The organism is Aliibacillus thermotolerans (assembly GCF_027853235.1).
Taxonomy (GTDB): Bacteria; Bacillota; Bacilli; order Bacillales; family Marinococcaceae; genus Aliibacillus; species Aliibacillus thermotolerans.
Map to the genome: position 1 here is coordinate 57,672 of NZ_WKJG01000039.1, position 114,469 is coordinate 172,140.

The window sequence follows — 114,469 nt, forward strand, 5'->3', positions numbered from 1 at the left end:
ACCGAAAAAAGTTTTCGTGTATGATAGTGGAGAAGATGCTCCCCTGACAGCAACGCAAAACATTTTAAACACATTAATTACGATGGCAGAAGCAAAGAATATTTTTGGCGATATTGAAAAAGGTTGGGCAACGGTGAGCTGGGAAGGAGTCGCTGAACATAATCCTGATGAAATCATCATTATTGATTACGGTGAGACAAGTGTAGAAGATAAGATGGCATTTTTAGAAAATCACCCGATGATGGCACAATTAGACGCTGTGCAAAATAAACGTTATACAGTGATTCCCTTATCTGTAGCCTCAGAAGGAATAAGAGTTCCTGAAGCTTTTGAGAAAATAGTGGATGGCATTTACCGAGAGGAATGAGTGTGAGAAGATGCATCACTTTCCTTTATATATGGATATAAGAGAGCGAAAAGTTGTCGTCGTAGGAGGCGGGAAAGTCGCTTATCGAAAAGTGAATAAATTGTTAGCAACAGGGGCACATATTACTGTCGTTTCTCCGTCTCTTTGCGCCCCTCTTTTTGAATTATATAGCAATCACTTCATTCAATGGATTCAAGCAAAATGTCAAGAAAACCATCTCCGGGATGCTTTTTTGATTATATCTGCCTCGGGAAGTAAAGAAGCGCAAGAGATGATAAAAAATACTACTCAAAAGTTTCAATTAGTAAATGGTGCTGACAATCCATCCATTGGAAATGTCATTTTTCCAGCAGTGTTTGAAGAAGGGGATGTGAGCGTGGCTATTTCTACCGGGGGGAGCTCACCTACTCGTGCAAAAAAGTTAAAGAATCTATTAAAAGAACTTTTTAAAAAAGTAAAAGACAACTAAAAAAGGGTTGAAATAGAAGAAAAAAAGAAATATCATTGTATTTGAATAGTTTGTGAGATTTTAGCGACGAAATAATAAACGTTTTATGAATCAAAAGTGAAAATAGGGCGTCTTTTAGCAGGCGTCTTTCTCTATGTCAAAGTACGTGAAAAATATCACAAAAAAAACTAACGTACTATGATGATATTATTATAATAAATGGATGTGATGATGTTGGTAGCGAAACCGCATATAGTGATTTTAGGCGCTGGTTACGGAGGAATCGTAACAGTAAAAAGAATTGCGAAACAGTTGAGCACCAATGATGCAAACATAACACTGATTAGTAAACACGATTATCATTATCAAACGACTTGGTTACATGAACCAGCAGCAGGTACCCTTCATCATGATCGTACAAGAATGAAAATTGCTGATTTAATTCCTAGCCATGTTCAGTTTATTGAAGATGAAGTAGTGGAAATTCACCCGAAGGAAAACAAAGTGTCATTAAAGAACAATGAGCAAGTGACATACGATTATTTAGTAACTGCTTTAGGTTCTGTTGCCGAAACTTTTGGGGTAGAAGGCGTTTATGAATATGCGTTTAATAAATGGACATTAAACGGTGCGCGAGAGCTAAGGGAACATACGGAATATATGTTCGCTAAATATAACAATGAACAAAAGGAAGAATATTTAACTTTTGTTGTAGCTGGAGCTGGTTTTACAGGAATTGAATATATTGGGGAGCTTAGTGAGCGTTTGCCCGAGCTATGCAAAGAGTTTGATGTGCCGATGAACAAGGTAAAAATGTATGTCATAGAAGCGGCTCCAACGGCTTTACCAGGTTTTGATCCGGAACTTGTCGAATACGCGATGAATTTATTAGAAAACCGCGGAGTAGAGTTTAAGATTAACATGCCGATTAGTAAAGTTACCGAAGACGGGGTTATTTTAAAGGACGGTACGGAAATTAAAGCTGGCACGGTTATTTGGGCGACAGGTGTACGTGGTAACCCGGTCATTGAAAAATCAGGCTTTGAAAATATGCGGGGTCGCGTCAAAGTAACCAAAGATTTAAGAGCACCCGATTATGATAATGTATTTATTATCGGAGATTGTTCGCTTGTTATTAATGAACAAACAGATCGACCATATCCTCCGACTGCTCAAATTGCTACGCAACAAGCAGAAGTAGCAGCGAGAAACTTAGCCAATTTAGTAAAAGGACGCCCGCTGGAAGAATTTCAACCAGACATTAAAGGAACGGTCGCCTCTCTTGGTGGAAAAGAAGCGATTGGAGTGATTGGAGATAAAAAGGTATTTGGATTTTCTGCGAATTTCATGAAAAAAATGATTGATAATCGTTCGTTATGGATGATCGGTGGCACTGGACTTGTCATTAAAAAAGGAAAAAATCCATTTTAATCTTCCTGCACGCACAATTCGATCGAATTGTGCGTTTTTGTTCATTGACAAAATCTTTTTTCTTTCGGTATTCTAAAGGTTGATAACCAGGGGGTGTATCGTAGTGACTGGGATTGGCAGCTTGCCACAATTAATTATATCCATGATGTTATTCTTGTTGCTTTTTTTTGGAATTGGCTTCTTAATTAATATGGTATTACGTTCCACATGGCTGATGGCAATCGTTTATCCGGTTATCGTTATTTTTATTATTGATGATGTCGAAATGTTTGATTATATATTCTCACCTGCTTCTTCTTTTCAAGCATTAGGAGAAAGTTTTATGGCACTGAAAATGGTAGATATTCTCATATTGTCGAGTGGAATGATTGGAGCAATTGTCGCCGGTATTGTCATCAAAATGTTACGGGTGAGAGGCTATCAAATGTTTTAATTGAAGTTGCGAAATGAATCAAATCGCGAAGGGGGCAATACCCTCCCTAAAACATCCGACAGTGCATCCTACTGTTGGATGTTTTTCATGGTTATGGAGGTTATCTTTCAATAACAAGTTTTATGGATCTTTTATATTTCTTTAGCGAAAACAAGTCCTATGAAAGATGATGGGGCTTATTTTTACACCGTTCATATGACTCTTTCTAAATGGAACACTTTTTTATCTTTTAACAAGTAAAAACTGTCTCATCACGAACATTCATCCTCTTAAGGAGAATCATTCAAACAAAGATGTCAAATGATCATGGGACTTTTCTATCCGCTATCTAAAGAAGTAAAGGTCTCATCATCTTTTACGTAAAGGCTGAAGAATTTTTTTGAATATTTTTATTGTCGTTTGGACATGCTTGGTTGGTGAGAGGAGTGATCTTTTTGAAAAGGTCCGTTCTATTGATACGCCGCACGAGCATGTCCATTTTATCTTGTATAGCAGCGGTTGTTACAATCTCCCACGTGGCAAATGTGAAACTGTCAGAAGTACCAAATTACTTATATGAATATATGATGGATGATTTGATCAATCATCCATCAGTAACGGAAACAACAACAAAAGAACGTGCCCATTATCCGAAAACGTTCCCTCATTCTTTCACGGAAGAAGTGACCACTTTCTTAGAAGAAGAAGGGGAAACAAAAGTAGTGACTGCCACCGGATATACAGCAGGTTATGAATCGACAGGGAAAACGGAAGACCATCCCGCTTACGGAATTACACATTCGGGTGTGCAAGTTCGCCGAGACTTTGTTTCCACCATTGCAGCAGACCCTGATATATTTCCCATTGGCACGCTGTTATATGTTCCCGGTTACGGTTACGCAGTAGTTGCCGATACAGGATCTGCGATTAAAGGAAATAAAATTGATTTATATTATGAAACGGTGGAAGACGTATACAATGAATGGGGGAAAAAAGACGTCGAGGTGTATGTTTTAAAACGAGGAAATGGAACATTGAAAGAAGAAGAAATAAAAGCTTTCAATGAAGAAGGTCTGTTGCCGGTACTCCAGCAACAGTCTTCTTCTAAAAACCCAACCTAAGGGATACGGTTTTCTCGTAAGAGCGGATCTCCTTGTTGGGGAGATGGGAATACGTCTGGATGAAGGAGATGAGCGAGCTTTTCAATTCCTTTCAATAGTCGCGGAGAAGGCCGGCAGAAAAGTGATTCTTCTAACAGATAGATACGTTGATGTTGGAGAGCATCAAGCTCTTTCCAACCTTCCCGTTTATATAGCAGTTCTGGATTCATTTTGTTTGTTTGTACGCCGACCCATACGAGACAAATATGGTCGGGATTTCGTCCTTTGACATCCTCCCAATCCGTCTGTACATTTGCTTCTTCATAATCATCAAAAATGTTTTTCCCACCAGCTAGTTCACTCACAGTAGATAACCAGTTTCCACCTCCTGGAGTAAAGACTGGCTTCGGCCACCATTCCCAATATAGAGAAGTTGGCGTGCATTGCTTTGCTTTTTCTTTATAAAAAGCAATGAATTGATCAAAAGCAGCAACCAATTGCTCTGCTCTTTTCAATGTATCAGTTGCTTCACCGAAAAATAGTAAATCTTTCCGAACATCTGCTAACGTATCAGGACCTGATACAACGTATGGTAACTGGCGTTTTTTCAACTCTTCAATGTTTTTTTCCATACCTGGAACGCTGAGAGAAGCAAGGACGAGATCGGGTTTTAACGCTTCTACTTTGTCCATGTCAATAGAAATATCCGGACCAACTCGTGGTAAGTGGGTTACTTTTTCAGGCCAATCTGAGTAATCATCAATACCGACTAGTTGATCTGCAAATCCTAAATAATGAGCGACTTCTGTGTTACTAGGACAAAGGGATACAATTCTCATTGAACCACTCCTTTCTACGTTACAAAATGTTGTCCGATTAATGTGATGACAATGCCTAGTAGTCCTCCGAAAAACACTTCAATCGGTTGATGTCCAAGCAATTCTTTTAATTCTTCTCTCTTTTCTGTTTCTTCTTTTTGCTGCCACAATTTCGCTTCCTTCACAAATTTATTAAAGTCTTCAACCAGTTGGTTTAACACGGTAGCGTGATAACCTGCATGGCGACGAATACCCGTCGCATCGAACATGACAATGACACCAAAAACAGCACAAATCGCAAAAAGAGAAGAGTCAAAACCATGCTCGAGACCAATTGCAGTAGATACAGAAGTAACAGCAGCCGAATGGGAGCTAGGCATCCCGCCTGTACTAGTTACGAGTGTAAAATCCCATTTTTTTGTTGTCATATACGCTAAAGGCACTTTGACACCTTGAGCAAGAAAAATGGAAATTAAAGTAATCCAAAGCGGGAAATTGTGGAATAATTCCATAAGTTTAGTACGTCCTTTCAACGTCTAGTTAGGTGAAAACTGTCTATTCAGTAGCATTCATTATACCATAAGGAAGGTAAGAAAGAAGAGAGGTTGAAGGGAAATCTTTTTTTCAATTTCGAGGTATCTGCTGTTGTTACAGGAATGTTACAGTTAACTCTACCTCAGTGATGCTTACCCGGTATATTACCTCAATATCAAAAAATATGAAGGTTATATCAATTTGAATTCATTTATTTTATTCAGTATTATTTAAATTATTCTAATTATTTACGGTAACTTCGGTTTGTTTTGACTTTTGCCAGGATGGGTGTGAAAAAATGAAAGTCATTTCTTTTTTAGATTCGATGTTAAGAAAAGTGGAAGAAATTATTTTGAGTTTTTCAATTATTCTTATAACTGTGATGGTTGCTGGAAATACGATTAGTCGAAATGTGACGGGAAAAAGTTGGGCATTTACAGAAGAGGTTAGTCAGCTTGCTTTGTTTATGGCCACTTTTATGGGGATTAGTTATGTAGCGAGAAAAGGACGACACATAAGCATGTCGGCTTTCTTTGATAACGTTCCTTTCAAATTACGGAAAGCGTTGGCGTTACTTATCCCTTTGACCACAGGAATCATCTTACTCGTATTTGCATACTATTCCTACCAATATGTTCAGACCGTGATCGATGCCGGTAGGGTGAGTTCAGCGTTGCGTTTTCCATATTATTTGATGGTCATGTGGGCGCCAATCGGCTTCACGCTGGGGGCATTGCAGTTCTTTAGAAACTTTTGGATAAATGTAAAACATAAAGATGTGTATCTTGCAACCGAACGAAAAGATTATGATACGGATGAAGATATTGAACAATCTACTTCTATCTAATAAAAAACACAGAATAGTGGGGAAATGCGATGGTCTTATTACTATTATCTGTTATGATCATTTTCTTATTTTTAGGATATCCGATGATGATACCGCTCATGTTAGCGCCTCTGCTCGTTGTTCTTATTTTCTTTCCAAATGTAGAGCCTTTTTTTATGGTGCAACAAATGTTAGAAGGTATCTCGAATTATGCGTTATTAGCAGTTCCTTTATTTATTTTTGCCGCAGATATTATGTCGATGGGAAGAACGTCCAATCGACTCCTAGACTTTATCGGTGCTTTTATCGGTCATTTACGCGGGGGCTATGCGATTACGACGGCAGCTGCTTGTACTCTATTTGGAGCAATTTCCGGTTCTACGCAAGCGACCGTAGTAGCCATCGGAAAGCCGATGAGAGAACGGTTATTAAAAGTTGGTTATAAAGACTCCACTGCGATTGCATTTATTATCAACGCGAGTGATGTTTCCTTACTGATACCACCAAGTATTGGAATGATTATTTATGGAATTACTTCGGGGACGCCAATTGGTGATTTGTTTATCGCCGGAATTGGCCCGGGAATTTTGATTTTTTTATTTTTTGCAGTTTACGGGTATATTCATGCTAAAGTCGTTGACATTCCATTAGCTGAGAAGGCGACATGGAGTGAACGGTTTCACTTTACTCGGAAAGCAATCTTGCCATTGTTATTCCCGGTTATTATAGTTGGAGGAATTTATTCAGGATTTTTTACAGCAACAGAAGCAGCGGCGATTTCAGTGTTATATGCCCTTTTACTTGAGCTTGTCATTTATCGCTCTTTCAGTATACGGGAGTTACCAAAAGTGGCGTTATCGACGGGTCTTGTTACTTCTGCAGTTTTCATCTTAGTTGCAGGAGGGCAAGCATTTGCGTGGGCTATTCAATACGCTCGGATTCCACACATGATTACTGATACATTTTTATCCGGAGATCCAGGACCCATCTATGTACTAGTTGTCGTGTCCATATTTTTCTTTATAGGTTGTATGTTTGTGGATCCTATTGTCGTTATTTTAATCCTTACCCCAATTTTTGCACCGGTTGCTCAGCAAGCTGGGGTAGATCCGATTCATCTCGGTGTCATTATTACATTCCAAGCAGCACTTGGGTCAGCCACACCTCCTTTTGGAGTAGACATATTTACAGCCAGTGCTGTGTTTAATCGAACATACATTGATACGATTAGAGGAACACCACCTTTTATCATCATGTTGTTTATTGTTGCTGTGTTACTCATTATCTTTCCTGAGATTTCTCTATTCCTCTTATAAAAAGAGGAATTTGAGAATAGATTTGAATTTTTTGAAGGGGGACGAATATGTGAAAAAAAGAAAGTTTAGGTGGTTAGCGACTACCGCCCTAGTGTCATCATTATTTTTAGCCGCTTGTGGTGGTGGAAATGATGCAGCCACGGACAAAGGCGCTGACGGGGAAGGAGAAGAATCTTACACATGGCGCTTCGTCACTGAAGAATACGATGGTCAAGTGCAATATGAATATGCAAAAGAGTTTGCAAATCGATTAGAAGAAAAATCAGATGGTCGAATTCAATTTGAATTATACGAATTTGGCGGACTGGGAAGTGAATTTGACCAAGTGGAACAACTTCAAAGTGGAGCGGTTGAATTTGCCATCGTTTCGCCAGGGTTTACAGGAACAATGGTCGATGAAGGACAAATTTTCTCGCTTCAGTTCTTACTCCCGGAGGATCAAGAACAAGTACATGAATTGTTAAATACAAGCGAAGCATTAAACGAAGACTTAGCCGCGCTCTATGAAGAAAACAATATTAAGCCATTGGCTTTTTGGACAGAAGGGTTTACTCAGTGGACCGGTAATACGCCATTGATTGAGCCTTCTGATTTTGAAGGAGTTAAATTCCGGACACAAGATTCACCGTTAAATCAACGCTCTTATGAAGCATATGGTGCCAGTCCATCCGTTATGAGTGCTGGGGACTTATACTCTGCTTTACAACAAGGAACGGTCGATGCACAAGAAAATCCAATTTTCTTTATTGCAGATTCTTCCTACCATGAAGTACAAGATTATATGACCATTTCTAACCATAATAGCTATGTAGCGATGACGACCGTGAATCCAACTTTCTACAATAACCTTCCGGAAGACATTCAAGCGTTAATTGAAGAGACGGTGGAAGAAATGCGCCCAGTTGGTTTTGAAATCCAAGATGAATTAAATAAAGAATTGCTCTCTGAAATTGAAAACGATGAAGAAAATCCGACAGAAGTAACAGAATTAACTTCTGAACAACGAGATGCGTTTCGCGAACTTGCGATGCCGCTTCGTGACTTCTATCGTGAAAACGGAGGAGAACAAGCAGGAGCAATTTTAGACAAATTAGAACAAGAGATTGCTGAAATTACAGGCGAAGAATAAAGGCTATAAAGGAGGGACTTTGCGTTGTTAGCAAAGTCCCTTTTATGAGGCTGTTTGTTTTGTTTCTGCTAAATGATGCGTACGCATACGAAGTAATTTCGGTATGGAGACAGCGGTGAGAATTGTTAATATTATATCTTTCACAAGCGGTAAAGCCATCCATAACCATACCATCGAATAGGAAAAACCATCCGGTGCGTCTGCAATCCACAAGTAAGCGAAATACATATAATTCGTACCGATCATATAATTTAATGCAAGACCGATAAAAGCGACGAAAAATGCATAAGATGTAACGATCTTCTTTTTCTTTTCAATCATTTTACCAACAACAAAAGCAACGACAATAAAAGAAAGTATAAATCCAAAGGTTGGGCTCACGAGGGCTCGCACTCCACCAGAAAAACCGGCAAACACCGGCATACCGACAAGACCAACCAGCGCATAAATTGTCATGGATAAAGCCCCGAGTCGACTTCCAAGAAGGGCACCTGCTATAATAGCGATGATAGATTGTAATGTAATTGGCACGCCACCTATGACGAGATATGAAGTAACATTTGCTCCAATTCCCATAAGGGCAGCAAATAGTGCGGCGTAAATGAGCTGAATCGGTTTCCAATGCATTACTACATGTTCCTTTCTTTTTCTTTTGTATTATCATACGGGGAAAGGGTCTTATTTGTCAACTTGTTTTTTAAATATGTTAACAATAGTTTCGTTTCATAGTTAGTGAAGTTGGGAGGGATTTTCCTGGAACGAGAACCGTTTTATATTATTGCACACCGAGGGTATGCCCCAAAATCCATTCATGAAAATACGTTGGAAGCTTTTGATGAAGCGGTACGTTTCCAAGCTTCCATGATTGAAACAGATATTCGCATCTTAAAAGATGGAACGCTTGTTTGTGCGCATGACTCGACTTGGCAAGGAATCTTATTAAAGGACATGACCTATGACGAGTGGACGGAAAAAACATTCACAAAAGAAGGTTGGCGACCACCTACGCTAAAAGAAGTGTTAAAACGTTATCAACATACTGTTCCCTTGAATCTAGAAATTAAAGATGTAGGGATAGAAGAGAAAGTGCTCATGGAGTTGGAAGGGTATCAAGGGAAAGAATTATGGATTTCTTCCTTTGAAGATGATGTGATACGTCGTATGAAAGAACTGAATAGCGGTGTAAAAACAGCTCTCGTTGTTGGCAGGTCCGTGTTAAAAAAACGGCCGAAACATCTTTCTTATTGGGATGATTATTTTCCTGAAAGACGGTTGAGATTGGCAAAAGCTGATGCCGTATGTCCCCATTATTTATTAGTGAATCAGTCTTTTGTTGAAAGGATGAAAAAAGAAAGTTATCCGATTTATGCTTGGACCGTCAATCAATTAGAGCGAATGAAAAAATTGAAATCTTACGGAATTAACGGACTATTTACGGATCAACTGACGACTGCCATGAAAATACTTCAGTAAGAAAAATCGTTAGGGAAACGAAACGTATCCCTTGTATATAAAGTGGGATTCAAGGTATCATCACATTATAAGGTGTTTTAAAAAGGAGTGGTAACGTGGCTCGCGTAGAAAGTTTTGAATTGGATCATACTATCGTAAAAGCCCCATACGTTCGACATGCCGGTGTACAAAAAGTAGGATCTGACGGAGTGGTGAATAAGTATGACATTCGTTTTTGTCAACCGAACAAAGATCATTTAGAACCGCCAGTGATTCACACATTGGAGCATTTCTTAGCGTTGAACATTCGTCGTTTCGCAGAAGACTACGATCATTTTGAAGTGATTGATTTATCTCCAATGGGCTGCCAAACAGGTTTTTATTTAATTGTTAGTGGAGAACCGACAATCGATGAGTTGCTGGATGTGTTGGAAAAAACGATGAATTACTCTTTAGATTTCGAAGAAGTACCAGCGGCAACGGAGAAGCAATGTGGGCAAGCGAAATTGCACAGCTTAGAAGGAGCCAAATCTTGGATGAAATATTGGTTAAAACAAGATAAGGAAGAACTAAAGCAAGTATTTTAAAAAGGCCGGCACTAGTATCCATCCCAAAAGTGACTGTTTTTCTTACTTTTGGGGTGGAACTGCATCAGGCTTTTTTTTATTCTTTTGAGCGTTCGAAATGAGTTCATTCATATCATAATCTTTCGTTGCTTGCACGTTTGCTTGGAGTACATATTCCATTATATGCAGTGCATTCTCATTTTCCTCGATCGAGTTTGATGCGGTGCAGTCACGCGGAATGAATAATTGGTAATTACGCATATATGCATCATTTGCGGTAAAATGGATGCACATGTTACCGGCTACTCCTCCAATGATTAACGTATTTACTCCTAAGTAGTCTAATAACAAGTCAAGGGGAGTGGCAAAAAAAGCAGAAAATTGCGGTTTTAACACAAAATAATCATCTTTATCGGGAATAAGTAATTGCACAATTTCTTTTCCATATGCATTTACTGTTCTAGTATGTTCGATTAGTTCTTTAAAATCGCTTTGCCAGCGACCGTAATTGTCGTTTACATAGATGACGGGGATGTCGTATTCTTTTGCTTTTTTCTTTAACCGAGATAAGTTTTTTGCTGCTTTTAAAGCAAAAGGAGCAAGTTTTTCTCCCTTTTCAAATTGAAAGTCATTGATCATATCAATAATCAGTAATGCAATATTTGCTTTTTCTTTCACGTGTGGATTTGCTACCATGAAATCTCTCCTCTAAACGTCTCAAGTTACCTCTTTATTTTCCCCAATGATAAGAAATTCAATCTTCCTTAAAGAAATGCATAAAATAGTATATGATAGGAAGTTCGGAGATGATAAAATAAACGAGTATTCATTGCGCTTCGAAACGAAAGGGGATGGATGATGAACGAAACGAAGCTAGAAATTTTGCGGATATTGGAAGAAAATGGTCGTTTGCCTATTGACACCATTGCAAAGCTTGTTCAACGTGATAAAGAAGAAGTGGCGAAAATAATTCAATCATTAGAAGATGAGAAAATGATTTTAGGGTATAGAGCGGTCGTTGATTGGGAAAAAGATCAGGAAAATACCGGGGTAACTGCGATGATTGATGTGAAAGTAACTCCGAAGCGGGGAGTAGGTTTTGAGCAAGTTGCAAAACGAATTTATCGTTTTAAAGAAGTGGATGCGCTCTATTTAATGTCAGGAGCATATGATTTATCTGTTGTCGTACATGGTGAGACGATGACTGAAGTTGCAAATTTTGTTTCTGAAAAGTTGTCTACGCTCGATGATGTCGTATCGACAACGACTCATTTCCGTTTAAAAACATATAAACACGATGGGGTTATTTTTCACGATGAGGATAACGAGGATAAAAGGATGGTGGTTTCGCCATGACGGGATCCATCTCCTCTACACAAAAAATGGATAGATTATCACTTGCAGTAAATGCCATTCCTCCTTCTGGGATTCGGCGTTTCTTTGACATGGCCGAAAAAATGGAGAATGTCATTTCCCTCGGCGTTGGTGAGCCGGATTTCCCCACCCCTTGGAATGTACGGGAAGCGAGTATTGCTTCCATAGAAAGAGGAGATACTGCGTATACGGCAAATGCAGGGTTAGAGCCATTAAGGATAGAGATTGCAAAATATATGGAACAAATTTTTCACGTAAGTTATGATCCTCTGTCAGAAATCATTGTAACTGTAGGAGCAAGTGAAGGGTTAGATATCGCTATTCGTGCCATTATCAATCCGGGAGACGAAGTCATCGTAGTGGAGCCAGGATTTGTTTCTTATGCTCCTATCGTCACATTGGCAGGGGGGAAAGTAATCCCCTTAAAAACGAAGAAAGAACATGCTTTTAAATTAACAAAAGAAGCAGTAGAAGCCGCTATTACCCCTCGTACCAAAGCGATCATGATTAGTTTTCCGAATAATCCAACGGGTGCTGTGATGACAAAAGAAGAGTTATTACCAATTGCAGAAGTGATTGACGACCACGATTTACTCGTTATTTCAGACGAAATATACGGTGAATTAAGTTATGACACAACTCATTATAGCTTTTCTCGTCTACCACGAATGAAAGATCGTACCATTCTCATTTCTGGATTTTCGAAAGCATTCGCGATGACCGGTTGGCGATTAGGATTTGTCTGTGCGCCATCAGATATTCTCAGTGCGATGTTAAAAATTCATCAATATACGATGATGAGTGCGCCAACCATTGCGCAATATGGAGCGCTTGAAGCCCTTCAAAATGGTCGTGAAGACGTTGATAAAATGGTAACAAGTTATCGGCAACGCCGTAATTTTATCGTGGAATCATTTCAAGAAATTGGTTTAGATTGTCATGTTCCTGGGGGAGCGTTTTATGCATTTCCATCTATCGAAGCGACAGGAATGAGTTCCGAAGAGTTTGCCGAAGCGCTTTTAAAAGAAGAACAAGTAGCTGTCGTGCCTGGAAATGTTTTCGGAAGCGGAGGAGAAGGTCATATTCGTTGTTCTTATGCTGCTTCATTGGACGATTTACAAACAGCAATACAACGAATGGATCGATTTCTAAATAGGAAATAAAAAAAGGGATTGTCTCAACAAGGGGATGACGTAAATCGAGATGATTTCGTACTGAAACGATGTTGATGCGGATCCAATGCCCAAAAAGTCATGATTGGTGACTTTTTGGACATTTTTTTGTTACCGCTTCATTAAAAATTGCTTCTGGAAACGCCTCTTGGCCGAATAGGCATGTTTCCAACACAAATTGTTGATGGAAGTAAGTCATGGATCGTCATGCCACCGTTTCATTCAAAAATAAATTGTGGAAACAAGCGATGAATGGATCATCGCACCGTTTCAATCCAACCACCATTGTGAAAGCAATCCATGCACGATGTATGGGAAATCTCGATTTATTTTTCAGGACTTATTAGACAGCCTCAATTTTATCAAAAAAAGATGCCCAAAAAGTCCAACATTCATGACTTTTTGGACAGTTACAAGACAAAGAGGGGGAAATATATCTTATAGTATTCCCTTATTTCTATAAATTATGCCTATTTCATCATATTTTTAAGCCATTTTTCGGCACACAATAACTATTACCCCACAGTCACATTTCGTATGAAAACGATTCGAAATAACTTGAATGGAGGCAGAAGAAAGGATAAATCTCCTTCTGTGTAAGTTTTTCTCTGATGGAAGAATTGCCGAGAATGAGGAACTATGTTACAATGAATGAGCTAATAAATGATAGGAGATGTTTGAATGTCGGTGAAGCAGTTTGAAGTTGGTAGTATCGTTGAAGGTAAAATTACTGGAATTAAACCTTTTGGAGCGTTTGTAGCCATTGACGATAATATACAAGGGCTCGTTCATATTTCAGAAGTGTCTCATAGTTACGTGAAGGATATTCACGACGTACTCTCGGTAGGAGAAACTGTGAAAGTAAAGATTAAATCAATAGACGAAGAAAGTGGAAAGATTTCTTTATCGATTCGTGATACACAATCTCCTCCAGAACGTTCTGAACGCCGTCCTCGTCAAGGTGGTAAAAGAAATAAAGAAGAAACAAAGAAAAATCAAGGATTTAATACCCTTGAAGATAAGCTAAAAGAATGGTTAAAACAATCCAATGAAATTCATGCAGACTTAAACAAAAGAATCCGAAAGTAATTGATTTGTAAAGGGCAGGTGTCAACCTGCTCTTTTATTTTTTTTGCGGATATATTATGATGCAATGTAGTATAATAGAGCGGCAGTGAAAATGCACGTTGAAGAGGGAGGAAGCCCGGGTGTCTAGAGGAATCACTCTTGATTATCGTTATGCTTTACCGATTGTGAGCGAAGAAGAACTTTTTAGTTTGGAACCGTTTGTAGAAGAAGTTCATCGGATGATTCATCATCAGACAACATATCAACCATATTTAGGATGGGTGGATTTACCTTATACATATGACAAAGAAGAATTTGAACGAATCAAATACATAGCGAAAAAAATTCAGCAAGATAGTGACGCCTTGATTGTGATCGGTATTGGAGGGTCTTATTTAGGAGCAAAAGCTGCATTAGAAAGCCTCCATCATCATTTTTACAATCAATTGCCACCGTCTCGAAGAAAAGGACCGGAGATTTATTTTGCCGGGCAGCATATGAGTGAATCTTATGTCAAAGATTTGTTTGATTTGTTAGAGGGAAAAGATATATCCGTCAATGTCATTTCAAAATCAGGAACAACGACGGAACCGGCCATTGCTTTTCGCTTGTTTCGTACATATATGGAAAAGAAATATGGCAAAAAAGAAGCAGCGAAACGAATCTATGCGACAACGGATCGTTTGAAAGGCGCGTTAAAAGCATTAGCCGATGAAGAAGGTTACGAAACTTTTGTCGTTCCGGATAATATTGGTGGGCGTTACTCGGTGTTAACTCCGGTAGGTTTGCTGCCGATTGCCGTCTCCGGACTTGACATTGACGAGATGATGAAGGGTGCAAAAGCCGCACGTACTGATTTACTGCACCCTCGTTTACATCAAAATAATGCTTATCAGTATGCAGCTCTTCGTCATCTTTTATATGAAAAAGGGAAAAAAATTGAAATGCTCGTTCATTATGAACCGCGTCTTCAATCTTTTTCCGAGTGGTGGAAGCAACTGTTTGGGGAAAGCGAAGGGAAAAATGGAAAAGGGTTATTCCCTGCTTCTGCCAAATTCTCGACCGATTTACATTCGATCGGACAGTATATTCAAGAAGGCCCTCGCCATTTATTTGAAACGGTCCTCCATATTCAAGAAATAAAAGAAGATATTGTCGTGGATAAAACGGCAACGAATACAGACGGTTTAGATTATTTGGCAGGGAAATCTTTAAGCTTTATTAACGAGAAATCTTTTGAAGGGGCTGTAAAAGCCCATCAAGATGGAGGGGTTCCAAATCTTGTCCTTCATATTCCGCAGTTGAATGAATACTTTTTCGGGTATCTCGTTTATTTTTTTGAAAAAGCATGTGCGGCCAGTAGTTTACTCCTCGGTGTTCATCCTTTTAATCAGCCGGGAGTTGAAGCATACAAACAAAACATGTTTTCTTTACTCGGAAAAAATAACGGAAATTAGCGATTTTCCGGCTCGGGAAGAGATAATAAAAAAAGAGTATCTTCCTTTGATAACAGGATGGATTCATTTGGGTGCGTCAATATTTTTCCATTTCGGCGAATCCCTAATAATATTTGATGTTGTTTATGGGCAAGTTGCCGACCTTCTAAGAAGGATTTATGCATCCATTCGTGCGGACACGGTAAAGTTTGTAGCTGCGGTAAATCAGTGGAATCAAGCAATAATAGGAGAAGGTCGGCAATGCCTTGTTGCTCCATACTCTCTTTCATTAATAAGCTGGCTAAAAAATTGGAAGCAATAATTTCATCTGCACCAGCATGTTTTGCATTGGAAATCTGTTCATCGGTTAATATTTCCAAGGAAACGTAAAGGTCACTTTTACAATGTTTGGCTGCTAGTAATGTGAGGATGGAATGGGCATCTGCCGTTTGCTCAGACATTTCTTTTCCTGCTGTAATAATTAGTGCCCGTGCCTCTTTTATATTTGCTTTCTGTAATGTTTTTTCGAACGTTGGATTACCTTTAATAAATTGAAACCCTTTCTGATGAAAGAAAGGACTTTCATCAAGGGTTTGATCAATTAAAACGACCGAGTGTTCCATATACGTTCGTTTCATTTGTTCAATAAATTGCTTTGAACGTTCATTCCATCCGACAATAATATAATGATCTTTAAAATGAGATGATAACGTTCCTTTTTTAGCGCTTTTTTTCTCCACAATGGCTGCGCCTGCAATGTGAGTAACAAAATAAGTAAAAAAACCAAGACCAAGCAACACGACGATGATGGCCAGCACCCTGCCGGCAATGGTCATAGGCACATAATCTCCATATCCAACAGTGGTTGCAGTAATCACTGCCCACCAGATTGCGTCAAAAAAATGTGGGAAAGTTTCTCTTTCAAGGAAAAACAAAAGAACGCCAAAGATGATTGTTAATAAGAAGATAACAATTAATAGCCGAAGTAAAATAGGTGCTCTTAAATAATAGCGCTGCACGATTTGAAACATTCTTTTCTCCTCTGGATCATTTTGTTAACATTATAGACAAAGTAATACTCTTTCATTCGTTCTTTCCATTGACAAGGGAAGATAATCATATTATAATGGGTTGTGGCTCTAAGGGGCATTAGCTCAGTTGGGAGAGCGTTTGGCTGGCAGCCAAAAGGTCAGCGGTTCGAACCCGCTATGCTCCACCATACATAATAAATTCCAATGAAATTTTTTAAGAAAAAACACTGTAAAAGAAGCTAACCTGTCTTCTATTACAGTGTTTTTTTCTTTTAGAAGATGTAATTTTCATCTTCTGCATGTAGGGAAGGTTTGTTCTTCTATTGTTGATTATAATCATAGTTTTTTCTATACTTTTTGTTTCTAATGCCTAATGAAAAAAACGACAAAAACAGCAGGGAAAAGAGGTCCCACGTTAATGGAAGATTTTCATTTTCGTGAAAAAGTAATGCATTTCGATCATGAGCGGATTCCTGAGCGAGTTGTTCATGCGAGAGGATATGGAGCACACGGAGAATTTGAACTATATGAAAGTTTAGAAAAATATACGAAAGCAAAGTTTCTGACAGACACACAAGTAAAGACCCCTGTTTTTGTACGGCTTTCAACTGTTGCTGGTAATCGTGGTTCTGCCGAAACAGTGAGAGACGTGCGGGGATTTGCAACAAAGTTTTATACAGAAGAGGGTATTTATGACCTCGTGGCAAACAATATGCCGATATTTTTCATTCAAGACGGGATGAAATTTCCAGATTTAGTTCATGCATTAAAGCCGGAACCTGATCATGAAATGCCGCAAGCAAGCTCCGCTCATGACACTTTTTGGGATTTTGTCGCAAATAATCAAGAATCCGCTCATATGACGATGTGGCTCATGTCGGACCGTGCCATTCCAAGAAGTTTTCGTATGATGGAAGGGTTCGGCGTCAATACGTTCCGTTTCGTCAATAAAGAAGGGAAAAGTTATTTTGTAAAGTTTCATTGGAAACCAACGCTAGGTACCCATTCCCTTGTATGGGATGAGGCACAAAAGATAGCGGGGAAGGACCCAGACTATCATCGCCGAGACTTGTGGGAAAATATTGAAAAAGGGAATTATCCGGAATTTGAATTGGGTCTCCAAATCATCGATGAGAAAGATGAGTTTGCCTTTGATTTTGACATTTTAGACGCGACAAAAGTTTGGCCGGAAGAAGAAGTGCCTGTGAAAATTGTCGGAAAGATGACGTTAAACCGGAATGTCGATAACGTGTTTGCAGAAACGGAACAGGCTGCTTTTCACCCTGGATTTGTCGTACCAGGTATTGACTTTACAAATGATCCGTTGCTACAAGGAAGGCTTTTCTCTTACACGGATACGCAATTGATTCGTCTCGGAGGTCCTAACTTTCATGAAATCCCGATTAACCGTCCTATTTGCCCTTTCCATAATAACCAACGTGACGGATATCATCGCCAAACGATTAATATCGGAAAAGTGAGTTATCATAAGAACTCTCTTGCTGGAAATACCCCCTCGCCGGCGAATGAAGAGGAAGGCGGTTATAAATTTTACGAAGAGAAAGTAGAAGGGCGAAAAATTCAACAAAGAAGTGAAAGTTTTAAAGATCATTTTTCGCAGGCGAGATTGTTTTGGAATAGTATGAGTAAAACAGAGAAAAAACACATTATAGAGGCGTTTCGTTTTGAGTTAGGAAAAGTGAATAGTTTATCTGTCAGACAACAAGTGGTTGATATGTTTGCGAATGTCAGCCTTGATTTAGTTCGTGGCTTTGCTCCCTATATCGGTGTAGAACCTCCTCAAAAAGAAGGAACAGCGATGTTAGAATCGGTAGTAAAGTCTTCTCCAGCTTTAAGTCAACAAAATACCGTCTTTAAACCGGACACGAGAAAAGTCGCCGTTCTTGCGACAAATGGATTTAACGGAAAAGATGTGTTAAAAGTTCTGAATAAGTTAAAGGAAGCAAACATTCATACAGAAATTGTCAGTGAATCTTTTGAAGAAATTATAGGTAAGGACGGAATCATATTACAAATAGATGAAACATTTTTAACGACAGATGCTGTGTTATACGATACTCTTTATATTGTAGCAGGAAGCGAAAGTAAACATTTTAATCGGAGCGACTCACCGAGGGAAGAAATGGTTGGAGATAGAGGGAGTAGGAGATCGTGTAGGGATCGTGATGGCAGATGATATGTCTTGGTTTTCGAAAGAGTTTATCGAAGCGATTACAGTCCATCGTCATTGGGAACGAGATGTTTTATGACAACGTCAAAAACCCAATGAGTATCGCACTTCATTGGGTTTCGCTCTGCATTATTGATTTAATTTCACGCGCTCTTTTTGGGAAGAAGATGGAATGGAGATATTGCGTTGAACTAATTCTTTGTGCAATATATCTATGAAGTCTTCTTCTAAATCAAGTTCTAGCGCTTTTTTATATGCTTCCATCAACACCCGATCTGTAATATAATACATCGGTGCTTCTCCTTTATACAAATAATCATTATCAAATAAGATTCATCCCGATCATTAATTATATAGAAAAGTTAATTGCAAATCAATATAAAATAATTAGTATAATTAAAAGAATAATTGGGTCGCTTGAAAATTTGGCAAAAACAATGTTAACTTATAGGGAATATAGGATAGGAGATGGTGATATGGATTTTGATCGCGTGATCGAGCGTCATCAAACGAATTCCATGAAATGGGATGCTGTTTCTACTCGGTACGGTGAAGAAGGGCTGTGGCCGATGTGGGTAGCAGATATGGATTTTCAAGCTCCAAAACCAGTTCTTCAAGCGATGGAACAACTTGTGGAGCATGGGATTTTTGGTTATCATACAATACCGAATTCTTTACGGGAAGCAACCACGTCTTGGTTAAAGAGGCGTTTAAATTGGCACGTCCGCGAAGAGAACATTGTCTTTACCCCGGGAGTAGTGCCGGCAATTCATCATATGATTGCGACATTTACCAAAAAAGGTGATGGAATTATTATTCAAACACCTGTTTATTACCCGTTCTATTCTCTCATTGAATTTAACGAAAGAACGTTACTACGCAATCCTTTAATTGAAGTGGAAGAAGGGCATTTTACGATCGATTTTGAAGATCTGGAAAATCAAATGAAAAAAGGGGCGAAAATGCTTCTATTTTGTAGTCCTCACAATCCAATTGGTCGCGTGTGGAGGAAAGAGGAATTAGAAAAAGTCGCAGAGCTTGCAGCAAAGTATCAAGTACTCGTCGTATCGGATGAAATTCATTCCGATTTAATTCTTACAGGAAAGCACATCCCCTTTGCGACAGTTGCTTCTTCAAAAGGAGTAGAAATCATTACATGTATGGCGCCAAGTAAGACATTTAACTTAGCAGCTTTACAATTGTCTTATGCCGTTTTTCAAAATAAACGTTTGCAAAAAGAGTATGAAACTCGTTTAACAAAACAATTCGTAGGTGTCGATAATCCTTTTGCGACCGCTGCTGCAGAAGCTGCTTATCGATATGGAGAAGAATGGCTAGAACAATTGCTCAATTATGTCCGAGACAATATCCAATATCTGAAAGAATGGATGAAGGAGCATATACCAAAAATACGTGTTATTGAACCAGAAGGTACATATTTGGTATGGTTAGATATGCGCGCATTAGGAATGGATGCGAAAGAGTTAGAAACATGGCTTCGAAAAGAAGCAAAATTAGCGCTGAATGACGGGCATATTTTTGGTACAGAAGGGGAAGGGTTTGCAAGAATAAATCTAGCCTGCCCAAGACGAAATGTGGAGGAAGGTTTAAGCCGTTTATATGCAGCTTATATAAAAAGAAAGTAAATACAGGAATTTTTTTCTTTTCATTGAATAAAATAAAAGAGAGATGTTTGACAGTGGATATGCCGTGAAAGAAAAGGAGCTTGTGTAACATGCATATCATTCGAGAACAGGAATTACAAAACGAATTCGAAAGAAAGCTGCAACGTCCGTTAAATTCGGAAGAAAAGTTGTTTGTTCAATGGATGATAGAACAACAAGAAAAAGAGCATGGCTTTTCATTTGTAGAACCAAAAAACTAACGATACGATCGAAGACTGTCTTTTTGACAGTCTTTTTCTTGTAATTTTTTCAAAAAAAGGATGATAAGGGGAGTGTTATGAAAACTTTTCGGCTAGTATCTTTACATTTATTGTTGTTAGAAAATGGACGAGTAGTAAAGTCATCGGTATTGCTAAACGATGGACTGATCATTAATCGCGAAGAAGGGAATGGCTCATGGTTAGTGGAAGCGGTAGTTTCCGCCAATAAACAAGCATTTTTTCAAAAGATGTTAGAAAACGATGAGCTTTGCGTGTTAAAAGTAGTCATTACCGATAAAAATAATGACCCGGCGATTATGAGTGCAAAAGTGCGTACCATTACAGAATTAAGCGAACACATTAGTGTATTATTTGATGCAAGCATGATGGTTGGGAAAGAAGAAGTGTCAAGTCTGATTTTGGAAGAATTGATAGAAGATGGGTTTACTGGAGATGAGTTAGTGAAAGAATTTACACATCGCAAGGAAGACCAGATTGAATGGTCCGTAAAAATTGCAGAAAAGATATACCGGGAGAATGGATTAAAAATAGACGGGTAGGGAATGGGTTTGATAGAGAATGCACAACTGATGAAGGAAGATAAAAATGCATATTTTTTCATTTAAAGATGTTTATCACAACAATGTTCACTTAGTGTTTGATGAGACGTTCTTTTCAAAGCAACCAGGTCATGTTTGGGTTGTTTGTCGCTATCGAAGTCAATGGTTACTAACAGATCACGCACGACGAGGACATGAATTTCCTGGCGGGAAAATAGAAGTAGGTGAATCCCCTGTGGATGCAGCAGTTCGAGAAGTATGGGAAGAAACCGGTGGCATCGTGGAGAAGATACAATTTGTCGGACAATATAAAGTAGAGGGAAAAACGGAAGTCGTCATTAAAAATATTTATTACGCCAATGTCGAAAAGTTAGTAGAAAAAGACAACTACATGGAAACAAACGGTCCGATTTTGTATGATGAACTGCCACGGAAGATCGAAGCTGTTCCTGAATTTAGCTTCATTATGAAAGATGAAGTGCTTACTCATACAATCCGCTATCTTCAAGAACAGCAAATCATTGTATAGTTTTACCTGTTTTTTAGCAATATTTTTTCCATCGTTTCAACCCCTTGATACATGATGGTTGCTAAGAAAGCAATGATTAACAGGCTCAGCATCACTTGTTGAAACTGAAATACTTGAAAGCCGTATATAATTAAATAACCAAGTCCTTGCTTTGCGACAAGGAACTCCCCGACGATGACACCGACCCAAGACAGTCCCACATTCACTTTAAGTGTTGAAATGATGGTTGGATAGGAGGCGGGGAGCACTGCAAAACGAAATATTTGTGTTTTCGTGGCTCCGAATGTTTGCAATACTTTCTTATAATTTTCGTCCACTTGATGGAAGGCATTATATACTACAATCGTTGTAATAATGATGGAAAGAAGCGCTCCCATGGCAATAATAGCTATCATATTTGGTCCGAATAAAACAATAATAATTGGTCCAAGCGCTACTTTTGGCATGGAATTTAATACAACGAGATAAGGATCAGACACTTGTGACAGACGTGGAGACCACCAAAGAAGGAGAGCAATCAATGTTCCTCCAATCGTTCCAATCAAAAAACCGATGATGGTTTCACCTAACGTAATCCCTATATGGATGAGCAGTGTTTGGTCACTGATTCTATCAATCAATAATTGAAAGACATTGGAAGGCATACTAAAAATAAGTGGATCAATCCATTGGTTACGCGCAGCAACTTCCCAACCAGCAAAGAAGAAAATGAGAAGAAGTAATTGATAACTATAAACGTATCGTTTTTCTTTCTGTCGTCGTTGAAGGAATTCTTTATGAAGCGCCTCTATCTTTTTGTTCAACATCTTTCAACTCCTTCCATACCTTTTGGAAGAAAGGATGAAAATCGGGATCATGGCGTGCCTGAAATGGCAATTTGTTTCTTAAATGTTCCGGTACGTTAAATATTTTTTTAATTGTTCCTGGGTTCATATCAAAAAGACAAATCCGATCGGACATCGCAATTGCTTCACTAATGTCATGGGTAACGAGGATGGCGGTTTTTTCTTGTTGTTTTAACGTGGAAAAGACTAGATCTTCTAACTGTAATTTTGTTTGATAGTCGAGGGCGGAAAACGGTTCATCGAAAAGAAGTAAAGATGGTTTTGGGGCAAGCATTCTAACTAGCGCTGCTCGCTGTCGCATACCTCCTGACAATTCGTTGGGGAAAGCGTCTTTTTTGTCCCCAAGACCTAGTTGGATGAGTAAATGTAGCGCATCTTTCGTGTTTTTATCATTCAATTTATTCGTAATCGTTAATCCAAGTTCAATATTTTTTTGGATAGTAAGCCATGGAAATAAATAATCTTCTTGTAGCATGTAGCCGGTTTCTTCCGTCGGTCCTTTGATTAGGGTTCCGTTGAGACGAATTTCCCCCGAGGTGGGAGGTAACAATCCGGCAATTATCGATAAGACGGTTGTTTTTCCACACCCACTCGGGCCGATAAAAGAAAGAAATTCACCTTCTTCAACGTGTAAATTAATGTTTGATACGGCATGCACCGCTTCTTTTTCGGTAAAATAGACTTTTTCAATATCCGTAAGTGTTAACAATGAAAAAGCCTCCTTTATTCGTTTACGACCTGGTTTGCCCACGTATTATCAACGTAACGATCGTAATCGAGTCTTTTTGGTAGTTCACCTGCTTCTTCCATAATATCTTGTAAATTATCCCAAGCTTCTTTTGTAAAAAGTGGATCTGTGGCATAAGATTGTTGATTCCGATAACGTTCCGCCGCACTGGCAATAATGTCCGTAGAGGTATCCTCGAAAAATGGAGAAAGAGATTTTGCGATGGTGTTAGGGTCCTCTTCGTAAATCCATTGTTGGGATTTATAAATAGCGCGAGTAAAGCGTTCGATGAGATCGTTATGTTTTTCTAAATAACTTTCTTTTGCCATAAACACTGTATAAGGAATCGTTCCGGATTCTTCTCCAAAAGAAGCAACGATATGCCCAAGTCCTTCTTCTTCAAACATCGTAGCTTGTGGTTCAAATAGTTGTACATATTCTCCCGTACCAGAAGCATATGCGTTTGCGATGTTGGCAAAGTCGATATTTTGAATCAAATCCAGGTCAATATGCGGGTCGATGTCATGTTGCTTGAGCACATATTCTCCAACCATTTGGGGCATGCCGCCTTTTCGTTGTCCAAGGAATGTACTTCCTCTTAAATCATCCCAATCAAAGGACGCTTCGTTTCTAGCCATGAGAAAGGTTCCGTCTGTTTGGGTAAGCATAGCAAAGTTAATGATGGAATCATTTGGTTGTTGGGCATTGACGTAGATGGAAGTTTCTGCTCCTACTAAAGCAATATCACTACCATCCGAAAGAAGCGTAGTCATTGTTTTGTCGCCGCCCCACGTAGTTATCAAATCAATGTCGATTCCTTCTTCTTCAAAAAATCCTTCTTCCATTGCGACATACATTGGTGCATAAAAAATGGAGCGGGTTACTTCAGCTAGACGAACAGTATCGTTCTTTTCATTGTTAGACTGACAAGCAGTCGTTACTAAAACGATCGCAAGGAAAAGAAACATCACACCAATCAATTTTGCTTTCACATTAAAACTCCTTTCTCTAGACGAAAGTTGGTTTTTACATCGTATGAGAAAGGCAGGTGTCATGTTCCTAACATAAAAAACCTTCCTATGCAAAAGCATAAGAAGGTTTGTAAAATTAAATTATTCAGAAGCATTCAAGGTGAAATCTACTGGTCCCGCTGCTTTAATCTCTTTAGAGACGTGAGAGAATTTTTTAAAGTTTTCTTGGAACTTACGAGCAAGTTCTTTCGCTTTCTTATCATAAGCTTCTGGGTCATCCCACGTTTGTTTTGGTTGTAACACTTCATCAGGAACACCTGGGCATTGAAGCGGGATGTGCAGTCCGAAAATCGGATCCGTCACTGTTTCTACCCCATCAAGTTCTCCAAGGAGAGCAGCTTGAATCATGGCTCTCGTATATGGGAGATTCATCCGTTCACCAACGCCGTACGGACCACCTGACCAACCGGTATTTACAAGGAACACATTGACATTGTGCTCGATAATTTTTTCACCAAGCATTTCAGCATATCGCGCTGCTTTGAGTGGAAGGAATGGAGATCCAAAACAAGTGGAGAAGGTAGCTTCCGGCTCGGTTACGCCACGCTCCGTTCCTGCTAGTTTGCTTGTATAACCACTGAGGAAGTGGTACATTGCTTGTTCTTTCGTTAACTTACTAATCGGAGGCAATACGCCAAAAGCATCTGCCGTTAAAAAGATAATCGTAGACGGATGACCGGCCATATTTGGCATGATCACATTTGGAATGTTCTCGATTGGGTAAGCAGCTCTCGTGTTTTCAGTTAAATCCGTGTTGTCGTAATCTGGTTCACCGTTTTTTTCGTCAACATACACGTTTTCAAGCACGGTGCCAAAACGAATCGCATTCCAAATTTGTGGTTCTTTCTCATAAGAGAGATTGACCGTTTTGGCGTAACATCCACCTTCGATATTAAATACGCCGTTATGAGACCAACCGTGTTCGTCATCACCGATTAAGCGTCGATTTGGATCAGCGGAAAGTGTCGTCTTACCTGTTCCAGAGAGGCCGAAAAAGAGTGCCGTATCTCCTTCTTCTCCGACGTTTGCTGAACAATGCATGGAAAGAACATCTTGTTCAGGTAATAAGTAGTTCATCACGGAGAAAATAGATTTTTTCATTTCTCCAGCGTACTCTGTTCCGCCAATTAAGACGACTTTTTCTTCAAATGAGATAATGATAAACGTTTCTGACTTTGTACCGTCTACATTCGGATCGGCTTTAAAGTTAGGAGCAGCGATGACCGTAAATTCCGCTTCGTGTGTTTCCAATTCTTCTTCGGTTGGACGAATAAATAATTGACGTGCAAACAAATTGTGCCAAGCATACTCATTTACCACTTGGATTGGAAGACGGTAATTAGGATCTGCGCCTGCAAAAGCGTTTGTCACAAACAACTCATCTTTTGTTTTTAAATAGTCAATCACTTTTTTATATAAAGAAGCGAATACTTCCTTATCAATTGGTTGATTGACTGCACCCCAATCAATGTTGTCATGAACAGATGGTTCATCTACAATAAATTTATCTTTCGGAGAACGTCCTGTATATTTGCCGGTTTCCACACTTAATGCACCTTTAGAAGTAAGGACGCCTTCTTTACGCATCAGTGCTTTTTCCACTAAACGAGATACCGGCAAGTCCATTTGAACATTTCCTCCGCGAAGAAGCTCGGAAAGTTCATTCGAAAAATTAATCGTCGTCATGGCGGCAAAACCCTTTCTTTTTCATTAATATCGTCGATTTATGAAATAGTATAACACATTTGTGTATATAGTCTATACTATTTCTATTAATTTGTTAAACATTTTGTGTCGAAAGAAAAGCGGAAGCAACCGTTTAGGCGCGAAGGCGATGGAAGGACGGGGGCAAAAGTCCGGTTTTGACTTTTGCCCCGGCCTGAAGCGCCCAAGCGCCTGGTTGCTGGAGCTAGACATCGAAAAGCGGAAGCAACCGTTTAGGCGCGAAGGCGATGGAAGGACGGGGGCAAAGTCCGGTTTTGACTTTTGCCCCTGCCTGAAGCGCTCAAGCGCCTGGTTGCTGGAGCTAGACAAGAAAAGCTGAGAAAGCCGTTTAGCCGCGACAAGTGATGGAAGGAGCGGTACAAGAAGCCGTTTTTTGGCTTCTTCAGCGATCCGAAGCGCTCGAGCGGCTGGCTTTCGAAGCTAGACATCGAAAAGCGGAAGCGACTGCACAGGTGCGATAGATTCTGGAGAAGCAGGAAAGAAAGCGCTTTTTGCTTTCTTTATCTGCCCCGACTTGCGTAAATACTGAAATACATCATTGTTTCTTTTTGCGTGGAGTAACCGCAGATTAAGTAAACATCCTTCAAAATCCGATTCAACGAAAGAAAAAGGAGATGATGATATGACTAGCAAGGAAATTGTGATTTTTTATGACGAAGAATGCGAATTGTGCCTTGCTTTAAAACGAAATATTTCTCAATTTGACTCCAAACATCGACTCCGCTGGTATTCATTGCAACAGGCTTCTGTTGAAAAAGCGTATCCCCATCTTCCGAAAAAAGAAATGAAAAAACAGATTCATGTGCTTGAAAGTGAAACGTACTTATATACAGGATTTGCTGGAATAAAAAGAATCATACATGAAATACCGATAGGACGCATCATTTCACCAATATTATCTTTACCAGGCGCAAATATGATCGGACATTTCATTTATCAATGGATTGCGAAAAATCGCCATCATCTTGGCTGTACATCAGAAACTTGTCATACAAAAAAAGTATAAGTTGGTTTTGAGAGCGTGCTTTAGAAATAGGGAAGAGTGAAGGAATGAAGACGTATTTTATACATTTGATTTCCGTTCATAAGACTACAAGTTGCGTCGGGTGTGAAATCCTTCTAGAGAAATGATCAACAATCTTGCAGGTAGTGGTTTTCTGTCAAGGAGTTTGAAACGTAGCCTACAGAAAAGTTTTTATCACAACGAATCCAAAATGAAATCATGACATTTGACAGACTGTAGTGAATTACGATATGATAACTTGCGAACGGATACTCTTATCCCGAGCTGGCGGAGGGACAGGCCCAATGAAGCCCAGCAACCAACCTCTAATAGAGAGGCAAAGGTGCTAACCTGGAAAGACGGATATCGTCTTGGAAGATAAGAGGCGAAAAAAGGTGAACGTGATAAAACCCCTTTTCCTCGCCATGGAAAAGGGGTTTTATTTTTCACTGTTAGGAAAATATAAAGATTCCCTTGCACAGCACATACAAAATTCTTAGCAGACGATTGTTCTATTGGAGCTATACTAATATGGAAAACATGCAGCATTCGCGATAGGAATTGGCAATAAGCTCAGTTTTTCTAACAGTAGATGACTATTCTCCTTCTCGTCTTATATAAATAATGAAGGGTCTGAGTGTCGGAAAAGAAAGTTTAAGGAGGCAATGTGTGTGTCAAATACAGGAAGACGGTTATTTACATCAGAGTCAGTAACGGAAGGGCATCCGGATAAAGTATGTGATCAAATCTCTGATGCAATATTAGATGCAATTTTAACAGATGACCCAAATGCTCGGGTTGCTTGTGAAACGGTCGTGAATACAGGTCTTGTCCTCGTTGCAGGAGAGATTACGACATCGACATACGTCGATATTCCTCAAATTGTTCGCGATACGTTAAAATCCATTGGATATACCCGCGCAAAATACGGGTTTGATGCGGAGACGTGTGCAGTGCTGACGTCTATTGATGAACAGTCTCAAGACATTGCGCAAGGGGTAGACAAAGCGCTAGAGGCAAGAGAAGGTCGCATGTCAGAAGAAGAAATTGAAGCCATTGGGGCAGGGGACCAAGGCCTTATGTTTGGATATGCTACAAATGAAACAGAAGAGTTAATGCCTCTGCCGATATCCCTATCTCATAAATTAGCGCGTCGTTTAACAGAAGTAAGAAAAGAAGGGATTTTGTCGTATTTACGCCCGGATGGAAAAACGCAAGTAACCGTAGAATATGATGAAGGTGGCTCGCCGCAAAGAGTGGAAACAATCGTTGTTTCCGCCCAGCACCATCCGGATGTCTCATTAGAGCAACTGCACCAAGACATGAAAGAACACGTTATTCGACCAATCGTTCCAGAACATTTTCTCGATGAAGAAACAAATTACTTCATTAATCCGACTGGAAGATTCGTTATTGGTGGCCCGCAAGGCGATGCTGGTTTAACAGGAAGAAAAATCATTGTAGATACATACGGTGGTTATGCAAGGCATGGCGGTGGTGCTTTTTCTGGCAAAGATCCGACAAAAGTGGATCGTTCTGCCTCCTACGCAGCTCGCTATGTCGCAAAAAATATCGTTGCCGCAGGACTTGCCGATAAGTGTGAAGTGCAGTTAGCATATGCCATTGGGGTCGCTCAACCTGTGTCAATTTCTATTGATACTTTTGGAACGGGGGCCGTTTCTGAAGAAATTCTTACGCAGCTCGTTCGTGAGAATTTTGATTTACGTCCTGCTGGAATTATTCGGATGCTTGACTTACGGCGACCAATTTATCGACAAACAGCAGCTTATGGACATTTTGGAAGAACGGATATTGAATTGCCATGGGAAAAAACGGATAAAAGTCATGTATTAAAAGAGTTGGCAGTTCAGTGGAAATAAAATGAAAGAGTCGCTCCTTGTGAGAGGGCGGCTCTTCTTTTTATTCATACGTAAGATCATCAAAAGTACCTTTTTCCTCGATTTCCGTCCATTCTTTTTTCACAATTTCTGCAAGTCGGTGTTGATTGGTTAATTCAAAGACAGAATGCGCTTTTTTCCAACTTTCAATTCCTTCTTCAATTCGATCCATAAAGATAAGATTTCTTCCTTTTTGATATAACAACTCTCCAAAAACGTACATATTGTTCGAATCGATACAACGTTTGATCCCTTTTTCACACCAAAAAATGGAGCTTTCATATTTTTGTTGGTTTGTCAACGCCTTTGTTAACGTATAAATTAAACGCAACTCGACAGAAACATCTTTGATTCTTTTTAATTTATGGAGTTCATTTAATGCTTTTTCACAGATAGAAGCGGCTTTTTCGTAGTTTTTTTCCAAATCGTAAAAGATAGCTAGTGTATTCATCATTTCGCCTTTTCGTTCGGTAAAAGTAGGGTTATCATCAATTTCAAAGGCAAGGTTCAACAGACGAAGCGCTTCTTTTAAGTCACGATCCAAATGATAGCTACAAATGCTTTCATGCCACAACATGTATTGTTTGTAGTAACTTGGTTCAAACAGTGGATTTTCTTTTTCATGTTCCAAAATTTCACGAATCTCGACGTAGTTTTGTTGAAAGCGAAGTTCTTTTAGTTGTTCGAATACTTCTCCTACGTAATCTGGACGCGAGGATTTGGCTTCATCGAAAAAGTAATAAATATCTGCGCCTAAACGTTCCGATATTTGATAAAGCGTATTCGAGTAAGGAATGATTGTGCCATTCTCTATTTTGCTCACTTGTGCCTGTGTACAAATACCTTCTGCCAGTTCCGCTTGCGTCATGCGATGATATTTTCTTAGCTCCTGAATTTTCTTGCCTACTCTTGAAAAATCCATCGTGCTACGCTCCTTTAAAATATTCTTATAATTATCTTAATAGAAGATTAGGAAAGAAGAAAGAAGAAAATGTAGGAAAATTCCTGAATTTTGCTTCCAAATCGAAAATCTTGTCTTTCTATTTTTACATTATAATAAAGTTACAATGAAAAAACTAAGAGGGAGGTGGCTGACATGAAAAAGTTTCTTACTGCTTTCGTGTTAGCGCTGGTTGTTTTTTCGACTGTAGGTGGGACAAGTCTAGCAATGACATCATCTAATGATAGTGAAGAAATAGGCACTTTAGATTTGCCTCATACACATTAAAAGCAAAAAATGGTTCCAAGCACTAAAATTTGCTTGGAACCATTTTTTTCTTCTATGATTGGGGTATTGTTTCTGGCCGGTAACTCGTCGGAAGCCTAATAAACTTCACATTTTCTCGTCTGAAGCTTCGTTTGTCATTATCATCGGCGGAGGATATTCAGTACAACGTAAACATCTTTCGAAAGACCGGGTTGTAAAAGTCATGGGACTGTTCGGCGGGAGTTTTATACGGCATCTTGTAGGCATTGTTGCGTTTGTCATCGTCGCAGTAATTTTAAAAAGAAAATCTTCTCACCAGAAAGAAGAGACCGTATCAGTCGATCAAGTCACTTCTTAAATATTCAGACTATCTAATTCTTGATAATTTTGCGCTATATAGTAAGATTAACATAAACAATATACTGTATAACGTAACCACGACTCGAATAATTCTTTAGGAAACGATTCGATTATTCAAGCGTGGTTATATCCGTTGGTTAGTAAGGAGATGGAGGTGAGTTTTTTGACTGAAAACAAATTATTTACGATAAACTTTTGGGTAAGGGAGCGTTAAAGATGTCTGAATTAAAATTGAATCCAATTGTAAAAGAAGAAACAACAAAAGAAAGAGTGTATAGGCAAGTGAAAGAAGCGATATTAAATGGAAATATTTCACCTGATGTCATTTTTACAGAAGTTCAGCTAGCAGAGCAACTAAATACATCAAGAACTCCAGTTCGTGAAACCGTCCAAGACTTATTAAAAGAAGGGTTAATTGTATCTATCCCGAGAAAAGGTTTACAAGTGAAAAAGATCACTTCCATTGAACAAGAACAAATTTCCTTACTCCGAACGGCGATTGAAACCAATATTATTCGCAAAATGACAAATAAAATAACTGGTGAACAATTAGATAGTTTAAAAAAGCTTTATCAAAAGCAAATGCGGGCAAAAGAGAAAAATGATCATTTAACATTTATTGAACTTGACCAACAATTCCATGCATTTCCTCTCAAAGTGTTAAATTATACATTGGCAGAAGAAATTATACTTAATTTAAATGAATTAACTCGTTTAGTTGGTTTGCAAGCTTTGGGGAAGTACGGAAGAATGGACGAGGTATTGGAAGAGCACGAGGTGATCATTCGTGCCATCGAAAAACGAGATGGTGAGCTGGCAGCAGACGCAATGAAAATTCACTTAGAGAACACGAACGAAACATTGGAAGAGATTCAGAGAAAGGAAAAGGAATCTTCAAACGACTAGCTTGCTGAATGACCTTGTGCGATTGCACGGGGTCATCACTTGTTTTCTGGCTCGAATCAATATAAATATTTTTTTGAGAATATTGTGTATACATAATTAAGAGTTTATTATATAGTATACTAATCCAGCGATGACAAGTACAGGAAAAAGAATAGGACGATCTATATTCATATCCATGGGGCGGATTTATATGATGCCCCTCTTATTATCGAATGAAAGCGTATTCATACGTATAAATTTTTAAGAAGTAGAGTTGTGGTCACGCACTCGATGTATTTCGGAGTGAACAGTAAAAGTATAATGATGCATTTATTCTCGTTACGGATCAATAAAAAGTTCCAGCTTGTCAGAACCTATCGTATATTCATTGGAAAAAAGAATGACAAACTAGAAATTGATATCCGGGTCTGGAAGCAGTATATTACACCCGGAAGCGCTTTTACAATAATACCTCGAAAGGTTTACGCCTTGTCATGAGTAGCGGCGGAATAATTGCAGACTGTCATGAATTTCTTGTTACCGCTGCGTGGCCACTTGCTCGGGTCAAACATTGGAATACGTTTAATGCTGCTAGAGCACTGGAAAATCAATGCTTCCTTATCTCTTGTAACTGCGTAGGAGAAACACAAGGAGAAATTTTAGGTGGACACAGCCAAATCGTCGATCCATGGGGAAGGGTACAAGCAACTCTCGATGCATCAGAATCTATTCTTACAGCTGAAATTGATCTCTCACAAATTGAACGAGTAAGGGAAGACTTCCCCCAATTGAAACATCGGGTGATGGGGGTGTAGTCATTCAATGAATTTTACCGTCGGAAAACAAAATATATCTTTTGAACCTGAACGACTATTGATTGCAGGATATACGTCTAAAGATCAAGAACAACTTAAAAAACACATTGAAGAATTGCAAGTAGAATTAGGAGTTGAACCACCGCCAACCATCCCGATGATCTATGACTTGTCTCCGGAATTGTTGACAACAAAGTCAGAAATTACGGTTGTAAAAAATGATACGAGTGGCGAAGCAGAAGTGCTGATTGCCGATATCAATGGTGAATGGTATGTCGGATTAGGAAGTGATCACACCGACCGTAAATTAGAGTCTGTATCGGTGCAAAAGTCGAAGCAAGTATGTTTAAAACCGATTTCACAAGAACTGTGGCCATTATCCGAGATAGAGAATCATTGGGATGAGATTGAATTAAAAAGCTGGGTTACACATGACAATGAAAAAGTGCTTTATCAGTCAGGGAAACTGAATGAATTTATGGAACCAAATGAATTAGTAAACATTATTAAAGAGCGCGATTATTATTCTCCCCGTGCGGTCATTTTCTGTGGTACGCTACCACTGTTAACGGATGCATTTTTGTATGGCGAACAATTTCACGCACAACTGTATGATCCGATTCGTGACCGTGCGATTCATTTAAATTACACTGTTCAACTATTAAAAGATGCCGAGGAGGAATATCAACATGGGTAAACCAGAATTAGAATTTCAAGATTACAAAAACTTTGAAGCAACACCAATTCCGCCAGTAGAAGGGTTGTCACAACGTATTATCGCTCAAATTCCAGGAACGGATGTAGCAACGAGAATTTTACAGTTCGAGCCTGGAACGGATACAAGTCCAAACGGTATTCAAGTCCATGATTTTTGGGAAGAGCTTTATATTATTGAAGGATCAATTATTGACTTGGAGTTAAATGAAGAGTTCACAAGCGGTATGGTAGCGGTTCGTCCACCGGGAATGAAACACGGTCCTTGGAAGTCTCCGAATGGATGCAAAATATTTGAAGTTCGTTATTACGCCAAAGGTCAAGAGTAAACCGAGTGGAAAGGGAGGGCATACTCCCTTTCCTTCCAAACGAAGGAAAAGAGAGGTGTTCATCAATGGATGATCAATTATTTAAAAAAGCGATGTCAAAATTCACAACCGGTGTAACAGTGATTACGACGAAGGATCAGGACGGGGTTCATGGGATGACAGCGAACGCATTTATGTCTGTATCATTGGATCCGAAACTGGTGCTTATTTCCGTTCATGAAAACGCTCGGATGAACAAGCGAATCGAACAATCTCAAAAATTTGCCGTGAGCATACTAGCAGATGATCAACAAGAGATGTCTATGTATTTTGCCGGACAGTTAAAAGAAGAACGAGATATCGAATTTGAAGAATTTAATGGCTATCCAGTCATTCCGGATGCTGTTGTAAATATTACTTGTGATGTCCACAACGCACACGTAGAAGGAGATCACACGTTATATGTCGGTGCGGTTACCGATATCAAAATTAATGATAAAGACCCTCTTACTTTATATAGTGGTCAATATGGTGATTTTAAAGCGGTTACTTCTTCATAATTTTACACAGTCTTGGAGGTACGTGTCGTGAAAGTGTATGATATTCATCATGAAAAAAAGCCAATTTCCCAAATAAAAACGTCCCCTTCGGTATTAGCCCTTGGATTTTTTGATGGATTGCATCTCGGCCATCAAAAATTATTACAAGAAGCGAAACAAATTGCGAAAAAGAAACGATTGGAATTTGCAGTGATGACATTTTATCCACATCCAAGTCAAATGATTCCCGCCAAAAATAAAATAACAAAATATCTTTCCCCCCTTTATATAAAAGAAAAAATGATGTCTTCGCTTGGTGTGGAAACGATGTACGTGGTAGATTTCAATTCTTCTTTTTCGCGCTTGTCTCCTCAAGACTTTGTTGACCAGTATATCGTTGGAGCTAATGCAAAACACGTTGTTGCAGGCTTTGATTTCAGATACGGTTTCAAAGGACAAGGAACGATGGAACAACTGAAAATCGACAGTGCCAACCGTTTCGAGGTAACCACGATTTCGAAAATTGAAAAAAATGAGCAAAAAATCAGCTCTACTCTCATTCGACAGTTATTGCGTGCGGGGCGTGTAGCAGAAATACCGAATTACTTAGGGGACTATTATGCGATTAGTGGCAAAGTAAAGACAATTTCCCCCTCCTCCCATGATGGATATACCGATCGAATCAATATGCAAGCAGAAAAAGATTATGTCATACCGATTCACGGCACGTATCATGTGGAAGTGAATATTGGTCAAGAGACGTATCACGGTATGTGTGAAGTAACGACTGAATCTCTTGAAGGGAATTTACAAATCTTTCTAGAGACCTCGTTAGCTCGAGAGATATTATTTGGGGAAGTTATCCACGTATCCTGGATAGACAGAGTGGAAGCAGTGAGTCATCTCATCTAAAAAGAAATGGAGCCGTCTCAATTGGATAGATGAGACAGCTCCATTTTTTATCTTATTTTGGAAGCGGAGAACTGTTTTTGTAAATTTGTCCTCTTTGTACGTATGTTTCGCGGATTCTTTGCATTTCCACAAAATCGTCTTCTGTTAACTCTCTAATCACTTTTGCAGGGCGACCGAATGCAAGTGTCCGGGGTGGTATGACTTTACCAGGAGGAACAAGACTTCCAGCCCCGATAAATGCTTCTTCGCCAATTTCTGCCTTATCTAACACGTGCGACCCCATCCCGATGAGCGCCCCTTTGCGAATAATGGCACTATGAAGAAGAACCATATGACCAACCGTGACGTCATCTTCTATAATCAGTGGATTATTCGGGCTTTGATGTAAAACGGAATTATCTTGAATACTGACTCGATCTCCAATAATGGTCGGTGCCACATCTCCACGAATGGACGTATTAAACCAGACACTCGATTTTTCACCGATTTTTACATCTCCTGTAATGGTGACATAATCAGCAATGTAGGCGCTATGGTGAATGGTGGGAACAACTCCTTGATACGGATAAATCATGTCAAACTCCCTCTCTTATTCATAAGTATGTTTTCTTATGTAAGTGTAGCAAAAAAAGTAGTAAAATGAATAGAGGGAACTAGTTGTGTTGGTGATTGGAAAAGGTAGGGATGTGAAATGATGAAGAAATGGTTAAGTAATCGAGCGCGGGGAACCGTGATCATCGTCCATGGGGCAGGGGAACATCACGGACGTTATCAATGGCTTATTCAATATTTGAACAGTCAAAACTTGCACGTCGTCAGCGGAGATTTACCGGGTCATGGACGGACGAGAGAAAGACGAGGACATATTGATCATTTTGATGATTACATAGAAACGGTGTATGAATGGTATAAAGAAGCAGTTTCTTATCAACTGCCCGTTTTTTTATTTGGACATAGTATGGGCGGTTTAATAAGCATTCGAGCGCTGATGGAAAAGTATTTACCGATGAATGGAGTCGTGTTGTCTTCTCCATGTCTTGGATTATACGAATATCCGAACAAAGTACTTGATGTTCTTTCTCGGGCAACGCATCGTTTACTTCCGAGTTGGAGCGTGGATACCGGCATCACAGCCGAAAAGATAACAAGAAATAAAGAAATTCGCCGCTTATATGAACAAGACGAACTCATCGTTCATCAGGTGACAGCAAGATGGTATCAAGAGTTATTAAAAGCGATGAAAAAAGTGATGCTAGAAACAGAACGGTTTCCAGATGTACCACTTTTATTAATGCAAGCGGGCGAAGATTATATTGTCGATAAAGAAGCGACACATCGATGGTTTAATCGATTGATGATTCATGATCGTTCGTTAAAAGAATGGAAAGGACTATACCACGAACTGCTTAGTGAACCTGAAAGAGAAGAAGTTTTCCGCTTTATGATGAATTTTATTCACCAACGTTTATAGCAAACTGAGGCTGTCTAATAAGTCCTGAAAAATAAATCGAGCGTTCCTTTCAACAATCATTTAGCGCTGAAACGGTGCCATACATCGTGCATGGATTGCTTTCAACAATGGTGTTTGGATCGAAACGGTGCCATGATCCATTCATCGCTTGTTTCCACAAACTATTTTTGAATGAAACGGTGGCATGAGTGATCCATGGCTCGCTTCCATTAGCTGTTTTTGAATGAAACAGTGTTATGATCCATTCATGGCCTACTTCCATTAGCTATTTTTATATAAAACGATAGCATGACCCATCCATGGGTTGCTTTCACAAGCAATACTTTGATCAAACGATAGCATGACTATCCATGAATTACTTCCATCAACAATTTGGTGTTGGAAACATGCCTATTCGGCCAAGAGGCGTTTCCAGAAGTAATTTTTGATGAAGCGATAACAAAAAAATGTCCAAAAAGTCACCAATCATGACTTTTTAGACAGCTCCGATTTACAATCATTGATATGGCTCATCTTTTTCAATCATAGTTAGTTCTCCTGTTTCTGGAGAGATGACCAGTCCGTGGACAAGGGTGTTTTTAGGCAGAAGGGGATGGCGTTTAATAATTTCGACGCTGTGACGTACGTTATCTTCGACGTCATCAAAACCTTCTAACCATTTATCAATATCAATTCCTGCGTAGGCCGCCGCTTCAATTTGAGATAAATCAAGACCATTTTCTTTTGCTTTATCCATGATCATGTTTGCTCTTAATCCTGTCATTCCACAGTCATAATGCCCAATGACAGCGACTTCTTCTGCTTGAAGCTGATACAAAGAGACGATAATACTTCTCATAATACTCCCAAAGGGGTGTGAGATGACGGCTCCTGCATTTTTGATGATTTTCGCGTCCCCATTGGATAAGTTGAGTGCGCGAGGAAGCATTTCGGTTAAACGGGTATCCATGCAAGTTAAAATCACAAGCTTTTTATTTGGGTATCGCGTCGTTCGATATTTTTCGTATTGTTTACTTTTAACGAATTGTTGGTTGAATTCCATAATTTGATCGATGGAAGACATCTATTCCACTCCTTTTGCGACCCATATATATATATATATGAAATGATTTTACCACGTTTTTGAAATAAGAAAAATACATTTTTATCGTATGAATGAACCCTCGCATATCTATCGTAGCGTCACTTGACATGTTCCGCTAAAATTCATAAAATATGGAGTATTGATGAAGAAAAGATGAACGTATGAAACGGCATATAGTGACAAACGATGAGAAGGAATAGTAGCGGGTCGACTGGGGTTCAGAGAGCTGACGGTAGGTGCGAGTCAGACGAAAGTTCCGCGAACTCCCCTTTTAGTTGCAAAGGTGAAATTGTAGTAACCTTTGCCGTTTTTCCGCGTTAAGGAATTTGAGTGGACGATTATTGATACTGTTAATCGTCAATTAGGGTGGTACCGCGGGATTGGACAAACGTCAGCCTCTCGTCCCTTATGAATGTTTATAGGGGCGAGGGGATTTTTCTTTATAGATGTACATAAATCATTAGGGAGGCGTTTTCACAAATGGCATATCCTCATCAAGAAATAGAGAAAAAATGGCAAGATTATTGGGAAAAGAACAAAACGTTTAAAACGTCGGATGAAAAAAACGACAAACCGGATTTCTACGCATTAGACATGTTTCCGTATCCATCAGGGGCAGGTCTTCATGTTGGCCACCCGGAAGGTTACACAGCGACGGATATTTTATCTCGGATGAGGCGAATGCAAGGGTATAACGTCCTTCACCCGATGGGATGGGATGCCTTCGGTTTACCGGCAGAGCAATATGCTTTGGATACAGGTAAGCATCCGAGGGAATTTACCCAAAAAAATATTGACACGTTTCGAAAACAAATTAAGTCTCTCGGTTTTTCTTATGATTGGGACCGGGAAATAGATACGACAGATCCTGAATACTATAAATGGACACAATGGATTTTTATCCAGCTGTATAAAAAAGGACTCGCTTACATGGACGAAGTAGCCGTGAACTGGTGTCCTGCCCTTGGTACAGTGCTCGCCAATGAAGAAGTGATTGACGGTGTCAGTGAACGAGGGGGACACCCGGTGGAGCGCCGTCCGATGAAGCAATGGATGTTAAAGATTACCGAATATGCGGATCGGCTACTGGAAGACTTAGAGGAATTAGATTGGCCAGAAAGCATTAAAGAGATGCAGAGAAATTGGATTGGCCGTTCAGAAGGGGCAGATGTGTACTTTGAAATCGAAGGTACGGACGAGACATTTACCGTTTTCACGACTCGTCCAGATACGTTGTTTGGTGCCACCTATTGTGTCTTCGCGCCAGAACATAAGCTCGTTGATCAAATTGTGACAGAAGAGCAAAAAGAAGCAGTAGAAGCGTATCAAAAAGAAGTAGCAAAGAAAAGCGATTTAGAACGAACGGAGTTGCAAAAAGAGAAAACAGGGGTATTCACAGGAGCCTATGCCATTAACCCGGTAAATGGTAAAAGAGTGCCAATTTGGATTGCTGACTACGTTCTTGCAAGCTACGGAAGCGGTGCAATCATGGCTGTTCCAGCGCACGATGAACGGGACTACGAGTTCGCAAAAACCTTTGACTTACCGATTGTAGAAGTCGTTGAAGGTGGCGATATTAGTAAAGAAGCTTATGTTGGGGATGGTCCGCACATCAACTCTGACTTTTTAAACGGACTTCATACAGAAGAAGCGATCTCTCGCATGATTGAGTGGTTAGAAGAAAATAACAAAGGAAAAAAACAAGTAACATATCGTTTGCGAGATTGGCTCTTTAGTAGACAACGATATTGGGGCGAACCAATCCCAATTATTCATTGGGAAGACGGCACGATGAGTACCGTTCCTGAAGAAGAACTCCCATTGGAGCTTCCGGATTTGGATGAAATTAAACCGTCGGGAACGGGAGAGTCACCCCTTGCCAATGCGAAAGAATGGCTCGAAGTGGTTGATCCGAAAACGGGAATGAAAGGAAGAAGAGAGACGAATACAATGCCTCAGTGGGCAGGTAGCTGTTGGTATTACCTTCGTTTTATCGATCCCCACAATAAAGAGAAACTTGCAGATGAAGAAAAACTTAAACGCTGGCTACCAGTAGATATTTATATTGGTGGGGCAGAGCATGCTGTATTACATCTGTTATATGCTCGTTTTTGGCATAAAGTGTTGTACGATTTAGGAATCGTTCCGACGAAAGAACCGTTTCAGCGTCTCTTTAACCAAGGAATGATTCTTGGTGAAAATAACGAAAAAATGAGTAAATCCAAAGGAAATGTCGTGAATCCCGATGATATCATCCGTTCCCATGGTGCCGATACACTTCGTTTGTATGAGATGTTTATGGGGCCTTTAGATGCTTCTATTGCCTGGTCTGAAACAGGCTTAGATGGCGCGCGTCGTTTTCTTGACAGAGTATGGCGATTGTACGTGGCAGAAGACGGTACTTTAAACGAAGCCATCAAAGACGTGGAAGGAGACCCGGCTTTCGTACGGGTATATCATCAAACGGTGAAAAAAGTAACCGAAGATTTTACCGAACTTCATTTTAATACAGCCATTAGTCAACTCATGGTCTTTATTAATGAAGCATATAAACAAAAAGAATTACCGAGAACATGTATGGAAGGGTTTGTAAAACTGTTATATCCAATTACTCCACATATAGGGGAAGAATTATGGTCTATTCTTGGCTATGAAGATACGATTACTTATGAACCGTGGCCGGAATATGACGAAGAAAAATTGGTAGAAGAAGAAGTGGAAATCGTTCTGCAAGTAAATGGGAAAGTACGGGCCAAAGCGGTTGTATCGAAAGATGCTGAGAAAGAAACACTGGAAACCATTGCGAAAGAAAATGAAAAAATACAACAGTCCATTGATGGAAAAACGATTCGGAAAATTATTGTTGTGCCGGGGAAACTCGTTAACATTGTGGCAAACTAACATCATGTTCATGGAAAAAATAGCTATTCGTCAGGCGAAAAGCTCTGCTCGCCTTCGAATAGCTATTTTGTCATTTATAGACTCAGAAGAAAGAGGAACGTGTGTGTTTGTGCATAAGTATGTGGATAAATTGGTTAATTGTGAATAACACTGTGGATTACTGATGAAAATATCCACAGTTGCTTTTACCTTTGAAAAACCAATGTTTTTTAACTCACAAACATCAATTATTTACCCACAGCCTGTGAATAATATATTGACAATGTCGAGAAGCATCGTTTCATTGTTTATGGTAAAATTTTTCTAGAACAGAGTAATATTCACTGGAGATGAAGGCATGTCAAGTTCGAAATTTTTACGAGGAACAATGATTTTAACCCTCGCTACTTTTTTGTCTAAGTTCCTTGGGATGATTTATATATTTCCATTTGCGGCAATGGTAGGGCAACAAGGATTGGCGTTGTATCAATACGGGTATCAACCGTATACAATTCTCCTTAGTTTAGCCACATTGGGTGTTCCGATGGCTGTGTCTAAGTTTGTATCAAAATATAATGCGCTTGGAGATTATCGCACAGGGTACCGTTTGTTTCGATCAAGTCTCTTGATGATGACGCTTACGGGTTTGGTCGCATTTCTTCTCTTATTTTTAATGGCACCAACCATTGCTACTTGGATAATTTCAAATCCCGATCAATTAAATGGGAACGAACTCTCTGATGTGACGTTTACGATTCGAATGGTCAGTGTTGCGCTTCTCTTAATTCCTGCTATGTCTGTATTTCGTGGTTATTTTCAGGGATTTCAATCGATGGGACCGACTGCTGTTTCCCAAGTCATTGAACAAATTGTTCGCATTGTCTTTATTTTAACGGTGGCTTTTTTTATTTTACATATATTCAATGGGGAGTTAGGCTTAGCGATTGGATTCGCCACGTTTGGTGCGTTTGTCGGAGGGATTGGCGCGCTTTCTGTGTTGATATATTATTGGAAAAAACGAAAACCCCTCATGATGAAACAAATAAAAAATAGTACTGCGCATCATCAGTTATCGTGGCAGGATATGTATAAAGAATTAATACGGTATGCATTGCCTCTCTCTTTTGTTGGGCTTGCCATTCCGTTATTTCAAATGATCGATCTTTTTACTTTTAATAATGTGCTCATGTCCATTGGATATACGCAACAAGAAGCGGAAACAGCATACGGGGCATTTGCTGCTTCTTCCCATAAATTAATTTTAATTCCGGTCGCAGTAGCAACAGCAATGTCCGTTACGTTGATTCCGACGATTACTGATTCTTTTACCAACAAAAATCATTCTTTACTGCAAAGACAAGTGACCCAGACGTATCAAGTCATCTTATTTCTCTCCATTCCAGCAGCTGCTGGTTTATCTGTTCTTTCTTATCCGACTTTTGCCGTGTTATTTGGGTTGGAAGATTTCGACATAGGCGGTCACATTCTTCGTTATTACGCTCCGGCAGCGGTTTTCTTTTCTCTTTTTTCGGTCACAGCTGCGATTTTACAAGGAATCAATCGTCAAAGGATGGCTGTTTTGTCGTTAATGATAGCGTTAATTGTGAAAGCACTAACTGCAGCTCTTTATTTAAAATGGTTTGGACCTATTGGAGGAAGTTTCAGTACGTTGACCGGTTTTGCGGTTGGTATTCTAGTCAATATGTGGGCTATTGGGAGATATGTCGGATACAAATATAAAAAGTTATTCAAAAGAACATTATTAATTGTATTGTTTACAGCCCTCATGATAGTAGCTGTGATGATCGTAAAAAACGGCGCGGAAGTGATATTCCCGCTACATTCTTGGAGAAATGCTTTGTATATTGAGGTATTTAGCGTAATTACCGGTGCAGGACTGTACTTTATTTTAAGTGTAAAAAGTGGCCTTGCTGCTCTTATTTTTGGAGATCGTTTTTCAATTTTGAAAAAGTAACTATTGAAGGAGGAGTCGAATGCTTATCGTCGGTTTTGGCAAACTTGCGAGAATGGTAACGAGTGTGAATAAAGACGTAGAAACATTTTATGTATATAACCGCACGAAAGAAAAGGTTGTTGAAGCGAAAAAGAAGAACAGAAACATTCACATCGTCACGCCAGATCAGTTTTCTTCATTTCAACATATATTTTTAGCCCTTCCTCCAGATGGATTGATCACTTTTTTTCAACAATATGGTGCTTTTTTTCAAGAAAACAGCTTGTTTTTTCATACGGCAACAGGTTTGACGAAAGAAGAAGTGGAAACGTATCTTCCCGGTCATCGGGTGATACCGTTAAAATATGCAGGACACGCGCTTCAAGCGATGCGAGAAAACAATGGAAATACATTTGTCATTCCACCTGGCTATGAAAAAGAGCGACAGATCATCGAACATTGGCTCGGTTCCGCTTTTTCTGTTGTAACTGGCACAGAAGAAGAAGTGTTGGTGGCAAATCAGGTAGCGGTAGAAGAGACGATGAAGTTGGTCGCTCAAGTAACGGAGCGGTTAGACGAACGAAAGATTCCCAAATCCATTCAAGAAGCGGCGCTTTCCCATATTCCAGCAGGAGTTGTTCATGCCCATTTAGCTGGTGAGCACGGAGCTTTTGCAAAGAAAATACTCGAACAGTGGCAAAAGGAGAAGTGTGATGAGACTTGATAAACTGTTAGCGAATATGGGATATGGTAGTCGGAAAGAAGTAAAGCAACTTGTAAAAAAAGGAGCGGTCACCATCGATGGAAAAACGGCAAAACATGCATCGATTCATGCGGATCCGAAGCATCAAGAAATCATCGTGTTAGGAGAAGCGCTCATTTATGAAGAATATGTTTATTTTATGATGAATAAGCCGAAAGGAATCCTCTCGGCCACGAAAGATAATTTTCAAAAAACGGTAATTGATTTACTATCCATGCGAGATAGAAGTCGTTCTCCTTTTCCTGTTGGACGACTCGATAAAAATACAGAAGGGTTACTTCTGTTAACGAATGATGGTACATTTGCCCATCGAATAACATCTCCGAAAAAAGAAGTACCAAAAGTGTATGAAGCTCGTTTAAATCTTCCTATATCAGAAGAAGATATTCTCGCTTTTGAAAAAGGAGTCGTTCTGGATGATGGCTATCAAACAAAAACGGCTTCTCTACATCCGCTGGATAGCAACAACAAAATAGTCTCTGTAACTATCACGGAAGGAAAGTATCATCAAGTGAAGCGAATGTTTAGAGCACGAGGGAAAAAAGTAGTCGCTTTAAAACGAACGCATATAGGTCCATTGGAATTAGATCCAGCGCTCCCAAAAGGAGGGTATCGAAAGCTTAGGAAGGAAGAGATCGCTTTGTTTTTCCGACATAAACAGAAAAAAGACTAAACCAACAATATGTTCGGTTTAGTCTTTTATGTTCAAATTGGTTTCATTTGTTATCTTTACTTAAGACGCTTTTACCTTCTTGTCTGTTGTTGTCCACTTCCCTCGAACGGGACTTCGTATTAAATCATTATACTCCAGAACGTTTAAATCCCGCTGAATCGTGCGCTGGGTGATTCCGAATTCGTCAACCAATTCTCTCGTTGTCACCGTACCTTTCTCTTTAATATAGAGGTAAATGGATTTAATGCGAGTGAGCATACGATCGGTTGAAGGTCTCAAAAAACCACTCCTTAACTGAAATAGGCCAATGAAAAGCCTTTTTTTCATTGACAGGGGTGGACGATTCAGTATTTGTTTCTTAACGGAAGTAGGAATGGTTGCTACGTTTATTAGTAGTTAAACAAGAACGTAAAAGTCACATGTATTATCCTATCAATGACAAAAAGTCGTTACAATTAAATTGTACATCAATGTTGACAATCATGCAACTTTTCGTTATGAACATGCATATAATTATATCCTATCGTGAAACGATCACCTTCGCCCTCTACGGCAACTCGGTTTTTTGTCGAAAATGATAAATGAAAGACAGCGGAATCTTGCCGAGAAAGTTTCGCTCTCATCCGCTGTACAAACTCTCCCACTTTATGAAAAATCGAATAAGTCGGTGGATAGATAGCGTTCACCGGTATCGCAAGTAATGGCGATGACAATTTCATCAGAAGATAATTTTTTTGCTGTTTCCAAGGCAGCATAACATGCGGCGCCAGAGGATGGGCCGACGAGGATTCCCTCTTTCCGAGCGAGATTTCGTGTTACTTCGTACGCATCTTCGTCAGTTACTTTATAGATGTCATCATAAATGTCTTCGTTTAATACCGGTGGGATAAAGCCGGGACTCGTTCCAACGAGCTTATGAGGACCGGGTTTACCACCGGAAAGAACGGGCGATCCGTACGGTTCCACAACATAGATCGAAAGGTTCGGATAAAATTTTTTTAACTCCTCACCTGTTCCAGTCACCGTTCCGCCGGTTCCGGAAGCAGCGACAAATGCACCTAATGGTTTTCCAATTTCTTCAACAGCTTCTTTAATTTCCACTGCAGTTGAGTCTCGATGAGCATCCGGATTTGCTTCGTTTTCAAATTGCATCGGCATAAAACTATTTGGGATTTCTTTTAACAATTCTTTCGAGCGTTCAATTGCACCAGGCATCTTTTTATCTCCAGGCGTCAATTCTACTTCGGCACCGTATGCTTTTAATAAATTAATGCGTTCCTGTGACATCGTATCCGGCATTACGAGAATAGAACGATAACCACGGGCAGAAGCATTCATTGCAAGCCCGATACCTGTATTTCCGGAAGTTGGTTCAATAATGACGGAACCTTCTTTCAGCAAACCTTTTTTCTCTGCTTCTAAAATCATATTTTTCGCAGCCCGGTCTTTTACACTGCCACTTGGGTTTTGAAATTCTAATTTTAAATAAACATCTGCTCCGTTAGGATCGGGCAGACGGTTTAATTTGACGAGAGGAGTCTCTCCAACAAGATCAGACATATTGTTTACTACACGCACGACAGCACACATCCTTTTCAAGTTGTCATTTGCTTCAGTTTGAGTTGTGTCTATTTTATCATATTTAAACATATAAAACTGATATAAATGATTGATTTTTACCACTATCATTTTCTGTATCTATCTTTTAAACTTTTAAAGTAAAGTGAAATAAAGTTTGGTACAATGTCAATAAGAGGAAAATAAGCGTAGAATAAAGGATGAACAAGCATGGATGTGTGGAGAATTGTCGTTCACATTGCGATTTTATATGGTTTCTATTATATTGGCGCAGCCTTACAAACTTGGTTGGACATCGCCGTTCCAGGAAGCATTCTTGGAATGTTTTTATTATTATTACTTCTATTCACAAAAGTCATTCGGCCGGAATGGATTGCAAAAGGAACAACGCTCATTTTAGCGCATATGCCATTGCTATTTTTGCCGGTGACAGCCGGGGTGATTGTTTATTTAGATTTATTTAAAGGTAGTGGGATTTTTATGATCATCGTCGTCTATGTATCGACGCTCATCGTAATGCTCTCCACGGCATGGATTGCGCAAACGTTAATAAATCGGGGGGAGAAAAATGGGTGAATTTTTCACAGGGGTGTTTTTTTGTATAGCTACCATCCTTATCTATTTTCTAATGAAAAGGATTTATACTGAATACCCTCATCCCTTTCTATTACCAATTTTTACTGGAACCGTAGTGCTTGTAGCATTGCTGTATTATTTTGATATTCCTTATGAAAGTTATATGACAGGAGGACAATGGATTGAACACCTTTTAGGCCCTGCTGTCGTTGCCTTGGCTTATCCATTATATAATCAACGAGATATGATTCGAAAGTTTTTCAAGCCGTTAGTCATTAGTGTATTGATTGGAGCAATGATTGGAATTTTGTCCGGCTATTTGTTCGCAAGGTTAGTAAAGCTAGACGATTTCGTGATTTTGTCGTTGTTGCCAAAATCGGTAACGACACCTGTCGCGATGGAGATTGCTTTTGCAACAGGCGGTGTTCCTTCCTTGGCAGGGATATTTGTCATGGTGGCAGGAATTGGTGGGATTCTCACTGCTCCTTACTTATTTCGCTTATTTCACATTCATGATGTTTTTTCTAAAGGAGTAGGAACCGGGTGTGCGTCCCATGCGATCGGGACGGCAAAAGCATTGGAAAATGGTGAAGAAGAGGGGGCTGCAAGTTCAGTATCAATGACGCTAAGTGCCATCATCGTCTCTCTTGTCGTTCCACTTTTTACCTCCTTCTTTTTCTAAGTTGTAGCCCTATGTAAAGTGTCGTGAACGATATGTCGATATAACTGGTAGGAGAGGTGAAAGATGGCTCATTTAATTAAATTAGAAGATTATGTCTCTCGCTACGAGACAGACATACAAAGATATCCTAGCCAGTTTACAAGATTAAAAAAAGAACGGTGGCACCACTTAAAAAGAGAGTGGCTTCAAGCGAACGTCGAGCGCAAAAACCGAGAAGACGATGGTGATATTGAAAATTGGTTTGAAAACACAGGAGGAAACTTCTTCACGTCAGCCTTGGAAAAACTAAAACAAATACCTTGGAAGAAAAAACAGAAACACGAAGATTGGGAAGAGGATTCATCGTTTCTTTCCCTCAAAGGGAAGGAGTTAGACGAAGTAAAAGACATGTATTTCGAGGACCTTTATGAGGCACAACTACGTTGGGCTAGCTCCTCACTATTAGAGGAATCTAGACTGCATCCGAAATATAAATATGATCTGCGCCTTCGTCAACTCTTACGTGAATTGCCGGATAACTATATGCTTTTATATTATCCTGTGTTTGTAATTGGGAAAGCACCGGTGGAGATGGATATCATCTTAATAAGTCCTACCGATATGTACTTGATGGTGATGTTAGAAGGTCAACCAGATACCATTTTTGAACCGGCAACTGATAAATATTGGTATGAAACGGAACAGGAACGGAAAAAAATTTTAAGTCCTCTTCTTTCTTTAAACCGCATGACAGGAATGATGAGAGAGATTTTAAAAAGAAGTGATATTTCATATCCGATGCATCGCGTCGTCATTTCCCCTGATTCATTTATAGATTATCTCCCTACGTTAGGTAAAACAGAATTAATTGATAAAAGGACGTATAGGGATTGGTTGGAGAAACGAAGAAGACATCCTTCTCCGATTAAAAAAGCACAAATTGAATTTGCTGACGTTTTACTACAACACACACTTACGACCTCTTTTAAACGCTACGATATCTTTGACGAAAAAAAGGCAGAAGATTAGATTCTGCCTTTTTTGTTACTCAAATACAACGGTTTTATTTTCAAATACTAATATTTTATCGCTGACGTGCCATTCTACCGCTCGAGCGAGGGCAATTTTCTCTACATTTTTCCCTACGGATTTTAATTCATTAACAGAATAGCGATGATTCACACGTAACACTTCTTGCTCAATAATTGGTCCTTCATCTAAGTCATCAGTGACATAATGAGCGGTGGCTCCAATCAGTTTCACTCCGCGATCAAACGCTTTTTGATAAGGATTTGCCCCGATGAAGGCAGGTAAAAAGGAATGATGGATATTGATGATTCGATGTTTAAAAGCCGATACAAACTGGCTGGATAAAATTTGCATGTAACGGGCGAGCACAATAAAGTCAATGTCATATTCGTGTAATAGCTGAATCGTTTCTTTTTCTTTTTCTAACTTTGTATCTTTCGTAATTGGGATATGATAAAAATCAATGCCGTAACTTTTAACGACGTCTTGTAAGGTAGGATGGTTACTAATAACAACCGGAATATCGACGTCAATTTCTCCCGAACGCCATCGCCAGAGCAACTCTAATAAACAATGATCTTCTTTGGAAACGAAAATGGCCATTTTCTTTCTTTTACTTTCTGTTTCCATTCGCCAATCCATCTGAAATTTTTGTGCAATTGTATGGAACGCTTTTTCCACTTTTTCGATAGGTATGGTGGCGTCATATAAGTCAAACTCGACTCTCATAAAGAACGTACCGCCTTCAGGATCGGTCGAATATTGATCTGATTGGACAATATTTGCCCCGTAATTATGTAAAAATTCTGATACACTGGCGACAATCCCAGGTTGATCTGAACAAGAAATTAATAAACGGCAGCGATGAAAAATACTTTTCTCTTTCATTGTCCACTCCTCCAAGTTGCTTTTTCTTGCTTACTATACCATTCATTCATATAAAAAAAAAGTAATGTACGAAATGTGGATCATCTAGTAGACGTGATCATTTGAAAAACTCTCATACCGTTGACGGAAGTTCGTTTCCTTTGATATTATGAAAAGCGACTCACTTTGAACGAAAACGTACTTTAAAACTCGCTGGTGGACCTGTAAGAAAGAGCAGAGTATTCATGATTGAAGAAACTCTGCTCCCTTTTATGAAAAATAAAGAATAAATTAACTAACGCCAAGGAAAAGGAAAACGTTATGAATAATGAACATCATCAATCTATGCAAATGAGAATACGAGGCTTGGAACTTTTGTCGGCAGAAGGTTGGGAGCTTGAGCCAGCGGGGGGATCAACAGGGGAAGCGTATATTGCGCGCCACGGTAAAAAAAAGATTTTTGTGAAAAGAAATTCCTCCCCTTTCTTAGCCGTTTTATCAGCCGAAGGAATTGTACCTAAATTGTTATGGACAAAACGGCTGGAAAATGGAGATGTTATTACGGCGCAAGAATGGGTCAATGGCCGTGAGTTGTCAACGAGGGATATGAATCAACCAAAAGTAGCACAAATGTTGAGTAAAATACATTTATCAAGTGAACTGTTGGATATGTTTAAACGAATGGGGAATGAACCGCTCACCCCTACTATCATTGTGGAGGAGTTTTACGAAAAGCTTCGCCAGATTGAATCCCCGCCACCATTATTTATGGAAACAGTGGAATATTTAGAGCGTTATGAACAAGAGGTGTATTATCCGCAACCCGTTGTTTGTCATGGTGATATGAATCATAACAATTGGATGATTAACCAACAAAATCAATTGTTTTTAATTGATTGGGATGCAGCGATTGTCGCAGATCCTGCACTGGATCTCGGTTTTGTACTGTATGAATATATTCCAAGAAATAATTGGGAAAAGTGGTTAGAAGCTTATGGCATTTCTTATTCTTTTTATTTGAGACGTCGCATGCATTGGTATGTTGTGCAAGATACATTACGGAATGCCATATATTATTGGATGAATCAATCGAATCAAAAACAAGAATGGCAGATGACAAAGTTAGGGCGTTTATTGCATGAGGAACGGATATGAAAGGAAGTGAAATGGATGAGACTTCGCCACAAACCATGGGCGAAAGAGAAACTTACCGCTCATCCGGAATATGTCATTACGTCTCCGGCTCAGAAAAAAACATCCTGGCAGGAAATTTTCGGGCAAGAGAAAGTTTTATTCGTCGAAGTAGGCACTGGGAAAGGGAAATTTTTAACGGAAATGGCTGAAGCTTATCCTGAAGTGCTATTTATTGGAATTGAAAAATATGAAAGTGTTCTCGTGTCAGCGCTGGAAAAAGCATTAGAAACAAAGCCTAATAATCTCCGCTTTATTCTAGCAAATGTAGCTGATTTATTGGATTATTTTGAGGAAAATGAGATTCATCGCTTATTTATTAACTTTACCGATCCTTGGCCAAAAAAACGTCATGCGAAACGGCGACTCACTCATCCGTCTTTTCTTTCACTATATGAGAAAGTACTTCACCCAGAAGGAGAAATCCACATGAAGACGGATAATCAAGGGTTATTCGAATACTCTTTGGAAAGTTTATCGCGATATGGATTTACGTTAAAAAATATCTCGTTAGACTTGCACCGTAGTGAATTTGAAGGAAATGTGATGACAGAGTACGAAGAAAAATTTTCTGAACAGGGAGCGCGAATTTATCGTTTAGAAGCTTTCAAATCACGGTAGTCTTCTCATACATAGCAATAAAGGAAAAGAGACTGGGACAAAACTTCAGTCATCGCCAAAAACTTGGTGAGTCTCTCTTTTTGTGGACAAAGAACATTTTAAAATGAAAATGATGAAAAAAGTGTCGTATGAACTGGTGATGCGACACTTTTTTCGTTCAATCTAAACAGGAGTGGTTGTAAGAGAGATGGAATTGGAAATAAATAGGTGATTCGGAGCGTTTTTCTGCTTCATGCGACGAATGACGCTTAAAAAATGAGATAAATCGTTCCATAAACGTTTCATACGACGCTTCATTTTATCAAACACCGGTCAAATGGTCGTATGAAAGTTAAAATTGGAAGAAGGTCGCAACACGTTTCATACGACCTTTTATTACGAAATCGATGCAATGAATGGTCGTATAAAAGATTCATACGACGAAATATCACACAAAATTCCTACCGAATGGTCTCAGACGGGGAAGTTGCAATTGGGTGCTTGCGTCTTATTCGGCCGTCCTGCTTACTATCCGCGTACATCTAGAATCATTGGAGGTTCATTTATATTTCTTGTGTTAGAGACACAGAGAAATGCACTTCCGGCGGTAAACTTAAGGAAATATACCGTCAGAAACAATAATCCAATCATAGCAGAAGGGAAAACACCCTACAAGAATGAGACTGGGACAAAAGTATATTAATTATAAAAAATCCGAACTTCCCATTAGCTCGGATTTTCCTTCTTAGAGTGGTTCTAGCGTAGGAAGAATGCGAAGACTCCGGTGTAGGGTAAATGGAGGCGGACTAAAACCGCAACGTCCTGTCGCAACGTTCGCTACTCACACGTCCTGTGCGTCGGAAGACCCAAGAGCGGTGGTTTCCCGCGAGGAGGCTGAGGCCGTGCCCGCGGAAAACGAAGTATTCTTCCGAAGCGGTAATCATTGTTCGTATTTTGATTGGAATGATTTAGTTATGTCCAATTTCTTTTTGTTAGGACGATAACTCTAAAATGGTTCCTGTTTTCGCATCGACGACAAAGTCTAATTGTTTCGTTTCACCGTCTTGAGTACTGGAAAGGCCTCCGCGGTATACTTTATATGTCAAGTTATCTTTGTGGTAATCTTCTGCAGTCATATGAATCCATGACCCATTGATTGGTATGTTATCTTTTACATGATCTTTCACCGTTTTTAATGCTTTTTCCGGTGAAATATGTTCATTTTCCACGTATTCTTTCACCGCATAGCCAATGGCAAAACCGATGCCGATCCCTAGCAATAGGTCTTTTGCTTTCATGTTAACACCAACCTTTCCCTTTTTTCTCAGTATAGCGGAAATACAGCGATTTTCCAAATGGTGCCTTCGATTGTAGAAAAAGTGTAACAGTTTCGTTAAAATGAAGAAAGAGTCGATAGTCGAAAGGAGTATATCATGAACGAAGAAACGATGAATATGTTCCGGACGCTCACGGAATTACGCGGAGCACCCGGGCATGAGCATGAAGTGAGAGAATACGTAAAAAAAGAATTAGAGCGTTACAGCGATGAAATCATTCAAGATAAATTAGGAAGTGTGTTCGGAAAAAAAGTTGGAAAAGAAAATGGTCCTCGTGTGATGGTTGCGGGTCATATGGATGAAGTCGGTTTTTTAGTCAAATCCATCACGGAGGAAGGACTCATTCGTTTTGAAACGTTAGGGGGATGGTGGAGTCAAGTGCTCCTGGCTCAACGGGTTCAAATTATTACCGAAGATAAGACAGTCATAGGCGTCATTGGTTCCACTCCTCCTCATTTATTAGATGAGAATACTCGTAAAAAGCCGATGCCCCTTTCTAAAATGTATATCGATATCGGAGCGGATGATAAAGAAGATGCAGAAAATATTGGCATACGTCCTGGACAACCGATTGTTCCGATTTGCCCTTTTACACCGCTTGCCAACAAAAAGAAAATTATGGCGAAAGCGTGGGATAATCGTTACGGCGTCGGCCTTGCCATTGAACTGCTGAAAGAATTAGAGACAAAACCCCACCCGAATATTGTCTATTCCGGTGCGACCGTACAGGAAGAGGTAGGGCTTCGAGGCGCTGCCACAGCCGCTCATATGATTCAACCGGATATTTTTTATGCGTTGGATGCAAGTCCTGCAAACGATACCTCCGGGGAAAAAGATGCGTTCGGTCAACTCGGTCAAGGAGCGCTTCTTCGCATCATGGACCGCACGATGATTACCCATCGTGGAATGAGAGATTTTATTTTAGATATTGCGGAAACTCACGATATTCCGTACCAATATTTCGTCTCAAAAGGCGGAACCGATGCAGGGCGGGTTCATATCGCCAATGAAGGAGTACCATCTGCCGTGATCGGCGTTTGTTCCCGTTACATTCATACATCTGCTTCTATTTTACATGTAGATGACTATGCAGCTGCCAAAGCGCTACTCATGAAACTCATTGAAAATACCGATCAACAAATGGTTGAGGAAATAAGAAGGGATTAGATGAAAACAATAAAAGTAGGAATAGGATCAACCAATCAAGCAAAAATAGACGCTGTCACAAGCGTCTTTTCTTATCCGAAATATCACGTACAATCTTTCTCTGTTCCGTCTTCCGTATCTTCCCAACCTTTTTCGGAAGAAGAAACAAAAAGAGGAGCCATCCACCGCGCAAGAGAAGTATTAGAAAAAGGAATGTCCATTGGGGTAGGCCTTGAAGGCGGCGTCGTTCCGATGGATGATGGATTGTACGTTTGTAATTGGGGCGCGTTAAAAACAGTGACCGGAGAAGAAATGACCGCTGGCGGGGCAAAAATTCGTCTTCCAAAAGAAATTGCCGTCCAACTATACGAAGGAGAAGAATTAGGGAGAGTGATGGAACGTTACACGAAGAAAAAAGGGATTAGGCACAAGGAAGGAGCAATCGGCGTTTTTACCGCTGGCCACGTGGACCGTGCCAATCTTTTTCAACATATTGTGCAACTGCTCTATGGTCAATATCAGTTTTGTGGGATGGATAAAGAGGACAGGAATAAATAGCTGTCTTCTTTATTTTTTATTTGAAAAAAATACTTATCATTCAATTTAAAAATGTTGTGAAAAATTAAATTTTCATATAGATTAATAATAGTACATAAAAATCTTTGTCATGTTTGCGAGGGAGAGAGAAACAAATGGAAAAAGTATATTTTACACGTGAAAAGGAAATTGGTTATATGACGATTGATTCGCCGCCAGTGAATGCATTGGAAAAACAAGTGCTAGATGAATGGATCAAGTATTAGACGAAGTTCCGAAAGATGTCGATGTCGTCATTGTAACAGGTGCAGGTGGAAATGCATTTGTTGCCGGTGTAGATATTAACGACTTTCTAGACTTAACGAAAGAAACGGGAATAGAACTAGTGAAAAAAGGGCAACGCATTTTTCAAAAACTGGAAGATTTAGAGCAGCCGACTATTGCCGCCATTGATGGTTTTGCGTTAGGAGGCGGGTTAGAATTAGCTCTCGCTTGTGATATTCGCATTGCCACCCCGAAGTCGCAAATTGGATTACCAGAAACAGGGCTCGGCGTATTTCCAGGTTACGGAGGGACGCAACGTTTGCCTCGTTTAATTGGAGAAGGAAAAGCGAAACAATTGATTTTTTCAGCAGATCCTGTCTCGGCTGAAGAAGCGAAAGAAATTGGAATTATTGAAGAAGTAGCAGAAGATGCGATGGAGGCTGCGAAAACGTTAGCGAAGAAAATATGTTCCGCGGTCCGATTGCGGTGAGAAAAGCGAAGCAATCCATCAATGAAGGAATAAACAAACCTTTGCGGGAAGGAATAGAATTAGAAGCCCAACTATTTGGAGATGTTTGTGTGACAGAAGATGTGAAAGAAGGAGCAACTGCTTTCTTTGAAAAAAGAACACCTCAATTTCAACGCAAATAATTTTCGTCCCATTGGATAAAGAAAGAATAGCTGAGTTGGTTGAAATTTGATGCCGCATGAGACCATTCTACCGGAATTTCATACTAAAAAAGGTGCCATGAATCATTCATGTGACACTTTTAGGGATCATAGGTCGCATGAAGCATGTTGCGGCTCGCATTTTCCTGAAAAGTGTCGATAAGACCCTTATAGAAAAGTTTCACGAGAAAAGATGTCGCATGACACATGCATATCCTAAAAAATATCACCCATTTATTTCCATTCCATGTTGTCATGGACCATTTTGGAGCATATACTTAAAAAAAGAGGTCACATGAAATCATCATGCGACCTCTTTTTCCGCTATTTGAAGTCAAACGGCCTCTCAATCATTGGAAGATTAATCAAAGACATAAGATAGCGCTTGCAGTGCTTGATCTTGTGTTTCAACGACAACGTTTGCTTTATTTGCGATTTCTTTTACTGGGTGATGAAGTTCTTTCGGGCGGATGACAATTAATGGTTTTCCTAGTGCGACTGCCGCTCCTGCATCCATCGCAGTGTTCCACTGTTTATATTTTTCCCCAAATTGGGCAATCACAACGTCTGCTTTTTGCATCCAAATTTGCGTGCGTAAATTATTGAAGCGAGAAGCTGCTTCGTCTTTGTAAATATTGTCTGGCTGTACTCCGAGAATTTCTTCCCCAATGTTATCGGAACGGTCGTGATTTTCCATCGGACCGAAAAAACGAAGAGGCAATTCCATTTCTTCTGCTTTTTGACGTAATTGATCCCGCCAATCATCGTGAATTTGACCGGCTAAATATACGTTTAATTCCATGTCTACATCCTCCTCTAATCCAAATAAAATCCAATTACATCATAATACGCTTGTCATTGGAAAAGCAAACGATGTAAGATAGAGAAGAAAATAACGAGAGAAAAGATTGCAGGAGGAACGACATGAGAGACTTTTTTTTACGCAAAGGTGTCAATCTATCTGTCAAGACATATATCATTACTGCATTAAGCTATATGGCCCTTGGATTATTTGCATCACTCATTGTTGGATTAATTATCAAAACGATTGGGGAACAGTTAGGGTGGCCATACTTTGTAAACATGGGACAACTAGCGATGGATTTAATGGGTCCTGCTATTGGAGGAGCGATTGCTTACGGTTTGCAAGCGCCACCACTCGTATTATTTTCAGCAGTCATTACCGGGGCAGCCGGGGCGGAGCTTGGCGGTCCAGCAGGAGCATACGTTGCTAGTGTGTTGGCGGTGGAAATGGGAAAACTTATTTCCAAAGAAACTCGTCTTGACATCATTGTGACTCCCTTTGTGACGATTTTTACTGGTTTTACCGTATCTTATTTTTTTGGTCCTGCCATTTATTCTACCTTAGTAGGAATCGGAGAAGTCATTATGTGGGCAACGGATCAACGTCCGTTTATTATGGGAATTGTCGTCGCTGTTCTCATGGGACTAGCTCTCACAGCACCAATTAGTAGCGCAGCAATTGGACTCATGTTAAACTTAGAAGGGCTTGCAGCAGGAGCGGCAACGGTTGGCTGTTCGGCGCAAATGATCGGTTTTGCTGTAAGCAGTTACCGGGAAAATGGCGTCTCTGGTTTAGCTGCTCTTGGTCTCGGAACATCGATGCTTCAAGTGCCAAATATTTTAAAGAAACCGATCATATTGATCCCGCCAACAGTTGCCGGGATTGTGTTCGCCCCGTTATCTACAATGGTATTTATGATGGAAAACAATGCCGCCGGTGCGGGAATGGGGACAAGTGGTCTCGTCGGTCAAGTGATGACATTTGAAGCGATGGGATTTACAATGGAAGTATTCATCGGAATTCTTATCCTTCAAATTATTGGCCCTGCCATTGTGAGTCTTCTTCTTTCTGAATGGATGCGCAAGAAACAATGGATCAAACCGGGTGATATGAAAATTGAACTAGGATAGATTGGATGAAAGGTGGAATCATGATGAAAACAATTACGGATAAAGAAAGTTTCGCCCAAGCTGTGGAAGGACAAAAATCTGTCGTTATGTTTTCAGCGGATTGGTGTCCGGATTGTCGCGTAATCGAACCAGATCTTCCAGAAATTGAAAAAAATAATACCTCTTTTACTTTTTATCATGCGGACCGGGATGAATTTATCGATATCTGTCAAGAATACGATGTTTTCGGCATTCCAAGTTTTCTCGTTTTTCATGAAGGAGAAGAAGTAGGACGCTTCGTTAGTAAAGACCGAAAAACGAAAGAGGAAATTCAAGCGTTCTTAGATGAAACGGAAAAGAAAATAACCTAAATCATCATTCGCACTCGTGAGATACGGGTGCGATTTCTTTTGATGAGTAAGAAATCATGATAGACTTGACTACACAACCGCACGTGAAAGGAGTGTGTCTTTGAATGGACATTGAAACGTTTCGCAAAAAGTTAGAAGAACGTCTAGCGGGGAAAAATCGAACGTTCTCCTTTGATAAAGAAAAAAGCATGTTGCGTATTGAACATACCGGTTTAAAAAAAGGGGTCGATTTAGATATTAATAAAGTGCTCGCAAAGCATGAGAAAGACCGAGAGCGGGCCTTGGAGGATGCCGCTCATTTTATTCAAACCACTTTTGAAGCGATGGAAAAAGACATTGTATTAAAGGGGAAAGAAAAATATATTTATCCAGTGATTCGCTCGACTTCTTTTCCAACAAAAACAAAAACGGGGGAAGCGCTGTTGTACACAGATCATACCGCTGAAACTCGGATTTATTACGCGTTGGATATGGGAGAAGCGTATACGATATTAGACAAAAGCACGGTAGAAAAAGCGGGTTATACGGAAAAAGAAATAAAAGAAACAGCCTTGTTTAATGTGCGGACATTGGATGTTTCGTATCAAACGGATGAAGTGGCAGGGAACATCTACTATTTTGTAAATACAAATGATGGCTATGATGCAAGTCGCATTTTAAATGACCCTTTTTTAGAAGAGATGGAGAAAAAGATAGAAGGGGAAATGGTTGTTGCAGTCCCTCATCAAGATGTGCTCATCATTGCTGACATAAAAAATGATGCAGGCTATGACGTATTAGGTCAAATGACTTTTCGCTTTTTCTCCAACGGGCGAGTACCAATTACTGCTCTTCCTTTTATTTATGAAAATAAAGAATTTGAACCAATTTTTATCCTCGCCCGTAAGAAACCAAAAAAATAAATATTTCGTTGTACCTATATGTCGCAATGGTGCAGCGAAACAACGGATATGATACAATAAATGCTGGAAAATGGTGACGATTAAGCATGAAGGAGTAAAGGAAATGAACATTTTTTATAACAGAAAAGGGATTGGAGATGTCCTCCTCATTTCATTAAAGGAAATTGATAAAGAAAAAAGAGCGGTAGAACGTCAAGGGGATGTCGCGCGACTATATCATCAAAAGACGAATGAAACGGTCGGCTTTCACATTTTTGAAGCTTCTAAATATGGAGAAGTGAAGCATGACGGAATGATTCCTCTTACGGAAGAGATCAAACATTTAATTGAAAAGGCATTTGCAGAAAATAAGGTGGAAGAAAACATCAACTATCCAGACAAATCTTTCTTTGTTGTAGGATATGTAAAAGAGAAGAAAAAACATCCGGATGCTGATAAATTAAGCGTCTGTAAGGTAGATGTAGGTGAAGAGACACTACAGATTGTATGTGGGGCGCCAAACGTAGAAAAAGGCCAAAAGGTGCCCGTTGCTTTACCAGGAGCGACGATGCCAACGGGAATGAAAATTAAAAAATCAAAATTACGGGGAGTTCCTTCCAACGGGATGATTTGTTCCGCATCAGAGCTTGCTCTGAAAAAAGTGCCTGAAGAAAAAGGCATTCTCGTATTATCAGACGATTATGAAGTAGGAAAAGACTTTTTGCTGCAATATTATCGTTAAAATGTAAGAAGAACCACTGGTAAGAAACTAGTGGTTCTTTCCATTCCCCCTTACATGGCGGGTACTTGGGAGGTTGTTTAGTTGAATGTATTAGAACGTTGGTGGAAAAAGTTATTACGCGTTTTTATGGGAGAGTTTGCAGAAAACACGTATCGCGAAGAAGACAAACCTTTCTATAGTGATGAAAAAACGAGACGAAAACGAATTCGTTACCCGATGGAAGAAGCGAGTGTAAAGATCACACATCATTATCCTAAAAAAGGAAAATTTCGCTTTCCTGTCAATGTAGACGACCATCCGATTCAAGCGGAACAATGGAAACCTGTTAATTTAGAAGACGCAGTGACGGAATGGAATAAGGGGGAGAAGAAGGAAAATGAACATGCGAAACAGTCTTATTTTCAAGGAGAAAATTTTACATATGAGCCGACCCCATCTCCAATATTTGGGTATAAACATCTCCCTCTTCACCATCAATCGTTAAAAAAGCAAGCGGTTGCAGAAGAACAAGTGAATCGTGAAGAGGAGACTGAAAAGACACAAAGCGAATCATTGGTTGAAAAAAATACTCCGGTGAAACCGAAAGAACGGAAAAACGAAACTGAGTCTTCCCAAAAAGAGCCTATTCCTTTCGTTGAGACGGAGAGACAGCCTAGTGAAGAAAAAAGCAAACTATCTGAGACGAGTCAACAGCAGCACAAGTCTTTTCCGAAAAACCAATCCAATGAAAAGCAATCTTCCCGGCAAACAGAAACGAAGATCACTCGTATTCCGTATAATGTGATGATGTATCCGACCGATAAAAAACAAAAACACGAAAAGAAAGAAAGACATTATTCTTATCCATCTTATCAGCTATTAAAAAATCCGGTGAAATTTAAAAATGATGATCATAATGAAATTGATGAAAAACGAAAGCAACTAGAAGCAACATTGCGACACTTTAACGTTCTAGCCAAAGTAGTAGATGTCACAAAAGGTCCTGCCATTACAAGATTCGAAGTCCAACCTCAACCGGGGGTCAAAGTGAACAAAATTACCAATTTAAGCGATGATATTAAATTAGCATTAGCCGTTAAAGATTTACGGATAGAAGCTCCTATTCCAGGAAAAAATGCCATTGGAATTGAAGTGCCGAATGAAAAGAGCAGGCTGGTGTTTTTAAAGGAGATATTAACGCATCCATCGTTTCAAGAAAAAGACTCTCCGTTAACCGTTGCGATGGGATTAGATATTTCTGGGAAACCAATTATTTCAGATTTGAAAAGTATGCCTCACGGATTAATCGCCGGGGCAACAGGTTCAGGGAAAAGCGTCTGTATAAACGCGATGCTCATTAGTTTGCTTTATAAGGCAACTCCGGAAGAAGTTCGTTTCATACTCATCGATCCTAAAATGGTAGAACTCGCTTCCTATAAAGACATTCCTCATTTAGTCACCCCTGTTATTCACGATGCAAAATCAGCAACGGCAGCGCTAAAGTGGGCTGTCCAGGAAATGGAATCCCGCTATGAGAAACTTGCAGCGAGTGGAGTAAGAGATATTAAAAGATACAACGAAAAAAATTCTTCCGATAAGATGCCTTATATCGTGATTGTGATAGATGAATTAGCGGATTTAATGATGGTTTCACCGCAAGATGTGGAAGATGCGATTTGTCGTATCGCTCAAAAAGCAAGAGCGGCTGGCATTCATTTATTGGTGGCGACCCAGCGTCCATCGGTGGATGTCATTACTGGATTAATCAAAGCAAATATTCCTAGTCGGACTGCTTTTGCTGTATCTTCTCAAACAGATTCACGGACGATTTTAGATATGAGTGGCGCAGAGAGATTAATTGGAAAAGGAGATATGCTTTTTCATGAAAACGGTCGCGCAAAGCCAATTCGAGTACAAGGAGCGTTCGTTTCCGATGAAGAAATTGACGCAGTAACAGAAATGGTAAAATCTCGTCAAAAGCCACATTATTTATTCACCCATGAAGATCTATCAAAGAAAATGGAGCAGGAAAATGAAGATGAATTATTTGAAGAAGCTTGTTTATTCGTTGCTGAAGAAGGAAGAGCCTCTTCTTCTTTATTACAGCGTCGTTTTTCCATCGGTTATAACCGAGCAGCCAAATTAATAGACATGATGGAAGCTCGTGGCATCGTTTCTGAAGCAATGGGAAGCAAACCACGCCGTGTATTTATGACTAAGACTGAAATTCAAGAAAAATTTTTCAACACTCAAGAATTGAAATGAGAAAAGGAATAAGTAGAAGGGAAAAGCTTAAAAGACAATTTCGACGCTTCACTTGTCAATCCGTTTCCTGTTATATATGATAAGAATAACTTCTCTAGCTTCAAACAATTTCATAGCAACATGTAATTCTCTTTTCCGATCCAAAGAACTCTAGTACAAGTGACTGAAAAGCGTGATAACTTAAAGGAGGAACTTCTATGGAACAAATTCAGCTTCAGTTTTTATTAGAGTTTCTGTATCCGGAACGTTTAGAATTACTGAAAGAAGAAGAATTACAAGTGCCGGTTGTCTTTCAGGATGGATTGCGCAACATCAAGCAAAAGGATATCGATGAAATTGTCGAAGCTGTTATTATGGAAGGTGGCAAAGACGCTATCATCCATTAAAAAATGATGGATCTACAAACTGTCTCAAATGGGAAATGGGATGTATGTCGTCCTTTTTGAGACAGTTTCTTTCTAACTTACATAAATTTCAAATGAGAGGGAAAAGAAGGGACGAACAATGAAAGAAATAGAGTTGAAAATGCAAGGGAAAATTAAACGACTAACGAACAAAACATTTAAATTCGACGAAAGAGTAGGCGAAGGCTGGTTTTCAGCAGTATATTTTTTAAAGACGAGAGAAATTGCTGAAAAATACCGGCCAAATTCCATCGTTACGATGCAATTTTTTCAAAAAGAAGATGCAGTCTTATGTGGTACTGACGAAGTGATTGCACTTGTAAAAAGCTTTGCCAAAAACCCGGATGAGTTGGAAATTTACTCTCTGGAAGATGGAGATAAAATTAAACCGTATGAAACGGTACTTACGATTACAGGACCATATCAAAACTTTGGCTTTTTAGAAGGGGTCATTGATGGAATTTTAGCAAGACGCACATCGGTTGCTACAAATGTGTATAATGTCGTGAAAGCAGCGAGGGTATCCGGAAAACAAAAACCGATTATCTTCATGGGAGACAGGGATGATCATTTTACTCAACAAGCAGGGGATGGTTATGCTGCCTACATTGGTGGGTCGAAAGCCCAGGCAACTCATGCCATGAGCGAATGGTGGGGAAAAAAAGGAATGGGGACGATGCCCCATGCTTTGATTCAATTGTTTGAAGGAGACATCGTGGAAGCGACGAGAGCATATCACGAAACGTACCCGGAAGATGATCTGGTGGCCCTTGTAGATTATAACAATGATGTCATTACCGATGCTTTAAAAGTCGCTCGGGAATTTGGGGAGACATTAAAGGCAGTGCGGCTAGACACTTCGAACACGATGGTTGATCAATACTTCTGTCGCAATCCGCAAGTCATGGGCTCTTTTGATCCGCGTGGCGCAAATCCTGAACTCATTTTTGCACTAAGAGATACGCTCGATAAAGAAGGATTTGAGCACGTTCAAATTATGGCGAGCGGTGGTTTTACAGCAGAACGTATTCTTAACTATGAACAACAAGGTGTTCCTGTAGATATGTATGGGGTGGGGAAAAGTTTACTGAAGATTCATATCGGTTTTACTGGTGATAATGTAAAATTAAATGGGAAAAATGAAGCGAAAGCAGGACGGAAATTTCGCCCCAACCCGAGATTGCAAAAAGTATAGAGAAGTGCTTTCTGTCGGCTTTTTTGTCACTTCACCTAAAGTAACCAGATTGGAGATCCATTTTTTTTCTGTTACAATAGGTAAGGTGTGAATAAAAGCGGTGTGCCTCCCGTAAATAGAGAAGAAGTTGTCGGGAAGCGAGACAAATGGAGGTCCGAAATGATGACTACGTATCATTTTATAGGCATAAAAGGATCAGGAATGAGCGCTTTGGCGCAAATTCTTCACGACATGGGTTATGAAGTACAAGGTTCGGACGTAGAAAAGCGTTTTTTTACGCAAATTCCATTAGAAGAAAAAGGGATTCCGATATATCCATTTCAGACAGAAAATATAAAAAAAGATTATACGATTATTGCATCTGCAGCTTATGGAGAAGAAAATGAAGAAATTCGGAAAGCGAAGGAATTGGATATTCCTATCCATCGCTATCCGTTTTTTCTCGGAAAATTTTTAGAACGTTTTACTTCCGTTGCCGTTACGGGTTCTCATGGAAAAACTTCAACAACGGGCTTGCTCGCACATGTACTTGAAAAGTTCAAACCTACTTCTTACCTCATTGGAGATGGCACTGGAAAAGGAGAAGCCGACAGCACCTTTTTTGTGTTTGAAGCGTGTGAGTACAGAAGACACTTTCTGCATTACAAGCCTGATTATGCGATTATTACGAATATCGATTATGATCATCCGGACTATTTTAAAAATGTAGAGGATGTTGTATCCGCCTTTGAAGCATTCGCTGGTCAAGTGAAAAAAGGGATTGTTGCTTGTGGAGACGATGAATATTTGCAACGATTAAATGCACCTGTGCCGATTATGTATTATGGCATTGAAGGAAATTATGATTTTAACGCAAGCAATATTCAGACGAATGAGAGTGGAACGACATTTGACGTATACATTCGCGGCGATTTGTTTGGCACCTTTACCATCCCAGGGTTTGGTCGTCACAATGTATTAAATGCTCTTAGCGTCATCGCCCTTTGTCATTACGAAGATGTTCCCGCTGAAATCATGATGGAACAACTTAAAATTTTTCCGGGAGTGAAGCGTCGGTTTACGGAAAAGAAAGTTGGCAATCAAATATTGATTGACGACTACGCTCATCATCCAACCGAAATCAAAGCAACGTTGGAAGCGACGAAACAAAAGTTTCCTGATAAAGAAATTGTTGCAGTCTTTCAACCACACACGTATTCTCGGACGGAAACTTTTTTAGATGCATTTGCTGAAAGCTTGCAAGAAGCAGATTATGTCTACTTATGCGATATTTTTGGCTCTGCCAGAGAAAATGGAGGCTCTCTCTCTATCGTTGATTTACAAGATAAAATTCCAGGCTCATTGTTGTTGAAGGAAGAGCAAGTGAATCAATTGGCAAAGCATAAACAAGGCGTTTTATTATTTATGGGTGCAGGAGATATTCAAAAATTTCAACAAGCATATGAAGGCTCTCTTCTGGAAAAGTAATCAAAACAGATCCGCTTTTATAAACGGATAAAAGCGGAGTTTTTCTTTTAAAAACATTTAATCAAGCAGGAATTCTCGACAATTTCCCGAATTTGAAGTAATGGAAAGAAAATATATTGTCTTCATGTTTCATGATACTAAAAAAGTGGTAAGTATGTTGGAAGGAGGTGCTTATTGCATGATATTCGTCTACATAAGTGTAACCATTATTGCACTTTCCATTGCCGCACTTACCATTTATATGGTAAAAACATTGAAAAGAGCGAGTGAAACGATGTCTAAGGTGTCTCATACGTTAGAACGCGTTGAAAAGCAAATGCAAGGGATCACGAAAGAATCTGAGCAATTGATTCAAAAAACGAGTCTCATTGCGGATGATATCCAACATAAAACAGATTCCTTAAACAGTTTATTTACTTCCTTTGAACAAGTAGGCACATCCTTAAATACAGTCAGTCGTTCTTTTCGGGAAGTATCCGAGATGGTAGAGAAATATTCTCACACTCGATCCGAAGAAGTCGCCCAAGCTGTTCAATGGGGACAAGCAATCATTGATTTATATGGGAAATGGCAGGAACGTAAACGAAAGTCAGTGCAATGATTAAATTTTGTTGGGAAGGTGATGAATATGTCAGATATGAATACGAAAGATTTTATGATAGGAACTTTGATTGGAGCGATTGTTGGCGCTTGCACAGCGCTGTTATTAGCCCCTAAATCCGGAAAAGAATTAAGGGAAGATATTTCGGAAGGCGCGCAAACAGCAAAATTGAAAACGGAAGAATTTACTTCCGATGCAAAAGAGAAAGGTTCAGAATGGGCAACGTTAGCGAAAGAAAAATCTTCAGAACTAGCCAAAACTGTGCAAGAACAATCCAATCAATTGTATGAACGTGTTAAAGAAGCGACAGCAAGCATTCGAAAAACAGCGGAAAAAGCCGAAAAAACCGCAGATGAGCTTGCACAAGAATTAGCAAGTGATTTAGATGAAACGAAAGAACAAATGAAAGAAGATGTCAAAAAAGACGTAGATGAATTACAATCCGTCACAACGGAAAAAGAAACAAACTATTAAAGTTAAAAGAGGCAAGGATAAAAAAAGAGAGATGCTCGTTAAAAACTTGGTGAGTCTCTCTTTTTTTGTGTAAAAGTGATGAGACCAATGTTTCATCACAAAGATGAAAAAAGTGTCGTGAACTCGTCATGCGACAATTTTTTCGTACAATCTGATCAGGAATGGTCCCAAGAGGACTGGAATTGGTAATATTTGGTTCATTTGGAGGGCTATTACGATTCATGGGACACATTTTGCTTTAAAAAGGAAGATGAAGCGTTCCATGAACGTTTCATGCGACGTATTTTTTTGCAAAAAAACGATGGAAGGGGCGTAAAAATGGAAGAAATTAGGATAAAATAAGGCCGCATCATGTTTCATCCGACCTTTCTTGACGAGAACGATGCAATGAAGTGTCGCATAAAAGGTCCATGGGACGAAATTTCGCATCAAACTTCCATCGAATGGTCTCATGACGTTTTACAATGAGGATCCCGTTCTCCATAAAGCTTCTTGCGTCGAACCGACTGGCTGTTCTGTTTATCATCCCAGGATGATGATGTCAAAGGTAAAATCAGTGTTCGGGTTTTTGGAGGCAAATATTTATCATTTTTTGTTGGCTAGTTATGTCCCAGATTTTTTTAAGTTTGGAATAGCGTTTACAGAGTAATGAAAAATATAAATATAAATGATGTCCTTTCGATGGGAAACAGGAATTTTAAAGGTTTTTTCACTTTAGCACTTAAAAGCGTTTAATTAATAAAGAAAAAAAGGCTGACATGAAAGAAAACTTCGTATATAATAGTTGCTAACATGAAAAAATGTTAGAATCTTTGAAAGAAAGAGAAGGAGTGGAGGCAATGAGTGATCAATTAGATGCGCTGCGAGCCCAACTAGATGATGTGAATCTAAAGCTATTGGAACTCATTAATGAACGCGGCAAAATCGTTCAAAAAATTGGGGAAGTGAAAAGTAAGTCCGGTCAAAAAAGATTTGATCCTGTGCGTGAAAGAAAAATGCTTGATATCATTGCGGAACATAATAAAGGACCATTTGATACGGATACATTACAACATTTATTTAAACAAATTTTCCAACTAAGTTTAGGGTTACAAGAAGATGATAACCGGAAAGCATTGCTTGTGTCCCGTAAGAAAAAGCCGGAAGATACAATAGTAGATTTAAAAGGTATCAAAATTGGTAATGGAGAACAGCATTTAATTACCGGTCCTTGTTCTGTGGAAAGTTATGAGCAAGTTCGAGAAGTAGCAGAAGCGATGAAAGCGCAAGGATTAAAACTGTTACGAGGCGGTGCCTTTAAGCCGAGAACGTCGCCGTATGATTTCCAAGGATTAGGTAAAGAAGGGCTGGAAATTTTAAAACGCGTGGCGGAAGAGTTGGATATGGTTGTCATCAGTGAAGTGATGAATCCGAACGACGTTGAAATGGCTTGTGAGTATATCGACGTCATTCAAATCGGTGCACGCAATATGCAAAACTTTGATTTATTAAAAGAAGTGGGCGGTACGGATAAACCGGTTCTGTTAAAACGTGGGCTTTCTGCTACGATTGATGAATTTGTGAAAGCAGCAGAGTATATTTTAGCAAAAGGAAACGGCAACGTCATGTTATGTGAGCGGGGAATTCGCACATACGAACGAGCGACACGAAACACGTTGGATATTTCTGCTGTGCCAATCTTAAAACAAGAAACCCATTTACCAGTGCTAGTGGATGTTACTCACTCCACCGGGCGTCGTGACTTATTATTACCAACGGCAAAAGCAGCATTTGCGATCGGTGCGGATGCTATCATGGCAGAAGTCCATCCAGACCCAGCTGTTGCCTTGTCTGATTCTGCTCAACAAATGGATATTTCCCAGTTTAACGATTTTGTACAATCATTGCGGGATGCAGGATTATACAAATTGTAATGACAAAGTGTCTCCTTCCACAGGAGGCACTTTTTTATAAAATATCAGTGGAAATTTTGTTAATTGATCCGATATAAATAAAGGAAGTCATTGCGAAACCTCCTTCAATTATAATATGATATCCTTACATTATGAAAGTAAAATGAAAGGAAAAAGGAGAGTTTTTCGAGTGAATAATACAACGATTTATGATGTTGCCCGAGAAGCAGGGGTGTCGATGGCAACTGTTTCTCGTGTGGTAAATGGTAATCCCAATGTAAAACCGTCAACAAGAAAAAAAGTACTAGATGCGATTGAAAGACTAGGTTATCGACCGAATGCAGTAGCGCGAGGATTGGCTAGTAAAAAAACGACGACCGTTGGAGTGATTATCCCAGATATTTCAAGCATCTTTTTTGCAGAATTAGCAAGAGGAATTGAAGACATTGCTACGATGTATAAATACAACATTATTCTTTGTAACTCTGATCAAAATAAAGAAAAAGAAATCGATTTGATTGATACACTGCTTGAAAAGCAAGTAGACGGTATTTTGTTCATGGGGAGTGTGATTACCGAAGACCACGTGGAGCAGTTCAAGCGTTCTCCAGTTCCAGTTGTATTAGCGGCTACCATCGATGAGAAAAAGGAAATTCCTTCCGTGAATATTGACCATCAACAAGCTGCTTTTGACGCGGTTACCAAGCTGATTGAATCAGGAAATAAGCGCATTGGAATTGTGACCGGATCGTTGGAAGACCCGATGAACGGCTATCAAAAGTTCAGTGGGTATAAAAAAGCCTTGGAAAATAACGGAATTCCTTTTAACCAAGAATTGGTCGCCGTTGGAGATTACAAATATACGGATGGAATGGAAGCGGCTCAACATTTTCTTACTTTAGAGAAACCACCAACGGCAATCTTTGTCGCAACGGATGAAATGGCGCTAGGCGTGATTCATGGTTTACAGGATAAAGGAGTACGCGTACCTGAAGATGTTGAAGTGATTGGCTTTAACAATACCCGTCTTGCAGTGATGGTTCGTCCAACATTAACGACGGTCGTACAGCCGATGTATGATATCGGAGCTGTTTCGATGCGCTTGTTGACGAAGTATATGAATAAGGAAGAAGTGGAAGACGCGATCGTAGTGCTTCCTCACCGCTTAGAAGTGAGAGATTCTACAAAGAAAGCGTGAATGGATGTCGGCAAAGAAGGGGGGAGCTTTCATGAAAAAAACGGATATCATGACACCTATAGGAATTGTTTTAGGGGTCGTTGTCATTTTATTTGCTATTTTCGTTAACGCGGACATGGAATCGGTGTTCATGTTTGTTCAGCTGGCGTCGTTTTTGATTGTATTTGGAGGGGTTACGGCGGCGCTGTTTATTAACTTTTCCACTCAAGAAATTAAACAATCTCCGCGGGTGGCCCGCGAAGCGTTTCGTTATGAAGAAAATGATTTGAATGAGTTAATTGATACGTTTGTACACTTATCTACGAAAGCACGTCGAGAAGGATTATTAGCCCTTGAAGCCACATTAGAAGATGATGTGGAGGATGAGTTTATTAAAAAAGGAATTCTACTTGCGGTAGACGGTATCGAACCTGACATTATTAAAGATATTATGATGGCAGAAGTAGTAGCAATGGAAGAAAGGCATCGAAAAGGACGACTTTTCTTCCAAAAAGCGGGGGAATATGCACCTGCTTGGGGAATGATTGGTACACTTATTGGGCTGATTTTAATGTTGAACGAATTATCAGACCCATCTTCTCTCGGACCAAATATGGCGCTTGCTTTATTAACAACATTATATGGATCTGTCCTTGCCAATCTCGTTTTCCTTCCAATTACAAGTAAACTAGAAGAAAAAACAGAAGAAGAAGTTTTTATGAAACAAATTATTATTGAAGGGGTCATCGGCGTTCAATCCGGCCAAAACCCGAAAATTTTAGAGGAAAAATTAAATGCTTTTGTACGGGTTCGGAGAAAAGAGGCAGATTTAGCAGAAACGGAGGAATTCGCAAATGAGGCGTAAAAAGGAAAAGCCTCACCAAAAAGGTTCTCCTGCTTGGATGACGACTTTTGCGGATATGGTTACTCTTATTCTCGTATTTTTTGTGATGCTCTTTTCTATGTCTGTCATTGACGCGCAGAAGTTTCAAGCGATGGTAGATTCTTTTCAAAACCGGCAAGTGTTTGAGTATTTTACCTCGGTCGTTGAATTTGAAAATCCTGATTCAGCAGGCGATTCGAATGATTTAGAGTTAGGGGGATCAGGAGAGTCGGACGATGGTGAGTTAGATGAGTTGTTAAAAGAAGCAGAAGAATACTTATACGATAATGAATTAAGTGAGTACATAAGTGCAACAAGGGATGATCGAGGAGTTGTATTAGTATTACAAGAACAACTTTTGTTTGATACAGGAGAAGCGTATATTTTAGATGAAGCGAAACCTTTTTTAAATAAAGTAGGGGAGCTTCTTCATAATATCCCAAACATGGTAAAAGTGGAAGGACATACAGATAATCGTCCAATCTCTACTTTTCGCTACCCATCGAATTGGGAGTTGTCCGGAGCACGAGCAGGAAGTGTCATCCGTTATTTAGTGGAAAACCATCAATTAGATCCTGAACGATTTATTGCAACAGGGTATGGTGAAACACGTCCCATCGCGCCGAATGACACGCCTGAAAATTTACGGAAAAATCGTCGCGTCGTCATCGTGATTACCGATCCGGCTTTTGAAAATCAATTAACAGAAACGATAGAAGAAACTCCTTCTTCAACCGAACCGTAGATATGCAGAAAAAACCAATCGTATCAACACGATTGGTTTTTTTAGTTAAAATGTTATTTTTTTTCATTGCGAATATGATAAAGTGCTTTCTCTAACATTTTTTCGTTTTTTTCAGTGATCTCTTGTTTACGTGGGATGGGTGGGTACATATTTTCCGGGTCCGACCATTTTGGAGGAATCGTTACCGGGGATTTTGGTTGCCACTTTTTTAACCAGCTTTCAGGTAATTCTTCTTCAATCAAGTCTTTTTGGTTTGTCATCTCGAGCCAAATAATCGCCCACGCTCGTGGAACGACTCGCCAAATATCATATCCACCGCCACCAACAGCAATCCATTTGCCATCACAATATTCGTGCGCTAGTTCATGGGCTACCTTTGGAATATAGTGGTATGTTTTAATGGTGGTAGATAAGTGTGTTAAAGGGTCATGATAATGGGCATCGGCCCCATTTTGGGTAAATAAAACATCCGGTTTAAAAAATTCAATCAATTCCCTGAGTGCGGTTTCATAGCAATGGATGAAAGATTCATCTTCTGTAAAAGCGTCCAAGGGGATATTGATAGAATAACCAAAGCCTTGACCGGCTCCTTTTTCACTCACAGCCCCCGTTCCCGGGAATAAATATCTTCCTGTTTCATGAATGGAAAAGGTGCACACATCGTGATCTTCGTAAAAGGCCCATTGCACCCCGTCTCCATGGTGTGCGTCAGTATCCACATATAGCACCCTTGCGCCATATTTTTTTCTCATATATTCAATGGCAATGGAGCTATCATTATAAATACAAAACCCGGAAGCTTTTCCGCGAAAACCGTGGTGAAGTCCCCCTCCTAAATTTAATGCATGTTGACTTTCTCCCGTCATTACTTTGTCTACTGCAGTTAACGTTCCCCCAACAAGCAACGCAGACGCTTCATGCATATGGGGAAAAATGGGTGTATCTTCTGTCCCTAATCCATAATTATTGGCAACTCCCGCACTAAGCTTTCCTTCTCCGGCAGCTTTGACTGCTTCAATGTAAGACGTATCATGAATAAGTGCAATTTCTTCATCGGTCGCCATACGTGGGGGAATAATATGATTATCTTTTAATGCCCCCATATCCCGAAGTAAGTCGTGCGTTAAATTTAAGCGCACGTGGTTAAACGGATGGTCGTCGTTAAATTTATACGTTAACTGTTCCTCCGAGTAAATAAATAACGCTTCATTCATCATATGACCACCTTGGGAGTGCAGGCCAGCTTACTTCATAGCCTTTTTTCTTTATTTCTGAAATGATTTGACGAGGATCCATCGTCTGCACTCGGAAGGTTAATGTTTTATTTTTTGTGTCTTTTGTAGGGTAAACAAGAACGCTTGTCACATTGACGTCGTGTTCTTTTAAAATATTGGCAATGTTCGCCAATTGACCGGAAATATTAGGGACAACAACTTCAATTCGAGAGGATGGTTGATGAGCACCGGTGAGTTTAATCAATGTATGTAAAACGTCTGTCTCCGTAAGTATACCCTCAAGTTTATCATCGTCCGTAACAACTGGGAGCGAGCCGATATCTTTTTCGTATAAAATGACGGCCGCTTCATCGATAAAATCAAAAGGATGGGCGGTGTGAACGGGTGACTTCATTATTTTTGAAACAGGTTCTTGGAGAAATTGATCGTCATCAAGATGTTTATGAAAAATCGAAGGTCTCGCATCGCGAATATCCCGGTCGGAGACAATCCCAATGAGAGTGTGATCTTGCTCAACGACGGGAATATGTCTAATTTTATGTTTTTCCAACAATTCGATAGCTTCTTGAATGGTCGTCTCTTTATTCACCGTAATAACATCTGTTTTCATTGCTTCTTCCACAAGCATCCATCATCACCTCTCTGTCGTTTTAATAAAGGTATCGATTGGATAGACGAACGTTGTCAAAGCGGAGAATGGATTCATTGTCCACGCGCTTTCCGATTCGAACCATTAAACAGTTGGCAGGATGAGAACTTATTTCCGGGTCGTCTGTTGCCATGTACTCCAATCCCCCTGCGTTCATCATTTTTTCCATCATATCGCGGTATTCCCAAACGGATAAACCAGTCCCTTTTAAATCCCAATGCCAGTAATATTCGGTTGTAATGATAATGTAATCTTCCATTGCATCATCCAGCATAGAAAATCTTAATAAATTGGAGCCTAATTTGGCACCCCGATACTCTCTTGCTACTTCAATAGCTCCTAATTCAATTAAATTGTCTAAATTTGCTTCTGACCAACGCTCCAGTGTATCAGGATAGACAAAAGTGACGTAACCAACGATTGTGTTTTCATCAACGACGACATTCACTCGCCCTTCAGGTAAGTCTGCAATCCCTATTAATGCCTTTTTTTGTTCTTCCGGGATTCGGAAAGCATTGAGACCTTCGTGAAAATCATACTCATGAATTTTCTTTCCTGAAATAGGTCCTTCGAGGAGTAACGTGCGTCCTTCAAATTCTAACTCCCTAGAATAATAGGTCTTTTTATGGATCATCCGTGTACCACCTTTATTAAATAAATAATCGAAGTTACGACTGGTTACCCATAGTATACAATAATTTGGTGAGAACGTGCTCCTTTTCATGAGAAAAGAAAATGAGAATTTTGTATATAAATGTCTAATAATTGCAGTTCATCATAAGTTATAATATAATGTGTACCATAACACCATATATCAAAACAGAGAGAGAGGAAGGTACTACATATGAAAATGCAAACGCTTCCACCAAAAGCGGACAACCCTAACTTGAAAGATTATGACGAAGCCGTAAAAAATTTCGATTGGTCTGATGTTGAAAAAGAATTCACCTGGCATGAAACAGGAAAAGTGAATATTGCTCATGAGGCAATTGATCGTCACGCCGATGCACCAGAAACTGCGAATAAAATTGCCCTTTACTACAGTGATGCAGAACGGGAAGAAGAGTATACTTTTAAACAAATGAAAGAAATGACGAATAAAGCTGCTAATGTCATAAAAGATGCGGGGATTGAAAAAGGTGATCGGGTCTTTATATTTATGCCTCGTTCTCCTGAATTATATTTTGCTCTTTTGGGAGCTATTAAAGTAGGAGCGATTGTTGGTCCTCTTTTTGAAGCATTTATGGAGGAGGCAGTACGGAGTCGCTTAGAAGACAGCGAAGCGAAAGCACTAGTAACGACTTCTGATTTATTAAATCGTGTACCGGTAAAAGAACTTCCTCATTTGGAGAAAGTGTTTGTTGTAGGTGATGATGTAAAAGAAGACGATACGTATATTGATCTTTTAAAGAAAATGGATGAGGCAAGTGTAGAGTTTGATACGGTTTGGATGGGACGGGAAGACGGCTTTATTCTCCACTATACTTCTGGTTCTACAGGAAAACCGAAAGGGGTTCTTCACGTTCATAACGTGATGATTCAACAGTATCAAACAGCGAAATGGGTGCTGGATTTAAAAGAAGATGATGTATATTGGTGCACCGCAGATCCTGGTTGGGTGACCGGAACCGGTTACGGCATTTTCGGTCCTTGGTTAACAGCGACGACAAACGTTGTACGAGGTGGTCGTTTTAGCCCACAAGATTGGTATGAAACTCTAGAGCGTTATCAAGTGTCTGTCTGGTATAGTGCTCCTACAGCTTTTCGCATGTTGATGAGCGCAGGAAACGAATTGGTTAAAAAGTATGACCTTTCTAACTTACGTCATATTCTCAGTGTAGGGGAACCTTTGAATCCAGAAGTCATTCGTTGGGGAGAAGAAGTGTTTGATCTCCGCATTCACGATACGTGGTGGATGACAGAGACCGGCGCTCATATGATATGTAACTATCCATCCATGGCAATAAAAGCAGGCTCTATGGGAAAACCGATACCAGGCATTAAAGCGGCGATTATTGATGATCAAGGAAATGAATTGCCTCCAAACCGAATGGGAAACCTTGCGATTCGAAAAGGTTGGCCTGCGATGATGAGAGCCATTTGGAACAATCAAGAGAAGTATGACAGTTATTTTGAAATAGATGGTTGGTACGTATCCGGTGACTCTGCATATATGGATGAAGACGGCTATTTCTGGTTCCAAGGGCGAGTAGACGATGTAATTATGACATCAGGAGAAAGAGTCGGTCCGTTTGAAGTAGAAAGTAAATTATTAGAACATCCAGCTGTTGCAGAAGCAGGAGTTATTGGTAAACCGGATCCAGTTCGTGGTGAAATTATAAAAGCATTTGTTGCATTACGCCCTGGAGTAGAAGGTACGGATGAACTAAAAGAGGATATTCGAACTTTCGTAAAAGAAGGATTAGCAGCGCATGCAGCCCCTCGGGAAATTGAATTTCGCGATAAATTACCAAAAACGAGAAGTGGTAAAATCATGCGTCGCGTACTGAAAGCATGGGAGTTAGACCTTCCGACTGGTGACTTATCTTCCATGGATGATGATTAATTAATAAAAAAGAACTGTCTCATCGCGGATATTTCCGTGAGAGACAGTTCTTTTTTTAAAAACAACTAGACATTATTCTGCGAGCGGGATACCCGGCATACAGTACTTCTTCGCGGCCATCAATCATGCAGGGGCCTGGATGAGAAACGAGCTCATCATCGACGAGACAAATTTCATCATTTTCTACCGCAGGAATTGTTTTCCATGATTCTCTTGCTATCCCCTCTTTTAAGTTTTGGAACATACGTGCATAAAAAACAGTCGCTGGGACAAAACTTCGGTCATCGCCAAAAACTTGGTGAGTCTCTCTTTTGGTGTACAAAGAACATTTAAAAATGAAAATGATGAAAAAATGTGTATGAACTGGTGATGCAACACTTTTTTCGTACAATCCGAACAGGAGTGGTCGTAAGAGGGTTGGAATTGGAAATAAATAGGTGATTTGGAGCGTTTTTATGCTTCATGCGACGAATGACGCGTTAAAAAAGAAGATGAATCGTCCCATAAACGTTTCATGCGACGCTTCATTTTGTCAAACACCGGTCAGATGGTCGTATGAAAGCTTAAAATGGAAGAAATTAGGATAAAAACAGATCGCAACATGTTTCATACGACCTTTTATTACGAGAACGATGCAATGAATGGTCGTATAAAAGATCCATACGACGAAATATCACACAAGATTCCTACCGAATGGTCTCATGACGTGTTACAAATGGGGAATCTCGTTCCTAGGAAGCTTCGATTGGGTGCTTACGGTGCATTCGGCCGTCCCGCTTATTATCGACGTACATCATATGATAGATATAGAATCATTGGAGGTTCATTTATACTTCTTGTGCATGCTTTTCTGGTGGAAAACTTAAAGAAATATACCGTTAGAAAGGAAAAAACTTTACAAAAATGATTCCAAGCAAATGTTAGTGCTTGGAACCATTCTTTTTGACTCGTTATGTCTCAGCCTTTGGATATTGTTGAGACATCATTGCTAATTTTCCTCACTATCATCATTGTCGTTTTCATCGGATGACGTGTTGTCTTCCTCCTGGTCGTCCGTTGGTTCAGAATGATCTTCTTCCCTGTCTTCGTCGTTTTCGGGAGCATCTTCGTTGTCTGTATCGTCCGGTTCTTCTTCTGGAGGAGGTGGGGTGAACTGCACTGTAGAAGAGCTCGCTGACTCCCTTCCTCTCGAATCTACTGCTGTTACATAATAACTTCCTCCAGGTGCAACAGATACCGATGTGGATGTGTTTCCAGCAACAGAAGTCACGACGGATCCGCTGCTTCGATACACTCGATAACCAACAATGTCATTGTCTGGATGTACATTCCAAGACAACGTACTTCCACTCAGTTGTATTCCTGTTACCGGGGAAGGAGTGCGTCCGTTGTCAGGGGCTTCACGGTCAGGAGTTACATTTTGTAAATGATCCGGTAAATAATCACTTAAACCATCTATTCCTAAAAAATCAGCGTTTACTGCTACACCGGCTTTCGTAAATTCAGACGGCGTATTATCATACGCTTTATATCTTGCACCGTGAATGGTCACGTAAGCGGAATGTTGTAAACTATTATCGACTTCGGTCGGAAGGAAATTGGCATTAAAGTAATCTGTCGTCGTTAAACCAGCTTCTGCACAAAGGGAGCTAGGCAGTTTGCCTGAAATACCGCAAATGGTTTGTCGGACGATTCCTTCCGGTGGCTCGAAGGTGTCTTCAATACCAAAGATAGTCGGATTTGCTTCATATGCTTTATTCATGAAGTCGGCCCAAATTTGTTGTGTACGTGTTCCGTACCGTAACCCTTTATAAAAGGTTTCAATTGATTTCGGCGTATCGTAGCCGATCCATACACCAAAGGTAACGTTTGGATTGTAACCAACAAACCAAGAATCATGATAATCATCGGTTGTACCCGTTTTGCCAGCCCAATCGCCACCAAAAGCTAGTCGGGAAGGAAGACTACCTGCAGTCCCGCCTGGCTTTACGACGTCTCGTAAAATATCTGTCATGAGAAACGCTGTTTGTGGAGAAAATACTTGTTCTTGATTGATCTCATGTTCATACACAATTTCTCCGTCTTTTGTTTCAATTTTTTCAATTAAATAAGATTCTTTGTATTTCCCTTCATTTGCAAACACTGTGAATGCATTCGTATTTTGTTCCACGGTCGTACCGTACATGAGTCCGCCGATTGCTCCTGATTCAAACGGTTCATCGGGATGTAAGCGGGTAAAGCCTAATTTTTGTAACGTTTCCCGAGAAGATGCATGATCTACTCGTTGAAAAGCACGAACTGCTGGAGCATTTTTCGAGCGCTTTAACGCTTCCCGCACGCTGACAAATCCCTCGTAGGAATGTCCATAGTTTGCATATGTTTGCCCGCTGCTATAAGTTCCAGGAACGTCAGGCAAAACGGTCCCCGGTTGTAAAATTCCTTGATCCATTCCTGTTCCATAGGCAAGGAGCGGTTTCATGGTGGAACCATTTTGTCGGAAAGCTTGAGTAGCATGGTTTAAATTTTGTATGTCAAAATCTCTTCCACCGACAAAGCTAATGATCGCACCGGTTTTATTGTTGATTAAAATCGCGCCGGTTTGCTCCGGTTCTCCGTCTTTTTCCGGACCGAACCAATTGGAAGTTTTCACTGCTTCTTGCATTGCTTCGTAGATTTTTCGATCAACAGTTAAATGGACGTTATATCCGCCAATGGTCAATTGATGTCTTGCTTCTTTGTCGTATTCTTGCACAATTCGTTCTCGTTCTTCTGCTTCTACATCATCTAGCTGAACGCCATCTTCTTCCATGAGCATATTCCGAATGATTCTTGTTGCCCGTCGTTGCGCTTCATAGGTTAAAAAAGGGTAATCTTCTACTACACTTCCGGACGGTTCCGTTAAATGAGCACGGATGTCATAATCGAGTGCTTCTTCATATTCTTCTTCCGTAATATATCCATAGCGCAACATGTTGTTCAGTACTGTTTTCATTCGATTTAAACCAGCTTGAAAATCTTCTTTAACGACGCCACCGCGACCAAAAGGAGTGTAGACATACGGATTTTGAGGAAGACCTGCAATAAAAGCTGCTTGAGGTAAGTTGAGTTCAGAAGCACTTACCCCGAAAATTCCTTCCGCCGCAGACTCCGCTCCGGCAATATTTCTTCCGTCCGCATTTCTACCGAAAGGAACAATGTTTAAATAAGCTTCTAGTAATTCATTTTTATCGAAAAAATGTTCCATCCGTAACGCTAACGCAATTTCTTTTGCTTTTCGATCGTACGTTACTTCATTTGATAATATTTGGTTTTTAATAATTTGTTGAGTGAGCGTACTGCCACCTGTTTGTTTCTCAGCGTTTGTTATTTCTTGGTAAACGGCCCGCAGAAGCGCTTTCGGAACAATCCCTTGGTGCTCAAAAAATTGATTGTCTTCCGTTGCGATAATGGCATGTATTAAATGATCAGATATCTCTTCCAACGGTCTTTCTTTTCGTTCTAAATCAGCAGGAATTTCGCCTAAATATTCATTATTTGCGAAATATATATGACTTACTTCTTCATAGTTGTAAATTTTTTCTCTGAATTCTTCTTTACTGTATGCTTCTTGATCTTCAACGAGAGAGATGAAAAATCCAGCCCCTGCTGCTCCGACGAAAAGAAAAATGGCAATCAGACTGATTATGGAAATCAATGTCACTTTCCAAATGATCCGTAAAGATTTTCGGAGTGTTGTCGCTTCTTCCGATGTATGATTCGATGATTGAGACATATTCATCCCTCCTGAATATCATCGATATTATAGCATAGAGAAACATCACTTCCTATTGATTTTTCTCGATTTGTAGGGAAAGTTGACAACGCGAAAACTTTTATGTTAAAAAGGCATTAGTTCATATAAATAATAAAATGGCGAAGAAGGATTGAAGTAGCGCTTGTTTCCCTGTTAAAGAGAGCCAGCGGTTGGTGGGAGCTGGTACAAAAACAATGCGCAAATTACGTTCCGGAGTCTCTCATTTTTCTATTGGAAGAGAAATGAGACGGATGATAAATCCGTTATCAAATGAAAGTGGAAGACAGTGGCAAAGATTGTCTTCAACAAGGGTGGTACCGCGATCATGATCGTCCCTTCACAAGAGATGTGGAGGGGCGTTTTTTCATTGATAAAATAAAAAAGGAGAAGGCTTAAAATGGATATTATATCTGATTTGGAACAACGAGGACTTATAAATCAAGCGACAGATAAAGAGGGGCTGAAACAACTATTAAATGAAAAACAAGTGACGCTTTATTGTGGCTTTGATCCGACCGGAGATAGCTTGCATATCGGGCACTTGCTCACTATCATGACACTTCGTCGCTTTCAAATCGCTGGACATAAACCTCTCGCTTTGGTAGGAGGAGCCACTGGATTAATCGGTGACCCAAGCGGGAAAAAAGCAGAACGAGTATTAAATGAAGAACGTGTCGTGCAAATGTACTCTGAGCGCATTAGAGGACAATTAGAAAAATATTTAGATTTTGAAGGGGAAGCGAAAGCGGAAATCGTCAACAATTACGATTGGCTTGGCAACATGACGCTGACGACATTTTTACGAGATGTCGGGAAACACTTTAGCTTAAACTATATGCTTTCAAAAGAAGCGGTGGAATCTCGCTTGGAAACAGGTATTTCTTTTACTGAATTTACTTATCAAATTTTACAATCCTATGATTTTTACCATCTTTATAAAAATAAAGGGTGTCAACTGCAAATCGGTGGGAGTGACCAATGGGGAAATATTACTGCAGGTCTTGAATTGATGAGACGGATGACATCTGAAGAGGAAGAACAACCGGAAGCGTATGGTTTTACGATTCCCCTTGTGACGAAAGCCGACGGAACGAAATTCGGAAAAACAGAAGGGGGAGCGATTTGGTTAGATCCTTCAAAAACATCACCTTACGAATTTTATCAGTTCTTACTTAATACCGATGACCGGGACGTTATTCAATTTTTAAAATACTTTACTTTCCTCGATGCAGGAAAAATAAAAGAACTGGAGGAAGCTACAAAAGAAAAACCGGAAGAACGTTTGGCACAAAGAACGTTAGCAGAAGAAGTGACACGATTTGTTCACGGAGAAGACGCACTCACGCAAGCACAAAATATTACGAAAGCACTCTTTGGTGGGGGAGACTTGAAACAACTTACTGCTTCTGAAATAGAGCAAGGTTTTAAAGACGTCCCAACTCACGTGACATCAAATGACGACATTGGTCTGATTGACTTGTTGGTAGAAGCAAAAATTGTACCTTCAAAAAGACAAGCTCGGGAAGACATTAAAAATGGTGCCATTTATATCAATGGAGACCGTTGTCAAGAACTCGATAAAGTGATCGGACGAGAAGACAAAATTGATGATTCCTTCACGGTGATTCGTCGCGGAAAGAAAAGATATTTTCTCATTCGGTATGAATAAATAGAAAATTTCATGAAAAATATCCAATGGCATCATTCAATTGGTGCCGTTGGATATTGAAAAATTACGGAAGACGATGTGACCAATCAATAAGTATGTTATGTCCCCTATTTTTTGTGATAATAAGTTTCACCTTTCCAGGGAAAATACTGATTTCTTTTCACTCATTTGATGAAAATAGGTTTCATAGGAATCCTCTATATTGGGTTTATTAAAGGAAAGGGTGAGGTTTTATGTTAAAAAGAGAAGATACGGTTTTTGTATTGGTTGACGTCCAAGGAAAACTTGCACGGACAGTACACAAGAGTGAACAGCTCATTCAGCAACTAGAGAAGTTAATCGCAGGGATGAATCTTCTTCGCGTGCCAACTCTTTGGTTGGAACAGTATCCAAAAGGCCTTGGAGAAACGGTGCCGGAATTAACAAAACACCTTGAAAAGAATACTCCGATTGAAAAGATCACGTTTAGTGCTTGTAAAAACGACGACTTCATGAATGAACTTGAACGAGTGAAGCGAAAACAAATTGTGATTGCCGGAATTGAAACGCATGTTTGTGTCTATCAAACAGCTGCGGAGTTAAAAGCTTTAACTTATGAAGTGCAAGTGGTCGAAGATGCAGTTTCTTCTCGGACGCTTTCTAATAAACAAATAGGGTTAGAAAAAATGAAATCTCTTGGAATTAAAGGAACAAGTGTGGAGATGGTTCTCTATGAATTAATGGAGAAAGCGGGGACGACAGAATTTAAAGAAATTGTAAAAATAATTAAATAATAAAAAAGACCTCGCTTCCATGAGCAAGGTCTTTTTTTGACGACTTATAGCCAAGCGGCTCCGACAATGATGAGGAGGATAAATAGAACGACAATTAACGCAAAGCCTCCTCCAAATCCGTAGCCACCACAGCCATAGCCTCCATAACCACCACCGCCGTAGCCACCTGATCCAAATCCATATCCACAACTGTAACCCATAGTAATGCCTCCTTTTCATGAATATATGAACAGACTATGTCACTGGCAAAGGATTGACTATGTGAGTACCCATGTAGAGAGAAATTTGGGCGTTTGCCCGGGATGAGAATCCGCTCATATCTTAAGATATCCTCCCGTACAACCTTCAACATGTTGCATACCATACTGGCATGGGGGTGAAAGTATGTCTGTCGTGTACTACTACAATCTCTGTTGCCAATATATGGGGAGACATGTCCGTGTTGTCACAAAAGATGGCAAAGAGTATCGTGGCGTGATTACGCATGTAGATCGCAAAAGAGTATATTTACGCCCACCTGGTCCAAGGGGGTTTGGGTATGGATATTACGGAGGCTACTATGGACCGGGTTATGGCGGATTTCGTCCTGGCTATGGTGCTGGTTTAGGATTAGGGATTGCTTTAGGAGCGATTGGTGCGATCGCTTTAGCACCGTTATTTTTCTGGTAAAACATGAGAAAGGATATTCTCCAAAAAAGAGAATATCCTTTCTCATGTTTTATCTGGATCAATCAACATTAGTTTCGTAGGAGTTTTTAATAATTCTATCGGATTTTTTTGATGTTGTTTTTGATACTGTTGTACAAGATGATATCCAACTGCATAACCTGCCATTTTCGGATACGGGGGAAATCCATATAAAATGTGCTGGTGTTTTGGTTCGGTAATAGCAACATTTTTATGAGGATAAATATAATTTCGATATATTTCCTTCGTTTCTTCGATGGAGTAATAGGAGGACCAGCTAGAGGCGTAGGAAGGGCCAAATTTTTTACGAACGACATATTCTGCTAACCCTTCCAAAATAATTGTATCAGACAATACGTACTCTTCTACTTGTTTTTTATCATGCCATAAGCGACAAACATGATGGTATTCATGAGTAAATAAAGCGAGTATCTCTTTCATCGAATTACTTTCGGAGACGAATAAAAATATTTTCTTTTGAAAAGCAATACCAGCTTTTCCATGATGTTGCTGTTTTAATTCACGATTTGTTGAATCCGCTGGAAAAATATAAATGGAAATGTTTGGTCCATCCCATTGCTTTTGCAACTTTTTTTCTGCCTGAGAAATCCACTTCCATATCTCCCTTTCCCGTAAATGAGTAATCCAATCTCTACTTACTTGTGTTGGATGTCGGTACATGCCATGTAACGTTAAATGGTGATGAAGTTCTTTTGCCTCTTTTGTAATTTTTTTGCACAACAGAACGGGATGAAAATTGGTCTCAATCAGCCATTGATCTGTCGGATGAACGGTCATCTTTCTCCACCTCGTTTTCATGGTGTTTATTACGTTATGTTTTTTGGCAACAAACGTTCCATCATTTCGAAAAAAGAAAGTAGGATCATCGCCTTTCCGCAACTTTTCTTTTCTCAATACAATAAAATAGTTATTCAAAAGAGGAGGAGAGGAAAATGATTCAAGGCAGACCACCAAGACCTCCGAGACCAATGTATATGCATCCCCCACGTCCACCGATAAATAATGAGCATGGTCGTGGTCGTCCAACCATGCCAGGTCCTTTTCATGGACAGTTACCTAGTGCAAAAACAAAATCGCATTGGATGACGATGTTTCAAACGCCTGACGGTAATATTGATTTGGCAAAAATAGCGAACGTTGCTCAGCAAATGAATCAAATATACGGAGAAATAAGCCCACTTATTTCCAAATTTTTGAAGAAATGAGACGTATCTTCATGGTCGCGTCGGCTAGGTGTTGGAGATATTTGCTCGCGATGTGCAATTTTGGACTTGTTTTTACAGTTAAATGATTGATTGAAGATGTACAAAAAAGAGCCGGATGTTTAATCCAGCTCTTTTATTTTATTCACAGGGATAATTTGTTTGTTTTCTTGTTTCGGTATGATAATAACTAAATGGTCCTTATCCAGCGTGGCGGTCGTTTTATTTGCTGAAATTGGAAAAGGAAATGGAATGATTCGTTCTCTTTTTTGAAAGGCACGTTGTTTTATTGTCATATGATTTTTGTCATTCTTTTGTTCATAGATGGCATCATCGTGTATGGAAATGCGAAGGTGATGACCGATGATTTCTAATTGTATTTGTTCCGGTTGAATATCTTGTAATAGGATAGCTACCTCTATGTTTTCCCCTTGATCCTTGATTTCTACTGGAAATATTTGTCTTTCTAAAAGAGAATGAAAACGCCGAAAGGATTCATCAATAAACTGTTCCATTTCTTGGAATACATGTAAAAAGCTTTTATGGTGATCATCCTTTTTGTTCATCTTTCGCACTCCCGGGTTGTTTAATCTTCTTTTTTGTCTTCTTTTTCATGAGAAGGTGGCATAGGTCGTCTACCGAACAATAATTCCGTCCATGGATCCCTTCTTTTGTGAGGAGGTTTCATTTTATGATCCATAGATTTCTTTTTTTCTTTCGACTCTTCTTCTCTATGATGCTGTGCTTCTTCCTTTAAATAAGGGGAAGAGTAAGTTGCATGTTCCACGTGTGATCCCTCCTAATTATCATAATCTAGTCCTTTGTTACATTAGTTACTTTATTCAAGCATGGGGAATCTGTGTATTTCATCGGCCTATTCCTTGTTTTGAGAATAAAGAAAAAACAGTGGGAAAACATCTTCTGTAGCAGCAAAGAAAGATGTCAAAAGGAAATGAAAGAGTACTGTTTTTATGTAAACACCGCTCCAACGAATGGTTACGGGAATAAAATGATGAATGGAAAGAGTTTTTTGACAACTCTTTCCATTCACATCGCTTCCTCATTAGGTTCTATTCCAAAAGCGTTGCTCGGCAATAGCAGCGACAAACTCTTCAGAAAAGTTAGAGCTTTTCGTTGCATACACTACACCGGGAGAGTCGTGTATACCTAACGCTTCCATTTCCCTCGTGGCAGTGCTGGCAACACCGATTGGTTTATAATGTTCAAAGGCAACTCTAATGAATTGTTGAAGATGATACTTGAAGTTTCTTTCATTTTTACCTCTCCCACCAACGACGTAGAGAGAGTCTACTAAATATGGACTCATGGTAATAAAAGTTTCATCAACTTTGAGAGCTGTACCATCTGCACTCGTCACGGTTCCGAGGGTTTCACTGATAATGACAGCAAAAATACCGTATTTTTTGAACGTATCCAGTACGTGTTTCACTTCATGACTAGGAAAACCATCGCCAACAACTACTCCGACTGTTTGAGTATATGCGTAACGTGGCGTATTTGCTTGACTAAGAGAAGGATAGCTGGTAGATACAGGAACATGAGTACCTTCTGGAGGGTTCACACCTATATTCTCCGCAACGATTGTCGCTAATTCTTTATCTACATTTACTAAGAGATCGACGTTTTGTTGACGAACGGATCTGCTTTTTACTTTTCCAAGCTGATAGCTAAAACCTTCAATGGTATGTTGTTTTTCCACAGGTGTTAAACTGTTCCAAAAAATTCTCGGTTGTGTAAAGAAATCTTTAAAGGACTCACTTTGGCGACGAGTGACGTATCCTTCGACTTTTTTAGGGTAATGCGCATAACCACCTTCTTCAGGTGGAGTCGTATAAGGGGTATTATTAGCAAGTGAATTTCTATGGTAATTTATTTGATCGATATCAATGCGCTGTCTCATATAGCCACGTCTTGTGTTGTTATGAAAAGGGCAAAGAGGTCTGTTAATTGGTAATTCGTCGTAGTTGGCACTACCAAGTCGGTGGTGTTGTGTATCTCGATATGCAAATAATCTTCCTTGCAAGACAGGATCATTGGAAAAACCAATTCCCGGCACAACATTGGCGGGATTAAATGCTACTTGTTCAGACTCGGTAAAGTAATTCTCAATGTTCCGATTTAACGTCATTTTTCCGATAATATGGACTGGTATCAGTTCTTCCGGCCAAAACTTCGCAGGATCTAGAATATCAAAGTCGTATTTAAATTCGTCCTCCATCGGAATGAGTTGCACACCTAATTCATATTCAGGATAAGCTCCGTAATTAATCGCTTTGCGGAGATCTTTTCGGTGGTAGTCCGGGTCAAGTCCACCGATTTTTAGTGCCTCATCTTGAAGGAGAGAATGAACACCGAGAACAGGCTTCCAAACAAACCGAACAAAAGTCGCTGTTCCTTCTTCATTGATAAATAAATACGTATTTATCGACCAAGATTCCATCATACGATAACTTCGGAGGATTCCACGGGGGGACATAATCCACATTACCATATGGATCGATTCCGGGTTATTTGCAACATAATCCCAAAACCTGTCGTGGGCTCCGGTAGCCGTTGGAATGTCATCATCTTGCTTTGACTGATACGCGTGCATGACGTCTGGAAATTTCATCGGATCTTGCACGATAAAGACTGGCATCGCAATTGTTGTCAGATCATAGTTCCCTTCCTCTGTATAAAATTTCACTGCTTGACAACGTAAATCCCGTGCCGTATCATACGATCCTTTAGGACCTTGTACCGTAGAAAAACGAATCGTCAGCGGTGTCTTTTTCCCGGCTTCTTGTAAAAACCCCGCTTTGGTCACGTGCCTCATCGATTGATAACATTCAAATTCTCCGTAGGCACTATAACCTCTAGCATGCACTACTCTTTCCGGTATCTCTTCCCGATTAAAATGCCCCATTTTTTCCTGGAAATAAAAGTCTTCCAGCAAACCAGGTCCCCGCACACCAGCTTTTAAAATTTCTTCATCATTGGAAACTTTTAACAACTGTTTCGTTGTCATTGGCTTTCCTTTATTTTGGATGCGGTAGCGATCTAGTTGCTGTTGTTTCTCATCTTCGTTCATGGCTCTGTTCTTTTTTGATGACTGTTCATCCATGTTATCACCCTATCATTCAAGATTCATTTTATGTTATGTTTTATTTTCATGTTTATCACCTTTTTTTGAAAAACAGAATTCATTTTTGTTGTTTTCAAGAGTAAAAAAGAATGCTTCGATGGTTTGTAATTACTTATCGCTGGTAATAAAACAGGGAGCGAGTGAAATTCTTATCATCTCTCGCGCAATAGGATTCATTCACTAACGCATATTCTGATGGAATCGTTATTTCTTCCTTCCTTAAAAAGATGCTTTACATGAAACGGAAGGAAAGAGTGAGAAATGAAATTGTCCCAAGGGAGAAATGCCCTCCCTTGGGACAAAATACAATCAGTTACTCTTTGGAGTGGGTGTTTATGCGAAAAATCGTATAAATTGGACAGAAACTAATGAATGCTGTTAACAATAAGATAATTCCAAGCAAACCAATATACTTTATTCCACCGTCTAAGAAAAAGAAAAGTGATAATAACACGAGGCCTAAAATGATTCGAACAATTTTGTCCACAGATCCGACATTTTTCTTCACCATTGACACCTCCCATATTTGTTTTTGAGCGCCAACTGGGATGGAAATATTCTCCTTCCTCATGGCAAGTGCAGGTACTTTTATCATATACATTGCAGGGTATACTTTCAATACGTAAAATCATGAAATAGTTATGACATGGAAGAGAAAGGAATTGAGGTGATAAGCTACGGTGAAATTCATTGGCAGGTGAGTTTGCAACCGAAACAAAAATGAAAAAAACCTTGAAATGTTGGGATAACAACATTTCAAGGGTTTTAATGGCATTAACGAGAGTAGAACTCAACGATAAGCGCTTCGGAAATTTCAGAAGAGAGTTCAGAGCGCTCTGGGTAGCGAGTGAACGTACCTTCCAGCTTGTCTTCGTCAAAAGTTAAATATTCTGGGATGAAGTTGTTTGATTCCACGGACTCTTTAATCACAGCAAGATCACGTGATTTTTCCCGTACACCGATCGTTTGGTTCGGTTTGACACGATAAGATGGAATATCTACGCGCTCTCCATCTACTGTGATGTGTCCATGGTTCACGAGCTGACGAGCTGCACGGCGTGTGCGAGCAAGTCCTAGACGATACACGAGGTTGTCTAAACGAGATTCAAGAAGAATCATAAAGTTTTCCCCGTGAACTCCAGGCATTTTACCAGCTTCTTCAAATATGCGTCGGAATTGGCGTTCATTTATTCCGTACATGTAGCGTAGCTTTTGTTTTTCTTGTAATTGCAGTCCGTATTCAGATAATTTTTTCCGTTGTGTCGGACCATGTTCCCCTGGTGGATAAGGGCGTTTTTCCAGCTCTTTCCCTGTTCCGCTCAGAGAAATGCCAAGTCGGCGAGATTTTTTCCAAGTTGGACCTGTATAGCGAGCCATACAAGTAGCCTCCTTTATTCAATAAATTTAGCTGTAAAAGACGTATGTTGACAATCTTTTGATATGCTCATTTTGTTTTCATGTATCTTCGCCTCGACAGCTAGAGGTTACGTGATACACCTTTCATGAGTATTCAGCCGCGCATGAAAGGAACAAAATGAAAGGGTGCACATATCAAATTTGTCCCGGCTGTCTTTGTACACAAAACCCATTATATAGATGCTTACAAAAGAAGTCAATGAGAAAAGGAACGATGTATATTTCCAGCACTCGATTTTTGTACACCTTCTTTAATAAGGAAGTTTCCGTCAAAGGGGATCGTAAACGAAAACAGTGCCGAACTATTGAGGGTTCGACTCTCCATGAAGAAACAATGAAATAAAGGTGAAGAAGTTAAGAGTATAGCGTCTCTTTTTGAATTTAATATCCTTTAGCTTATTATACCCTTTTGCGCTCATTGACTGACAGTAGCGTCGGGCGGCGACTCCAGCGGGAATAGCATGAATCTTGAGACCCCGCAGACCTGCTTGCAGGTCGAGGAGGCTCAAGCCATGCCCGCGGAAAAGCGTCCGCCCAGAGCGGATGGAAGTCAATCCCCTCCTTCAATGAAGTTATCAATCAAAAAATATGGTTAGCGATGTAGTAGCCAAGGATAACTACGTTGTTCTCTGTTTGAATAATTCAATGGACTCTTGTTTGACTTTTTTATCTCAATGTTTTTATTTGTTACCCTATGGAGAATGAACTACATATGTAGGTGGGAGAGTAGTTCTGAAATGACGAGTTCGTGGTATGCTATAGGTATAAGGAAGGCTTAGGAAACGAAGGAAGTGGGTGTTTCAAATGAAAGTAGAAATTAGTCGCATGAGCGGTGAAGGAGAAAAAATTACGTATCAAGAAACAGCGGGACTCGTCATTATTACGATTCATCGTCCGAAAGCGAAAAATGCACTTACAGCAGAAATGTGGACGGAGCTAGGAGAAATTGCAACGAAAGTGCTCGATAATCCAAAGAATAAAGTGGTGTTACTGCGCGGAAGTGGTACGCAATTTACAGCTGGATCTGACATTAAAGAATTTCACGAGATGTCTTTAGAAGAAGCAGAAGCAAGTTTTGTACTAATGGAAAAAACCATTTCGTTATTTGAACGATTGGATATGCCAACGATTGGTGTCATTAATGGCCCGGCGATGGGGGCTGGGCTTCAGCTTGCCCTTGCTTGTGATATTCGCATTGGTTCTCATCATGCGAGAATGGGAATTCCGGTAGGGAGACTCGGCATTCGGTTAAGTACAAAGTTTGCCCAACGTCTCGTTGATTTAATTGGTCCGAGTCTTACGAAAGATCTCGTTTATACTGGCAAAATACTTAATGCGGAAGAAAGTTACCGCCACGGATTGTTAAATTATTTAGTGTCTGATGACCGTCTGGATAGGTATGCGATCAATATGGGAAAATTAGTGGCGGCGCAATCACCGGCATCTCTGAAAGCAATAAAACGGTCGGTGCGAAATTATGTGAGCAGTGGGGAGGAAGAGTGGCAAAAAGATATTCCATTTGTCGACCCTCATGATTTTCCAGAGGGAGTGGCTGCTTTTGTTGAAAAGAGACCACCACGTTTTACCCGTAGAATCGAGGACTAATTTATCACTTATTATTTTTCTAAATGAAGATGCACTTTGTCAACTTGCAACTCTAAATAACGACGAAAAGCAGACACAATCTTTTTTTGAATGTCTATACTGATTTCTTTTACGGGGCGAGGGAGCGGATGTTGTAAGTGAATGGACACGTCAACAACAGGTAAACTTTGGAAATCTATTTTTACTTTTGAACAAGCTTTCACCCCTTCAATGTGTCGTGTCTCAATTTTGACAATGTCATAAAAGACATCGTCAGAAATATGAATAATTCCTTGGGTAAAATCCGGATGAACAATGGTTGTTTCCCCAATTAATTCTTTTTTCGGGGAGAAAATTTTTTTCCCCTTTGAAATAAGCCGTTTAAAAAAACTTTGTTCAATTTGAGAAGCAGAGATTGGAATGACATGTTTTCCTTCTGTTTGTCGAATATATTGGGCGAGTTTCATCTCGCTAAGAGAGCGAATTTCTTGGATATGCACGTAGTGATCAATTGGACCAATCTCCAATTGTTTCGCAATTTTATCAACCATTTTTTGTGAGGTTCCAATAATCAGTAATTTATCAATGGCGTGAAATCGAATGGCTTCCGTCACTTCTTGTCGATGGTCGTCAAAATAAAACGTTGCTCTTTTGACCGCAGTGATGACATTATTTTCGAATTTGGCAGAAGTCCCGGCAATTCTTTTCCCTTTATAGATAAATAATCCGTCGTCAATGATTGCTTGAATGCGTTTTTCATAGGCAAAATACAAAGCGCTGGAACTTTTCCCCGTTCCGCTTGGTCCGTATAACCCATAGATGATCATCGTTTGTCATGTACCTTTCTTTGGCTCGTGCTTCTAAAATATAGCCTTTTAGATAAAAGTATAAGGAGGGCAGTGCGGATTTGCAATCATCTTTTCATTGGAGAAAACAAAAAATAAATGGGACAAAAAATCGGCAAGGTGAGAGGTATTGCGGTATAATATGGTATATAAGAATTAAGACCAAAGCATGTTATTGAGGTTCGGGCGATATCTTATGGATGGTGGTGTGTTTATGAGGGGAATAAATCACGCGGTGAATCACCTATGGGAAAATCTTTTTCCGGAAGAAAAAGAATTACAAGCACTATTTACATGTGCCATTTTTTATGTTTCGCGTGGAAAAGAGCGAGTTCGATGGACAACTTTTTCAGTTGGTAGTAAAGAACAAACGGTGGAATTAGAAGAAAAGGGATTCCGGTTAGAAAAAACCTTTACTCTTTGGAACGGCACTCCTTGTGTCATCGGTGGTTGTGTACCGAAAGAGGACACTCAGAAAGATCGTCTCATCACTTTTTTAACTGCTATTTTCCCTGCAGTGAGCTACTATTTTTCTTTTCCAAACGAAGGGAATACGAATAAATATACGGATTTGCTCATGGAAGTAACGAAAAAGTTTCATGTGTCGATGCGAGCAGGAACTGTATTAAAGAAAATGATTGATGCATTAAAAGAAGTGTATCCAACCAGTGAAGTGATGCTTTATTTAGCACAAGAGTGGGATGTGCAAAAAGATTTGCCGGAGGTTCCAATTACTTACGGGATGGCATTGGAAAATGAAAAGGTGCAGGAAGTATATTTAACAGCCCGTATTCATGTAGAAAATTCGAGGAAAGGATGGTCTATTCTATATATTCCATTGCGTGGGCAACAAGGAGTTTACGGCGTTTTACAATTATCTTTACCTCATCACCATGTTTACCATCCGATTGCAGAGGATTTTATTAAAACGTTAGCGGATATGGGAGGAAAAGCTTTAGAGAACAGGGAGCTTTATAAATCTTCCCGTACGCTTGTAAAAGATTTACAATTAATTAACGAAACTTCTCATATGCTGAATTCGAAACTAAAAGTGGAAGAGACGGCTCGTAATTTGGAGCACCAAATCAAAAAATTTATCCCTTATGGTAAAACAATTTTTTTAATGTTAGATGAGGACAATAACATCCGTCCTTTGACGGACAATTTCTATGAAAATAAGGAACTGCAAGATTTGGCGGCAACCGTTTTTAACCAATTTCATCAAAAGACAGAAGCATTTATTTTTAGTGATATAAAAGCGTCTCCTTGCTTTCAAATGGAAGACTATCAATCTATCATGGCAGTACCAATGATGCAGTCTCGAGAGATAATCGGAACGGTGATTGTGTTAGGAGAGGAAAAAGAAGCGTTTACATTCCATCAATTTCGTTTGCTTCAATCGTTAATTGAACATTCCACACTTGCTTTTATCAACGCTTCTTTACAAGAAAAATTGGAACTGATGGTGATTACCGATCAATTAACCCAATTATATTCTCGTCATTATTTGGATGAAAAAATCCGAGACTCTTTACAAAAAGATATTCAGGGAACCTTTTTACTATTAGATATAGATAATTTTAAACAAGTCAATGACACGCATGGCCATCAAGTGGGAGATGAGATACTCATTCAAGTAGCGAACATCATTCGCAGTAATATTCGCTCGGGAGACGTCGCCGCGAGATGGGGTGGTGAGGAATTAGCTGTTTATTTACCTCGAGCGGACTTACATGCAGGGAAGAAAGTAGCATGGCGAATTGTGGAAAATATTGCAAGAGAGACGAACCCTCCCGTCACGATTTCCGGAGGGGTCACTACGTGGAAACATGGTGATCACGTTTCCGTTGATCTTTTAGTGTTACGAGCAGATGAGGCGCTGTATGAAGCAAAGAAACGAGGGAAAAATCAAGTGGTCGATGCAGGAGTCTTGACAGAAGCGAAAAGTGTCGATGACTTTTCAAAGGAAAATGATCTTTCTCGTGGAAGAGATATACACAACCGTTGAACAAAGGAGTGTATATCTCATGCTAGAAGTGAAAGAAAATCGCCCTACAAAAGAGATTATCATGGACCAAGCGACAATTTTATTTACGAATAAAGGATATACCGGCACTTCTGTTCGAGATATCGCGATGAAAAGCGGTGTGAATATCTCGCTCATTTCTTACTATTTTGGTGGGAAAAAAGGTTTATTAGAAGCATTGATGGTTGATTTTTTAGAAGGATATTTAAAAGAATTAGAAAGCGTCCAGCAGAAAAATCATGCGGATGCGTTTGAAAAATTGATGGATATTGTGTCCACTAGTTTGACGTTTATGCAACAACATCATTTGCGAGCACGTTTTGTTCTTCGAGAAATGACGTTAGATTCCACTTTAGTACGAGAAATTACGAGTACGTATTTAATGAAAGAGAAACATATTTATGAAACTATTTTAAAACAAGGCATCGATGAAGGAACTTTCCCGCCTTTGCCTATGAACTGGACGATTATGCAAATACGCGGTATCATCACGATGCCTTTTTTACATCATCAGTACGTAAGGGAAGTATTCCAACTACATCCTCACCATTCGCATTTTGTAGTTGCTTACCAAAAAGAATTGTACATGTGGCTGATGAAAACGTTACTTCCTTCTTAAAAAATAAGTTGCTCTTTTCCTTGTAACAATCCTTTCACAGCATGGGCATCGGATCCATATACGAGCGGTATGCCTCTTTTTTTTGCCTCTTTTACGATGGCTGGCGGGGGATATGTTTCTTGACAGTGAGGTTTTTTCGTTCCCGCTCCATTATAATCTAACTCCAATTGCTCCTCTTTTACGGCATCTAAAACGTCAAGAGATCGTTGAAACACTTGTTCCATGGACATGTTTGGATATAAACGATGAAATTTGCGAATCAATGTCATATGTCCGATCCGTTTCGGTTTATAAGGACCTAAATCAGCTGTAATGGAACGAAGGACGGTATCAAAATAAAGATCAATCACTTGTTCGAGCGAACCGGTTTGTTCGATTAACGTTTTTACACTTTCCGGCTGATAATCAACACACGTATACTTGTCCTGTACCCGTAGAAAATGGACGGATAAAATACTATCATCAAGAAAGGGACCTATTTCATTTAATAATTCCGTCGTTTCCTGTTCAAAACCTTCAATGTAGTCCACTTCAAACCCCACTAAAATACGGATATCCTTTTGATATGCTTGTTGGTATTTTTTTATTGCGTGGATATACTCTTTCCACTGATCATAAGGCAATGCGCTATCTTGTTCAGGAACCGGATCGGTAAATCCTTTCGGCAAAGGAGCGTGTTCCGTAAAACTGATCGTTTCTAGACCGAGTTCGATTGCCCGCTCAACATATTGTTTTAACGTATCCTTGGAACCGTGTGGGCAAAATGGTGTGTGGATGTGCCCGTCTCTAATGATCTCCAATCGTTCCCTCTCCTTTTTCAACAAAATGCTACAATATACAGATCTATTTTCACATCTTATACAATTACATGTTATCATAAAAAGGGACAAGATCTCTGAGAAAAAGATAGAAACGAAAGAATATGACAATGAAGAAGGAATTTTGATAGAAAAGAAAGAATGTAACACGTAATATAGAATAATAGACTTGAAAAATGCATAATGGTTACGAAAATTGGAGTGAACACTCATGACAATATATATAGTGGTCGCATTGGCAGTTGTACTTGCTGGCATTATTTTGTATGGATCCATCCGAAGAAAAAAAGTGTATGCCAAAGTCGATGAACTAGAACAGAGGAAAGTAGAGATTGCAAACACCCCGGTAGCTGAAGAAATTGGGAAAGTAAAAGGTTTAATCATGTCCGGCGAAACGGAAGAAAAATTTGAGCGATGGCGTCAAGAGTGGGATGATATTGTCGGCATTCAAATTCCAAAATTAGAAGACACGTTATTTGAAATCGATGAATGGGCAGATAAATATCGCTTTCGACAAGCGAAAGAACATATTGAAAAGGTGGAACAAACGTTAGCAGAGATGGAACGTCATATCCACACCATCTTTTCTGAGGTGAATGAATTAGTACATAGCGAAGAAGACAACCGCACGAAAATTACAACATTAAAAGAGTCTTATGAGTCCATGAAACTATTTATCTCTCAAAATTGGGGTTCCCTCGGTCCCGCAGCTCCGGTATTTGAAAAAAGATTACAAGAATGGCAACCACTCTTCGAACGGTTTGAAGAAGAGACAAACGATGGAAACTACATGAAAGCAAAAGAGATCGTTGATGAATTAGAGGAAAAAATCGTAGAGGAAAAAGAAAAGATGGATGTAGTACCCCCTCTTCTTATTGATATTGAAACGGATTTACCGGAAGAGTGCCGGGAAGTATTAAATGGGATCAAAGAAATGGAACAACAAGGCTATGTGATGGAAGAATTTGATTTTCGCAAAACAATCAAACAATTTATGACAGAATTGCCTTCTTTAAAAAAGGAAGTGGCACAGTTACAGTTAGAAAAAGTGCAAGAACGAACGAAGGAAATGCATGAATATTTAAATAAAGTATACGAGGTGCTGGAAAAAGAAGTCGAAGCAAGACAATACGTTGAAAGACAATTAGCACCGACAGAACAGCAATTGAATGAGCTTGACGAAAAGCTTTCTTATTTGGAAGAAGAACAACAAAAAGTAAAAATGAGTTATCGCATCCCTCCGGAAGAAGAAGAAAGATATATCCGACTAAACGAAGATTTAGAGAATTCGACGAAAAGTTGGAGAGTGGTCCAAGATGCGTTCGAAAAGAGAAAAATTACTTTTTCTGCGTTAGAAAATAACTTGAAAGACTTGCAAAAAGAGATTCGTCGTTTGGAAAAAGAAATGGACCAATCGAAAGAGAAACTATATGCATTAAGAAAAGACGAAGTAAAAGCAGTGGAAGCATTAAAAGAATTGAGACGTCAAATATTAGAAGAACAAATGAAATTAGAAAAGTCCTATTTACCGAAAATCCCGGCTTCCCTCGTCAAAGAAATTGATATGGCAGAAGAAAAAATCGACGCATTGCAAAATGTATTGCAGCAAGTACCCGTGGAAATTGGCAGAGTGACAAACATTGTCGAAGATGCATCTCATCATGTAAACAAAGTAAAACAAGAGTTACGGACGACAATGGAACAAGCAGCCTTAGCAGAACGAGCCATCCAATATGGAAATAAATATAGAAGAACGTCAAAACGCATCGATCAAGCTCTCTCGGAAGCAGAAGAACACTTTCGCAACGGCTATTATGACGAAGCGGTGACCATTGCAAAAGAAGCAATGGAAGATCAAGTTCCGGACGTATTGGAAAAAATAAAAAGCCAATGATAGAAAAAATAGGAAAAACGTCTCTTTTTTCGACAGCTATGTTATAATGGTCTTGTCGAAAGAGGGGGGTTTTCGGTGAAGCCTATTCACTTCATATCTATTATTGGCGTATTATGTTTCGCATTGTTAAGTATTGTAACAATCACTATTTATATGGATGATAAAGAAACAGTTGAGAAAATGGATGAGGGGACGAGAGAACAATTAGCGATGGATTTAGATAATGCTTTAGGCTATGAACCTCTCGAACTAGATGAACGGGACGTTGCGACGGATAAAGAACAAACGGCTGAAGACAAAAATGATCAATTGGTCGATGGTCGCAAAGAAGAAGCTGAAGAAGAGCCTTTGGAAAGAAAAGAACAAACCGTGACACCTTCTCAAGCGATTTATTTATCGACCGAAGAAGGAACCATTTCCATTGATACATTGTTAGAATTAATTGAGGGATCATAAGATAAGCTGTACCTCTATATGACAGAGGTACAGCTTTTTTCCGTCTTTTAATTATGTTATCATATATTGTTGCAAGTGAGAAGGATCATAAGGAGAAAGTAAGATGATTTATTTAGATAATAGTGCAACAACGAAACCATGGCCAGAAGTACTAGAAGCGTATCAAAAAGCAACACAAACGTATTTTGGTAACCCTTCTTCTCTACATCGTTTAGGGACGGAGGCAGATACGCTTTTTCAAAAAGCACGGCAAGCGGTCGCAAAATTACTTGGCGCACATACGGAGGAAATTATTTTCACATCCGGCGGTACAGAAGGAAATAACTTGGCAATTAAAGGAATTGCTTTTGCGTATCAAACGCGAGGAAAACATCTCATTACATCTACGGTGGAGCATCCCTCTGTGCTGGAAGCATTTCGATATTTGGAAACGCTCGGTTTTGAAGTCACCTACGTTCCTGTTGATCAAGAAGGACGAGTGAACCCTCGTCACGTGGAAGAGGCTGTTCGAGAAGACACGACGTTGGTTTCTATCGTCCATGTGAATAATGAAATGGGAACAATTCAACCGATTGAGGAGATCAGTCGTCGTTTAAAAAAATATCCGAAATTATTTTTCCATACGGATCATGTGCAAGGAGTGACTCATGTCCCATTTTCCTTTCGTGACATTGGTGTCGATTTATGTACCATTTCTGGACATAAATTTCACGGTCTAAAAGGTACAGGTGTCTTAGTGAAAAGAAAAGGCATACGGTTGTCTCCTCTGTTTCACGGGGGAGGACAAGAATTTGGCGTACGTTCTGGAACGGAAAATGTGCCGGGGATGGTTGCTTTAGCCAAGGCGCTTCGTATCACGAGAGAACGGCAACGTGAGACAAAAGAAAAGATACTCACAGGAAAAAAGCGATTATTAGAGGCGTTGCAAACACTGGAGGGCGCCGTAATAAACACACCGGTGAAAGATAGCGCCCCGCACATTGTCAATGTTTCTTTTCCGACCTTAAAACCGGAAGTGATTATTCAAGCATTAACGAAAAAAGGAATCCATGTGTCCACAAAATCAGCCTGCTCTTCGAAAGAGAACCAACCAAGCGCAGTCATTGAAGCGTGCGGTTTAGGAAAAGAACGTGCAGAAAGTGCAATAAGAATTAGCTTTTCAGTAGATACCACGGAAGCGGAAGTGGAGGAATTGATCACACAATTACGGATGATCATCCCTGAAATGAGAAAAGTGATGGGGGTAGCGAAATGACGTACGACCATATTTTAGTTCGCTTTGGGGAACTTGCATTAAAAGGAAAGAATCGAACACAATTTGAGCAAAGATTACAAACGAATATTCGATTTGCGTTGAAAGATCATCCGTCTTGTCGTGTGAAAAGAACGTACGGTCGGATTATCGTGCAGTTGAACGGAGCAGATGCAACGAAAGTAAGTGAAAAATTACAAAAGGTGTTTGGTATCTCTTCTTTTAGTTTGGCGATGGTCGCTCCGAACCAGATGGAAGCGATTAAAGATGCTGCATTGGAAGCATTTCTACAACATGAAGGAGAAAAACGTACTTTTAAAGTAAGTTCGCGTCGTTCTTATAAAGCTTTTCCGATGCGGTCGGCCGAGCTCAATCCGGAAATTGGCGCGCACATTTTGCGGAATACAGAAGGTGTTACAGTGGATGTTCATCATCCGGATGTAGAAGTGAATGTAGAAGTGAGAGAACAAGGAACTTATATTACTTGTGGACGAATAAAAGGAAGAGGAGGACTTCCTGTTGGGACAGCAGGAAAAGTAGCCCTTATGCTTTCCGGCGGAATTGATAGTCCAGTGGCAGGATATTTAGCGATGAAACGCGGGGCAGAGCTGGAAGCGGTCCATTTTCATTCGCCACCGTATACAAATGAACGAGCGCGTAAAAAAGTAGAAGATTTAACGCATATTTTAACTGCGTTCGGCGGCCCAATTACGTTACACATCGTTCCGTTTACGAATTTACAAACGACGATTCATCAACATGTACCTTCCAATTATGCGATGACCATTATGAGACGGATGATGCTGCGAATTACAGAGAGAATCGCACACCAACGAGGAATGAAAGCAATCGTCAATGGAGAAAGCCTCGGTCAAGTTGCTTCGCAAACGTTAGAGAGCATGTATACGATTAATGAAGTGACGAATATGCCAATATTACGTCCTCTTGTTTCGTTGGATAAACAAGAAGTGATCGATATTTCCCAAGAAATCGGTACGTATGAAACTTCCATTTTGCCCTATGAAGATTGTTGCACGATTTTCTTACCACCGAATTCTGTGACAAAGCCCCGTCGTGAGAAAGCAAACCAAGCGGAGCAAAGCTTTTCATTTGAACCGCTAATAGAAGAGACGTTACAAGGAATAGAAACGGTGGAAATAGGGAAAGAAGACGAAAGGCATACAGAGATGGACGACTTATTGTAGTATCATAAAAAGGAAGGCGAATGGTATGGGAACGATGTGGGTAAATGGGAATATTTACACGATGGAAGAAGAAGGAAAAACCGTCGAAGCAGTGTATACTTCCAATGGGATTGTGCGTGCGACTGGAACGAAAAAAGAAATCGAACGTTTTTTAACTTCGGATGATTCGGTCTATGACTTAGAAAGAAGCACGATGTTTCCGGGATTTACAGACAGTCATTTACATATGATCAGTTTGGGACAGGCGATGTTGCGCTTAGATTTGTCCGGTTGTAAGACTGCTCTAGAAATGATAGAACGATTGAAGGAAAAAGCACGCACGTTAAAACCCGGGCAATGGTTATTAGGAGATGGGTGGAATGAGAATAATTTTCCTGACCGAAAAATTTTGTCTCGGAAAGAACTCGATGACATCGCTCCAAACCATCCTGTGTTTCTCACGAGAATATGTCGCCATGCTGCCCTTGCTAATTCTAAAGCGTTGGAATTAGCAAACGTTACAATGAATACGCCGAACCCGCAAGGAGGAATGATTGAACGAGATAAAGATGGGCTTCCCACAGGGTATCTTCTCGATCAAGCTCTTGAGCTTGTCAGAAAAGTTCAACCTAAAATCACCGATGACATGTTAAGGGATGCACTGGATCAAGCTGTCTCTGTCATGTTACAGAAGGGATTAACAGGAGGACATACGGAAGATTTATCTTATTATGGATCTTTTCATAGAACCTTTCAAACGTTTCAAGAGGTGATCGGGCAAAAAAACCGTCTCTTTCGTGTACATTTGCTTGTGCATCATGACATATTATCCGATATGCGTCGAGAAGGATGGCGGCATGGAAAAGTGAATGAATATTTATCTTTCGGTGCGGTAAAAATTTTTGCTGATGGAGCATTAGGGGGAAGAACAGCATTATTAAGGGAAGATTATTCCGATCAACCGGGAAATTCCGGCGTAGCGGTTTATACCCGTGACCAATTAAAAGCGCTGGTGAAATGTGCTCGCAATGAACAGATGCCGGTAGCGATTCATGCCATTGGGGATTTAGCACTTGAGCATGCAGTGGAAGCATTAGAACAACACCCTCCTCCACCGGGGCAGAGGGATCGCATTATCCATGCTCAGATTACTCCGCCGGATTTGGTGGAACGATTAAAAAGGCTTCCAGTCGTGTTAGATATCCAACCCCATTTTGTCTTATCTGATTTCCCATGGGTGAAAGAGCGCCTTGCCGATGAGCGAATCAGTCACTCTTACGCTTGGAAGACGTTGCTTTCAGAAAATATTCTCTGTGCAGGAGGATCGGATGCCCCCATTGAAGCGGTAGATCCATTGCAAAGTATTCAAGCAGCGGTAACACGGAAACATCGCGGTCAACTTGGTGAAGGATACATACCAAGGGAAAGACTCACTCCGTATGAAGCGGTCTATCTTTATACGGTTGGCAGTGCTCAAGCGGCAGGTAAGGAAAAAGAATTTGGAAAAATAGCTCCAGGGTATGATGCAGACTTTACGATTCTAGAAAAAGATATATTGAATATGAATGTGGAAGATATTGCAAATGTTTCAGTTGTCGGAACGGTTGTACATGGTGAGTTCCAATATCACAAAAGGAGGAGCGGACATTGATGAGCCCAAAAAGATGGATAGCACTAGCGATTGCAGCAGTATTGCTTTTCGTTTCCATCGGATTTCAATTTATTACCTCGTTGGCGTCCACCAATTTAGAAGGATTGTTCGTCACAGCCGATGATGGGATTGAAGAGCGCGTGTTGGAGCAAGGAACAAGTGGGGAAAAAATTGTTGTCATTGATGTAGAAGGAGTGATTCAAGATACTGGCGATGCTTCTTCTTTTATGATGGCAGATACGTATAATCACCGGATGTTTTTGCGTATGCTTGAGCGAGCCGGAGAACGCCAAGATGTCGATGGAATCATTTTGAGAGTGAACACTCCAGGTGGGGGAGTCGTAGAAAGTGAAGAGATTCATGATAAAATTGTTGCGATTCGTGAGGAAACAGGCAAGCCTATCTATGTTTCAATGGGAAATACTGCTGCTTCCGGAGGATATTATATTGCTGCACCGGCCGATAAAATTGTTGCTCATCCAGCAACCATTACCGGTTCTATCGGTGTCATTATCCAAACAATGAATTTCTCCGAACTAGCAGAAAATATTGGCATAGATTTCACGACGATCAAAAGCGGTCCATATAAAGATATTTTGTCTGCTAATCGGGAGATGACAGATGAAGAAAAAGAATTACTGCAAGAAATGGTAAATGACTTTTACGATGATTTTGTTTCTGTCATTGTGAATGGCCGTGGTATGTCGGAAGAAACAGTCCGTGAACTCGGAGACGGTCGCGTGTATTCCGGGAAACAGGCAAAGGAAGTGAATTTAGTTGATGAATTAGGCACGTTGGAAGATACCATTGACCTACTAAGTGAAGACCAAGGATGGAGTCATCCAACGGTCGTTCGGTACCGTGCTGGTGCATTTGGTTTTAACCAGTTTTTAGGAGCTTCTTTACAAAGTCTCATTGTCAGCGATACAGAATTACTTGGAATAAAAGAAATCCTTTCCAATGCCGACACACCTCGGGCAATGTACCTTTATACGGAGTAAGAGGGGGATAAAATGGATCATTATCACAGTGAACAAGAAGTCGTACGTAACGAAGAGACACATACCGAATCCGAATCGATCGACGAGCAACGAAATGTAGTAAAGGAGCAATTTGCTGGATTTTGGATTCGATTTTGGGCGTATATTATTGATCTCGTGATTGTATTTAGCATAAACGGGATCCTTCTTAGCCCTCTCATGTTTATAGAAAGTTCCCCGGTATACATTGCAGGCATTTTCACGTTGCAAGGAATATTAAGTACGCTCACTTCATATTTATATTTTTTATTTATGACGAAAGCGTTTGAGCAAACGCTAGGAAAGATGATTGTAGGCGTGAAAGTAGTACGTACTGACAGAGCTCCTTTAACGTGGAACGATCTCCTGTTTCGAGAGGTGGTTGGGCGCTTTATTCATCGTAGTTTAGTGATTACAAATGTTTTGTATGTGATCGTAGGAGTCACACAGAATAAACAAGGAATTCATGATATGTTCGGAAATACGGAAGTCATTCACGTTGAAAAATAGGCTACATTTCATTTTCCAATATGGTGAGAGATCTCCCCTTCAGTGGAATTTGTCTACTGAAAGGGGAGTTTTTTGTCGGTTTGCCACCATATGGTAAGACGGACATTGCAGATGGGAAGACGTATTGCGTGTCAGCGACCTCTAACTTGAAATGTAAGTTAAATCAACGCGTAGAAGTCGATCAAGCTACATTTGGATTTAACAGAGAGAGTAGCATGAAACAACGATGAACTGAGACATTCACCGTGAATCAGTATAAGAAGGGTTTTAGATGTTGCCTCACAAAGAAACTTCACGTCAACGATGTCGTTATTTTATCTTTCATGTATAAAAGAAAGGAGCATTGGATATCTTTGTAAAAGAATGTAAAAGGAAGTTGAGTACATATGTATTGGATGATAGGTACTGTTATTTTGTTGTTGATTGCTATTTGGTTTGCACCGATTGACATTTCATATGACATGAAAAAAAAGAAGAAGCGATATGACATTCAGTTAAAAATAACTGTTTGGTACGTCATTCGGAAGAAGATTGCCATCCCTTGGATTCGTTTGGATGAAGAAACACCATCCCTTATCATTCATGAAAGGTCAGAAGGAATATTTGGACAACCAAATGAAAAAGATGTGACAGAAACGCCGAAAGAAATGAAAGCACAAATCCAAACCTTTCATATGTGGGTGAAACATATTCAAAGTTTTCGACCGGTCGTGAAAAATTTTCTTCGGAAGATCACCGTCAAACATTGGAAATGGAGCAGTTCCCTTGGTACAGGGGATGCTGCTCTCACTGGCATGATGGCAGGGGGACTTTGGTCTGTAAAATATATGGCAAACGCTGTTCTTGCTACCTTCTTGAGAATGGACACTTCACCTGATTTTTCTATTCAACCATTTTTCCAAAAAAAAATTTTTGATTTTCACTTGTCGTGTATGGTTTCATTTCGACTCGGGCATGCTGTCATTGCAGGGTATAAACTATGGCGACAGTTACGAGGAAATGTGTGGCAATTGTGGAAGCAAACAAAATGGAATCAGAAGATCAGTAAGGAGGCATCATCATGAGTGATCACCCAATTGAAGGTTTAATGAGAACGGCGATGGAAAACTTAAAAGAAATGGTAGATGTGAATACGATTGTCGGAAGTCCAGTAGAAACGCCGGATGGATCGGTCATTCTCCCGGTAACAAAAGTCGGTTTTGGCTTTGCGGCAGGGGGAAGTGAATTTACAACGACGCAACAAGACGAAGAACAAGATCACCCCTTTGGTGGAGGCAGTGGTGGGGGGGTTTCCATCACACCGATTGCGTTTCTCGTTGTAAATAGCAGCGGCGTGAAAATGGTTCATTTAGATGAAAACACGCACATTTATGAAAAATTAATGGAATTTGCTCCCCAAGTCGTGGACAAAATTCAAATGATGCTACAAGGAAACAAAACACAAACACAAACGAATTCATACGGAAATCCACCACCGATGCAGTAAAGAAAAGTGGCAGACATAGTGTCTGTCGCTTTTTATTTTAAGAGAAGGAGATAATTTGCTATAATTTCGTAAGGGACACTTTGGGGGATGAAAGGAAGATGAACGTGGAGCCGGTAACGAAGGTGGAAAAACTTTTCGAATGGATAGATGAAATGGCTTTAGCGATTCAAAAACATAAGGACATCACGTATTTAGAGGCATTGGCGGAAACGGGGGAGAATTTACTTGATTTAGAAATAAAACAATCGTTACCTTTTGAAGAAAAAAAGAAATTAGAACAGCAATTAAAAGAAGAAATACCGAAAGAGGTTCAAAAAGAAGATGTCCGTAAATCCTTTCAACTTGCCGTGATTAAAGGAATGAAAGAAGCAGTACAACCGCACCACGCGATGACACCGGACGCAGTCGCGCTCTTTATTGGTTATTTAGCGCAAAAATTAACGGCTCAAAAAGATACTTTAACTGTGCTGGACCCTGCTGTCGGTTCCGCTAATTTACTTAGTGCGGTGTTGAATCAATTATCGCAAACAGTGGTAGGTTACGGTGTGGAAGTAGATGAAACGCTATTACATATCGCTTACGTTCTTTCTGAATTACAAGAACATCATGTGGATTTATTCCATCAAGATAGCATCGAAGAATTAGCGGTACCACCGGTCGATGTCGTCGTTTCGGACTTGCCGATCGGATATTACCCAAAGGATGACGTAGCCGAATCTTTTCAACTGAAGGCGGAAACAAATCGTAGTTACGTTCACTACTTAATGATTGAAAAAACGTTGCAACATGTCAAAGATGGTGGTTTTCTTCTTTTGCTTATTCCAAATACGATGTTTGAAATGGACGGGAACGATCGCCTCCAAAAGTATATAAAAGAGCATGCCTTCACCCTTGGATTACTGCAGTTGCCTGCTTCGATGTTTACATCTGAACAATTCGGAAAAAGTATATGGATGTTACAAAAAAAGGGAGAAGGAGTAAAGCAACCGAATCAAGCGTTACTTGCAGAGCTTCCTTCTTTTTCCCGTTATGAAGCGCTTTTGGATATGACGAAACAAATAGATAAATGGTTGAAAGACCAAGGATTTGCTAAATAATAGAGAAAAAGCAGGGTAACTTGGTCTCCTGCTTTTTTTCTTCCGTGCTTTATTCACTTCTAACAATTAAGACGTCACATGGTGCATGGCGGGCAATCGCTTCGGAAACACTACCGATTAATACTCGTTCCACCGCATTTAATCCGGTTGCTCCGGTTACGATTAAGTCTACATGGTATTTTTGGGCAATATCTTTCGGAAGTTTGGACTTTGGTGAGCCAAAGTCAAGGACAGTGGTTATTTTCTCCACCCCTGCATTTTTCGCCTCTTGTTCATATTTTTCTAGTAATTCTTGTCCGTAATTTTCAGCACGAGAGACGATGGTTCGATCATATTGTTCAATTGTTGCAAATGTGCGTGTGTCAATAATGTGAGAAATAATTAGCTGTGCGTGATTGTCTTTAGCAAGTTCAATTGCTTTTGTTAAGGCAAGTCGGGACTCCTCTGATCCGTCTACTGCCACGAGAATATTTTCGTACTTTGGCATTTTCCTTCCCCCTTTAAAAAGAAAATCTACTCCCAATTCAGTATAACATAAAAAGGAATCAATAAAGGGACAATTCAGAAAAAATACACATTTGATGTATTCAATTTTTTTGCAGAGGAAAAAATACGTAGTATGATGAAAGGAGAGGTGAAGGGGGAGCGTACATGCGACATGCACTTATTACTGCAGGAACAAAAGGGTTAGGAAAAAAGGTTGCAGAAAAATTGCTTGAAAAAGGATATTCATTAACGTTGAGCTACCGCAGTGATTTGCAGGCGGTAGACAGAATGAAACGAGAATGGAAAGAATGGCAATCACGATTACAATTTGTCCAAGTGGACGTAACCCGGCAAGAGCAATTGCAGAAGATGGTTGAAAAGGCAATGGAGAAGTTTGGTAGAATTGATATGTTAGTGAATAATGCCGGTCCATATATTTTTGAAAGAAAAAAATTAATTGACTATACGACAGAAGAATGGAACGAAATGATCAATGGAAATTTAACGGCGATGTTTCACTTATTGAAATTAGTACTTCCGATTATGAGAAAACAGCAATATGGACGCATTGTCACCTATGGATTTCAAGGAGCACAAACTGCTCCTGCGTGGATTTATCGCTCCGCCTATGCGGCGGCCAAATCAGGGCTTGTCTCTTTAACGAAAACAATTTCAGTGGAAGAAGCACCTTATGGCATTACGGCAAATATGGTGTGTCCGGGAGTTGTAACGGACGAGTTTAAAGAAGCAGGCATTGAGAAGGCGAGAGAAATTACAGATACAAACACTCCTGTCGGGCGACCGGCTACCGGCGAAGACATTGCGCGTACCATTGCGTTTTTATGCGAAGAGAATTCTGATATGATTACAGGCTCTATTATTGAAGTAACCGGAGGCGTTGACGTGTTACATAAACACCGTTAATAGGTATAAAATGTTAGCTATCCTCTCATCTTAAGAGAAGAGAGGTGATAGCAATGAAAACGAAGGTAGTAAGCGGACTTGTCTTTGTCGTTGCTTTATTTGTGGTACCATCTGTTCTCGCTCAACCGTTCCACGATGTTATTTTATTTAAAATGACAGCGGAAACGGAGCAAGGCTTTTTTCATTGGGAATTTAACAATCCCGATAGTTTTGAATACCATCAAGATGAACGAGTCATCCATGGAGAACGAGCGAAAAAAGAAGTGATGGAGATATATGAAACATTAGCACTGCATCCGCAAAAAAATAAAGATGAGCTTGCGCAAGTCTTAAAAGAAAACGGTTATGATGATTTACTTCGCTTAGATATCCACTGGCAAACTGCGAGATCCGAACTTTATACTTGGTTATGGAAAAAACAATAACAATGTAAAAAAATGATGTTTTATTTGTCGTAAAAAGAGGAAAAAGGATATTTGGAACGAAATGTAGTTTTGGATAATGAATGAAGGGGGATTTTATTGTGAACATTACTTTTCATGGACATGCAGTGATACACATTGAAACAAATGGAAAAAACATTTGGATTGATCCCTTTATTAATGGCAATAGTCAATGCGACATCCAAGTAGATGATGTGAAGGCGGATGCTATTTTATTAACGCATGGACATAATGATCACCTTGGAGATACGGTGGAAATTGCCAAAAAGAATAATTCCCTTGTCGTTAGTTCCGCAGAGATTGGAACGTATCTTGGCTGGCAAGGAGTGAACACTCACCCGATGAATATTGGAGGCGCTTATTCTTTTGATTTTGGGCGGGTGAAATTTACACAAGCTTTCCATAGTTCTTCCTTTACAGAAGATGAGAATAAGCAATTAGTATATTTAGGAATGCCAATGGGTGTTCTTTTTGAAGCGGAAGGAAAAACGCTCTATCATATGGGGGATACTGGGTTATTTTCTGATTTGAAATTAATCGCGGAACGACATAAGATTGATGTTCTTTTTGTTCCGATTGGAGACAACTTCACGATGGGACCAGAAGATGCAAAGCAAGCGGTAGAATGGTTACAACCTAACTTTGTCGTTCCAATTCATTATAATACGTTCCCTGTTATTGAACAGGATGGCGATGCGTTTATTGGATCTATCGCTCCAATCAAAGGAAAGGCATTGAAACCGGGAGAATCGATGACAATATAATGCATTTTTTAAAGCTGTTTCAAAGAATTCACTTTACTTTGAAACAGCTTTTTTCTTTTATGATTTTATAGAGGAACGGATAGATAACGCTTACATAATTGGTTTATTAAAGAAAATAAATCTTTGTACACTGTATGTCTTGCGTGATGAAAGCGGGAGAAGTATAATGTTATCTATAACAGAAGGAAAATTGTGATGAAACAGTTTGGTGATCGGGAAGATGAGGTGAGAATATGGCAACGAAGCATGAACAAATTTTAAGATATATTTCAGAGTTGAACATTGGGGAAAAAATTTCGGTCCGACGAATCGCAAAAGAATTGCAAGTGAGTGAAGGTACTGCTTATCGAGCGATTAAAGAAGCGGAAAACCAAGGGCTTGTAAGTACGATTGAGCGCGTTGGCACAATCCGAATCGAAAAGAAAGTGAAAGAAAATATTGAAAAATTGACATATGCGGAAGTTGTCAATATTGTGGATGGTCAAGTGCTTGGTGGTAGGAACGGGCTGCATAAGACGCTAAACCGTTTTGTCATCGGTGCCATGAAATTAGAAGCAATGATGCGTTATGTTGAAGCGGGAAACTTGCTCATTGTTGGAAATCGTTATCAAGTGCATAAACTTGCACTCGAAGAAGGAGCAGCGGTATTAATTACGGGAGGATTTGATACGAATGAAGAAGTAATCCGTCTTGCTGATGAATTAGAGCTCCCAGTGATTTCAACGAGCTATGACACTTTTACAGTGGCAACAATGATCAACCGAGCCATCTACGACCAGTTGATTAAAAAAGAGATTGTACTTGTAGGGGATATTCTGATTCCGCTACAGGATACATATTTTTTAACGGTGGAAAATACAGTCGAAAAATGGAATGAAATGAATCAAAAAACCGGCCATAGTCGTTATCCGGTCATTGACAGTAGCATGCGCGTGCAAGGAATGGTTACCGCCAAAGACGTACTGGGAGAACATAAACAAACACCTATTGAAAAAGTGATGACGAAGAATCCAATCACTGTGAATGAAAATACATCTGTGGCATCGGTGGCGCATATCATGGTGTGGGAAGGAATTGAGCTGTTACCAGTCATCGATGAAAACAAACAATTAATCGGGGTCATTAGCCGTCAAGACGTGTTGAAGGCATTACAAATGACCCAAAAACAACCTCATGTCGGAGAAACTTTAGATGACATTGTGACACGAGGTTTTCAAGAATTGGATGATGATAGTGAATACGACTATCAATGTGAAGTGACACCACAAATGACCAATCATTTAGGAATGATTTCTTATGGCGTTATTGCCACCATGGTGACAGAAACAGGTAGCCGTTTGTTGCAACAATATAAACGAGGCGACATTGTGGTAGAAAATATTACGTTATATTTTATTAAACCCGTTCAGATCGAAAGTACAGTGGATTTAAAAGGGAAATTGTTGGAAGTGGGAAGACGTCACGGAAAAATTGATGTAGAGTTATATCACGAAGGTGAAATTGTTGGAAAAGCCCTGTTGATGGCGCAGCTTTTAGATCGATAGGGACAGAAAAAGGGGTTTCCTTTTCACGGGAAGCCCCTCAGAAATAGTTATGCTTTTAATCTTTCTTCTTCCGCTTCTTTCGCTGCATAAGGGAGATAAAGTTTGTATGCTTTCATACCAAGAAGGACGTTTGCAGCTCCTAACAACAAAAATATTGTTCCGACCACGATATCTACCGTGCCGCGCTGCGTGAAAAGTATGTTTAACCCAAACACGCCAACAAATGTGCCGAGGGCGATATTTGCTTTCGTTTGAATCCATCTTTTTTGAGCAGGTGCTTTCGTTCGAAAGGTTTTTACTTTATAAAAGATATACATCGCTAGAGCGATGACAATAATAATGACGAATACCGGCATATTATTCTCCTCCTAAAATCGCACGTGAAGTATGTCCTTATTATACTTTCATCCCCATCTAATTAGCAAACCAAACTATCCGAACAAGGAGTGACAAAATGAAGAAGACAATTATTGAAGCAATTGAATCCTATGATACCATTTTTTTATATCGACATGAAAAGCCCGATCCTGATGCTCTCGGTTCACAAATCGGCTTAGCTTTATTAATTACACATAATTATCCGAATAAAACAGTCATCGCCAAAGGAGAGATGGACGATTCGTTTTCTTTTCTCGTGTCTGAAGAAGCGTATCGCTATCGTGAGACAGAGGTCCAAGAGGATGCGCTTGTGATCGTGTTAGATACGGCAAATACAGAACGGATTGATGGGGATGGATGGAATAGTGGAAAACAATTAATTAAAATTGACCATCACCCGGAAGTAGAAGATTATGGCGATGTAATGTGGGTGGATACAAAAGCAAGTTCCACATCGGAAATGATTCTTGCTTTAGCAATGGAAGGAAAGGAGTCGAAAGGGTGGGAATGGACAACAGAAGCCGCTCGTCTTTTATATGCTGGCATTGTCGGAGATACCGGACGTTTTCAATTTTCTAACACAACTCCAACAACGCTACGATTAGCAGCGGAAGCACTGGAATATCCTTTCGACACGACCGAGCTTTTTACTCATTTTTACGAAAATAGTGAAGCATTGATTCGTTTAAAAGGTAGAGTGCTACTGGACTTTGAACTGACTAAGAACGGCTTGGGAATCGCTTATCTTACTCAACAAACGTTGAAAGAATACGGTGTGACGGCGAACGAATCTTCAGCAGTGGTGAATGCCTTTGCCAACACGGAAGGACTGAAAGCGTGGGTCTTTTTTGTGGAAGAGGAAGATGGAACATATCGGGTGAGACTACGATCGAAAGGTCCAGTGATTCATACGATTGCAGAAAAGCACAACGGGGGAGGTCATCCAATGGCAGCAGGAGCTAAAGTGAAAGATGAAGCAGAAATGAAAGAAATCATTAGAGAGTTAAATGAAAAATGTGCGGAAGTGGTATAATGCAAGTGAACTGTCCAAAAAGTCATGAATGATGGTGGCTTTTTGGACAGTTTTTTAAGATAAGATAAAAATTGTTGCGTCACTTCCACTAAAACTTCATTGTGGCATTCAACTATGGCTCGTGGCTAGTTCATGGCACTTATTTGGTGTCTACCTGCTTATGGAAAAGTTAAGGACGATTCATGACACTTCTTTAGTGACAACCTGCTTATGGAAGCAACTCATGAGCGACTTATGGTACCACTTCGGTGACAATCTACTTATGGAAGCAAGCCATACGCGACTCATGGAAGTCTTTCAATGCCACCCAGCTCACGGAATCAAGTCATACACGGCTTATGGCACTTCTTCAGTAACAACTTACTCATGGAAGCAAATCATGGATGACTTATGGCACTCTTTCAATGCCGACCTGCTCTTGGAAACAAGCCATGGTAAGCTCATGACACTGTTTCCGTGCAAAAATTCATAGCGGATTGATGCCAAGACCTACCCATGGCACATGGTACCGTTTCAGCATCAAAAGATATTGTTTCACTGCGTCTCTTTCGCCTCAAACTCATTGTGAATGGATGCCAAGAAAATGAAAAAGCATCGATTTAGCGAAAAACTCGTGTGAAACAACACGAAATAGCAATACTTGATCTATTCTTTTTTATTTGTAGGAATAAACCACGATCCTAATTCTGTTTTATCTTCATACACTTCGATGTTTTGTTTGTCTAGTTCTTTGCGTATTAATTGAATGACTTCATCTGACTCAGCAAAAGCGGAATAACCTGTTTTAATCTTTTCAACTTTTTCAAACGCCAGCTCTTTTCGATTCATTATCATTTTTTTGTCCGTTACATCCAAGTGAAACACCTCCTAGCTTTGAGTGTTTACCATCATTATACCCGACTTTTCTTAACTTGAATGCTGCTTATTTAAATATTTTTAACATTTTGGAAAGAAATTAAAAAATATTTACGACTTTTCTTCTTGTTGGATGATTTTTACATGAAGTTCGAGTGTAGAGTAGATGTGCATTTCTTCAATTTGAAGGTAACCGTGATGATCACCAATCTCATATGTTTTATTTTCAATTGTTTTTTTTATTAGTTCTTTTCCTTCAACGACACTTTCAATGTTTTTATTTTTTAAAAATTTTATCTCATCTTCTACTTGTTGGCGAAGCTCATATAATGTTAACTCATTGAGACGGGCTTCTTTTTCGTTGGTGAATGCAATATAGATGTTTTGAATCGTTAGTTTTCTTTCATTTTCTTCATTTCTTTCTTTTTCAGCGCTTCTTAACAGTTCAATTTCTTCTTTTTGTTGTTCGATTTGTAGTTTTTGTTTATTTAAATCTATTACAAGTCGCTCGTGAATGGACCCGAATTGAAAGAGAAAAAAACACCACCCACCGATTGCACCTATAAATAGACCGGCAAAAAAACGTTGCCATCCGGGGCGCTTATAGTAAGGAGGAACTCTCATGGGGAGAGTGGCTCCTGGGTGATCCATTGAATGAGAAGAGTTCCAAGATTAGCACCAGCAAGGGCAGAACAAAGCATGGCAATCGTTTTAAAAATATCAATGTGCGTTCCGTAAAAAAGTCCTCGATCCAAGGAATGAATGGCGTCAAATGTACCTCCAATCGCAGCGACAAGAGCCCAAATTTTTAAGCTGGAAGCTAACTCGTGAATGGTAGATAAAGGAGGTTTTCCAATAAGCAATGCTCCAATACCACCGATGAAAGAACCACCAAATATGACACCGAATGCGACGAAAAAGTCCATCACTAACGTTCCGGCAAATTCTCGACTAATCAAATCAACTCCTCCTTTCACTCTCCTCATAGAAAAAAGCGCATGTCAATTGTCTATAATATAGATATAAGACAAGTTCAAGCTTGTTATGCTTATTTTTGATCCTTGTGATTTGTTAGTTTTTCTTATCACTTGGTATACTAAAGGAACGATGATGGAACGGATAAAAGGAGCATGTGTCATGAATTTTGTCCATTTACATGTGCACACCGAGTATAGTTTATTGGAAAGCACGGCGACGATGGATGCACTCATTAAAAAAGCGAAAGATCAGGAAATGAAAGCATTGGCAATGACGGATACGAACGTGCTTTACGGAGTGATTCCCTTTTATAAAAAATGTGTAGAAAATGGAATCAAGCCTCTTATCGGCATGGAACTGTGGATAGATGGGATTCTTTCCAATGACACTACTTTTCCTGTCCTGTTGATTGCGAAAACTGAAAATGGCTACAAGTCGTTGTTATCCTTATCTACGATCAAAAATACGAGCGAAAGTCTTTCTTTTGATCAGTTTCAACAGGAACTTCAAGATGTATATGTGATTCTTCCTTTTTTACAAAGCGAAGTATCCCACTACCTTTTTCAAGGAGATCATTCTTCTTCCTCTCAATTGTTAGATGATTGGACATCCATTTCTGCGCCGTTATATATGGAATACTGTCCGTTAGTTCCCTATCAAAAAGAAATGGAAGAGTGGATAGCACTTGCAGAGCAAGCCTGTATTCCACTCGTGTATGGAAATAATGTGCAAATGATAAGGAAAGAAGACCGGGATACGTTTGTCGCTTTACAAGCGATTCAACGGAATCAAACGTTCCGCGAGGCAAAAGAGGAAGTAAAACATCCGGGTTATTTTACGACGCAAGAAGATGTTCTACCCTTTTACCAAGATAGAAAGGAACCATTTATTAACACTCTTTCGATTGCAGAAGCGTGCCATGTCACGATTCCTCTTGGTGAAACATTGCTGCCTCAATATCCTTTTTTAGAAGGAAAGAAGGCGGAAGAAGTATTACGCGAGTGGTGTGAACGGGGATTGAAGAAAAGATATGAACAGATAAACGATACGATACTCAAGCGACTGGAGGACGAATTGGAAGTTATTTGTACGATGGGATTTGCTGATTATTTTTTAATTGTGGCAGATATAGTGCGTTATGCCCGGAAACAAGGGATTCTTGTTGGACCAGGAAGAGGTTCTGCCGCCGGTTCTCTCGTTGCTTATGTATTGGAAATTACAGAGGTAGATCCACTTCATTTTCAATTATTATTCGAGCGCTTTTTAAATCCCGAGAGAATTTCTATGCCGGATATTGATCTCGATTTTCCGGATGACCGTAGAGAAGAACTGATGCAATACGTGAAACGAACGTACGGAGAAGAACATGTCGCTCAAATTATTACTTTCGGAACTTTTGGAGCACGAGCAGCCCTGCGAGATATGGGAAGAATATTTGAAGCCCCGTCACCATTAGTGAATAAATTGGTTTCTTTTTTTTCCTCCCAAACAACAATAAAAGAAGTTGTTCAAAAGAATCACGACTTGCAAAGTTTTTTATCCCGAGAACCGCTCGCTCAAAGAATGGTGGACCTTGCCATGAAAATTGAAGGACTCCCGCGTCATTCGAGCGTTCATGCTGCTGGAATTGTGATTAGTGCGCAAAAATTAACAACTCGTGTCCCGTTAATAAAAAAAGGAGACACGGTTCTTACGCTCACCCAATTTTCTATGGAATCCCTGGAAGACATTGGGCTTCTTAAAATCGATTTGCTGGGACTAAGAAACTTAAGTTTTATGGAGAGAATCATTTCATCGATTCATCGTCGTACAAATGAAACCATCACTCCTAGAGCGATTCCGTTAAATGATGAAAAAACCTTCGAATTGCTAGCAAAAGGAGAAACGACAGGAATTTTTCAATTAGAATCAGACGGAATGAGAAGAGCATTGCAGGAAATCAGTCCCAATCAATTTGAAGATATTGTAGCGGTCAATGCGTTGTTTCGCCCCGGGCCATCCGCGTTTATCCCAATCTACGCAAAAAGAAAGCACGGGTTAGAGGAAGTACAATATCCTCATGAAGACATTGCTTCCATTTTGGCGGATACTTATGGAGTCATCGTATATCAAGAACAGATTATGCAAATCGCTGCCGTGATGGCAGGATATTCCTATGGAGAAGCGGACTTATTAAGGCGAGCGGTGAGTAAAAAAAATCGAAAAATATTAGAAAAAGAAAGAACGCATTTTGTGGAAGGAGCGCTAAAAAAAGGGTATGCAGAAGAAACGGCCCACCGGATATATGACACCATTGTGCGATTTTCCGATTACGGTTTTAATCGCTCTCATGCGGTGGCGTATAGTATGATTGCTTATCAACTTGCTTATTTGAAAGCTCATTTTCCGAAAGATTTTTATGCTTCCTTGTTAACCACTTATCAACACCATCCGGAAAAATTAGCGACATACATAAGGGAAGCGAGAAAGCGAGGAATCACTATTCTACCGCCGACAGTCAACGAGAGCGGTCCGGCCTTTTTAGCACGGGAAGAAGGAATCTTGTTTAGTCTTCTTGCTCTCTCTTCTGTGACGATGAGACATATGAAAGAAATCATGAAAGAGAGAAAGAAAGGAACATTTAAAGGGTTTATCGATTTCCTCATTCGCATGAATAAAGGCGTATTAGAACGTCCATTTTTGGAATCGTTGATTAAGTCCGGTGCTTTTGATTTTAGTGGACAAGATCGGGCCGTTTTACTTGCTTCCATCGAAAATGCGCTTGAATTTGCGGAATTTGAGCGAGACTTAGGTGGGCTCATGACAAGCGATGAAACGAATTTCCGTTTTGTCGAAGTCACACCGTTGACGGAAAGTGAGCGGTATTCGTATGAAAAAGAGGTGGCGCATGTTTATTTAAGCGGGGATCCACTGGATAGTTACCGGAACGTGCTTGCTCCCTTTTCTCCGGTTTCATTCGACCAACCTTTTCCAACTTCATTTTTCTGGGTAGTCGGAATGGTAGAAAATATAAAGAAAGTAAGGACGAAAAACGGGGAAAATATGGCTTTTGTGGCGATGACCGATGGAGTGGAAGAAATTGAAGCTGTCTTTTTCCCATCTGCTTATCGAAAATGGGGAAATCAATTGTCCAATCAGTCAGCTGTACTAGTAGGAGGAAAACAAGATAGAAGGACAGAACGAAAAAAAATTTTAGTAGACGAGATGGTGTTGTTGAGGGATCTTGTGGAACAATCACAATTTACGTTATATTTAAAACTCGATCACCGATTAGAACGACACCATCTCGGGAACAAAATAAAACAAATATTAAAACGCTATCCAGGAGGCGTGAAGGTTTGTCTATATGACGAGGTCAAAAAGCAATTATTTCAGTTTCATGACGAGTACCGGACCAGCGCCTCTTCTCATTGTTTGAAAGAAATACAAAAATTATTGCCGAAAGATTATATTGCCATGAAAAAAAGAGAAGGATGAACATGTGCAATGCATCTGTTATAATGAAATAAGTTTTCTATCGTTAACACGACATGTGTGGTCATAGATGAATGAATGCCAAAAAAGGAGAGTGAAGTTCGTGTCAACTAGAGAGAAGGCACTAGAAATCCATCGAGAAAATCAAGGGAAATTAGAGTCAAAGTCGAAAGTGCCTGTAAGGAATGCCAAAGATTTAAGCTTAGTGTATTCTCCAGGAGTAGCTGAACCTTGTAAAGAGATTCATCAAAATAAAGAAAACGTTTTTGAATACACAATGAAAGGAAATATGGTTGCCGTTGTGTCCAACGGTTCAGCTGTTCTTGGATTAGGAGATATTGGTGCAGAAGCTTCTCTACCGGTAATGGAAGGAAAAGCAGTTCTGTTTAAATCCTTTGCCGGTGTCGATGCTTTTCCTATTTGTCTTGACACGAAAAATATAGATGATATTGTTCAAACAGTGAAATTAATGGAGCCGAGTTTTGGTGGAATTAACTTAGAAGACTTTGCTGCTCCTGATTGTTTCATCATTGAAGAACGTTTAAAAGAAGAATTAAATATCCCGGTGTTCCATGACGATCAACATGGAACGGCCATTGTTACTGCCGCTGCCCTAATCAATGCATTAAAAGTCACCGGGAAAACATTATCAGATAGTAAAGTAATTGTGAATGGAGCGGGAGCAGCGGGTATTGCAATTATTAAGCTGTTGTTAGAGCTTGGTGTGAAAGATGTCATATTGTGTGACTCAAAGGGTGCCATTTACGAAGGACGTCCGGAAGGAATGAACAGTGGAAAAGAAAAAATCGCCAAAGTAACGAATAAAGAGAAAGTGAAAGGGAACCTAGAAGAAGTCATTCAAGCAAAAGATGTTTTTATTGGTGTCTCCGCAGCCGGTGCACTGACAGAAGAGATGATTCAATCCATGAATAAGGACCCGATCATTTTCGCGATGGCAAATCCAGAGCCTGAAATTATGCCGGATGAAGGAAAAAAAGCAGGAGCAAAAGTGATTGGAACCGGTCGCTCGGACTTCCCAAACCAAGTCAACAATGTCCTTGCGTTTCCGGGCATTTTCCGCGGAGCGCTTGATGTGAATGCGACTCATA

General features: G+C 39.8%; 117 protein-coding genes, 1 tRNA gene, 3 pseudogenes, 1 riboswitch and 2 other annotated features (2 of these 124 only partly in view). Of the genes and pseudogenes, 83 read left to right on the forward strand and 38 right to left on the reverse strand.

What is annotated here, in order from left to right:
* From GJS40_RS06645 to GJS40_RS06665, 5 genes are all read left to right on the forward strand, one after another.
* Positions 1-367, forward strand: partial view of an ABC transporter substrate-binding protein gene (locus GJS40_RS06645; protein WP_270897102.1) — the 3' end only. It extends 593 nt beyond the left edge of the window; the window shows 367 of its 960 coding nt (coding positions 594-960); its start codon lies off the left edge, out of view; it ends in the stop codon at positions 365-367.
* 10 nt (positions 368-377) lie between these two features.
* Positions 378-836, forward strand: a complete 459-nt coding sequence (locus GJS40_RS06650; protein WP_270897103.1) for a precorrin-2 dehydrogenase/sirohydrochlorin ferrochelatase family protein — start codon at positions 378-380, stop codon at positions 834-836.
* Positions 837-1,043: 207 nt separating this feature from the next.
* Positions 1,044-2,246: an NAD(P)/FAD-dependent oxidoreductase gene (locus GJS40_RS06655; RefSeq protein WP_270897104.1), complete on the forward strand. Its 1,203-nt coding sequence runs from the start codon at positions 1,044-1,046 to the stop codon at positions 2,244-2,246.
* A 103-nt stretch (positions 2,247-2,349) separates the two neighbouring features.
* Positions 2,350-2,679, forward strand: a complete 330-nt coding sequence (locus GJS40_RS06660) for a YuiB family protein (protein WP_270897105.1) — start codon at positions 2,350-2,352, stop codon at positions 2,677-2,679.
* A 425-nt stretch (positions 2,680-3,104) separates the two neighbouring features.
* Entirely contained in the window at positions 3,105-3,779 is a 675-nt protein-coding gene (locus GJS40_RS06665; RefSeq protein WP_408629372.1) for a 3D domain-containing protein, read from the forward strand.
* Here the strand turns inward: GJS40_RS06665 and GJS40_RS06670 are convergent.
* Both GJS40_RS06670 and GJS40_RS06675 read right to left on the reverse strand, forming a co-directional pair.
* Positions 3,776-4,597 (reverse strand): cobalamin-binding protein, encoded by an 822-nt coding sequence (locus GJS40_RS06670; protein ID WP_270897108.1) that lies wholly within the window; start codon positions 4,595-4,597, stop codon positions 3,776-3,778. The genes GJS40_RS06665 and GJS40_RS06670 overlap by 4 nt on opposite strands.
* Before the next feature lie 14 nt (positions 4,598-4,611).
* Entirely contained in the window at positions 4,612-5,088 is a 477-nt protein-coding gene (locus GJS40_RS06675; protein ID WP_270897109.1) for a divergent PAP2 family protein, read from the reverse strand.
* A 320-nt stretch (positions 5,089-5,408) separates the two neighbouring features.
* Between GJS40_RS06675 and GJS40_RS06680 the strand changes: the two genes are divergently transcribed.
* Genes GJS40_RS06680 through GJS40_RS06690 form a run of 3 tightly spaced genes read left to right on the forward strand, consistent with a single transcriptional unit; the run spans position 5,409 to position 8,381 of the window.
* Positions 5,409-5,957: a TRAP transporter small permease gene (locus tag GJS40_RS06680; protein WP_270897110.1), complete on the forward strand. Its 549-nt coding sequence runs from the start codon at positions 5,409-5,411 to the stop codon at positions 5,955-5,957.
* Positions 5,958-5,986: 29 nt separating this feature from the next.
* Positions 5,987-7,252, forward strand: coding sequence for a TRAP transporter large permease (locus GJS40_RS06685; RefSeq protein WP_270897111.1), 1,266 nt, complete (start codon positions 5,987-5,989; stop codon positions 7,250-7,252).
* A gap of 49 nt (positions 7,253-7,301) precedes the next feature.
* Positions 7,302-8,381, forward strand: a complete 1,080-nt coding sequence (locus tag GJS40_RS06690; protein ID WP_270897112.1) for a DctP family TRAP transporter solute-binding subunit — start codon at positions 7,302-7,304, stop codon at positions 8,379-8,381.
* A 42-nt stretch (positions 8,382-8,423) separates the two neighbouring features.
* Here GJS40_RS06690 and GJS40_RS06695 read toward each other — a convergent pair whose 3' ends face one another.
* A complete protein-coding gene (locus tag GJS40_RS06695; protein WP_270897113.1) occupies positions 8,424-9,008 on the reverse strand; it encodes a biotin transporter BioY in 585 nt (194 codons plus the stop codon).
* A 111-nt stretch (positions 9,009-9,119) separates the two neighbouring features.
* Between GJS40_RS06695 and GJS40_RS06700 the strand changes: the two genes are divergently transcribed.
* Both GJS40_RS06700 and GJS40_RS06705 read left to right on the forward strand, forming a co-directional pair.
* Positions 9,120-9,854 carry a glycerophosphodiester phosphodiesterase gene (locus tag GJS40_RS06700; protein WP_270897114.1) on the forward strand — a complete coding sequence of 245 codons (735 nt, stop codon included), beginning with the start codon at positions 9,120-9,122 and terminating at the stop codon, positions 9,852-9,854.
* A gap of 95 nt (positions 9,855-9,949) precedes the next feature.
* Positions 9,950-10,420, forward strand: coding sequence for an S-ribosylhomocysteine lyase (locus tag GJS40_RS06705; protein WP_270897115.1), 471 nt, complete (start codon positions 9,950-9,952; stop codon positions 10,418-10,420).
* 42 nt (positions 10,421-10,462) lie between these two features.
* Here GJS40_RS06705 and GJS40_RS06710 read toward each other — a convergent pair whose 3' ends face one another.
* Entirely contained in the window at positions 10,463-11,095 is a 633-nt protein-coding gene (locus tag GJS40_RS06710) for an isochorismatase family cysteine hydrolase (RefSeq protein WP_270897116.1), read from the reverse strand.
* 162 nt (positions 11,096-11,257) lie between these two features.
* Between GJS40_RS06710 and GJS40_RS06715 the strand changes: the two genes are divergently transcribed.
* From GJS40_RS06715 to GJS40_RS06735, 5 genes are all read left to right on the forward strand, one after another.
* Positions 11,258-11,755 carry an Lrp/AsnC family transcriptional regulator gene (locus tag GJS40_RS06715; protein WP_270897117.1) on the forward strand — a complete coding sequence of 166 codons (498 nt, stop codon included), beginning with the start codon at positions 11,258-11,260 and terminating at the stop codon, positions 11,753-11,755.
* Positions 11,752-12,936, forward strand: a complete 1,185-nt coding sequence (locus GJS40_RS06720; RefSeq protein ID WP_270897118.1) for an aminotransferase — start codon at positions 11,752-11,754, stop codon at positions 12,934-12,936. Before GJS40_RS06715 ends, GJS40_RS06720 begins: the two co-directional genes overlap by 4 nt.
* Before the next feature lie 206 nt (positions 12,937-13,142).
* Complete coding sequence (locus tag GJS40_RS06725; RefSeq protein ID WP_270897119.1) at positions 13,143-13,292, forward strand: hypothetical protein; 150 nt, start codon at positions 13,143-13,145, stop codon at positions 13,290-13,292.
* A 334-nt stretch (positions 13,293-13,626) separates the two neighbouring features.
* Positions 13,627-14,034 (forward strand): S1 domain-containing post-transcriptional regulator GSP13, encoded by a 408-nt coding sequence (yugI, locus tag GJS40_RS06730; protein ID WP_270897120.1) that lies wholly within the window; start codon positions 13,627-13,629, stop codon positions 14,032-14,034.
* A gap of 119 nt (positions 14,035-14,153) precedes the next feature.
* Positions 14,154-15,470 (forward strand): glucose-6-phosphate isomerase, encoded by a 1,317-nt coding sequence (locus GJS40_RS06735; protein WP_270897121.1) that lies wholly within the window; start codon positions 14,154-14,156, stop codon positions 15,468-15,470.
* Here GJS40_RS06735 and GJS40_RS06740 read toward each other — a convergent pair.
* Positions 15,467-16,480 carry a potassium channel family protein gene (locus GJS40_RS06740; protein WP_270897122.1) on the reverse strand — a complete coding sequence of 338 codons (1,014 nt, stop codon included), beginning with the start codon at positions 16,478-16,480 and terminating at the stop codon, positions 15,467-15,469. The genes GJS40_RS06735 and GJS40_RS06740 overlap by 4 nt on opposite strands.
* A gap of 112 nt (positions 16,481-16,592) precedes the next feature.
* On the opposite strand from GJS40_RS06740, the gene GJS40_RS06745 reads away from it, so the two are divergent.
* Positions 16,593-16,668: transfer RNA gene (locus GJS40_RS06745), tRNA-Ala, on the forward strand.
* Between the two features lie 206 nt (positions 16,669-16,874).
* Positions 16,875-18,750 (forward strand): annotated as a pseudogene (locus GJS40_RS06750) (catalase); the annotation flags it as partial.
* A 50-nt stretch (positions 18,751-18,800) separates the two neighbouring features.
* On the opposite strand, the gene GJS40_RS06755 reads toward GJS40_RS06750, so the two are convergent.
* Positions 18,801-18,962, reverse strand: a complete 162-nt coding sequence (locus GJS40_RS06755) for a sporulation histidine kinase inhibitor Sda (protein ID WP_270897123.1) — start codon at positions 18,960-18,962, stop codon at positions 18,801-18,803.
* A gap of 185 nt (positions 18,963-19,147) precedes the next feature.
* On the opposite strand from GJS40_RS06755, the gene GJS40_RS06760 reads away from it, so the two are divergent.
* The 4 genes from GJS40_RS06760 (at position 19,148) to ytkD (ending at position 21,645) form a co-directional block, all read left to right on the forward strand.
* Positions 19,148-20,317, forward strand: a complete 1,170-nt coding sequence (locus GJS40_RS06760; protein ID WP_270897124.1) for a MalY/PatB family protein — start codon at positions 19,148-19,150, stop codon at positions 20,315-20,317.
* Positions 20,318-20,406: 89 nt separating this feature from the next.
* Positions 20,407-20,556, forward strand: a complete 150-nt coding sequence (locus tag GJS40_RS06765) for a hypothetical protein (RefSeq protein WP_270897125.1) — start codon at positions 20,407-20,409, stop codon at positions 20,554-20,556.
* 77 nt (positions 20,557-20,633) lie between these two features.
* Positions 20,634-21,116, forward strand: a complete 483-nt coding sequence (locus tag GJS40_RS06770; protein WP_270897126.1) for a YwpF family protein — start codon at positions 20,634-20,636, stop codon at positions 21,114-21,116.
* Between the two features lie 52 nt (positions 21,117-21,168).
* Positions 21,169-21,645 carry an RNA deprotection pyrophosphohydrolase gene (gene ytkD, locus GJS40_RS06775; RefSeq protein WP_270897258.1) on the forward strand — a complete coding sequence of 159 codons (477 nt, stop codon included), beginning with the start codon at positions 21,169-21,171 and terminating at the stop codon, positions 21,643-21,645.
* Between the two features lie 2 nt (positions 21,646-21,647).
* Here the strand turns inward: ytkD and GJS40_RS06780 are convergent, their stop codons facing one another.
* The 4 genes from GJS40_RS06780 to pckA form a co-directional block, all read right to left on the reverse strand.
* The gene (locus GJS40_RS06780; protein WP_270897127.1) at positions 21,648-22,451 is read right to left on the reverse strand and encodes an ABC transporter permease; all 804 of its coding nucleotides are present in this window, start codon (positions 22,449-22,451) and stop codon (positions 21,648-21,650) included.
* Complete coding sequence (locus tag GJS40_RS06785) at positions 22,420-23,199, reverse strand: ABC transporter ATP-binding protein (RefSeq protein WP_270897128.1); 780 nt, start codon at positions 23,197-23,199, stop codon at positions 22,420-22,422. The genes GJS40_RS06780 and GJS40_RS06785 overlap by 32 nt, the downstream gene beginning before the upstream one ends.
* Positions 23,200-23,213: 14 nt before the next feature.
* A complete protein-coding gene (locus GJS40_RS06790) occupies positions 23,214-24,185 on the reverse strand; it encodes an ABC transporter substrate-binding protein (protein WP_270897259.1) in 972 nt (323 codons plus the stop codon).
* Between the two features lie 144 nt (positions 24,186-24,329).
* The gene (gene pckA / locus GJS40_RS06795) at positions 24,330-25,934 is read right to left on the reverse strand and encodes a phosphoenolpyruvate carboxykinase (ATP) (protein WP_270897129.1); all 1,605 of its coding nucleotides are present in this window, start codon (positions 25,932-25,934) and stop codon (positions 24,330-24,332) included.
* A 661-nt stretch (positions 25,935-26,595) separates the two neighbouring features.
* On the opposite strand from pckA, the gene GJS40_RS06800 reads away from it, so the two are divergent.
* Positions 26,596-26,979 (forward strand): thiol-disulfide oxidoreductase DCC family protein, encoded by a 384-nt coding sequence (locus GJS40_RS06800; RefSeq protein ID WP_270897130.1) that lies wholly within the window; start codon positions 26,596-26,598, stop codon positions 26,977-26,979.
* Positions 26,980-27,248: 269 nt separating this feature from the next.
* Positions 27,249-27,361, forward strand: a riboswitch (SAM riboswitch).
* Between the two features lie 286 nt (positions 27,362-27,647).
* Positions 27,648-28,856 carry a methionine adenosyltransferase gene (metK, locus tag GJS40_RS06805; protein WP_270897131.1) on the forward strand — a complete coding sequence of 403 codons (1,209 nt, stop codon included), beginning with the start codon at positions 27,648-27,650 and terminating at the stop codon, positions 28,854-28,856.
* A 40-nt stretch (positions 28,857-28,896) separates the two neighbouring features.
* Here metK and GJS40_RS06810 read toward each other — a convergent pair whose 3' ends face one another.
* A complete protein-coding gene (locus GJS40_RS06810) occupies positions 28,897-29,796 on the reverse strand; it encodes a helix-turn-helix domain-containing protein (RefSeq protein ID WP_270897132.1) in 900 nt (299 codons plus the stop codon).
* Positions 29,797-29,970: 174 nt separating this feature from the next.
* Between GJS40_RS06810 and GJS40_RS06815 the strand changes: the two genes are divergently transcribed.
* The 8 genes from GJS40_RS06815 (at position 29,971) to GJS40_RS06850 (ending at position 34,614) form a co-directional block, all read left to right on the forward strand.
* On the forward strand, positions 29,971-30,102 hold the full coding sequence (locus GJS40_RS06815; protein WP_270897133.1) for a hypothetical protein: 132 nt from the start codon (positions 29,971-29,973) through the stop codon (positions 30,100-30,102).
* A 202-nt stretch (positions 30,103-30,304) separates the two neighbouring features.
* On the forward strand, positions 30,305-30,439 hold the full coding sequence (locus GJS40_RS06820; RefSeq protein ID WP_270897134.1) for a hypothetical protein: 135 nt from the start codon (positions 30,305-30,307) through the stop codon (positions 30,437-30,439).
* A gap of 218 nt (positions 30,440-30,657) precedes the next feature.
* Positions 30,658-31,347, forward strand: a complete 690-nt coding sequence (locus tag GJS40_RS06825) for a GntR family transcriptional regulator (RefSeq protein WP_270897135.1) — start codon at positions 30,658-30,660, stop codon at positions 31,345-31,347.
* 473 nt (positions 31,348-31,820) lie between these two features.
* Positions 31,821-32,141 (forward strand): nitrilase-related carbon-nitrogen hydrolase, encoded by a 321-nt coding sequence (locus GJS40_RS06830; protein ID WP_270897136.1) that lies wholly within the window; start codon positions 31,821-31,823, stop codon positions 32,139-32,141.
* Positions 32,142-32,148: 7 nt separating this feature from the next.
* Complete coding sequence (locus GJS40_RS06835) at positions 32,149-32,838, forward strand: DUF2848 family protein (protein ID WP_270897137.1); 690 nt, start codon at positions 32,149-32,151, stop codon at positions 32,836-32,838.
* Entirely contained in the window at positions 32,831-33,184 is a 354-nt protein-coding gene (locus GJS40_RS06840; protein ID WP_270897138.1) for a cupin domain-containing protein, read from the forward strand. Before GJS40_RS06835 ends, GJS40_RS06840 begins: the two co-directional genes overlap by 8 nt.
* A gap of 65 nt (positions 33,185-33,249) precedes the next feature.
* Positions 33,250-33,723 (forward strand): flavin reductase family protein, encoded by a 474-nt coding sequence (locus GJS40_RS06845; protein WP_270897139.1) that lies wholly within the window; start codon positions 33,250-33,252, stop codon positions 33,721-33,723.
* A 27-nt stretch (positions 33,724-33,750) separates the two neighbouring features.
* A complete protein-coding gene (locus GJS40_RS06850) occupies positions 33,751-34,614 on the forward strand; it encodes an adenylyltransferase/cytidyltransferase family protein (protein ID WP_270897140.1) in 864 nt (287 codons plus the stop codon).
* Between the two features lie 52 nt (positions 34,615-34,666).
* Here GJS40_RS06850 and GJS40_RS06855 read toward each other — a convergent pair whose 3' ends face one another.
* The gene (locus GJS40_RS06855) at positions 34,667-35,188 is read right to left on the reverse strand and encodes a gamma carbonic anhydrase (RefSeq protein WP_270897141.1); all 522 of its coding nucleotides are present in this window, start codon (positions 35,186-35,188) and stop codon (positions 34,667-34,669) included.
* 120 nt (positions 35,189-35,308) lie between these two features.
* Between GJS40_RS06855 and GJS40_RS06860 the strand changes: the two genes are divergently transcribed.
* Positions 35,309-36,085, forward strand: coding sequence for an alpha/beta hydrolase (locus GJS40_RS06860; protein WP_270897142.1), 777 nt, complete (start codon positions 35,309-35,311; stop codon positions 36,083-36,085).
* A gap of 49 nt (positions 36,086-36,134) precedes the next feature.
* On the opposite strand, the gene GJS40_RS06865 is transcribed toward GJS40_RS06860, so the two are convergent.
* Both GJS40_RS06865 and GJS40_RS06870 read right to left on the reverse strand, forming a co-directional pair.
* Complete coding sequence (locus GJS40_RS06865; RefSeq protein ID WP_270897143.1) at positions 36,135-36,347, reverse strand: hypothetical protein; 213 nt, start codon at positions 36,345-36,347, stop codon at positions 36,135-36,137.
* Positions 36,348-36,581: 234 nt separating this feature from the next.
* A complete protein-coding gene (locus tag GJS40_RS06870; RefSeq protein WP_270897144.1) occupies positions 36,582-37,148 on the reverse strand; it encodes a beta-class carbonic anhydrase in 567 nt (188 codons plus the stop codon).
* Positions 37,149-37,346: 198 nt separating this feature from the next.
* Positions 37,347-37,579: a binding site (T-box leader), on the forward strand.
* Between the two features lie 70 nt (positions 37,580-37,649).
* Here GJS40_RS06870 and leuS point away from each other — a divergent pair.
* The 4 genes from leuS to GJS40_RS06890 all read left to right on the forward strand — a co-directional run bounded on the left by leuS (position 37,650) and on the right by GJS40_RS06890 (position 43,439).
* On the forward strand, positions 37,650-40,070 hold the full coding sequence (leuS, locus tag GJS40_RS06875; RefSeq protein ID WP_270897145.1) for a leucine--tRNA ligase: 2,421 nt from the start codon (positions 37,650-37,652) through the stop codon (positions 40,068-40,070).
* 337 nt (positions 40,071-40,407) lie between these two features.
* On the forward strand, positions 40,408-42,024 hold the full coding sequence (locus GJS40_RS06880) for a putative polysaccharide biosynthesis protein (protein WP_270897146.1): 1,617 nt from the start codon (positions 40,408-40,410) through the stop codon (positions 42,022-42,024).
* A gap of 19 nt (positions 42,025-42,043) precedes the next feature.
* Positions 42,044-42,727 (forward strand): hypothetical protein, encoded by a 684-nt coding sequence (locus tag GJS40_RS06885; RefSeq protein WP_270897147.1) that lies wholly within the window; start codon positions 42,044-42,046, stop codon positions 42,725-42,727.
* Positions 42,717-43,439: a pseudouridine synthase gene (locus GJS40_RS06890; protein ID WP_270897148.1), complete on the forward strand. Its 723-nt coding sequence runs from the start codon at positions 42,717-42,719 to the stop codon at positions 43,437-43,439. Before GJS40_RS06885 ends, GJS40_RS06890 begins: the two co-directional genes overlap by 11 nt.
* Positions 43,440-43,499: 60 nt before the next feature.
* On the opposite strand, the gene GJS40_RS06895 is transcribed toward GJS40_RS06890, so the two are convergent.
* Together GJS40_RS06895 and cysK are read right to left on the reverse strand one after the other, a co-directional pair.
* Entirely contained in the window at positions 43,500-43,718 is a 219-nt protein-coding gene (locus GJS40_RS06895; RefSeq protein WP_270897149.1) for a DeoR family transcriptional regulator, read from the reverse strand.
* A gap of 366 nt (positions 43,719-44,084) precedes the next feature.
* On the reverse strand, positions 44,085-45,017 hold the full coding sequence (gene cysK, locus GJS40_RS06900) for a cysteine synthase A (protein ID WP_270897150.1): 933 nt from the start codon (positions 45,015-45,017) through the stop codon (positions 44,085-44,087).
* Positions 45,018-45,227: 210 nt separating this feature from the next.
* Here cysK and GJS40_RS06905 point away from each other — a divergent pair, with 210 nt between their 5' ends.
* The 3 genes from GJS40_RS06905 to GJS40_RS06915 all read left to right on the forward strand — a co-directional run bounded on the left by GJS40_RS06905 (position 45,228) and on the right by GJS40_RS06915 (position 47,283).
* Positions 45,228-45,593: a CidA/LrgA family protein gene (locus GJS40_RS06905; protein WP_270897151.1), complete on the forward strand. Its 366-nt coding sequence runs from the start codon at positions 45,228-45,230 to the stop codon at positions 45,591-45,593.
* Positions 45,586-46,275, forward strand: a complete 690-nt coding sequence (locus tag GJS40_RS06910; RefSeq protein ID WP_270897152.1) for an LrgB family protein — start codon at positions 45,586-45,588, stop codon at positions 46,273-46,275. The genes GJS40_RS06905 and GJS40_RS06910 overlap by 8 nt, the downstream gene beginning before the upstream one ends.
* A 63-nt stretch (positions 46,276-46,338) precedes the next feature.
* A complete protein-coding gene (locus GJS40_RS06915) occupies positions 46,339-47,283 on the forward strand; it encodes an NERD domain-containing protein (protein WP_270897153.1) in 945 nt (314 codons plus the stop codon).
* A 15-nt stretch (positions 47,284-47,298) separates the two neighbouring features.
* Here the strand turns inward: GJS40_RS06915 and purU are convergent, their stop codons facing one another.
* On the reverse strand, positions 47,299-48,171 hold the full coding sequence (gene purU, locus GJS40_RS06920; protein WP_270897154.1) for a formyltetrahydrofolate deformylase: 873 nt from the start codon (positions 48,169-48,171) through the stop codon (positions 47,299-47,301).
* Between the two features lie 300 nt (positions 48,172-48,471).
* Here purU and GJS40_RS06925 point away from each other — a divergent pair, with 300 nt between their 5' ends.
* Positions 48,472-49,305 (forward strand): phosphotransferase family protein, encoded by an 834-nt coding sequence (locus GJS40_RS06925; RefSeq protein WP_270897155.1) that lies wholly within the window; start codon positions 48,472-48,474, stop codon positions 49,303-49,305.
* A 15-nt stretch (positions 49,306-49,320) separates the two neighbouring features.
* On the forward strand, positions 49,321-49,962 hold the full coding sequence (gene trmB / locus GJS40_RS06930; protein WP_270897156.1) for a tRNA (guanosine(46)-N7)-methyltransferase TrmB: 642 nt from the start codon (positions 49,321-49,323) through the stop codon (positions 49,960-49,962).
* Between the two features lie 162 nt (positions 49,963-50,124).
* On the opposite strand, the gene GJS40_RS06935 is transcribed toward trmB, so the two are convergent.
* Entirely contained in the window at positions 50,125-50,247 is a 123-nt protein-coding gene (locus GJS40_RS06935; protein ID WP_270897157.1) for a hypothetical protein, read from the reverse strand.
* 686 nt (positions 50,248-50,933) lie between these two features.
* A complete protein-coding gene (locus GJS40_RS06940) occupies positions 50,934-51,239 on the reverse strand; it encodes a PepSY domain-containing protein (RefSeq protein WP_270897158.1) in 306 nt (101 codons plus the stop codon).
* Positions 51,240-51,374: 135 nt separating this feature from the next.
* On the opposite strand from GJS40_RS06940, the gene GJS40_RS06945 reads away from it, so the two are divergent.
* From GJS40_RS06945 to GJS40_RS06955, 3 genes and pseudogenes are all read left to right on the forward strand, one after another.
* On the forward strand, positions 51,375-52,445 hold the full coding sequence (locus GJS40_RS06945; RefSeq protein WP_270897159.1) for a M42 family metallopeptidase: 1,071 nt from the start codon (positions 51,375-51,377) through the stop codon (positions 52,443-52,445).
* Positions 52,446-52,982 carry a DUF84 family protein gene (locus GJS40_RS06950; protein ID WP_270897160.1) on the forward strand — a complete coding sequence of 179 codons (537 nt, stop codon included), beginning with the start codon at positions 52,446-52,448 and terminating at the stop codon, positions 52,980-52,982.
* Positions 52,983-53,211: 229 nt separating this feature from the next.
* A pseudogene (locus GJS40_RS06955) lies at positions 53,212-53,876 on the forward strand (enoyl-CoA hydratase/isomerase family protein).
* Positions 53,877-54,255: 379 nt separating this feature from the next.
* Here the strand turns inward: GJS40_RS06955 and GJS40_RS06960 are convergent.
* Entirely contained in the window at positions 54,256-54,696 is a 441-nt protein-coding gene (locus GJS40_RS06960) for a YtoQ family protein (protein ID WP_270897161.1), read from the reverse strand.
* 122 nt (positions 54,697-54,818) lie between these two features.
* On the opposite strand from GJS40_RS06960, the gene GJS40_RS06965 reads away from it, so the two are divergent.
* The 14 genes from GJS40_RS06965 (at position 54,819) to motS (ending at position 68,884) form a co-directional block, all read left to right on the forward strand.
* Positions 54,819-55,829 carry a PTS transporter subunit IIC gene (locus tag GJS40_RS06965; protein WP_270897162.1) on the forward strand — a complete coding sequence of 337 codons (1,011 nt, stop codon included), beginning with the start codon at positions 54,819-54,821 and terminating at the stop codon, positions 55,827-55,829.
* Between the two features lie 23 nt (positions 55,830-55,852).
* Positions 55,853-56,179 (forward strand): thioredoxin family protein, encoded by a 327-nt coding sequence (locus GJS40_RS06970; RefSeq protein ID WP_270897163.1) that lies wholly within the window; start codon positions 55,853-55,855, stop codon positions 56,177-56,179.
* Positions 56,180-56,283: 104 nt separating this feature from the next.
* Positions 56,284-57,081: a DUF1444 family protein gene (locus GJS40_RS06975; protein WP_270897164.1), complete on the forward strand. Its 798-nt coding sequence runs from the start codon at positions 56,284-56,286 to the stop codon at positions 57,079-57,081.
* A gap of 103 nt (positions 57,082-57,184) precedes the next feature.
* Complete coding sequence (ytpR, locus tag GJS40_RS06980) at positions 57,185-57,802, forward strand: YtpR family tRNA-binding protein (RefSeq protein ID WP_270897165.1); 618 nt, start codon at positions 57,185-57,187, stop codon at positions 57,800-57,802.
* Between the two features lie 126 nt (positions 57,803-57,928).
* Positions 57,929-60,046, forward strand: coding sequence for a DNA translocase FtsK (locus GJS40_RS06985; RefSeq protein ID WP_408629375.1), 2,118 nt, complete (start codon positions 57,929-57,931; stop codon positions 60,044-60,046).
* Between the two features lie 197 nt (positions 60,047-60,243).
* Positions 60,244-60,432, forward strand: coding sequence for a hypothetical protein (locus GJS40_RS06990; RefSeq protein WP_270897167.1), 189 nt, complete (start codon positions 60,244-60,246; stop codon positions 60,430-60,432).
* A gap of 118 nt (positions 60,433-60,550) precedes the next feature.
* Positions 60,551-61,645: a nicotinate phosphoribosyltransferase gene (locus GJS40_RS06995; RefSeq protein WP_270897168.1), complete on the forward strand. Its 1,095-nt coding sequence runs from the start codon at positions 60,551-60,553 to the stop codon at positions 61,643-61,645.
* A gap of 162 nt (positions 61,646-61,807) precedes the next feature.
* Complete coding sequence (murC, locus tag GJS40_RS07000) at positions 61,808-63,112, forward strand: UDP-N-acetylmuramate--L-alanine ligase (protein WP_270897169.1); 1,305 nt, start codon at positions 61,808-61,810, stop codon at positions 63,110-63,112.
* Positions 63,113-63,290: 178 nt separating this feature from the next.
* Positions 63,291-63,713, forward strand: coding sequence for a DUF948 domain-containing protein (locus tag GJS40_RS07005; protein WP_270897170.1), 423 nt, complete (start codon positions 63,291-63,293; stop codon positions 63,711-63,713).
* Between the two features lie 27 nt (positions 63,714-63,740).
* Entirely contained in the window at positions 63,741-64,187 is a 447-nt protein-coding gene (locus tag GJS40_RS07010) for a YtxH domain-containing protein (RefSeq protein WP_270897171.1), read from the forward strand.
* Positions 64,188-65,026: 839 nt separating this feature from the next.
* On the forward strand, positions 65,027-66,100 hold the full coding sequence (locus tag GJS40_RS07015) for a bifunctional 3-deoxy-7-phosphoheptulonate synthase/chorismate mutase (protein ID WP_270897172.1): 1,074 nt from the start codon (positions 65,027-65,029) through the stop codon (positions 66,098-66,100).
* A gap of 169 nt (positions 66,101-66,269) precedes the next feature.
* Entirely contained in the window at positions 66,270-67,277 is a 1,008-nt protein-coding gene (gene ccpA, locus GJS40_RS07020) for a catabolite control protein A (RefSeq protein WP_270897173.1), read from the forward strand.
* Positions 67,278-67,308: 31 nt separating this feature from the next.
* A complete protein-coding gene (motP, locus tag GJS40_RS07025; RefSeq protein ID WP_270897174.1) occupies positions 67,309-68,121 on the forward strand; it encodes a flagellar motor protein MotP in 813 nt (270 codons plus the stop codon).
* Complete coding sequence (motS, locus tag GJS40_RS07030; protein WP_270897175.1) at positions 68,111-68,884, forward strand: flagellar motor protein MotS; 774 nt, start codon at positions 68,111-68,113, stop codon at positions 68,882-68,884. Before motP ends, motS begins: the two co-directional genes overlap by 11 nt.
* Positions 68,885-68,937: 53 nt before the next feature.
* Here the strand turns inward: motS and GJS40_RS07035 are convergent, their stop codons facing one another.
* The 3 genes from GJS40_RS07035 to GJS40_RS07045 are packed head-to-tail and all read right to left on the reverse strand — an operon-like array spanning position 68,938 to position 71,402.
* Positions 68,938-70,101, reverse strand: a complete 1,164-nt coding sequence (locus tag GJS40_RS07035) for an acetoin utilization protein AcuC (RefSeq protein ID WP_270897176.1) — start codon at positions 70,099-70,101, stop codon at positions 68,938-68,940.
* The gene (locus tag GJS40_RS07040; RefSeq protein ID WP_270897177.1) at positions 70,091-70,747 is read right to left on the reverse strand and encodes an acetoin utilization AcuB family protein; all 657 of its coding nucleotides are present in this window, start codon (positions 70,745-70,747) and stop codon (positions 70,091-70,093) included. Before GJS40_RS07040 ends, GJS40_RS07035 begins: the two co-directional genes overlap by 11 nt.
* 22 nt (positions 70,748-70,769) lie before the next feature.
* Positions 70,770-71,402 (reverse strand): GNAT family N-acetyltransferase, encoded by a 633-nt coding sequence (locus GJS40_RS07045; protein WP_270897178.1) that lies wholly within the window; start codon positions 71,400-71,402, stop codon positions 70,770-70,772.
* Positions 71,403-71,612: 210 nt separating this feature from the next.
* Between GJS40_RS07045 and acsA the strand changes: the two genes are divergently transcribed.
* Entirely contained in the window at positions 71,613-73,334 is a 1,722-nt protein-coding gene (gene acsA / locus GJS40_RS07050) for an acetate--CoA ligase (protein WP_270897179.1), read from the forward strand.
* Between the two features lie 988 nt (positions 73,335-74,322).
* On the opposite strand, the gene GJS40_RS07055 is transcribed toward acsA, so the two are convergent.
* On the reverse strand, positions 74,323-77,106 hold the full coding sequence (locus GJS40_RS07055) for a transglycosylase domain-containing protein (RefSeq protein WP_270897180.1): 2,784 nt from the start codon (positions 77,104-77,106) through the stop codon (positions 74,323-74,325).
* 134 nt (positions 77,107-77,240) lie between these two features.
* Positions 77,241-77,467, forward strand: a binding site (T-box leader).
* Between the two features lie 57 nt (positions 77,468-77,524).
* Between GJS40_RS07055 and tyrS the strand changes: the two genes are divergently transcribed.
* Together tyrS and GJS40_RS07065 are read left to right on the forward strand one after the other, a co-directional pair.
* Positions 77,525-78,796 (forward strand): tyrosine--tRNA ligase, encoded by a 1,272-nt coding sequence (gene tyrS, locus GJS40_RS07060; protein WP_270897181.1) that lies wholly within the window; start codon positions 77,525-77,527, stop codon positions 78,794-78,796.
* 233 nt (positions 78,797-79,029) lie between these two features.
* Positions 79,030-79,569: a hydrolase gene (locus GJS40_RS07065; RefSeq protein ID WP_270897182.1), complete on the forward strand. Its 540-nt coding sequence runs from the start codon at positions 79,030-79,032 to the stop codon at positions 79,567-79,569.
* 44 nt (positions 79,570-79,613) lie between these two features.
* Here the strand turns inward: GJS40_RS07065 and GJS40_RS07070 are convergent.
* Positions 79,614-79,697: pseudogene (locus GJS40_RS07070) on the reverse strand (YjcZ family sporulation protein); the annotation flags it as partial.
* Positions 79,698-79,953: 256 nt separating this feature from the next.
* On the opposite strand from GJS40_RS07070, the gene GJS40_RS07075 reads away from it, so the two are divergent.
* Positions 79,954-80,238 carry an LSm family protein gene (locus GJS40_RS07075; protein ID WP_270897183.1) on the forward strand — a complete coding sequence of 95 codons (285 nt, stop codon included), beginning with the start codon at positions 79,954-79,956 and terminating at the stop codon, positions 80,236-80,238.
* Between the two features lie 42 nt (positions 80,239-80,280).
* On the opposite strand, the gene GJS40_RS07080 is transcribed toward GJS40_RS07075, so the two are convergent.
* A complete protein-coding gene (locus tag GJS40_RS07080) occupies positions 80,281-81,054 on the reverse strand; it encodes a DUF2268 domain-containing protein (protein WP_270897184.1) in 774 nt (257 codons plus the stop codon).
* Between the two features lie 155 nt (positions 81,055-81,209).
* On the opposite strand from GJS40_RS07080, the gene GJS40_RS07085 reads away from it, so the two are divergent.
* Positions 81,210-81,482, forward strand: a complete 273-nt coding sequence (locus tag GJS40_RS07085; RefSeq protein WP_270897185.1) for a YppG family protein — start codon at positions 81,210-81,212, stop codon at positions 81,480-81,482.
* Between the two features lie 119 nt (positions 81,483-81,601).
* Here the strand turns inward: GJS40_RS07085 and GJS40_RS07090 are convergent, their stop codons facing one another.
* The 5 genes from GJS40_RS07090 to rpsD all read right to left on the reverse strand — a co-directional run bounded on the left by GJS40_RS07090 (position 81,602) and on the right by rpsD (position 86,001).
* Entirely contained in the window at positions 81,602-82,045 is a 444-nt protein-coding gene (locus tag GJS40_RS07090) for an Hsp20/alpha crystallin family protein (protein ID WP_270897186.1), read from the reverse strand.
* 20 nt (positions 82,046-82,065) lie between these two features.
* Complete coding sequence (locus tag GJS40_RS07095; RefSeq protein ID WP_270897187.1) at positions 82,066-82,266, reverse strand: hypothetical protein; 201 nt, start codon at positions 82,264-82,266, stop codon at positions 82,066-82,068.
* A 276-nt stretch (positions 82,267-82,542) separates the two neighbouring features.
* Positions 82,543-84,603 (reverse strand): catalase, encoded by a 2,061-nt coding sequence (locus tag GJS40_RS07100; RefSeq protein WP_270897188.1) that lies wholly within the window; start codon positions 84,601-84,603, stop codon positions 82,543-82,545.
* A gap of 334 nt (positions 84,604-84,937) precedes the next feature.
* A complete protein-coding gene (locus GJS40_RS07105; protein ID WP_270897189.1) occupies positions 84,938-85,132 on the reverse strand; it encodes a YgaP family membrane protein in 195 nt (64 codons plus the stop codon).
* 266 nt (positions 85,133-85,398) lie between these two features.
* Entirely contained in the window at positions 85,399-86,001 is a 603-nt protein-coding gene (gene rpsD / locus GJS40_RS07110) for a 30S ribosomal protein S4 (protein ID WP_270897190.1), read from the reverse strand.
* Positions 86,002-86,844: 843 nt separating this feature from the next.
* Here rpsD and GJS40_RS07115 point away from each other — a divergent pair.
* The gene (locus GJS40_RS07115; RefSeq protein ID WP_270897191.1) at positions 86,845-87,645 is read left to right on the forward strand and encodes an enoyl-CoA hydratase/isomerase family protein; all 801 of its coding nucleotides are present in this window, start codon (positions 86,845-86,847) and stop codon (positions 87,643-87,645) included.
* A gap of 11 nt (positions 87,646-87,656) precedes the next feature.
* Here the strand turns inward: GJS40_RS07115 and GJS40_RS07120 are convergent, their stop codons facing one another.
* On the reverse strand, positions 87,657-88,451 hold the full coding sequence (locus GJS40_RS07120) for a PLP-dependent aminotransferase family protein (protein WP_270897192.1): 795 nt from the start codon (positions 88,449-88,451) through the stop codon (positions 87,657-87,659).
* A gap of 232 nt (positions 88,452-88,683) precedes the next feature.
* On the opposite strand from GJS40_RS07120, the gene GJS40_RS07125 reads away from it, so the two are divergent.
* Together GJS40_RS07125 and refZ are read left to right on the forward strand one after the other, a co-directional pair.
* Entirely contained in the window at positions 88,684-90,477 is a 1,794-nt protein-coding gene (locus tag GJS40_RS07125) for a sensor domain-containing diguanylate cyclase (RefSeq protein ID WP_270897193.1), read from the forward strand.
* 19 nt (positions 90,478-90,496) lie between these two features.
* Complete coding sequence (gene refZ, locus GJS40_RS07130; protein WP_270897194.1) at positions 90,497-91,114, forward strand: forespore capture DNA-binding protein RefZ; 618 nt, start codon at positions 90,497-90,499, stop codon at positions 91,112-91,114.
* On the opposite strand, the gene hisJ is transcribed toward refZ, so the two are convergent.
* Positions 91,111-91,905, reverse strand: a complete 795-nt coding sequence (hisJ, locus tag GJS40_RS07135) for a histidinol-phosphatase HisJ (protein WP_270897260.1) — start codon at positions 91,903-91,905, stop codon at positions 91,111-91,113. The two genes, refZ and hisJ, sit on opposite strands and share 4 nt — an antisense overlap.
* A 238-nt stretch (positions 91,906-92,143) precedes the next feature.
* Here hisJ and GJS40_RS07140 point away from each other — a divergent pair, with 238 nt between their 5' ends.
* From GJS40_RS07140 to GJS40_RS07185, 10 genes are all read left to right on the forward strand, one after another.
* On the forward strand, positions 92,144-93,826 hold the full coding sequence (locus GJS40_RS07140) for a septation ring formation regulator EzrA (protein WP_270897195.1): 1,683 nt from the start codon (positions 92,144-92,146) through the stop codon (positions 93,824-93,826).
* Between the two features lie 75 nt (positions 93,827-93,901).
* Positions 93,902-94,282, forward strand: coding sequence for a hypothetical protein (locus tag GJS40_RS07145; protein ID WP_270897196.1), 381 nt, complete (start codon positions 93,902-93,904; stop codon positions 94,280-94,282).
* Positions 94,283-94,385: 103 nt separating this feature from the next.
* Complete coding sequence (locus GJS40_RS07150) at positions 94,386-95,537, forward strand: cysteine desulfurase family protein (protein ID WP_270897197.1); 1,152 nt, start codon at positions 94,386-94,388, stop codon at positions 95,535-95,537.
* Positions 95,534-96,739: a tRNA uracil 4-sulfurtransferase ThiI gene (gene thiI, locus GJS40_RS07155; RefSeq protein ID WP_270897198.1), complete on the forward strand. Its 1,206-nt coding sequence runs from the start codon at positions 95,534-95,536 to the stop codon at positions 96,737-96,739. The genes GJS40_RS07150 and thiI overlap by 4 nt, the downstream gene beginning before the upstream one ends.
* A 25-nt stretch (positions 96,740-96,764) precedes the next feature.
* Entirely contained in the window at positions 96,765-98,369 is a 1,605-nt protein-coding gene (locus tag GJS40_RS07160) for an amidohydrolase (protein ID WP_270897199.1), read from the forward strand.
* Positions 98,369-99,370: a signal peptide peptidase SppA gene (gene sppA / locus GJS40_RS07165; RefSeq protein WP_270897200.1), complete on the forward strand. Its 1,002-nt coding sequence runs from the start codon at positions 98,369-98,371 to the stop codon at positions 99,368-99,370. Before GJS40_RS07160 ends, sppA begins: the two co-directional genes overlap by 1 nt.
* A gap of 12 nt (positions 99,371-99,382) precedes the next feature.
* The gene (locus GJS40_RS07170) at positions 99,383-99,898 is read left to right on the forward strand and encodes an RDD family protein (protein ID WP_270897201.1); all 516 of its coding nucleotides are present in this window, start codon (positions 99,383-99,385) and stop codon (positions 99,896-99,898) included.
* A 386-nt stretch (positions 99,899-100,284) separates the two neighbouring features.
* Positions 100,285-100,962, forward strand: coding sequence for a DUF2953 domain-containing protein (locus GJS40_RS07175; RefSeq protein ID WP_270897202.1), 678 nt, complete (start codon positions 100,285-100,287; stop codon positions 100,960-100,962).
* Entirely contained in the window at positions 100,959-101,384 is a 426-nt protein-coding gene (gene ytfJ, locus GJS40_RS07180; protein WP_270897203.1) for a GerW family sporulation protein, read from the forward strand. The genes GJS40_RS07175 and ytfJ overlap by 4 nt, the downstream gene beginning before the upstream one ends.
* A gap of 98 nt (positions 101,385-101,482) precedes the next feature.
* Positions 101,483-102,481: a class I SAM-dependent methyltransferase gene (locus tag GJS40_RS07185; RefSeq protein ID WP_270897204.1), complete on the forward strand. Its 999-nt coding sequence runs from the start codon at positions 101,483-101,485 to the stop codon at positions 102,479-102,481.
* A 49-nt stretch (positions 102,482-102,530) separates the two neighbouring features.
* Here the strand turns inward: GJS40_RS07185 and GJS40_RS07190 are convergent, their stop codons facing one another.
* Positions 102,531-102,968: a universal stress protein gene (locus GJS40_RS07190; protein ID WP_270897205.1), complete on the reverse strand. Its 438-nt coding sequence runs from the start codon at positions 102,966-102,968 to the stop codon at positions 102,531-102,533.
* Positions 102,969-103,132: 164 nt separating this feature from the next.
* On the opposite strand from GJS40_RS07190, the gene GJS40_RS07195 reads away from it, so the two are divergent.
* The 4 genes from GJS40_RS07195 (at position 103,133) to GJS40_RS07210 (ending at position 106,642) form a co-directional block, all read left to right on the forward strand.
* Positions 103,133-103,891 (forward strand): SDR family oxidoreductase, encoded by a 759-nt coding sequence (locus GJS40_RS07195; RefSeq protein WP_270897206.1) that lies wholly within the window; start codon positions 103,133-103,135, stop codon positions 103,889-103,891.
* Between the two features lie 53 nt (positions 103,892-103,944).
* Entirely contained in the window at positions 103,945-104,316 is a 372-nt protein-coding gene (locus GJS40_RS07200) for a hypothetical protein (protein WP_270897207.1), read from the forward strand.
* A gap of 98 nt (positions 104,317-104,414) precedes the next feature.
* Positions 104,415-105,098 carry a metal-dependent hydrolase gene (locus tag GJS40_RS07205; protein ID WP_270897208.1) on the forward strand — a complete coding sequence of 228 codons (684 nt, stop codon included), beginning with the start codon at positions 104,415-104,417 and terminating at the stop codon, positions 105,096-105,098.
* A gap of 233 nt (positions 105,099-105,331) precedes the next feature.
* The gene (locus tag GJS40_RS07210; RefSeq protein ID WP_270897209.1) at positions 105,332-106,642 is read left to right on the forward strand and encodes a CBS domain-containing protein; all 1,311 of its coding nucleotides are present in this window, start codon (positions 105,332-105,334) and stop codon (positions 106,640-106,642) included.
* Between the two features lie 47 nt (positions 106,643-106,689).
* Here the strand turns inward: GJS40_RS07210 and GJS40_RS07215 are convergent, their stop codons facing one another.
* Positions 106,690-106,998: a YtpI family protein gene (locus tag GJS40_RS07215; protein WP_270897210.1), complete on the reverse strand. Its 309-nt coding sequence runs from the start codon at positions 106,996-106,998 to the stop codon at positions 106,690-106,692.
* Between the two features lie 98 nt (positions 106,999-107,096).
* Between GJS40_RS07215 and GJS40_RS07220 the strand changes: the two genes are divergently transcribed.
* On the forward strand, positions 107,097-108,053 hold the full coding sequence (locus GJS40_RS07220) for a DHH family phosphoesterase (protein ID WP_270897211.1): 957 nt from the start codon (positions 107,097-107,099) through the stop codon (positions 108,051-108,053).
* 645 nt (positions 108,054-108,698) lie between these two features.
* Here GJS40_RS07220 and GJS40_RS07225 read toward each other — a convergent pair.
* The 3 genes from GJS40_RS07225 to GJS40_RS07235 all read right to left on the reverse strand — a co-directional run bounded on the left by GJS40_RS07225 (position 108,699) and on the right by GJS40_RS07235 (position 109,834).
* Entirely contained in the window at positions 108,699-108,917 is a 219-nt protein-coding gene (locus GJS40_RS07225; protein ID WP_377902106.1) for a hypothetical protein, read from the reverse strand.
* Positions 108,918-109,019: 102 nt separating this feature from the next.
* Positions 109,020-109,532 carry a sporulation membrane protein YtrI gene (gene ytrI / locus GJS40_RS07230; protein ID WP_270897213.1) on the reverse strand — a complete coding sequence of 171 codons (513 nt, stop codon included), beginning with the start codon at positions 109,530-109,532 and terminating at the stop codon, positions 109,020-109,022.
* Positions 109,529-109,834, reverse strand: a complete 306-nt coding sequence (locus GJS40_RS07235) for a YtrH family sporulation protein (protein WP_270897261.1) — start codon at positions 109,832-109,834, stop codon at positions 109,529-109,531. The genes ytrI and GJS40_RS07235 overlap by 4 nt, the downstream gene beginning before the upstream one ends.
* 211 nt (positions 109,835-110,045) lie before the next feature.
* On the opposite strand from GJS40_RS07235, the gene dnaE reads away from it, so the two are divergent.
* Positions 110,046-113,363: a DNA polymerase III subunit alpha gene (gene dnaE / locus GJS40_RS07240; protein WP_270897214.1), complete on the forward strand. Its 3,318-nt coding sequence runs from the start codon at positions 110,046-110,048 to the stop codon at positions 113,361-113,363.
* A gap of 67 nt (positions 113,364-113,430) precedes the next feature.
* Positions 113,431-114,469: the 5' portion of an NAD(P)-dependent malic enzyme gene (locus GJS40_RS07245; RefSeq protein WP_270897215.1), read on the forward strand. Its footprint extends 224 nt past the window's final position; 1,039 of the gene's 1,263 nt are visible here — the first part of the coding sequence; its start codon is at positions 113,431-113,433; the stop codon falls past the right edge of the window.

Excerpts from the sequence above, each read along its gene's own strand:
- GJS40_RS06650 (WP_270897103.1), top strand. The coding sequence starts at position 378 with ATGCATCACTTTCCTTTATATATGGATATAAGAGAGCGAAAAGTTGTC.
- GJS40_RS06655 (WP_270897104.1), top strand. The coding sequence starts at position 1,044 with ATGATGTTGGTAGCGAAACCGCATATAGTGATTTTAGGCGCTGGTTAC.
- GJS40_RS06670 (WP_270897108.1), bottom strand. The coding sequence starts at position 4,597 with ATGAGAATTGTATCCCTTTGTCCTAGTAACACAGAAGTCGCTCATTAT.
- GJS40_RS06675 (WP_270897109.1), bottom strand. The coding sequence starts at position 5,088 with ATGGAATTATTCCACAATTTCCCGCTTTGGATTACTTTAATTTCCATT.
- GJS40_RS06680 (WP_270897110.1), top strand. The coding sequence starts at position 5,409 with ATGAAAGTCATTTCTTTTTTAGATTCGATGTTAAGAAAAGTGGAAGAA.
- GJS40_RS06685 (WP_270897111.1), top strand. The coding sequence starts at position 5,987 with ATGGTCTTATTACTATTATCTGTTATGATCATTTTCTTATTTTTAGGA.
- GJS40_RS06695 (WP_270897113.1), bottom strand. The coding sequence starts at position 9,008 with ATGCATTGGAAACCGATTCAGCTCATTTACGCCGCACTATTTGCTGCC.
- GJS40_RS06710 (WP_270897116.1), bottom strand. The coding sequence starts at position 11,095 with ATGGTAGCAAATCCACACGTGAAAGAAAAAGCAAATATTGCATTACTG.
- GJS40_RS06715 (WP_270897117.1), top strand. The coding sequence starts at position 11,258 with ATGAACGAAACGAAGCTAGAAATTTTGCGGATATTGGAAGAAAATGGT.
- GJS40_RS06720 (WP_270897118.1), top strand. The coding sequence starts at position 11,752 with ATGACGGGATCCATCTCCTCTACACAAAAAATGGATAGATTATCACTT.
- GJS40_RS06725 (WP_270897119.1), top strand. The coding sequence starts at position 13,143 with ATGGATCGTCATGCCACCGTTTCATTCAAAAATAAATTGTGGAAACAA.
- yugI (WP_270897120.1), top strand. The coding sequence starts at position 13,627 with ATGTCGGTGAAGCAGTTTGAAGTTGGTAGTATCGTTGAAGGTAAAATT.
- GJS40_RS06740 (WP_270897122.1), bottom strand. The coding sequence starts at position 16,480 with ATGTTTCAAATCGTGCAGCGCTATTATTTAAGAGCACCTATTTTACTT.
- GJS40_RS06755 (WP_270897123.1), bottom strand. The coding sequence starts at position 18,962 with ATGTATTATATTACAGATCGGGTGTTGATGGAAGCATATAAAAAAGCG.
- GJS40_RS06760 (WP_270897124.1), top strand. The coding sequence starts at position 19,148 with ATGGATTTTGATCGCGTGATCGAGCGTCATCAAACGAATTCCATGAAA.
- GJS40_RS06765 (WP_270897125.1), top strand. The coding sequence starts at position 20,407 with ATGCATATCATTCGAGAACAGGAATTACAAAACGAATTCGAAAGAAAG.
- GJS40_RS06770 (WP_270897126.1), top strand. The coding sequence starts at position 20,634 with ATGAAAACTTTTCGGCTAGTATCTTTACATTTATTGTTGTTAGAAAAT.
- GJS40_RS06780 (WP_270897127.1), bottom strand. The coding sequence starts at position 22,451 with ATGTTGAACAAAAAGATAGAGGCGCTTCATAAAGAATTCCTTCAACGA.
- GJS40_RS06790 (WP_270897259.1), bottom strand. The coding sequence starts at position 24,185 with ATGTTTCTTTTCCTTGCGATCGTTTTAGTAACGACTGCTTGTCAGTCT.
- pckA (WP_270897129.1), bottom strand. The coding sequence starts at position 25,934 with ATGACGACGATTAATTTTTCGAATGAACTTTCCGAGCTTCTTCGCGGA.
- GJS40_RS06800 (WP_270897130.1), top strand. The coding sequence starts at position 26,596 with ATGACTAGCAAGGAAATTGTGATTTTTTATGACGAAGAATGCGAATTG.
- GJS40_RS06810 (WP_270897132.1), bottom strand. The coding sequence starts at position 29,796 with ATGGATTTTTCAAGAGTAGGCAAGAAAATTCAGGAGCTAAGAAAATAT.
- GJS40_RS06815 (WP_270897133.1), top strand. The coding sequence starts at position 29,971 with ATGAAAAAGTTTCTTACTGCTTTCGTGTTAGCGCTGGTTGTTTTTTCG.
- GJS40_RS06820 (WP_270897134.1), top strand. The coding sequence starts at position 30,305 with ATGGGACTGTTCGGCGGGAGTTTTATACGGCATCTTGTAGGCATTGTT.
- GJS40_RS06825 (WP_270897135.1), top strand. The coding sequence starts at position 30,658 with ATGTCTGAATTAAAATTGAATCCAATTGTAAAAGAAGAAACAACAAAA.
- GJS40_RS06830 (WP_270897136.1), top strand. The coding sequence starts at position 31,821 with ATGAGTAGCGGCGGAATAATTGCAGACTGTCATGAATTTCTTGTTACC.
- GJS40_RS06835 (WP_270897137.1), top strand. The coding sequence starts at position 32,149 with ATGAATTTTACCGTCGGAAAACAAAATATATCTTTTGAACCTGAACGA.
- GJS40_RS06840 (WP_270897138.1), top strand. The coding sequence starts at position 32,831 with ATGGGTAAACCAGAATTAGAATTTCAAGATTACAAAAACTTTGAAGCA.
- GJS40_RS06845 (WP_270897139.1), top strand. The coding sequence starts at position 33,250 with ATGGATGATCAATTATTTAAAAAAGCGATGTCAAAATTCACAACCGGT.
- GJS40_RS06855 (WP_270897141.1), bottom strand. The coding sequence starts at position 35,188 with ATGATTTATCCGTATCAAGGAGTTGTTCCCACCATTCACCATAGCGCC.
- GJS40_RS06860 (WP_270897142.1), top strand. The coding sequence starts at position 35,309 with ATGAAGAAATGGTTAAGTAATCGAGCGCGGGGAACCGTGATCATCGTC.
- GJS40_RS06865 (WP_270897143.1), bottom strand. The coding sequence starts at position 36,347 with ATGGAAGTAGGCCATGAATGGATCATAACACTGTTTCATTCAAAAACA.
- GJS40_RS06870 (WP_270897144.1), bottom strand. The coding sequence starts at position 37,148 with ATGTCTTCCATCGATCAAATTATGGAATTCAACCAACAATTCGTTAAA.
- leuS (WP_270897145.1), top strand. The coding sequence starts at position 37,650 with ATGGCATATCCTCATCAAGAAATAGAGAAAAAATGGCAAGATTATTGG.
- GJS40_RS06880 (WP_270897146.1), top strand. The coding sequence starts at position 40,408 with ATGTCAAGTTCGAAATTTTTACGAGGAACAATGATTTTAACCCTCGCT.
- GJS40_RS06885 (WP_270897147.1), top strand. The coding sequence starts at position 42,044 with ATGCTTATCGTCGGTTTTGGCAAACTTGCGAGAATGGTAACGAGTGTG.
- GJS40_RS06890 (WP_270897148.1), top strand. The coding sequence starts at position 42,717 with ATGAGACTTGATAAACTGTTAGCGAATATGGGATATGGTAGTCGGAAA.
- GJS40_RS06905 (WP_270897151.1), top strand. The coding sequence starts at position 45,228 with ATGGATGTGTGGAGAATTGTCGTTCACATTGCGATTTTATATGGTTTC.
- GJS40_RS06910 (WP_270897152.1), top strand. The coding sequence starts at position 45,586 with ATGGGTGAATTTTTCACAGGGGTGTTTTTTTGTATAGCTACCATCCTT.
- GJS40_RS06915 (WP_270897153.1), top strand. The coding sequence starts at position 46,339 with ATGGCTCATTTAATTAAATTAGAAGATTATGTCTCTCGCTACGAGACA.
- purU (WP_270897154.1), bottom strand. The coding sequence starts at position 48,171 with ATGAAAGAGAAAAGTATTTTTCATCGCTGCCGTTTATTAATTTCTTGT.
- GJS40_RS06925 (WP_270897155.1), top strand. The coding sequence starts at position 48,472 with ATGAATAATGAACATCATCAATCTATGCAAATGAGAATACGAGGCTTG.
- trmB (WP_270897156.1), top strand. The coding sequence starts at position 49,321 with ATGAGACTTCGCCACAAACCATGGGCGAAAGAGAAACTTACCGCTCAT.
- GJS40_RS06935 (WP_270897157.1), bottom strand. The coding sequence starts at position 50,247 with ATGAAACGTTTATGGAACGATTTATCTCATTTTTTAAGCGTCATTCGT.
- GJS40_RS06940 (WP_270897158.1), bottom strand. The coding sequence starts at position 51,239 with ATGAAAGCAAAAGACCTATTGCTAGGGATCGGCATCGGTTTTGCCATT.
- GJS40_RS06945 (WP_270897159.1), top strand. The coding sequence starts at position 51,375 with ATGAACGAAGAAACGATGAATATGTTCCGGACGCTCACGGAATTACGC.
- GJS40_RS06950 (WP_270897160.1), top strand. The coding sequence starts at position 52,446 with ATGAAAACAATAAAAGTAGGAATAGGATCAACCAATCAAGCAAAAATA.
- GJS40_RS06960 (WP_270897161.1), bottom strand. The coding sequence starts at position 54,696 with ATGGAATTAAACGTATATTTAGCCGGTCAAATTCACGATGATTGGCGG.
- GJS40_RS06965 (WP_270897162.1), top strand. The coding sequence starts at position 54,819 with ATGAGAGACTTTTTTTTACGCAAAGGTGTCAATCTATCTGTCAAGACA.
- GJS40_RS06970 (WP_270897163.1), top strand. The coding sequence starts at position 55,853 with ATGAAAACAATTACGGATAAAGAAAGTTTCGCCCAAGCTGTGGAAGGA.
- GJS40_RS06975 (WP_270897164.1), top strand. The coding sequence starts at position 56,284 with ATGGACATTGAAACGTTTCGCAAAAAGTTAGAAGAACGTCTAGCGGGG.
- ytpR (WP_270897165.1), top strand. The coding sequence starts at position 57,185 with ATGAACATTTTTTATAACAGAAAAGGGATTGGAGATGTCCTCCTCATT.
- GJS40_RS06985 (WP_408629375.1), top strand. The coding sequence starts at position 57,929 with ATGGGAGAGTTTGCAGAAAACACGTATCGCGAAGAAGACAAACCTTTC.
- GJS40_RS06990 (WP_270897167.1), top strand. The coding sequence starts at position 60,244 with ATGGAACAAATTCAGCTTCAGTTTTTATTAGAGTTTCTGTATCCGGAA.
- GJS40_RS06995 (WP_270897168.1), top strand. The coding sequence starts at position 60,551 with ATGAAAGAAATAGAGTTGAAAATGCAAGGGAAAATTAAACGACTAACG.
- murC (WP_270897169.1), top strand. The coding sequence starts at position 61,808 with ATGACTACGTATCATTTTATAGGCATAAAAGGATCAGGAATGAGCGCT.
- GJS40_RS07005 (WP_270897170.1), top strand. The coding sequence starts at position 63,291 with ATGATATTCGTCTACATAAGTGTAACCATTATTGCACTTTCCATTGCC.
- GJS40_RS07010 (WP_270897171.1), top strand. The coding sequence starts at position 63,741 with ATGTCAGATATGAATACGAAAGATTTTATGATAGGAACTTTGATTGGA.
- GJS40_RS07015 (WP_270897172.1), top strand. The coding sequence starts at position 65,027 with ATGAGTGATCAATTAGATGCGCTGCGAGCCCAACTAGATGATGTGAAT.
- motP (WP_270897174.1), top strand. The coding sequence starts at position 67,309 with ATGAAAAAAACGGATATCATGACACCTATAGGAATTGTTTTAGGGGTC.
- motS (WP_270897175.1), top strand. The coding sequence starts at position 68,111 with ATGAGGCGTAAAAAGGAAAAGCCTCACCAAAAAGGTTCTCCTGCTTGG.
- GJS40_RS07035 (WP_270897176.1), bottom strand. The coding sequence starts at position 70,101 with ATGATGAATGAAGCGTTATTTATTTACTCGGAGGAACAGTTAACGTAT.
- GJS40_RS07040 (WP_270897177.1), bottom strand. The coding sequence starts at position 70,747 with ATGCTTGTGGAAGAAGCAATGAAAACAGATGTTATTACGGTGAATAAA.
- GJS40_RS07045 (WP_270897178.1), bottom strand. The coding sequence starts at position 71,402 with ATGATCCATAAAAAGACCTATTATTCTAGGGAGTTAGAATTTGAAGGA.
- acsA (WP_270897179.1), top strand. The coding sequence starts at position 71,613 with ATGAAAATGCAAACGCTTCCACCAAAAGCGGACAACCCTAACTTGAAA.
- GJS40_RS07055 (WP_270897180.1), bottom strand. The coding sequence starts at position 77,106 with ATGTCTCAATCATCGAATCATACATCGGAAGAAGCGACAACACTCCGA.
- tyrS (WP_270897181.1), top strand. The coding sequence starts at position 77,525 with ATGGATATTATATCTGATTTGGAACAACGAGGACTTATAAATCAAGCG.
- GJS40_RS07065 (WP_270897182.1), top strand. The coding sequence starts at position 79,030 with ATGTTAAAAAGAGAAGATACGGTTTTTGTATTGGTTGACGTCCAAGGA.
- GJS40_RS07075 (WP_270897183.1), top strand. The coding sequence starts at position 79,954 with ATGTCTGTCGTGTACTACTACAATCTCTGTTGCCAATATATGGGGAGA.
- GJS40_RS07080 (WP_270897184.1), bottom strand. The coding sequence starts at position 81,054 with ATGACCGTTCATCCGACAGATCAATGGCTGATTGAGACCAATTTTCAT.
- GJS40_RS07085 (WP_270897185.1), top strand. The coding sequence starts at position 81,210 with ATGATTCAAGGCAGACCACCAAGACCTCCGAGACCAATGTATATGCAT.
- GJS40_RS07090 (WP_270897186.1), bottom strand. The coding sequence starts at position 82,045 with ATGAACAAAAAGGATGATCACCATAAAAGCTTTTTACATGTATTCCAA.
- GJS40_RS07100 (WP_270897188.1), bottom strand. The coding sequence starts at position 84,603 with ATGGATGAACAGTCATCAAAAAAGAACAGAGCCATGAACGAAGATGAG.
- rpsD (WP_270897190.1), bottom strand. The coding sequence starts at position 86,001 with ATGGCTCGCTATACAGGTCCAACTTGGAAAAAATCTCGCCGACTTGGC.
- GJS40_RS07115 (WP_270897191.1), top strand. The coding sequence starts at position 86,845 with ATGAAAGTAGAAATTAGTCGCATGAGCGGTGAAGGAGAAAAAATTACG.
- GJS40_RS07120 (WP_270897192.1), bottom strand. The coding sequence starts at position 88,451 with ATGATCATCTATGGGTTATACGGACCAAGCGGAACGGGGAAAAGTTCC.
- GJS40_RS07125 (WP_270897193.1), top strand. The coding sequence starts at position 88,684 with ATGAGGGGAATAAATCACGCGGTGAATCACCTATGGGAAAATCTTTTT.
- refZ (WP_270897194.1), top strand. The coding sequence starts at position 90,497 with ATGCTAGAAGTGAAAGAAAATCGCCCTACAAAAGAGATTATCATGGAC.
- GJS40_RS07140 (WP_270897195.1), top strand. The coding sequence starts at position 92,144 with ATGACAATATATATAGTGGTCGCATTGGCAGTTGTACTTGCTGGCATT.
- GJS40_RS07150 (WP_270897197.1), top strand. The coding sequence starts at position 94,386 with ATGATTTATTTAGATAATAGTGCAACAACGAAACCATGGCCAGAAGTA.
- thiI (WP_270897198.1), top strand. The coding sequence starts at position 95,534 with ATGACGTACGACCATATTTTAGTTCGCTTTGGGGAACTTGCATTAAAA.
- GJS40_RS07160 (WP_270897199.1), top strand. The coding sequence starts at position 96,765 with ATGGGAACGATGTGGGTAAATGGGAATATTTACACGATGGAAGAAGAA.
- sppA (WP_270897200.1), top strand. The coding sequence starts at position 98,369 with ATGAGCCCAAAAAGATGGATAGCACTAGCGATTGCAGCAGTATTGCTT.
- GJS40_RS07170 (WP_270897201.1), top strand. The coding sequence starts at position 99,383 with ATGGATCATTATCACAGTGAACAAGAAGTCGTACGTAACGAAGAGACA.
- GJS40_RS07175 (WP_270897202.1), top strand. The coding sequence starts at position 100,285 with ATGTATTGGATGATAGGTACTGTTATTTTGTTGTTGATTGCTATTTGG.
- ytfJ (WP_270897203.1), top strand. The coding sequence starts at position 100,959 with ATGAGTGATCACCCAATTGAAGGTTTAATGAGAACGGCGATGGAAAAC.
- GJS40_RS07185 (WP_270897204.1), top strand. The coding sequence starts at position 101,483 with ATGAACGTGGAGCCGGTAACGAAGGTGGAAAAACTTTTCGAATGGATA.
- GJS40_RS07190 (WP_270897205.1), bottom strand. The coding sequence starts at position 102,968 with ATGCCAAAGTACGAAAATATTCTCGTGGCAGTAGACGGATCAGAGGAG.
- GJS40_RS07195 (WP_270897206.1), top strand. The coding sequence starts at position 103,133 with ATGCGACATGCACTTATTACTGCAGGAACAAAAGGGTTAGGAAAAAAG.
- GJS40_RS07200 (WP_270897207.1), top strand. The coding sequence starts at position 103,945 with ATGAAAACGAAGGTAGTAAGCGGACTTGTCTTTGTCGTTGCTTTATTT.
- GJS40_RS07210 (WP_270897209.1), top strand. The coding sequence starts at position 105,332 with ATGGCAACGAAGCATGAACAAATTTTAAGATATATTTCAGAGTTGAAC.
- GJS40_RS07215 (WP_270897210.1), bottom strand. The coding sequence starts at position 106,998 with ATGCCGGTATTCGTCATTATTATTGTCATCGCTCTAGCGATGTATATC.
- GJS40_RS07220 (WP_270897211.1), top strand. The coding sequence starts at position 107,097 with ATGAAGAAGACAATTATTGAAGCAATTGAATCCTATGATACCATTTTT.
- ytrI (WP_270897213.1), bottom strand. The coding sequence starts at position 109,532 with ATGAGAGTTCCTCCTTACTATAAGCGCCCCGGATGGCAACGTTTTTTT.
- GJS40_RS07235 (WP_270897261.1), bottom strand. The coding sequence starts at position 109,834 with ATGGACTTTTTCGTCGCATTCGGTGTCATATTTGGTGGTTCTTTCATC.
- dnaE (WP_270897214.1), top strand. The coding sequence starts at position 110,046 with ATGAATTTTGTCCATTTACATGTGCACACCGAGTATAGTTTATTGGAA.